Source organism: Bacillus cereus group sp. MYBK79-1 (assembly GCF_051915365.1).
Taxonomy (GTDB): Bacteria; Bacillota; Bacilli; order Bacillales; family Bacillaceae_G; genus Bacillus_A.
In genome coordinates, this window is sequence record NZ_JBQAEO010000018.1 from 1 (window position 1) to 85,399 (window position 85,399).

Below are 85,399 nucleotides of genomic sequence, written 5' to 3' on the forward strand. Positions count from 1 at the left end.
CGGAGCAACAGGAGATACTGGACCTACTGGAACAACAGGAGATACCGGGCCTACCGGAGCAACAGGAGATACTGGACCTACTGGAACAACAGGAGATACCGGGCCTACCGGGGCAACAGGAGATACTGGACCTACTGGGACAACAGGAGATACCGGGCCTACCGGAGCAACAGGAGATATTGGACCTACTGGAACAACAGGAGATACCGGGCCTACTGGAACAACAGGAGATACTGGACCTACTGGAGCAGATGGAACCTGTGAATTTTGTGAAGATGCAAATCTTTTAGATGGACTTAATTCTACCCAATTTCTTCGTTCAGATGTATCTGGTACTTTAAATGGAAATTTATTAATTAATGGTAATTTCAACGCAACAGGAATAAAGGCTGCTATCGTTCCACATCCAGATGGGTCATATCGAACTTTTTACTGTATAGAGAGTCCTGAAAGTTGGTTTGAGGACTTTGGAATAGGTGAATTGGTAAATGGTTTAGCTACCATTCAACTTGATGCAGAATTTACAATGCTAATACAAAATAATAACTACCATGTATTTCTAACACCCGAAGGTGACTCAAAAGGTCTATTCATTAGTAAAAAAACTCCTACTAACTTTGAAGTTCAAGAACAACAAGGAGGAAATAATAATCTCAGTTTTAGTTATCGTGTGGTTGCTAAGCGCAAAGACGTGACAACACGAAGATTTGAGAGAATAATACTATCAACTGAAAAATCTTAAGCTGACATTTAATGTTTGCATAAATAAAAAACATTATTAATAGTATTCAATAAAGCTTATAGTTCTTAAATGAATCTGAGCTTTATTTTTGTATGAATTAATGATTTTACTTAATTACGATTACATTACCATAGACAATTAATTTTTTAACATTAAGTTTATAGTTTCTTGCTTTAACAAATACATCAAATTGAAAGTTTAGACTTTCTTGTCTATATAGTTTAGAGATTCTTGTCCTTGTACATCTGCAAAAAGACATGAAAGTAGGAACTTATTTTATAGTATAATATGTTGAATTATCTACGGTGAAAGTTTATTTAGTATCCATTTTCTTGTCCGCATATCGGGACAAGAAAATGGATACTTTTTCACATACAGATAACAACCAAGTGGGGACTTTTTAAAACTAGCTGCAAACACAATGAAATTTTAACTACTATACGTTGAATTTTTAGGAGCTGGTTTCAATTTTAATATCTAACTCTTATATCAGAGCTATTAATATAAATTTGAAATAAAAAGGGATTAGATAAGTTTTTGTAGAATATATAAAGGTTAAACTTCTGACTTTCAATAAAGCTGCTTAACAGTAGACTAAATAAATGAAAAACAATATATTTATAGGTTAGTAACCAAATCTTGTTAAGTCGTATGTACTATTTTTAGTTAGCGTTGCCCAGAATGTACACTAATTAATGTCGCGAATTACAAGAAAACTATTATTGAAATGAGGCGTGCATTGTGAAGTTGGACGTGAATGAGTTAGCAGAGTATCTTGCCAATAATCCTTTCCGAGTAGAAGGAGTATATCGTTATGCTAAAAATCCAGGTGTGCCTTGTGCTGAGTCTACAGATTCTTTCCCAGGATTTGTATTTCCACTTACAGGGAAGACGCAATTTCAATTTAATGGTACGCCGTATACCCTTTCCCCTGGAAAAGTTATACATGGGGGTGCAAAAATGACATTAGCCCATAAAATGCTTGGTGAAATAAACTGGGAATATATTCTTGTTTTATATCGGATAAGCAATTCAGAACGAGAAGACTCTGGCTTTACTCATCAGCATTTTGAATTATTAACAGGGCAATCTCCTCGTCTTGTCGAATTACTTATGCGTCTTTGGGATGTGTATAATCAGCGTGGAGGCATTTCGATGTTTCAGACCGAAATGCTGTTTCGCGAAGCGTTGAATGAAGCTTTATTAAGTGTTGTCAATAGAGAAAACAACTATGAGTCGCATACTTTATTCGAACGAATATCTAGTTATGTTCATAAATACTATTATAAAGATATTACAATAAATATACTTACAGAACAAAATAATGTTAATCGAAATCGTCTTTCTTACGTGTTTAGAAAGCATGCAGGTATGGGGCCAGTAGAATATTTATTGAACTATCGTATAAAGATGGCTCAAAAAATGTTATGTACAAGTGGTGTGCCTGTACAACAAATTGCGCAGGCTGTTGGAATCGCAGACCCTTTATATTTTAGTAGAGTTTTCAAGAAACGAGTTGGCATTTCGCCTACTAAATATCGCGAGAAGTTCATCAATAATCCATACTAATGTCAACAGGGGTCCATTCTTATTTGAAAATCACTGTTCTATACTTATGGAGAGTTAAAGGAAACATTGGATTGAAAAAACTTTCATTGAAATCACTCCTTTGTACTATCTGAATGAAAAGTTCTGGCCTGAGCATTTTCTTTTTAAGCGTAATGACGACTTTTTCACCTAGATTACTGTGATATAATGGAAGTTATAAATGAGGAGGGATTATTATCCATTACCAACCTATTAAACTAAATGACGAGTTGTCTAAAATTAACGATTATTGGTATCCACAAGTGATTGGTGAAATGAATGATGATCAAATTCAGCTTTTTAAGGCTAATGGAGATTTTATATGGCATGAGCATCCTAATACGGATAAGCTATTTATTGTGCTTGAAGGGGAGATGTTCATCGATTTTCGTGATGGACAGGTGAAAATTTCTAAGGGCGAGATGTTTATTGTCCCGAGAGGCGTTGAGATTAAACCTTTCACTGAAAAGGAATCCCACATCATGTTGGTAGAGCCTAAAAGGGAAATAGATTGATAATTGTATCTAATGTTTCGTTGGCAGATAAGAAAGTGTAGATAAAATTGAGAAGTTAGGATTTAAATGCTCTATTAGGGGTAGCGTCAGGAAAATGCGGATTTACAACGTTAAGGAAATTCCCGTATTAAAAAGCCTAATTTCTCAACGTTTATATTGAGAAATTAGGCTTTTTTCGTTGCCACGTTAAAGCGCCCTATTTTGGAAGGGCAAGATAATAATTACTGCCAATAGATAATTGAACTAATGCTCCCGATTATGGAGCAAATCACTATCAAATCCTTCCTTTTTGTTCATTATATATACTCCAAATAAAATGATGATCATGGCACTCCAATCACTCATCAAAATGATTTCGTTTGCTAACAGTGCGCCGATTAATAAGGATATTACAGGTGGTATATAGGTTACTGTGGAGGCTATTATTGCCCCTAAATTATTGACGAGAACATAATAAAGAATGTAAGCTAGTCCTGTTCCTAGAACTCCTAGTCCCACTAATACACCAATCAACGCAACTGAGTCTGATTGAATATTCTCTATACCTTGTAAATCTCCAAAGAGACCAAGTATAATGATTGCAATGGCTACCTGGTAACTCGTTAAAGCTGCGGGAGAAATATTGATTTTTGTTAAATATTTTTTTGCATATACAAAAGAGGCACCAACACTGAGAGACCCTATTAACATATATATGACACCTTTAACGTCAAGAGCTGTATCTCCGTTTTCCCATGGTCTCGCAATAAGTAACACACCAATTAATCCTACAATAACTCCGACTACTCTTTTAACAGTTACCTTTTCTTCTTTTAAAACAAAGAAGGTCATGATTGTAGAAAAAATCGGTATGGACCCACTTAAAGCCCCAGCTACTCCAGAATTCAACAATGCTGTACCTTTCGCAAAACAATAATAGTAAATGATAGTTGCGAGGATGGACATAATTAGAAAGTGGTGTATATATTTTATATGATTTAACTTTATTTGACGTTTAATAAGTGCATAAAGAAATACAGGAATAAAACCGGCTAAAACTCTTAGAAACACAATTTGTAAAGGATCAATATGAACGGCGGCCCATTTCATAAAAAGAAAATTAGTGCCCCAAATAACCCCGAGTGTTAGATAAGTTATATAATAAACGTTGAATTTCATTTGTGTCTTTAGCACTTTTTATTCCCCTTTCACACTTCTCTTTTTGCTTCTTTTTTTGTATAAGAGGAAGACGATAAGAAGTTTAATGTTTCATGTAATTGATCAGCTGCATAAAAAGCTTCCTGGTCTTTGTATATATCTCCAGGTTTATTTCCTTTCCCAATAATATATCCTTCAAAAGGTAGACCAACAAAGTCAAAGATGTAGGTGAATTGCTGAATTAATGGTAATCCTTTTATAAAAGGAGAATCTCCCCCAACTGCAACTACATAGGCCTTTTTCTTAGACATGATTTTTCGAAAGTCATTATATTGAGGCTCTCTCATTGTTTGGGACCATCGATCAATAAAGTTCTTCATTGTTCCTGTCATACTGTACCAATAAATCGGTGTCGAAAATATGAGAATATCGTGGTGCACCATTCGATATATTAGGCAGTTATAATCATCATCAACATCCTGAAAGCCGTCTTCAGTGTGGCGCATATCATCTATTGGTTTAATATTGTAATCCCTTAAGTAAATGGAATCTACTTCGAGATCCTTAATAGAACGTTTAGTTAACGTCTCTGTATTTCCATTTGGGCGAGTACCTCCGTAAATAACTGCAATACTCATAATTATTCCACTCCTTTTTTGACTGTTTATAATTTATAGCCTAAACTACATATATAAATCAGTAAAATAGATTATTTCGTTTAGTTCAATCGATATTTTCGATTTAGGAGGGAGACGAATATGGATATTAAACAACTCATCACTTTTAAGACGGCTACCGAAACTCTTAATTTTACCAAAACAGCTAGTATATTAAACTTTGCTCAATCTAGTGTGACAGCCCAAATTAAAGCATTAGAAGAAGAGCTAGAAAAACCTTTATTTGAACGCTTAGGTAAACGCCTAACATTAACCGAGGCAGGAAAAGAATTTAAAATATATGCGGAAAAAATCATTAAACTAAATGAAGAAGCAAAAATGGCCATCAGTGGAAATAAAGAACCTTCTGGCACCCTTATCATCGGAGCACAAGAAAGTCAATGTACTTATAGGTTACCTACCATATTAAAAGAATTTAAAGATCGATACCCTAATGTAAAGTTAATATTTAAACCAGCTCATTCTGACGAGTTGGCTAGAAAGCAACTAATGAATGGTATGCTTGATATTGCCTTCATTATGGATATAACGAAACCTGAAGAAGCTTTAACGATAAAACCTTTGATACAAGAAGATATCAAGATGGTGGCTGCTCCAAACCATCCATTAGCTTCGAAGTCAGAGGTTTATCTTAAAGATATTGAGCATGAAACATTGCTATTAACCGAAAGTGGTTGCTCCTACCGTACTCTTTTAGAAAAGTCTTGTCACTCAGCAAAAGTCTACCCAGTAAATAAGTTTGAATTTGGTAGTATCGAAGCCATAAAACAATGTGTGATTGCAGGATTAGGAATTGCTGCATTGCCTACAATGGTTGTTGAAAAAGATATTAAAATGGGGAGAATGGTGGAATTAAAATGGGATAATAATATTCCTCCTATTTTCACACATATCGCTTGGCATAAGGATAAATGGATGACTCCTCCATTGGAAGATTTTATTGAATTAACTCAAAGAACTTTTAACAGACACAAGATTTAAACATAAAAAATCGCTAAGAGTTTGTTAAACCTAGCAATTTTTTCATGTTAACCAGAATAATCACTTAATGGAAAAAAGAAGCATCAAAAATAATAAAACTCTAAGGCTATCCCATGCCTTAGAGTTTTATTCTATCTTATTCAATTATCGGGGGCTTAGTTTAAATACACTTTTTACAAACTCTATCTAATTTTATCATAAACTTCCTTAATCATTCCTTACGTCATTTTTTTATTTTAGAAATTACCGTTATACGCAACTGTACAGAAATAAGGTTCTCTTTTAATTAATAGATTTGCTACTGAAAATCATGCTGAAAATGTACGTAGATATATAACCAATGCAATACCTTTATAAAAAATCACCCAGTTTTATGTCTTTCTACACCTGTAGAAAAACATAAAAGTCTAAACTAAAATCTCATGAACAATCGTTGATAAATAGACATTACCATAAATTTTGTCGATACGTTTTTATCCCAGCCAATATCTAAAAGTGCAAGTTCAGAGTTTCTTTTCTAAATAGTTTAGAGTTTCACGTCTTTGTACATGTAGAAAGACATGAAAGTCTAAACTCCTTAAACTTGAGACAAGAAACTCTAAACTACTTAGCCAATTAAAATAAAATATTCAAGTGATATATTGATTTTATTATTATACTCTAAGTAATCTGCATTATGAGGGAAAACCTTACGAAATCTATTTCCAAATAAAATTTGAATATGTACTTGCAGGGTAAAAAAGAACCCTTATTAAAAATAATTTTTCATAAAAAGTGCTCCTAAATTCATTGAGGAGCACTTTTTTTAGTAGGGGGAATATTCACTATTATTTTATACCGTAAAATTTTTAATGGTCTCGATTTTCTTTCCCAATAATCTATTTTAAAACAACTATGCTAATATGGTTTGTGTACATGAACCATTGAACAAGAGAATATTCATTTCAACATTAAAGCTTTAGAAATATTCATGTCAAAATTTTTGTGTGTAAAGACAGTGTATAAATAATGAGTAGTGATAAAACCTATGAAAAAGTGGTGTTCCCTATTAATGTTCTTATAAAGATATATACTTCATTTATTTTGGGGCCTGAATCTCTTTCTCGATATATTTTTGCTGAAATATATGTTTCGATTTGATGGCTCATTAGTTTAAACCGTTGGACAAGTAGAGGTGTATTCATGAAAAATACAGAGGAATTCGATACACTCGCAATAGAATTCCAAGAATGTCAGGGTGTATTAACTGCAATTGGAGATCAAACAAGGCAATCCATAATTATTGCTTTAATGGCTGCAGGGTGTGAGGAAGGAATGCGTGTTGGTGAAATAACCCAAAGAACTCATTTATCTCGGCCAGCAGTCTCACATCATTTAAAAATTTTAAAAGATGTAAAAGTAGTTAGTTTTCATCGTGTTGGAACAAAGAATTATTATTACTTAGATCCTAATAAAAGCACGATTAGACTCCTTAAACGTTTAGTCGGACACATCGAAGAAATTATGATGAATGATTGGCCTTCTCTAAATAAATCTGAAGACTAATTATTTTAAAAACCTAAGTAATTTTATAGATAGGAGCTACTTAACAACAGCAGGGTTACTAATAATGCTTTTATTTGTAGTAAAAAGTAATAAAGTGCTACAAATGACTACAGCGATTGATATAGAAAAATGAATGAGGAGTAATTAACATGAAGAATAATACTATTTTAGCGAATTCTTTACAATTATCAAACGGTACAATAATTAAGAATCGTTTTTATAAAGCTGCAATGAGTGAGAATTTTGCACCCAAAGATCACAATCCAACCCAAGCACTCGTTACGTTATATGAAACATGGGCAAATGGAGGAGCTGGTCTTCTTGTAACAGGAAATGTAATGATTGATAGAAATGCGATAGGTGAGTCGGGTAATGTTGTTATTGAAGATGAGGCAAATTTAGATATGCTAAAACAATGGGCAATGGCTGGTACAAGAAATAAAACACACCTTTGGATGCAGTTAAACCATCCTGGAAAACAATCACCCAAAGCATTGTCTAGTCAGCCAGTAGCACCAAGTGCCATTCCGCTTACTGGAAATCTTAAAAATTTCTTTAACCCACCACGCGCTCTTAATCAAGAAGAAATTCAAGACATAATTAAACGTTTTGGGAATGCAGCTAGAATCGCAAAAAAAGCTGGTTTTACAGGCGTTCAAATTCATGCTGCACATGGATATTTAATTAATCAATTTTTATCACCTCATCATAACCAACGTACTGACAAATGGGGTGGAAGTATAGAGAATAGGATGAGATTTTTAGTAGAAATTTATTTTGAGATGCGAAATCAAGTAGGGGAAGAATTTCCTATTGGCCTCAAATTGAACTCTGCTGATTTTCAACGCGGTGGATTTACAGAAGAAGAATCCATGTTGGTTCTCCAAAAAATGTCCGAAATTGGAATTGACCTGATTGAAGTCTCAGGGGGCAATTATGAAAATCCAAAGATGTTTGTTGAAAATACTAACGAGCGTACAAAAAAACGAGAAGCTTATTTCTTAGATTATGCTGATAAGGCGAGAAAATTAATCTCAACTCCATTAGTAGTAACAGGAGGATTTCGTTCTGAAGAAAGTATGATAGAAGCAATTAGTAGTGGCGCAATAGATATGGTAGGTATAGGAAAAGCATTTGCATTAGTACCAGATCTTCCGAATCAAATTTTTCAAGGTAAATATAAAACGGTAAAGATTAAACCTATCCGGACGGGATTGAAATGGGTAGATGCAAAAGCTGCTATGCTAGAAGTAGGTTGGTATGAACAACAATTAGAAAGAATGAGTAAAGGAAAAAGCCCAAATCCTAATTCTAGTGTCTGGTTATCTTTAATCAAATATTATATGGAAAATGGTGTTTCTGCGTTTCAAAAAAGAAGAGCATAAAAATAATAAAACGACAAAAGGAATGAACATTCATTCCTTTTGTCGTTTTAAATTTAAAAACAAGTTTATGCAGTTTTTATTTATTTTAGCAAGACAGTCTACAACCTTCTTGTAACTGTGTTCGCTTAAGGACCTTAATTATTAATGTTAAAAATAAAATGCTAGTATAAAACTTTGTAGTAATGAAACAACAAGACTAACTATATTTAGTTCTATAAAATTTTAGTTTAAAATTTCTTGTCCAAATAGTTCCTACTTTCATGTCTTTTTAAAACATCTAAGATAGGAGGAAAGTTTAACTTACATCTTTCAAGTGTTCGTTAAATCCCGATTTAATGAACACTTGGATAATATACGTATCTCTCTCCCTTCTTTATTTTTTAACTAAAAGAATGAATTATAGGTATAATATTCATGAAGTAATTATTACTTTGTACACAGTTAAGAATATATTTGTATAATGGTGTGATTTTTGAAAGAAGAAAGGAATTATTAACTATAAAGATAAAAAATTAATTAAATGTAAGATTAATACAAAAAAGAATGTAGATAAAAAATTTTTGCTACATTTATGAGTATAAAAATTTGTTTATGCGAAAAAACAGATGTGATTAGATTAACAGAGAAAATTCAATAACTTCAATTGTCAAAAGATAAAAAAGGAGCGGAAATAAGCTCCTTTTTTATTTACCTTACTATTTTTAGGAGGTTAGTATAAATAAGGTGTGAATAAAGGATGAATAGCATTTTTATTGATGAAATTTCATTAAATATTCTTGTGGAATATATGTGAAATATTGTATAGAATAAGCAAGAATGCCAAAAATTATAGGGGGAAAAGTTGTGAAGAAAAATAAGAGTTTAGTAAGTTTTTTAGGAGTGTTTATTATGCTATTTTCTTTTTGTTTTCAAGGAAATGTACAGGCGGATGTAAATACTGTTCAATCTGGAAAAATCAAATCAGGAAATGTAACGGTATGGGAAGTTGGAAATGTGGCGAAAGTGTTAGCTGATGTAGAGCGCTTAAATTTAAATACAGTAAATGTACCGATTCAGGTAGATATTCCGAATGTAACTTCTACGAACATGGTAATTAATCAAGCGCAAAAGCAACAGGCTATTATTTTAATTCAGGAATTATTAAAGCGTAATATTCAAGTGATAGTGGAACCGTTCCCATATATTCAGCAAGGAAATGTTGGAGAAACGGAATGGAATCCGAGTAATATTAATGATTTCTTCTGGAATTGGAAAACGGTTATTTTACAAGACATCTTTAATTCGATTACAAGTAAATACAATGTGTATGGACTTAAGATTGCCTCTAATTTCGTGAATATGGAATATGCAGAAGGATATTGGAGCGATACGATTGATTTCGTCCGTCAGCAGTATAAAGGAAATGTTTTGTATCAAATGAATTGGTGGTTAACAGCAAGTTGGGATGCTTCTTATGAAGCGAAGTTTGTAGAGAAAATCAATCGTCCATATTTAAAAAAGGTAGATATTGTAAGTATCGATAGTTGGTTTGAAGTTTCGGGAAAAAGAAATCCAACATACGAAGAAGTGAAGCAAAGTTTATTTGCGACGACAGTATATAACCGTGGACAAAATGTTGTTCAGCAATTGGAACAGTTACATAAAGCAACAGGAAAACCGGTTTACTTTGGTGGATTTAACGTTCCAGCGCGTGAACTCGGACTACAAAATCCGTGGAATCCAGATGTTTCTAATGTGTTTTCAAAAGACGTACAATTAAATGGATGGCGCGCTTACCGTGATGTATTAGAACCGAAACCATATTTTAAAGGTTTTTCTATTTGGTTTATTGGCTCTCACAATAGTACGCATGCGTATCAAATACATAGTAAAGAAGCAGAGGCAGTTATTAACGGCTGGTACCGAAAATAATTTTTATTAAATAGGTAAGTTTTGAATTTTACCACATATATTTCTAGTGAAAGGCCTTTCACCATCTTATCACCTAGGGGGCAATCATAATGAAATTTTTGTCTTACCTTACAGTAATTTTGGTGATTCTTGGCGGTTTGAATTGGTTGTTTGTAGCGTTAGATTACAATGTAGTTGAGAAATGGTTTGGTTCAATGCCGGCGCTTGTGGACACTATTTATTGGCTCTTTGGTCTTTCTGCTATTTATCAAATTTTTGATCGGTTCTTTACGGACAATTAGCTATTATTCTTTTATTACTAGAGTGTTAAGTACGATTATGTACTTAACACTCTTTTGTATGATTATAAAAATATAGTTTACACATGCAAGCGATTCCATTGCGTCTTACGCCGTAATAATAGAAAACAAATTGACCATGTATTATATTTTAGGTTATAATTCAGAAAGTTTAAAAAATAATAAAATGAGAAATAGGGAGGTTTTCAGGGTGATGGAGAGAGTGTATAATTTTTCAGCTGGACCATCAATACTCCCTTTGCCAGTTTTAGAGAAAGTGCAAAAGGAGCTTGTAAATTATAACGGGACAGGCATGTCAATTATGGAAATGAGTCATCGATCTTCTTATTTTCAAAGTATTATAGATGAAGCGGGTAACTTGCTTCGTGAACTAATGAACATTCCTGATGATTACGAAGTATTGTTTTTACAAGGCGGTGCGTCATTACAATTCTCTATGATACCGTTAAATGTAATGAATACGTATAAAAAAGCAGGGTACGTGTTGACTGGCTCATGGTCTAAAAAGGCGCTGCAAGAAGCTGAAAAAGTAGGGGAAGTACAAGTGATTGCTTCTTCTGAAAAAGAGAAGTTTACTACAATTCCTAAACTGGATGGTTTATTGAGCGATGAAAAACTAGATTATGTACATATTACAACGAACAATACAATTGAGGGGACGAAATATGTGGATATTCCACATGTAGATAAAGTACCGCTCGTTGCGGATATGTCCTCAAATATTTTATCAGAACAATACGATGTTTCGAAGTTTGGCCTTATATATGCGGGTGCGCAAAAGAATTTAGGGCCAGCGGGCTTAACGATTGCGATTATAAAAAGAGATTTAATTGGAGGAGCAGAGCGCTCTTGTCCTACGATGTTAAACTATGAAACTTACAGCAAAAATAACTCCTTATATAATACACCGCCGTCCTTTAGTATTTACGTAACGAAACTTGTACTAGAGTGGTTGAAAGAGCAAGGCGGAGTATCTGCGATTGAAAAACAGAATAGAATAAAATCTTCACTTCTTTACAATTTCTTAGATGAATCAAAATTGTTTACTTCACCAGTTGATCCTACGTATCGATCACTTATGAACATTCCGTTTACAACACCGTCAGAAGAGCTGAACAATAAGTTTTTACAAAAAGCGAAAGAACGCGGTCTTGTTACGCTAAAAGGACATCGTTCAGTCGGTGGTATGCGTGCAAGTATTTACAATGCGATGCCAGCACACGGCGTACAGCAATTAGTAAATTATATGAAGGAATTTGAGCTTGAGAATAGATAGGGAGATGGGGATATGTTTCGTGTTCAAACGTTAAATCAAATTGCAGAAAAAGGTTTGCAAGTACTTAGCGGAGAGCGTTATGAAGTAGGGGATAGAATGGACCACCCAGACGGTATTTTACTTCGCAGCTATTCTTTACATCAAGAAGAATTTTCAAAAGACTTAAAGGCGATTGCAAGAGCTGGTGCTGGTGTAAATAATATTCCTGTCGATCGCTGTACAGAAAAAGGAATTGTAGTATTTAACACACCAGGAGCGAATGCCAATGCAGTAAAGGAACTTATTATCGCCAGCCTTATTATATCTTCACGTAACATTATTAATGGGGTAAGCTGGACGAAAAATTTAGAGGGCGAAGAAGTACCTCAGCTTGTTGAATCAGGAAAAAAACAATTTGTTGGATCAGAAATTGCAGGGAAACGTCTAGGGGTTATCGGACTTGGCGCAATCGGTGCTTTAGTTGCGAATGATGCGTTAGCTTTAGGGATGGACGTTGTCGGATACGATCCTTACATTTCAGTTGAAACTGCATGGCGCCTTTCTACGCAAGTGCAAAGAGCATTTAGTTTAGATGAAATTTTCGCAACATGTGATTATATTACCCTTCATATTCCTCTTACGAATCAAACGAAGGGAATTATTGGTGAACATGCTGTAGAGAAGATGAGAAAAGGTATGCGTCTATTCAATTTCTCTAGAGGAGAACTTGTAGATGAAAATGTTCTTCAAAAAGCGTTAGAAGAAGATATTATTACGCATTACGTAACAGACTTCCCGAATGAAAATGTGATTAAAATGAAAAACGTAACAGCGACGCCTCACCTTGGTGCATCTACGTCTGAATCGGAAGAAAATTGTGCAGTCATGGCAGCACGTCAATTACGTGAATATTTAGAGACAGGAAATATTCGTAATGCAGTAAACTATCCAAACGTAGAACTTCCTTATATCGGAAAGAAACGTATTACAATCATGCATCAAAACGTTCCGAACATGGTAGGACAAATTACAGGATGTTTAGCAGAACATCATATTAATATTGCTGATATGATTAATCGTAGTAAACATTCTTGGGCGTACACAATGATTGATATTGATAACGGAATTGATGATATAATAAAAGAGAATATTGTGGAAAATATAAGCGAAATTACAGGTGTTGTAGCCGTTCGAATGATTGTGTAAAGGAGAGAGGGAATTGGCAAAAATCCGACCGTTTCGGGCCATTCGTCCAGTAGAAGAAAAAGCAGCGGAAGTTGCAGCTTTACCGTATGACGTATTAAATAGTGAAGAAGCAAGAGAGGTTGTAAAAGGGAATCCATATTCTTTCTTACACGTTGATAAAGCAGAAATTGATTTAGACCCGGCACTTTCGCCGTATGATGATCGCGTATATGAAAAAGCGGGTGAAAATTTAAATCGATTGATACGAGAAGAAGTATTTATTCAAGACGAAGAGCCAGCACTTTACATTTATGAACTGACGATGCAAGGAAGAACGCAGTCAGGCCTTGTCGTTTGTACATCTATCGATGAGTATGAAGATGATACAATTAAAAAACATGAAAGAACACGTCATGAAAAAGAACTAGATCGTATTCGTCACGTAGATGTGTGTGATGCAAATACAGGTCCTATCTTTTTAACGTATCGTACAAAAGAAGAGATAAAGAGTTTCGTTGCCAGCTGGAAAGAAGAACATACGCCAATCTATACATTTACAGCAGAAGACGGCGTTAAGCATGTTGCTTGGAAAATAACTGATAAAGAAGTAATTGCAAGTTTAGTAAACTTATTTGAAGATATCCCTAACTTGTACATTGCAGACGGACATCACCGCTCTGCATCAGCAGCAAAAGTAGGGCTCATGCGAAGAGAACAATATCCGAATTACACAGGAGAAGAGGAATTTAATTTCTTCCTATCTGTTTTATTCCCACACGATGAGTTATCTATTTGGGATTATAACCGAGTTGTGAAAGATTTAAACGGCTTATCAGAAGAACAGTTTTTAAAACAAATTGCACAATACTTTTATGTAGAAGAAGCATCTGTTTCTCCATATAAACCAAATGACCCAAAAACATTTGGTATGTATGTAAACGAGAAATGGTATAGACTCACAGTGAAAGAGGAAACGTTTGATGCGAATGATCTCGTTAAAGGTTTAGATGTATCTATTCTGCAAGATCATTTATTAAGCCAAGTACTTGAAATACACGACCCGCGATCTGATTCACGTATTGATTTTGTCGGAGGAATTCGCGGATTAGAGGAACTAGAGCGCCTTGTAAATAGCGGTGCATATAAAGCAGCGTTCTCGCTATATCCGACTTCAATGGAAGCTTTATTATCAATCGCAGACGCTGGAGAAGTTATGCCGCCAAAATCAACGTGGTTTGAACCGAAACTGCGTAGTGGGTTGTTTGTACATTCTTTAAAATAAAGTGAAACTTTAATCAGTGGGGGTTTTCTTCATCCCCCACTGATTATTAGCCCTCACCAATCGGACTTTTATGGGCAGTTGATCCCACACCTAACTTCTTTGTTTTCGCTGAATTTTGAGGTGGGGGTCTTACTGCCCATTAAAGCGGGATAAATAGACTTCTTTAGATTGAAAAACCGAAATGATTTTTATTTTCGGTTTTTCTTATGTTATAAGTGTTTTTGAGGAGGGGTATGGATGAAATTGCAAGTAGGCGAAAAAATCACCTTTGAACGAACTTTTACAAAAGAAGATGATGTTGTATTTACGGAAGTATCTAAAGATGAAGGTGTTCATCATGTTACACCGGATGAGCAGGGGAGATTTGTTGTACAAGGACTGTTAACATCAACGCTGCCTACAAAAATTGGAGGCGATTATAACGTACTAGCTCGCAAGATGGATTTTGAATTTTTACGTCCTGTTTATAGCGGTGATACGATTCGTTGTGACGTAACCATTGAACAATTTGAGTCTGATGAAAAAAATCGTACAAAGATTATTGCGATGTTTACATGTAGGAATCAATTTGAAAAAGAAGTTATGAAGGGGAGTTTTTCGGGGATTATTCTGTGATTAGTAGGAGGAGGGACGAAGTGAAATAAGTGTGAGGGGAATCCCCACACTTATTTCATTTTACTCTACGCCACTCTCCAAAATAGAAAAAGATCCATTTTCACAATCAATTTCTGCCATCGCACCGTAAGGTAAAATCAACTTCGGTTCGGTATGGCCAAAATTTAAATTATAAAGAATCGGCAAATCTTCTAAGTTATGTTCCTTCATAACTTGCAGTATTTCGTGTTTATATTCTTCATAATATGCTTCGTCTTTTGGTTTACCAAAAATAATGCCTTTTGCTTTTTGCAGAATGCCTTGCGCTGCATAATTTCGTAACCAATATTTTATATAACTTGGTTCTGGATGATCTTCAGAAGTTTCAAAGAAAAGGATACAATTCTCCCAATGTTTTTTCTCAGGCCAAAGTTCCGTTCCTTTTGCAAATTCCAATACTTCTATACAACCACCAATTAAACGCCCTTGTACAGTGGTAGAGCCTTGAAGTAGCTCATATCCTTTGTTTTGTTGCATCGTACGCCTTGTATCCTTATTGACATCTATCCATTCTAACCGCTCACTTGTCCATTCAGGAGCCGGTTGAATTTTGCCAATCGTTTCATTTGAAAAGAGAGTTCGATTTACCATTTCAACTGTATATGGATCCATCTCTACATTTTCGGCAAAATCAGTTAAAATGGCTGGACCGTAAAAAGAGGAAATTCCTGCTTTATGACAAAATAAGTGTGAAACAGTAACGTCAGAGTACCCCATAAAAATTTTCGGATTTTCACGTATCACATTAAAATCTATATAAGGGAGTAAACGGATGCTATCTTCACCGCCAATATTCGCAATAATTGCTTTCACGCGCGTATCTTTAAATGCTGTCATTAAATCTTCCGCACGGGCCTCTGGGTTGTTATAAAGGTATTCGCTACCTTTTAAACTATTTGGCATTGGGACAACCGTAAGGCCGAAAACTTCTTCTAATCTCTTTACTCCTTGTTCATAACGCCATCTTATCTCAGAATCGCCTGCGCCTCCCCATGAAGGACTTACTGTTGCCACGATATCACCTGGCTGTAATCTGTTTGGTTTCTTTAACATATGAACTCCGCTGCTACTAACAATATAGACAAATGTATATTCTTAGAGTATTCCTGCTTCTACGTGCCCTGCCTCGCTAATCACTTGCTACTACAGTTTGCTGTGACACTCCACAGGCGTAAATTCCGATGTAGCCCACCGTACATATATACAATCTATTTACGTTAGTATTGTATATTTTTTTGCTTGTAAAAGGTTGATAGATGCATTTAAATCTCTGTCTATTACATTTCCACAATCACATGTATATACTCGGTCAGACAGCTTTAAATCCGACTTTTTTTGACCGCAACATGAACATGTTTTAGAAGATGGATAGAATCTGTCCACTTGCCGTAGTTCAATTCCATATTCCCTACATTTCGTTGTTAACAATGTTTTAAAAGCATAAAAACATTGTTGTGCTACAGCTTTAGATAGATGTTTGTTCTTCATCATACCTTTCACATTCAAATCTTCTACTGTAATAAACGTTGGCTTGGTTTTCACCACATCATTTACAATAGACTTTACATACGCTAATCGAATATTTGCTAGCCTAGCATGTAGTTTTTGCACCCTAAGAATGTTTTTATCTATATTCGCTCTCTTATTAACAGCAGGTTGTTCACCTCTCTTTCTTATATTTTCAAATTTGCGTGATAAAGAGCGTTGTTCACGTTTTAACCGTTTTTCTATCTTTTTTACTTGTACTGTTTTATTTATATTTTTGTGAGTTTTTCCATCGCTACGTACAGCAAAGTCTTTAATTCCCAAATCAATTCCTAGACCTACTGCATTTAGAGTTACATTTGATTTTACTTCTTTCACTTCACAGAGTATAGACACATAGTATCTTCCTGCTCTTTGATATACTGTACCACTTTTTACAGTTGTATTTTTTGAAATATATCCATACTCTTTTAACCTTATCCAACCAATTGTAGGAACTTTTACTCTATGTCTTTCTACTGTCCAATCTGTTTTGTTGTTTTTCGGAAAGTAGCACTTCACATCTTGCTTCTTCTTTTTTTTATATCGTGGAAACTTAGATAAACCTTTAAAAAATCGCTTAAAAGCTTTATCTCCATTCATAATCGCTTGTTTTACCGCTTTGCTCGACACTTCTTTAATCCACTGGTCACATTCTTTTGTATGAATGTTGTTTAGCCATTTGGAAAAGTCATAACCACTAAGAAATTCCCCACCCGACTCATATGCCTCTTTATTTTTAGAAATATACAGGTTATATACATATCGACACACCCCAATAGTTTGACGGATTTTACTAATTTGTTCAGTTGTCGGTTTGATTTCTATTAAATATGCTCTTTTCATAAGTCTTCATCCTCCGACATTTTCTTTTTGTATTTTCTCAACCCATATATTCTACAGCTAAATACATGAATGATAAAATTAAATTCTGAACAAGTTCTTCTTGAGGAGATAGTTTTTCATTGTTAACAATCATAATTTCCACTCCCATTTTACGAAGAAACTTTTCAAACCAATCATATCCAAAACATACAAATCTATCTTTGTGTGCAATGATGATCGTCGAAATATTTCTTTCCATACAACTGTCAATCAGGTTATTCCACTGTTTTCTTTTGTAGTTTAATCCGCTACCAATATCTTTGATAACTTTATCTACAATCATCCCTCGTGCATTTGCGAAACTCAACCTGATTTTCTAAATCATCTTTCTGACCTGGATTTGATACTCTTGTGTAAATAACTACTTTGCCTACTTTTGTCTATGTTTTTGTTTACTGTTTCTTTCTCTTACATAATGTAATGGACTACAATTATACAAACTGTAGCATTGATAAATATGATGCATCACATTTATTTTCTTCATCATCAATCCGTTTACCTGCTGTGATGCAAGAATTTAACATTTGTGTTGAATATATTTAAAAACCATCTTTCTTATGCAACATTGCATAAGAAAGATGGTTGCTATTTCGTACAACATGTAACTATAATAGTTACATGTTGGTCGTATCCAATCAAAAATAAAATCATCATGAATGGAGATGTTTCATAATGGGTATGAAAAAATTAATATTAGCAGGTGCTTTAGGAATCGCAGCATTATCAGGAACAAATTTACCAGGACTAGAAGTAACAAAAGCGAGTGCAGCTTCTATTGAATCGAATTTCTCGACGTTAGAAGGACGAGTAGTAGAAGTAGATAACGGTGTAATTGTTGTTAAATCTAAGCAATATGAGGAACCTGTTAGTGTATATATGGATTCACTTTCAAATGTGAAAGTAGGAGATGAAGTAAAAGCTACTGGATCTATGATGCGTAATTTTACGGAATATATGATTGCAACTGCAGTTGAAAATACAACAAACAAGTTAGGTATGCATATGAAAGAAGATGGCTCACCTGATTATGTAATTGGGGAAGTATCAAAAGTAGCAACGATGGAAGATGAGGGAGACGGTGCTACTAAATATGTCGTAGTGGAGTATCCATCGCTAAACGGGAAGAAAGTTATTATTGATGTTTTCTTAACAAAGGGACAAGTATTTAATACGGGTGAGAAAGTGAAAATTGATATGAAGTATGTAGGCTGGGGCGGAAGTTCTATTAACTGGAACACAGTTGACCATATTGAAAAAGTTCATAAAGTAAAGAGCAACGTTGAAAATAATGATGATGTTTGGATTTGGTCTTAATTAGACTCCTGTAAATAATAAATGTATCATGTAGTACTCAGCAAATGGTCGCGTGTATGACAATTTGCTGAGTACTTTTTTCTTTATTTTATATTTGGGGCTAAGGTACTTCATTGTATTTATAATAATTTTTAAAATCCGGGAATACAATTGAATCGAATAAACCTATACAGACAAGTGTTTTCAATTAATGCTTATGCATTGATTTTATTCAAAACTGCTACTCTATTCGTCGTAAATAATAGATAATTTTGTTTTACTGTTTTGATTAAAATTCGATCTGTTGTAGCATATGCTGTTCCAATTCTGATTACGTTTTCTTCTTCTACACCAGCATAAGTTTCATCTTCTGTAACTTCAATAATATCACTTAATGGAATTTGAACCTTAGCTAGTTGCCATGAAATAATTAATTCTTCATCTGTTTTTTTGACATCGATACCTAGCATGTTATCAAAACCTTTCTGTATTAAGATGCCACTGTTAATTTTATTATATAGATTTAAAGGTTCTATTTCTATTGTGAAATTTGATTTTTTCATTTTTTAGGCTGAATTGCATATGAAATCAAAACTTTACTTGTAGTACATAATAAATACAGTTGTTTTACTTTTTAATGATATGTGGATATGGGATGAGGTTGATTTATTACCCTATATTAAAATAAAAATAAACCACTGTTCGATTTGAATATTCCACGATATAATGGTGAGAGTTTATGGCAGAATAAATATTTACATAAGAAGTGAGGTACTGTATGAAAAAAAGAACGACAGACATTATTTTTATTATTATCGGTGCATTTCTTTTTGCGTTAGGTGTCAATTTGTTTGTTATCCCGAACGAGTTTGGTGAGGGCGGGGTAACAGGTATCACGATTATTACGTACTATTTATTTGAATGGTCACCGGGCTTAGTTAACTTAATTTTAAATGCGATTTTGTTAATAGCCGGTTATAAATTTTTAAATAAGATCACAACAATTTATACGATTATCGCTGTAGTTACGAACTCGCTATTCCTTCATTTGACAGAGGGATGGACGATTGCCTCGGATGAAATGCTCGTAAATGCCATTTTCGGAGGAATATTTATCGGATGCGGGATTGGTCTTATTATTCGTGTTGGCGGAACAACTGCAGGTACTACCATCTTAGCAAGGATGACGCATAAATATTTAGGATGGAGCATTAGCTACGGTCTACTGTTCTTCGATTTAATCGTTGCGTTTTCATCTTATTTCATCATTGGTGCAGAAAAACTGATGATAACAATTATTATGCTATATGTAGCAACGAAAGTGATGGAGTTTGTAATTGAAGGTTTAAATCCGAAGAAGGCTATTACGATTATTTCTGATAACCCGAATGAAATTGCTGGGAAGGTCACTACGTTAATGGGCAGAGGGGTTACTGTGTACTCAGGTCATGGCTATTACACGAAAACGCCGAAGGAAATTCTTTATGTTGTTATTAATAAGCAAGAAGTAGTGAAGCTAAAGAGGATTGTTCAAACTACGGATCCGGCTGCGTTCATCGCTATACACGATGTTCGTGATGTGTTTGGAGAAGGATTTGTTGATATTTCTAAAGCTTAGAACTTATTTTTCATTAAAATAATCTTAATACTAAAACGTAAGAATCTATTTTGAATAATCTTTTTTCAAAATAGATTCTTTTTCTTTTTCTTGCAAAAAATTCAATTGTTTCTTAAGGTAAGGATGTAGAAGGATGAACAAGAGAGGGTTTAATGAAGATGATACATATTTTATTAGCTGATGATGATAAGCATATTAGAGAGTTGTTGCATTATCATTTACAAAAAGAGGGGTTTAAAGTTTTTGAAGCAGAAGATGGAAAGGTAGCGCAAGGCGTATTAGAGAAAGAAAATATTCATCTTGCGATAGTAGACATTATGATGCCGTTTGTTGATGGCTATACGTTATGTGAGGAAATCCGGAAGTATCATGATATACCGGTTATTTTATTAACTGCGAAAGATCAGTTAGTTGATAAAGAAAAAGGATTCATTTCTGGTACGGACGATTATATTGTAAAACCATTTGAGCCAGCTGAAGTCATTTTCCGTATGAAAGCATTACTGCGCCGTTATCAAATGCTGAGTGCTGACATTATTACACTTCACGGAACGACAATTGATCGTAAAGGTGTTGAAGTGAAGAGTAACGGACAGACGATTTTACTACCGCTGAAGGAATTTGAATTATTATCACAACTTGCTAGTTATCCTGGAAGAACATTTTCAAGAGAAGAGCTAATTGAATTAGTATGGGGAATGGATTTTGAAGGGGATGAACGAACAGTTGATGTTCATGTGAAGAGACTACGAGATCGATTCTCAAAACGAACAGATGATTTTCAAATTACAACGGTGCGCGGACTCGGTTATAAGTTGGAGTTGAAATAAAATGAAATCACTATATTCTAGGTTTGTATTTATGACAGTCGGTATTATGCTGCTTAGTAGTATTATCGGCTTTTTATTAACGAACGTATATTATCAAGTGAAGTTAAAACCGTATAACAGTGAGAAGATTTTAACGTATGCGGAAGAAGTTAAGTCATTATATGAAAAGCAAAGTGAAGGAAATCAAGAGGCATATTTACATTCTATTGCAAAATTAGGATATGAAATTTATATTGTCGATGATCAAAAGAATGGAAAGCGTATCGGTAATGCGTTTCGTAAGACGTCCATTAGTGATGATACCGTTCATAAAGTATTGCGGGGGGAGACATTTAATGGTGTTTCCACATATCCAACGCGCCTCTTTATTACAGGATTTTTCGATAATGAATTAATTAATAGCGTCGGTGTACCAGTGCAACACGGTGATAAACAGTACGCATTATTTATTCGTCCTGACATTCAGAACCAATTTGGCGAGATGCGAATTTTTCTAGCGGTATTACTTGGGTTTATCGTACTATTAAGTATTATCTTTATAGCGATTGCAGCTGGTTACATCGTTCGTCCGATTCGTAAATTTACGAAGGCTACGCAAAAAATTGCGAGTGGTGAATATGAAATTGAATTAGACGTAAAACGAAAAGATGAAATAGGAACGTTATCTACAAGCTTCCAAAAGATGACGAAAAGTATTAAAGAACTTGATGAAATGAGACAAGAATTCGTTTCGAACGTTTCACATGAATTCCAGTCACCACTTTCTTCTATACAAGGTTTTTCGAAGACGTTGCAAACAGAAAAGATGAGTGATGAAGAAAGAAACCATTACTTACAAATTATTGAGGGCGAAAGCAAGCGAATGTCTAGTTTATGTAAACAGTTACTTACGCTAGCGTCATTAGATAAAGAAGAGAAAGTGTTGCAAATAAAAAAATTCAATTTGCAGAAACAAATTAAAGACGTCATTTTTATGCTCGAATGGAAATGGCGTGAAAAAGATATCGCTGTTGAATTTGATGTGCCGGACATTACAATACAAGGGGATGAAAACTTACTTCATCAAGTATGGAGTAATGTTTTTACGAATAGTATTAAGTTTTCAAACGATGGCGGGACCATTGAGTTTTTTGTCGAAGAGTTAGAGTCTAGTATCATTATCTCTATATCCGATAACGGAATTGGTATGGCAAAAGAAGAAATGGACCGTATATTTGATCGATTTTATAAGGTGGATACAGCAAGAGCGAGAAATGTAGAAGGTAGTGGATTAGGATTATCGATTGTGCAGAAAATTGTTGAACTGCATAACGGAAACGTTTCAGTGTATAGTACAAAAGGGGAAGGGACTACTGTTCAGGTGGAGCTTCCGAAATAGATGGAAGAGGCTGTTTGGGAACGGCCTCTTCTTTTTTTGTCTCTAGTATACGTGTAAAGTGAAAAAATGCGAGTCATTTTAATTACATAATCGGACGAGTTTATGGAGTGAGCTCAGGAGGAAGTTTATTTGAAAATGTAGAATCTCTACAGAGTTATAAGGATTTTATTGAGACTGTAACTATTTAGGGAGGAAATTACTTTGAAACGAATTGACGTGTTATTAAACGTACTAGATGCAACATTCGAAAAAGAGAGTTGGTATGCACCGTTTAAACATGCTATAGAAGGACTTACAGCCGAACAGGCTATGTGGAAACCATCTGGTGAGGGAACGAAAACCATTTGGGAGAACGTTAATCATCTCATTTATTACAAAGAGAGACTTGCTGCAAACTTAGAAGGCCGTGAATGGAAACATAATCTTGACGGTAATGACACCTTTTATCTTACTGAGCAATCTAATGATGATGAGAAATGGAAGAAAGTTGTTGAACGTTCTAAAAATGCTCAGCGTAATTTAAGACAGGTATTAAGTGCAATTTCCGAAAAAGAGCTTGAGCAAAATTTACTAGAGGGGAAATTACTGGACATCATGCTTCATGATGCTTATCATACAGGCCAAATTATTCAATTAAGGAAAATGCAAGGGTCTTGGCCATCAAATCGTTAATTGAACGTTTTAGTTGGTGCTATTGTTATATTTTTAGTGAAGGTTTTTACATCCAAAATTAAATTACTACATTTTAACCCCGTCCCAAATTTAGAACGGGGTTATGTTTGTTCCTGTTATAAAGCCGCACCTTTCCCGCGCTCTTCCTTAAACCGAACTCCAAAAGTATCCGCTGTAATTTCATCAGCTTTCGGCAAAGCTCGTAATTTCGGATGAAGTAGCCATACGAGAGAAATAAATAAAATCCCGATGCTAGCGAGCGCGAAAATGAGTTGGCTACTAAATACATTTGCGGTGTATCCGCCAATTAAGGAACCGAATGGCATAGCAATTGTGCCCATACTTCGCATGACTGAGTTAATGCGTCCAATATATTGATTTGGAATTACCATTTGACTAATTGTCGCAAATAATATGTTGGTTGCACCAATTGGAATCCAAGCTAGGCCGAATAAGAAAATAGAGAGCCATTGAAACGGTACAATGGTAGAGAGAAACCAAAAGATAGCGCCAGTCGTAAAGCCAATAATAGAAACACGGCCCACATTCCGTTTGCCAACCCATGAACTGAATAATGCACCGATGAGACTACCTGCTGATATAGCAGCTAAGAAGAAGCCATATGATTTCACGCCCCCTAAAGAATCAGCGAAAGAAGGGAGTATGGCCATCGTCATACCGATTGAAAAATTAGCGACAACGGTACCAATTAAGAATACTCCCATTAATGAACGGAAGACGATCGAAAAGCCTTCTTTTAAATCAGAGAAATATTGTTTAGTTGAAAGTGATGTATTGGTTTCTGCTTGCTTTGGCATTTTTAATGAAAAGAACAAAAGGGCAGTAATCGCGAATGTAAAAGAGTCGATTACATATAAAGTGATTGCGCCAAATAGTGCTACTAATATGCCAGAAAGCGTCGTGCAAATTAAATCAATGCCTTGATATGCAAATGAGAAGAGTGAATTTCCTTTTAATAATTGTGTTTTATGCAGTAGAAGTGGTAAAGCTTTTGATTGTGCGGGATAGGCGAATTGTTCGATAAAGGCTACGATGGGCATAATGATGAGTAGTAGTTGAACTGTTAATAGATCGAAGTAGTGTGTAATAGGAATGATTAATATAAGGATGCATTGCAGAATTTGTGTGATGACGAGTGTGTTTTTAATTGACCATCTATCAACGAATGGACCGGTAAGAAATTGAAGTGCAGAAGGTAATAATGTAAGGAAACCAGCCAATCCAGAATAAAAAGGATTACCACTAAGTTCATATACGAGCCACATTGCAGCTACATAATACAAGCTATCTCCTATGTTCGTAAAAATTCTCCCTAAAAATAGTAAGAGGAAATTCCGGTTTTTTAATATGTCCATTTAATCTACTCCTTTATAAAAAAATTATTCGGTAAAATAAATTTGACCGTTGCTGTAAAAAAAATCGTATTACGATTTTTCTTCTTTTTTCACAAATCGCTGCATTGCTCGCTCGTCGATTTGCAGTGCAGTAGTAGAAATGTAATAAGATTTACTGTTTGGATCTTTATCCGCATCTTTTGCGATATCGTTTAATTCAGCCATTAATTCATGAAACTTTTTCACCCACACTTGAAATTGTTCTGGCGTGGCATCAAACTCCCAGCAAGATGAAACGTAATTCCACTCAGCTGGATCTTCGCTTACTTTTCGTAATGTGAAAGCTTCTTCTGGTGCAGCGAGAATATGGTTTTTCGTTCGTTCCGTCATTTGTAAAAAGATTTGGCGACCTGATTCGCTTAACATTTCTAAATGAGGTAATAGGTCCGCGGCAGGGGTGAAGCCTCTAGCGACAGATTGATAAAACTTTTGAATGATGCCATTCTTTTCTTCTGTATAAACAATTTCTATAAAACCATTCTTTTCTAATTCTTTTAAATGATAATGAATTTTCGCCCTTGGAATGCCGAATTTCTCAGATAGTAATTGTCCTGTATAAGGACGTTCGCATAGACGCATCATCATTTCGACACGTAGTGGATCGCTTATTGCTTTTAGTTGGCTATAAGTAGTGAGTGTTAACATGGGCTTCAAAATGATCAACTCCTTAAATAAAATTACTCGGTCAAGATTATTTGACTGAATTGTATCAAGGATTTTAATTATTTTCAATACTTTCTGAAAATTGAATCTTTCCCTCTGTAATCTTCTGTTCATATTCCGTTCATATTTCTTTTTTATGATTAGTGCATAGAAAGAAAGAGGAAGGAGCGAGCGAAATGTTTTTAGCTCTGCGTGAATTAAAACAATCAAAATTAAGATACGGATTAATCGGATTGATTATGGTGTTATTATCATTTTTAGTCCTTGTAATTTCAGGATTAGCAAATGGACTATCTTATGATAATGCTTCATCGATTCAAAATATGGAGGCAAATAAATTTGTACTAGCGGATGATGCGGAAAATAAATTACTTCGTTCACAAATTAAGCAAGACGATGTAGATAACGTAGTAAATCAAGTAGGCGAGAAAGAGGCCGTTCCATTTCGCGTGAAAGTTTCAACGTATGAAAAGAAAGATAGTTCGAAAAACGTGGATGTTGCTATTTTCTCAAGTGAACGTGATTCATTTTTAGAACCGAACATTGTAAAAGGTGAGAAATTAGGTACAGCAAACAACGAAATGGTTGCTGATGAATCTATTAAAGAAAAAGGAATCGATATTGGAGATACAATTATCGATCCTGTTTCAAAGAAAGAATTTACAATCGTTGGATTTACGAAAGATCAAATGTTTAGCCATACACCAGTCGTCTATGTAAATGAAGACGTATGGGGATCTATTTCACAACCAAACCAAAAAGATTATAGTGCAATTGCACTGAATACAGATAAAGAAATTAAAAATGCGCATGTTATCGACAAAAAAGAAGTACTGCAAAGTATTCCAGGATTTAAAGAAGAGCAAGGAACATTAACGATGATCATTGCATTCTTACTTGTTATCGCAGCGTTACTAATCGGTGTATTCTTCTACGTCATTACACTGCAAAAAACACAGCAATTAGGTGTATTAAAAGCAATCGGTACAAAGAATTCTTATTTAGCAAATAGTTTAGTCGTGCAGGCGTTATTCTTATCAGTTGTTGCGATGGTAATCAGTATTGTTCTTGTACAAGGATTAGAACAAATTTTACCAGCTGGTATGCCGTTCTTATTAACAACACCGATGATTGCACAATACGCAGCAATCTTTATCGTAATTAGTATTTTAGGAACACTTATTTCGTTATACCAAGTATTAAAAGTTGATGCATTAGAAGCAATTGGAGGCGGGATGTAATGACTTCATTATTAAAATTAGACAAAGTAAGTAAAGTGTACGGAGAAGGGAATACGGAAGTAACAGCCCTTCATCCGATGTCGCTTGATGTGAAAGCTGGAGAGTTTATCGGAATCGTCGGTCCTTCTGGATCAGGGAAAAGTACGTTATTATCAATCGCGGGTGCATTATTATCACCGTCAAAAGGGGATATTTACATTCGTGAGCAAAATATTACGAAGTTATCAGAAAAGGAAATGACAGACATTCGTTTGAAAAAAATCGGCTTCATTTTCCAGTTCGCAAATCTCGTTCCATATTTAAATGTAAAAGAACAATTACTTTACATTGCAAAGCTAAAAAAAGAAAGTAAACAAGACTCAGAAAAGCGTGCGGATCATTTATTAGTGGCATTTGGATTAGGAGAAAGAAAAAGTCATTATCCAAATCAATTATCTGGTGGAGAAAAGCAAAGGGTAGCAATCGCGCGCGCGTTCATGAACAATCCTGATTTAATATTAGCGGATGAACCAACTGCAAGCTTAGACTCAAAACGCGCACGTGAAGTCGTTGAAATGATGAAACGTGAAGTGAAAGAAAGTCAAAAAGCAGCAATTATGATTACGCATGATGAAAGAATGCTTGACGTATGTGATCGTATATTGACGCTTAGAGATGGACAGCTAATATAAAGAAAAAAGGACAATAGCACATAAATGTGTGGTTGTCCTTTTTATAAAATATAATTATAAGTGCCTTATTTTGAGAATAATGATTTAAGTTTATTTCGTGTTACTAATAAAACCCCGCCTAATACAGATAACATACCTAAAGCCATATTGTTTGATTGCTCACTACCAGCGTTAGGAAGTTCTCTAGCGTTATTGTTTGTGTTTGTAGTACCAGTCTTTGTTTCTATTTGTTTTGATTGAGATACTTCATTAATTTTGTTATCTACATTTTGCTTCGTAGTATGGGCCTCAGCTAATTTGTCATCAATTTTTTTCTCAGTATGTTTAAAGTCGTTTATTTTAATATCTAATTCTTGTTTTTTCTTTGTTAAATCGTCTAAAACAGTTTGTTTCGATTGCTTCACTTCGTTAATTTTATTTAGTAAATCTTCTCTAGCTTTTTGTAATTCAGCAAGTTTGTTTTTTACATCTTGTTTCGCTAGTTCTAAGTTAGCGGAAAGACTATCTAAATTGCCTTTAATTTTCTTAAGTTCCTCTAACGTGTTCTCAGTATTCGGCTTATTTTCTTTTAGCTCAGCAAGTTTGTCCTCAGCAGTTTGTTTCGCTTTCTTTAACTCAGCTAATTTTTCATCTACTTGTTTTTTAACTTCCTTAAGTTCATTAACCTTTTGGTCGATGTTCTCTTTATGTTGCTTAATTTCATTCACTTTTTCATCGACAGTTTGTTTATGTTCTTTAATCTCATTCACTTTGTTATCGATATTTTGCTTATGTTCTTTCACTTCAGCAACTTTGTCTTCTACTTGTTTTTTATGCTCTTTCATTTCAGCGATTTTATCTTCGGCAATTTGTTTGTCTTGCTGAAGTTTTGCATCTAACTCTTCTTTACGTTGCTTTATTTCGTTAATTTTTTCATCAGCAACTTGTTTACGCTCGTGTAGTTCATTCACCTTCGTATCAACATTTTCCTTAACCTGGTTAAGTTCATTCAACTTTTGATCCACATTTTCTTTATGCTGCTGCAATTTCGCATCTAACTCTTGTCTATGTTGCTTAATTTCAGCTAATCGATCTCCCGTACTTTGCTGAGGAGTAGCATCAGTTACTTCCGCATGAGCAGAGTTCGCGCCAGCAATCATTGCTAAAGCTAGTGTAGACGCAGCAATTGTTTGTTTTGTTTTCATATTTTTGTACCTCTTTCCTATGAATACACTCTATTGTGTAAAATTGAGCATTTAAAAATAGATTATTACATCATTATATACCATGTACGATGTCTAGAGGAAGTATTTGCATAATAATCTATCATTATGTAATTCTCTTAGTTGGAAGTAGGGGATAAAACTTTAGCAAGATGCACGATTTCTTTTATGTTGAACCAATTGGAAAATTCATGGAAAAGTGTTATGGTTTACTTGGGAGATTTACATAATTTATGTTCAGTAAAAAAGGGGGAGTAAAGTGGGAGCTAAAATCTTTAACGGCAGACATATAGCCAATAGCAAGGATCAAGAGTTTGTTGTTTTTATTATTGGTATGCGTATTAATAACCTATTAAAATTTTGGAAGTGGATACCAGTTTTTAATGCTATGGGACCTATGATTAAAGAATTGTATCAAAACCCACAATGGGGTTTCTTACATACAGAATTCTTCTTTAGTTGGAGAAAGGTGATCTTAATTCAATACTGGAAGGGATTCGATGAATTAGTAAACTATGCCCACGGAAAAAATCATTCAAATGCTTGGAAATCATACAATAATAAGATTAAAGATAATGGGAGTGTCGGTGTTTTTCACGAAACATATCAAATAGAAAAAGGTGCTTCTGAAGCAATCTATGTTAATATGCCAAAAACAGGTTTATCTAGAGCTACCGAACATATACCAGTATCTCAAGATACTAATACTGCTCAAAAAAGAATGGGTAAATAATTCGAAAACTTGTGTATATTTATTGTACAAATGAATCAGTTTACTTTAATAGGTAGATTAAAATACACTATGATATGATTAGTATTGGATTTCTTAATAAGGGGGTTTTTAAATGACGCCAGAACAAATTGTTAGAGAATTTTTTGATGAAGTACGTTCGGGGAATAATCCTGACTATTCAAATCAATTAATGGCAGAAAAAGTATTGGCACATCAAATTGTATCTGAAGAAGAACAAACAGTTTGTAGAACACCTGAAGATTATGCTGAACATGTAAGAGAGATGATTGACGTATACGGTAATTTTTCTTTAGAAATTCAAGAATTTTTAGTACAAGAAAGTAAAGTATATGTACGTTGGAAACAAGTAGGTATGCATGTAGGAGAAATCGATGGATATGAACCTACAGGACTTCCAATCATTCAAATAGCAAGTGCAGTGTATAGAGTAGAAGATGGGAAAATTGCAGAGTATTGGATTCAAATTGATATGTTAGGAGTTCAAAACCAATTAGAGCGCAATAAAAATATTCAGTAGTTAACTTTTAAAGCTATAAATAGGCATGGGGAGAAATCTCTGTGTCTTTTTTTATGAAAAATAAGAGAGTGAGTTGGTGTAAGTGAATGGTTATTGGAAGGGGAATTCGCTGGTTTAAAGAATATGTAGTATGAATGTAAAAGTAAAGTAGCAATGGTAAAGGAGAACGTAATGTACACAATTGGACAGGTTGCTAAATTTTTAGATGTATCTAGAGATACTTTGAAGTTTTATGAGGAAAAAGGTTTGGTCAAGCCGAAGCAAAATATTGAGAATGGATATAGAAAATATAATCATTTTGATATATATGATATAACAACGGTCAATTTCTATAGGGAAATGGATATCGAAATAAAAAAAATTCAGGAATTAAGAAAAAGTAAGAGTATAGAGGGAATAAAATCATTGTTGGAAGAGAAAGAACAAGAAGTTTTAGAGGAGATAGAATATAAAAAACTTCTTTTAAAAAAGCTTCAAATTCTAAAAGAAGATTGCGAAAAAATAAAGCAATTCTTAGGGAAATACGTAGTAAAAGACATGAAGCCTTTAGAAGTAAACGGAAAAATAGAGCATTTTACTGCGTATGATGAATTTGAATCTTTGAAAAAGAATACGGATAGTTTAAAAAAAGCAGTTACTTTAACATCTTTACGAAGAGTTATAAATTTCAACGAAGAAGGTATTATAGAAGATAAATTTATAATTGTAAGAAAGGTAGAGGACTTTGATAAAGATTTAGAAGGTGAAATTCTATCGCATCCAAAATGTATTTATACAGTTATTGAAGATGGAAGGTGGGCAACTGGTGGGGAAAGTATCGACCATAATGTGGAATCCAGTTTAAGAAAAGCAGAGATAGAACAAGGGCATGAACTTTTGGGGCTAGTGTATATAAATATATTACTTACCACATATGAAGATGAACTTGAGCGTATATTTTTAGAAATTTATGCACCTGTAAAATAGTGCAGACATGTATTGACCTGTGAGTAACCCCCAGGTTTAAGCTGAAAGTATCCGTAAGTATAAATACTATTATATTTACGAAATACTTAGTTTGAAATGGGGATTGTGCATGAATAGGGAAAAGGAACTAAAAAAACCAATAGCGAGTTTTATTGTACTAACCAATATCATTTTTCTGCCACTTTTTTTGCTTGTAGGAGCTATAAGTATGCTAGGATTTCCAGCATGGGTTTTTGATATAATGTTTTGTATATCGTCTTGGTCTTCAACTTTTGCTTTTGCCGTACTATTTAAAAAAATCTATCCAGGGCAGAGCTTTATACAATTTGTAAAAGACAAGTTCAAAAATAAACTTAAAGTTTCTGTAATACTTATTGTGAGTGTGATTCAAACTTTCATATTTTTAATGATTTTATGTGTCGTGTCTAAAAATAGTGAAGTAGACTCTATTTTTACTGTCACTACATGGGGAATGCTAATCTATTTCTTTGTTAAAAACTTTCTTGCGGGGCCATTGGGAGAAGAACTAGGATGGAGAGGCTTTGCACAAATTGAACTTCAAAAGAAATATTCACCATTAAAAGCTTCGCTAATTATTGGTTTTTGGTGGGGAATGTGGCACCTACCTATATGGTTTACTACAGGATTTGTGGGAATTGATCTAATTAAATATATTATATTTTTTATGATCTCCATCATATCTATAAAAATCGTTATGACTGCATTTTACAATTTAAATCAGAATTTAATTATCCCGATTATCATCCATCAATTCTTTAATTTCTTTATTGGCATCATAAACGGGAACTTAATCGATCTAATTATGTATAACGCGATTTTTTATTTAGTAGTTGCAGTTGTTTTAATTGTTGTGAACCCAAAGAGAGTTCTGTATGGAGCGGAAGATATAGATAGCAGGAATGGAAAGTATTAAGTACATAGCTATTGGAAGGCGGGGAATGATGAAAAATTATATAGGACTAGTAGCTGCTATAAGTATCTTTATCCTTTCAATTGTTTTTCTATATTTCAATCCTTATAGCAAACAAGAGCTTGATAAGGGAGTATATATCACTGTATTTTTCATGTTCTTATTTCCTTCTTTTCTAGCAGTAATTGCGGCAGTGGCAAGGCATAAGGTTTTCATGATTATTTGTAGCATTTGGATGTTACCAGGAACTCTTTATCCCGCTTTAATGGGCAGTAAGACCCCCACCTCAAAATTCAAGGGAAGCAAAGAAGTTAGGTGGGGGATCAACTGCCCATAAAAGTCCGATTGGTTCAACTAATAATCAGTGGGGGATGAAGAAAACCCCCACTGATTAAAGTTTCACTTTATTTGAGTATAGCTGCAATACCTACGTTATGGAATTTATGCATTATATTTTTAACGATTTATTTTATATCTATCGTTCGGATGAAAGAGAGAGCTGCTCATTATAATAAGATATAGTAAAAAGACGTTATCCTTTCTATAGAATTATAAGAATGGATAACGTCTTTTTGCTTTATAGGTAGTGCAAATTCAAAGCTTGATAGTGATGGAGAAAGACCTCTTTGCACATTATGATGTTTGGAAGTATTCTATCGCATTACTTTAATAAAAGGCACCAAGTTCCTCCTGTCCGTAATCTGCATCAAGGGCCTTCTTGAAAAGCTCTTAGGGAAAAGATGGAAAACTATTATTAAAGCCAGCTTCACGAGTGCTCTATGATAGAGGTAACGTGAAAATCCGTTGCTGCTAGCTCTTTTCCATTTATGATTACGGATAACCTATGTTTGCCCGGATAATGTTTGCGGGTCGTCAAATCCTTGAAATGGTGGTTTCGTACGTATGGCTGCTCTACTTTGTTGTAGTTGCGTTCTGTTATTTTGAATAACTTTCTTGATGTCGTACCATTCGCTTTGACAAAATCAATCGCGTACTCGACCCGTAACCGCTGGGGGACAGAGGAGTTGGCCCGGATTGAAAAAGAAAAGTTGAGAGTTTGGCCGATCGCTAGCGCCGCTTTGTCCAGTGACAAAGCACTTACCGTCACATCCGGTGAAATCCCAAAACCGAACAATGAAAGGATGTCTGGATCACCTTTTCGCAGCAAACCGCGACAGCCGTGTTTGACAATCCAATCGGTTTGCAAGCTCTCTCCGTACCAATTGCTGGCGAGTTGTTTGATCATTTCGGGATGATCCTTAGAAATATCGTTTAGATTATTAGCAACGCTTTTCTGCACATAGACAGATGAATCCCGTTTGAGTTTTTCTAATACTGGCATAATTGGCGACGGATCAGCTTTGAATATATTTAAGGCCATTGCCCAAGGTAATCTAGGACGACAGCCTTCGCTGGCAAGCCTTCTGATGTGATGATCGGGATGGCTTGCCCACTGCAGCATCTGATCCATCATTCTAACAGGATCTTGCACAATAAAAGGACGAACGGCGAACTCTGAGCTGGAAAAGGGAGTGAATCGTTCCAATGCAGGAATGGAATTTGTCCAATCGTCAAGTCCGTATACTTCCACGAAATCAGGAAAGAACAAATATTCGACTCCTTTACATTGGGGAGCGATTTGGGCTAAGACCTCTAAAGCGTCACTATAGGACACAGGAAGGGTTAATTGCAAAGAGGTGCTTATATGCCGGATACGCTGTTTTAATTGTTTCTGTTCCCAGCGATCATCGTAAATTAAGTTCAAAAACTTTGTTGAATCAAATGTAGGATATTTAAGTTTGACGATGTCTATAAATTGGTTAAAAAAATCCAGATTATATTTGCCCGCAAATGTATCTCCCATGTTGCAACTCCTCCTTGGTATGTAAATATTGACTTCGAGATTAAGCATACAGGATAATGGTGCCAGGTAATGACACTATTATTTTTTTGAAAAATACATGGAGGGAACAGTCTATGCACAAAGCTCAGCGACTCATTCAACTTATCATGCTGGTCAATGAACGAAAGAAGTTTACAATACAGGAGATGGCAGACGAATGCGGTGTTTCACGCCGAACGATGATTCGCGATTTGATGGAACTGAGTGAGCTAGGTGTGCCGCTCTACTCCGAGGCAGGACCTAGGGGCGGTTATCGTGTTCTGAGTGAGAAGGTGCTGCCGCCTATTAGTTTTACTGAACATGAGGCAATCGCATTGTTTTTTGCCTGTCAATCGTTACACAATTACAAGTCCCTTCCTTTTAAAAATGAAGTGGATACCGCCTTGCACAAGTTTTTTCATTTTCTTTCGAGTGAACTAAAGCAAAAGATAGAACAAATGCAACAGCGACTTATATTTTGGATACCTCCACATGAGATGGAAGTTCTTTTCTTGAAGGAGCTGCTCGAAGCTGCATTGGAGCAGTATGTTGTCACTATTATATACGAAGCTTCTTCCCGCCGAGAAAGGATGATTCAGCCACTCGGGTTATATACGATGAATGGGTTATGGTACTGCCAGGCTTATTGTTTCTTGGCAGAAGATTATCGAGTGTTTCGTGTGGACCGAGTGAAGGATTTTTCGCTTGAGGCCGATCAAAGCAGGAAATTAAATATGGATGAGGAACACATTCAAACGTGGATCATGCGAAAGGATGAGAGTGATACGTTGGATCTTGAGGTGGATTTGACGCCTGAGGGTGTGAGACGATGCCGATCAGAATTATGGTTAACCGAGGGTATTAAGCTGCATGAAGACGGATCCGGCGCGATTCATACAAAGATGAGCGCATCATATACACCATGGGCGGTACATTTTTTCCTCGGCTTGGGCATGGAGGCAAACGTGAAGCGCCCCCATGTGGTCCGCGAACAAATACAAAGCAAGCTCCTGGAGATGGTCAGACAATATGAACAATAGTGATAGTGCACATCAATCACCTAGGCAAATACAAATTCAATTTCAAGCAGGATACGTCTCTCAATTCATTGTGACCGCTGAAACAACAGGAAGTTGAATGACACTAGTTCGGATTAGCGTATATTTTCGTTTAAATGTTCGCGATGGGATAGTTGCAGTTATAAGTATTTTTATTCTTATAGCGATCAAATGCTTGAAGAGAGTATTTCTCTTTTTTCCTAAGTTTTGAAACGGGAATGAAAGGGTGAGGAGCGTAATGAAGAGGGGATTATCTAAATTAGCAGATGTGTTAGTCAATCATTCTACGAAAGTGCAGCCTGGTGACCAAGTGTTAATTCAAAGTGTTACTGAAATAGATCCTATAGTCGTTCGTGAAATTATTAAGTCAGTGGAAAAAGCAGGTGGATATGCACATGTATCAATGCGTGATGTTTCTGTTACAAACAAGGCAATTAATTTTATCAGGATCTGAAGAACAATTTAAGTTATTAGCAGATTGGGAGTGTTATCGATTAAGTAAGATGCAAGTGTATATTAATCTCCGTAGTCCTAGAAATGCATATGAATTAGCAGATGTACCAGCAGAAAAAATGAAGTTATATCAAAAGACATTTGGAAAAGCTCATAGTGAAGCAGTGTATAAAACGAGATGGGTGACAACTCGTATTCCGAATGCGGCTTCTGCACAAGAAGCGAATATGAGCACGGAGGCTTATGAAAAATTCTACTATGATATATGTACGTTAGATTACAATAAAATGTCGAGAGCGATGGAGCCGTTAAAAGAATTAATGGAAAAGACAAAACGAGTGAGGATAATTGGAGAAGGTACGGATTTGAAGTTTTCCATTGATGGAATAGGCGTTTTAAAGGGGGATGGTACGGATAATATCCCGGATGGCGAAATATATACAGCGCCTGTCAAAGATTCAGTGAATGGCGTAATAACATGTAACACCGTATCTGTTCAACAAGGTTATGCGTTTCAAAATATAAAGTTACATATGAAGCATGGGAAAATAATAGAGGCATATGCAAATGATACAGAGCGAATAAATCGAATTCTTGATACGGATGAGGGAGCAAGATATGTGGGAGAATTTGCACTAGCTTTTAACCCCTACATATTACACCCGATGAATAATACGTTATTTGATGAAAAAATAAATGGTAGCTTCCATCTAGCGATTGGGGATTCGCTACAAGGTGCATACAACGGAAATAAGTCAGCGATTCATTGGGACTTAGTAAACATTCAAAGACCAGAGTATGGCGGTGGTGGAATTTGGTTTGATGATGTATTAATCAGGAAAGATGGGGAGTTTACTTTACCAGAGTTGTTCGGATTAAATGAAGAAAAGTTAAAGAGGTAGATTAAAAACGATAAAATCTCTTAAAAAACAATTAATTATTAACGTCATCTACCTTTACAATCCCTCCTTATAATGTGAATTGGGCAGGCATCTAAGAGAAAGCAGAACATGTCAGTTTATATATTCTAATATAAGGAGGAAAAAGTGTATGAAAAAGGCAGTTACTTCTTTAGCCGTTATCGCCGTGTTATTACCAACGTTTTCTATGAATGCAGAAGGGAAAGAACAAGTCCAAAAATCAGCTACAACATTTAATGTTATTAGTGACATTCAAGGGGATTTAGGGGATTTTGATCACGTCTTAAAAGATATGAACAAAGTGACACCGCTATCTAGAGCGCTTATTATGAATGGAGATATAACGCCAGATGGACAACAGTCACAATATGATGATGTGAAGCGTGTATTAAACAAAAATAAGCATCCGGAAAATGTATGGTCGGCTATTGGGAATCATGAGTTTTACGCTGGAAAATGGACAGCTGATGGAAAGTTATCTCAAAGTACATGGCCAAATGGTGTAACAGAAGAAACATTATTTAATCGATATTTGAAATTTAGCGGACAAGAAAAGGTGTACCATAAAAAAGAGTTAGATGGTTATCCGCTTTTATTTTTAGGGACAGAAAAATATATGAGATACCATGATTCAAAAATGTCAGATCAAGTGTACTTAAGTGAGGAACAATTAGGTTGGTTGAAACAAAACTTAGAAGAGTACAGTCAAAAAGATAAAAATAAGCCAATTTTTATTTTCTCTCATCACGTTTTACCTGATTCTGTATCTGGATCAAGACAAGCACCGTATTTAAATGACTATTTAGACGTGGATAAATTGTACGATATATTAAAAGATTACCCGCAAGTTGTCTTTTTCACGAGCCATTCGCATTGGGATTTAAACTTACCGGACTGGGCTGGTAAAAAGAAAATTGCAGGCGGAGATGAAAAAGGATTTACAGTTGTAAATACGGGCGGTATTGAAACAGGCTGGAGATCAGCTGGTCCTAATGGCGGCGAGATCCATGCTCCAGATGGTTCTTCGTTTAAACAAGGATTGCAAATAAACGCGCACGGTAACGATGTAATTGTAACAGCTTACGATTATAAACGTGATAAGGATATAAAGAAGTTATTAATTAGTGATGCGAAAGTCGCACAAATCGCACCAGATGTAACAGCTGATGATAGTAAAAATGTAATTGTTGGTGCAACAGAGTATATGGAGTACAACATAGAAGGAACGAATGAGTGGTACACATACAGTAAAGGGAACCCTCCAAAATTTGCTGGGAACAAAACTGTATACGTACGCCATAAAGGCGAAATGAATTTAGAACCAGGATTAACGCAGCTTCTTCGATTTTCGGCAAATAAGTGATTGGAGAGGGCCCACTTTTCAATGAGTGGGTCTTTTTATGTTGTCGGTTTTGGTCGGTAAGTCGATATATTTGAAAAATCGCTGATATATTTTAAGTATCGGTCGATATAATTTGAAAATCATCGATATAAATTTCATGTACCGAAATTAAAATCATTAATGTAATTTCATGTACCGTATTAAATTTAAAATCCTTAATACAATTTCATCCACCAAAACCGAATTCCAATACATTTTTACCTCAGAAAGGTGACTTCATCATTTTTACATGTAATAATAGTATCGTTACATACATTGTGAAAGAAGTACAAAGGAGCGTTATGAATGAATTTAGCTAAATTCCCGAGAAAAAAATATACAGAGTCATATACACCAATTGAAAAATTAAACAATTTTTCTGAGGCACTTGGTGGGCCGACTATTTACTTTAAACGAGATGATTTACTTGGTTTAACAGCTGGCGGTAATAAAACGAGAAAGTTAGAGTTTCTAGTTGCAGATGCACAGGCAAAAGGTGCAGATACGTTAATTACAGCTGGTGGTATTCAGTCCAATCATTGCCGCCTAACACTTGCAGCTGCGGTAAAAGAAAAAATGAAATGTATTCTTGTATTAGAAGAAGGGCTTGAGCCAGAAGAGAAGCCAGACTTTAACGGAAACTATTTCTTATATCATTTACTAGGTGCTGAAAATGTAATTGTTGTACCAAACGGAGCAGATCTTATGGAAGAGATGCATAAAGTAGCGAAAGAAGTAAGTGAGAAAGGTAGTACACCATATGTAATACCAGTTGGAGGGTCAAATCCTACTGGCGCAATGGGATACGTTGCTTGTGCGCAAGAAATTATGGCGCAATCATTTGATCAAGGAATTGATTTCAGTTCAGTCGTTTGCGTAAGTGGTAGCGCTGGTATGCACGCTGGTTTAATTACTGGTTTTGCTGGAACGCAAAGTAACATCCCTGTAATCGGAATCAACGTAAGTAGAGGAAAAGCAGAACAAGAAGAGAAAGTAGCAAAACTTGTAGAGGAAACTTCAGCTCACGTTGGTATTCCAAACTGTATCCCGCGCGAAGTTGTTACATGCTTTGATGAATATGTAGGACCAGGTTACGCGTTGCCAACGCCAGAAATGGTGGAAGCAGTTCAATTACTTGCGAAAACAGAAGGAATTTTACTGGATCCAGTGTATACAGGTAAAGCGGTAGCGGGACTAATCGACTTAATTAAAAAAGGTACATTTAATAAAGAAGACAATATTTTATTCGTACATTCAGGTGGTTCACCAGCTTTATATGCGAATACATCTTTATTTGCGTAAGTGTGAAAAAGCATTGGGTATCCAATGCTTTTTGCTATATACTGGAATTATTAGGGGTTGAGAGGAGGCTGTATATGAGTTCAAATGTAAAATGGATTATATACACGGTACTCGGCATTTCTATTCTATTAATTTCATTTGTGGCTTATGGAGTTTATTTATCTTTCACTTAAGTGAAATGGTAACCAAACCAAAGGAAAAATAAAATAATCGCTGTGTTAAATAGAGTAAAACATAACCCGATAATGGCTAAAATTTTTTTCTCAGTTCGGCTACAAAAAGAGATGACCGCTAATAGGATTGCTATAACAGCCGAAGCTAATATGAAGTAGGCGAAAGGCACGACATATTCTACTCCAACTCGGTCTAAAATAGGTGTGAAGAGAGAGAGATTAATAGTAACGAATATACTTACAATGAGAAATGCATAACTTTTCCAAGTGTATGTTTGTAACTGCATAGAACGACACACCTTTCTCTTTATTATTTATCCCGCTTTAATGGGCAGTAAGATCCCCACCTCAAAATTCAGCGAAAGCAAAGAAGTTAGGTGGGGGATCAAATGCCCATTAAAGTCCGATTGGTTCAACTAATAATCAGTGGAGGATGGAGAAAACCCCCACTGATTAAAGTTTCACTTTATATTTTTAAGTTTAAATTAATTACCTTTATTTTACAATTGAAGATATTTTGTATTGAAAAGAGGGTATTCATATGAGAGTTAGAAATTTGTCTCTAGTTTTTATTGGCATCTGTATACTCATAATAACCGGCTGTTCAAATGTAGTAGGAAATGAAGGGCAAAGAATCGAAGTGCAAAAAAATATTGGTGATAATGAATATAAAGATTTTAAGGTAGTGACAGATAATAATGAAGTGATGCAAGTAAAGAAAATATTAAATGATACTTCTTTTGAGAATAAAAAAGTGGAAATGTCTCGTCCACCGGATTATCACTTTATTTTTCAATTTAAAAATCCGAAAATAGAGGCGAAAGCAGTGTTGTATCAAATTTGGGTAAGCCCTAATAAGGATAAAGTGGAAATCATCTCGGGAGATAATCGGTACGCTCAATTAGAAGAAAAAAATGCGGCCACTTTGTTTCAGATTGTTACAGGGGAGAAGTTAGCTGAATAAATATATATAAGGTTATAAGAATTCAACTCGTATTTTTCATTTTGAGAGATAATTAGTTTTCTACAAAAATAGCTATCTTTTTATATTGGAATAAACATTGAAAATCGGATAAAATGGAAATTGGACATTGACTCGATGAGCATGAGGTTCTACACGTATAAGCGGATTAATGCACCTTAAGGTATTCAGTAATCTACCAATGGATAATAAAACTAGGAAATATATTGTTTTTATAAAGATTCGATGTTATGTTTAGTTTTCTTAATATAATATTTCCCTTATATAGGAGTGGCTATTTGAAGAAATTAATAGTATTAGTTTTATTAGCTACATGCTGTCTCGCTATTGCAGGATGTTCTAATAATAGGGTTACAACAAAGGATGAGTCTAAAAATTCAACACCTGTAAAGATTAAACGTATCAATAAAGCGTGGTACAAACATATATAATAGTTTAAAGAATCTTGAAATTGTTGATGATAAAGCTTATAAGGTGAAATTAGTTAGGCCGATAGTAAATGTTGTGAAACCTAGCGAAAAGCAGGAGCATGGTTTGCATTTAATTTTATAAAATATGCGGCATTAAAATATTCACAAAAAAGAGTCTACACGTAGGCCATTTTTTGTGGATATTTTTCATAAATAATAGACATCCTATGGTGCCTTCCTCTAATTTGAACCATTCGAAAATTATTTTATCAAGTTAAGTAGTATTGTTCTTCAAAACTCGGCGAATGCGAGGGGCACTTAATAGCTCGATTGTTATGGTTCTTTTTCGCTTTATTTACCATCTTTATATATCTTTCTATTAAAAAATCTACTTTAAACAATTAAATGAAATTAAATCTGGTTAAAAACAATGAAATTTTAGGGAAAATAAGGTAAACTATTCTATGGTTTTGGTTTAAAATCAATTGACGTTTATGTATACGGGGGAAAGATTGATGAATAACAATATAGTAAATGAATCTGTTGAAGAAGTTGAGAAAAAACGGGTAAGATCAAGAAAACGTTTTACAAATTGGAAGCTAATCGCAGCGGGTGGAGGTGTAGTTGCACTTCTTATTGGGGGAATGAGTTATTATCAGGCAACTCATTTCAATTCAAATGTTACGATTAACGATACAAAAGTCGGTGGTTTGAGCGCTGATCAGGCAATACAGAAATTAAAAACATCTGGGCTAGCAAACAAAGTCTATATTGATCAACAACAAATTTTAGATGAACAAGATACAAAAACGGAACTAACGGAAAAAGATATGCCACAAGTTAAGAAATTATTAAAAAGCCAGTGGACATTTTTCCCTTCCGCAAAGGAAAAAGATTATTCATTGCTACCGAAAGAAGCGGATCAGTATCGTAGTGAAACGATGAAAAAACTGGTAGAAGAAAAGCTTGTTTTTATGAATGAAAAATTAAAAGCGCCTCAAGATGCTATGGCGAAGCTCGAACAAGGAAAAGTTGTTATTTCGAAGAGCGTTGATGGAAAACAGTATGACGTTACGAATCTACTAAAAGATTACGACAAGCAGAAGCATAAAAGCGAAATTCATTTAAAGTCTGCATACATACAACCTATTAAAGAAGACGATCCAATCATCAAAAAAGAAGAGAAAGCATTACAGAATCTTCTTCAGCAGTCTGTTGAGTATAAAGTGCAGGACGAAGTGTATTCATTAAAAGCAAAAGACTTAATTCAAAATGCCTCTATGTCAAAGGATATGAAAGTGACAATCGATGCGAGCGACATTAAGAATAAGATTACTGAAATTAATAAGGCAAAATCTACATTACATAAAGACTTCGCTTTTAAAACACATTCTGGTTCGGTCATATCAGTAAAAGGACAAGGTTACGGCTGGGCACTAGATGTGGAAAAAGAAACAAAACAAGTTCAACAAGCCTTTGAGAAAGGCGAAAAATCGCTTTCTGCTTCTAATATTCACGGAAATGGTTGGAAGAAAGAAGGGATCGGCTACGAAACAACAGCGAATAATGGCATCGGAGGCACGTATGCAGAAGTTTCAATTGCAGATCAACAAATTTGGATTTATAAAGATGGAAAACTAGTTCTCACAACAAATGTAGTTACGGGTAAACATAGCACAAGTGAAGATACATCACCAGGTGTGTGGTACGTGCTATATAAACGAACACCATACACGCTGAGAGGAAGCGCAGTAGGGAAAGCTGATTATGCAGTGAAAGTAGACTACTGGGTTCCATTCACAAATAGCGGTCAAGGGTTCCATGATGCCGGCTGGCGAAAAGACTGGTCAAATAATGCTTATGTAACAGGGGGATCAGGCGGGTGTGTGAACCTTCTGCCTAACGTTGCAAAAACTGTGTATGAGAGTTTGAACACGTATGATCCAGTTATTGTGTATTAGAAAATAGTTATGTATTAAAAACTTATACGAATAAACAAAGCAGGAAATTTTACCTGATGGTCCATGAAAAAACACCTCTTGAATTCGCATACTAAGTGCGCACATTCAATGGAGGTGTTTTTTGTTTGAAGCTGATAAGGAAGAAAACAGAAATAGATCGAGATGAAATAAAACGGATAGTCAAATCGTCACATTATGGAGACAATTAGAATTAAAAAAGTCCACAAAATTGACAATGAATATCATTTTCACTTAATATAGAATCGTCGCATTTAATTAGACATGTATTTTTTGTTAATATAATAGATTTCTATTAAGGTGCTCCATTTATGAATTTAAACGTAGGGAAGGGTAATAGAAAATGAACTGGAAAAAAGGCGGATTATGGGTTATTATTTTTTTCGTTGTAAAAGGCACGATTTCTACACTTTTAATCGTTACAGGTGCTAAATATTTTGATTTGTCATTTATGCAACTTATCGTATTAATCCTGACTTTATTAGTGATTTCTCTAATAAGTCGAAAATTACTTTATAGACATAAACAAAACAAAAAGCAAAAAGAGCTAAATATATAATGAAGCCCCAGAAACCTTTGGATTTCTGGGGTTTTATTTCGGTATTTTTCCCGTATGCATATCAACTTAACAGAACAAAATGCAACGATTACTTTTATATAAAGATGGAAGAATCTTTACTGTGGAGCTACAAACATTCATAAATTATGCTCGTTTTTCAATTGGTAGTTTAAAGGTAAAAGTACTGCCTTCTCCTAATTCACTTTCAACCGTAATTTCTCCTCCGTGTAGTTCGACAATCCATTTTACCATCGACAATCCTAAACCTGTGTTTCCGATGTTTGAAGATGTTCGTGCTGCGTCAACTCGATAGAAGCGGTCCCATATTTTCGTAATATGTTGCTCGCTGATGCCTATGCCATTATCGGAGACTTTACCTATTATGTTGGTTTCATCACGGAACAGTTGCATATGCACAGTGCCGTTCGCTTTGCTATAAGCAATCGCATTCGTTAGTAAATTCATTAATAAACGCATCATCAATGTTTGATCTGCTTTCATAAACAGGTCTTTCTCTATATGAGTTATGATATCAATCGAAGCTTCTTGAACCATTAATGAAAGCTCTTCTACAACGATTTCCGTTAACTCACTCATATTGATACATTCAAATTGGAAAGTATTATGGTTTCCTTGGTCAGCTCTTGCTAATAATAAGAGTTGTGAGAGTAGCGCGGACATTTTACGTGATTGCTTTAAAATTACTTCTAACGATTCTTCCATTTCTTTCGGATTATTCCTCTGTGATAAAGCGTATTCGCATTGCGAAATAATAACAGATGTTGGTGTTCTTAATTCATGAGATGCGTCAGATGTAAATTGTTTTTCACTTTCAAATGATGTCTCTAATCGCTCAAACATTTTGTCAAAGGTTTGTGCTAAATGATACATTTCGTCTTTCGGTGAACCTTGTAAATGAATTCTCTTCGAAAGGTCTTTACCATCACCAATTTTACTAGCTGAATCACTCATTTGTTGCACAGGTCGAAACGCTCTTTGCGTAATAAAATATCCTCCCACTGCGGCAATGAGAATAAGTAATGGGAATGAGATGAGTGTTATCACGATAAGTGTATTCATCGTTGATGATAATTGGTTCATAGTCATTATTCCACGAACCCAGACTTGCTCATCGCCGCCTGCATTATGGAGAAAATCATATACAATCCATTCTTTATTACCTTCTTTAATGGTTTGTATTTCATCGGATTTAAGCGATAGCTTTTTATTAAAGCTTGTTGGACTATTTCCTGCCAGCAGCTCACCTTGTTTATTAAAAATGATGATATTTACTCCATCTTCAAAGGTTTCAAAATCATCGTCCATTTTTAATTGTCCATGCTTATATTCGATATCTTCAATGCTTTCTTTTACTGTGCTCTTCAATTGATCTTTCATATTAAAAAGCAAAACTTTATCTGAAGAAGTTAAAATAAAAGCTAACACGAGTGCCATAATAATTACAATTAGCCCCGTATACCACAGGGTTACTCTCATTTTTATTGATAGTCTTTTCATGATTCTACTCGCAATACGTAACCAGTTCCTCGTACTGTATGAATTAACTTCGTTTCAAACTGGCTATCGATTTTTTTGCGAAGATAGCGGACGTAAACATCAATAATATTCGAGCCGCCTTCATAGTCGTAATTCCACACATGTTGCTCTATTTTATCTCGTGTCAACACAACTTCTTTATTACGAATCATATATTCTAAAATAGCAAATTCTTTACTGGAAAGAGTGATAACCTGGTCTCCTCTTGTAACTTTATGCATATTGCAATCTACTACTAGGTCAGCGATTTCAAACACATTAGATGTGTTTCCTGTATTTCTTCGCATTAACACTCGAATTCTTGCTAACAGTTCGTCAAAAGCAAACGGCTTTACTAAATAATCGTCCGCACCTAAGTCGAGTCCTGTTACGCGATCATCAATTGTATCTTTAGCTGTAAGAAGCAAGACAGGAGTTGTATGATTGTCCGCACGTAATCTTTGTAATACTTGCAAACCATTTATTCCGGGAATCATAATGTCAAGCAGAATCAAATCGTAGGTAGCCATGTTTATATAATCCAAGGCATCTTCTCCATTCCCACATGCATCGACACTATAATGTTCTGCATTTAAACGTTTTACTAATATATTTTGTAAGTCTTGTTCATCTTCGACAATAAGAACTCGCATTAACATTCTCCTTTTCTTCTTATTAATATGTATCAGTATAATTACAAAACATTAAAGAAAGATTAGAAACGATTTAATTATATCATTTTATCCTACATTAACGGGCAGTAAGACTCCTCCCTCAAAATTCGGCGAATGCGAGAGAGTTAGTTAGGGGGGAGTCGGGCTGCCCGTAAGAGCCCTATTGGTGAAGGCTAATAATCAGTGAGGGATGGATAAAACCCTCACTGATTAAAGTTTCACTTTATTTTTTGTACATTAATCTTCCTTTAATGTTTGTTCAGTAATATAAAGGCAAGGATAAGGTGCGCATGTAAAGGGAGGAAAACAGAATGAGACAGTGGATGTTGATTGGAGCAATGTCTTGTTTATTGTTAACAGCTTGCTCTACTCAAGCTGATAACAATACAGAAGTACAACAACTGAAAGTGGAAAATGATACACTGCAAAAAGAAAGTTCTCAACTACAACAAGAACCACACAAAACAGGGCCTGCTACGAATGATACGAAGCAAATACAAGATTTCAAAAACGAAGTCACATCTATCGTTGAAAAGGCAAATAACACGAAACCAGTTGGAGTAAAAGAAGTAAACTTAAATACGTACTTAGCAACAAAAAAAGAAATTGATCAATTAGATGACAAGATAGATCTATCTGATAATCAGCTTGAAGCAGATTATCGAGCTGGAACGATAACTATTGAACAATATAAAGCGCAAGAAAAAGAACACGATATATTGGAAGATCAATTAGAGCAAGCAGAAAATGCGCTTGAAGCAAGATTTGGAATAGATGATTAATCATTAAGGAGTGGATGAAAATGTTAAAACATAAAAAGAAAATAATGATAAGTGTAATTGCTATTTTAGTAAGTGGTATTGCTATTGTTGGTGGATATTATGGTTTGGGTTACAATTATGCAAAAAAGAATGAAAACTACACAGAGAAACAAGTTCGTGAAATTTCTTTAGCACATACAAATGGAGAAATTATTAATGTGAAAAAAGAATTCGAATTAGAAGATGAAAACTTAACACAATCTACATTTGAATATGAAGTGGAAATTAAGACACCTGATAATTTGTTAAATATTTTAAATGTTAGTGCTAGAACAGGTACAATAGAAATCAATAATGAGGATTAAAAAAATATCGCATATTTGAAAAAACTCCTAACAAAATTTGTTAGGAGTTTTTTCATGTTTATACTCTACTATTTTAAAAGGAGGACCGCTACATCACCATCAAACTAACAAAACAAAATACCACCTAATATGAAAAAATACGCTATTCTTTCTGAATAATCATAGGAAAAGTATCGGTCCAATCCAAGTGTATATTTGTGATGAGTTGAATTCAAACGTTTTATTATCTAGAAGAAATAAAATGAAAAAGGGTGGTTATTCAAATTAATAATCGCTTTTCTTAATGAATTACAATTCGGAGAGTTCTTTCTGGACTTTTAGACGATAGTCTTTATTACCAAGTAATTTTGATTCGAACGAATTCATATTATTTCGAATGAGCATTCCCTGCCACAAGTTTAGTTTGTCTGTTAAGATAACCATTTCAATCTTATCGCTATTATGATTTTCTGAGTATAATGCGTCGTTTGCTATAAATGCAGTTGATCCACCTTTTGCACCAAGATGAACAAAACGCTTATGGTTGCCTTCGTTCAGTTGCATTGGCCACTCAAGTAAATCCCTTGCTGTTTCAGCAGCTTTCACTGGAAGTTGATCATTTGATATAACTGCTAATAACTTCCCATAATCATTGGCTGATGCACCAATTAAACGATCAGACCATACTCTTTGTAAATCTAAGGATAAATCAAATGAATAGTCTTCACTTTTGATCGTTCCTTTTTTCATTTGTTCACTTAAATCTTCCGCTAATTTCCGGTATTTCTCAATCGGCATCGCTTCAAGCTCTTTTACTAATTGTTTGTTCTCCATTGCTTCACTTTTCAAGTGCTCTGAAATTAAGAGGGCACTGACAATCGGATAGACTTCCTCATGTTGCGTAAGTCCAAGGGATTTTGCTCGCTCATTGATAGCTGCTGCGCCAAGCACATCAATAAGATAATCTGTATTGGCATTAGAGCTATAGATTATCATTCCTTTTGCAACGTCATGTAGGCTTACTGCATTATTTTTAATCTTTTTTTCACTATCAATCGATTTCAGCCACTCTTCATGTGCATTGCCATCCGTTCCTTTTAAATAATAACGGGTTAACTCATCAAGTGACACAGTGCTATCTTTATCTAACAAGCCTGCATCAACCTGCATCGCATATTCTACAGCTATTAGCATCTTCACTGTGCTTGCTAATGGTCGAACGACATCTGATTGATAAGTAATTAATTCAACACCATTTTCCGCCAAGTAAAAAGATGTTGTTTGCGGGTTGTCTTTCAAATGATTCAGAACGTAATCAGGATCATCTCGGAATACAGAGTAGGCTGCAATTCCTAACATAAGAATAATCGAACCATAAATCAGTAATCTCTTCTTTGTATATGTTTTTTTATCGAATACAATCATTGCAACAAAACCGACCACAACTGCAAGTAAATAATTTACATTGAAAAATAAAACCGCAATGATAATTGTTAGCACAATTACTAATGTCACAATAACTTTTCTAATTTCCTCCTTTGTCCTGTTCTCTTTTTTTAGTAAAGGCAAAGGTGCGGTAATTAAAATTCCTAATATCCCAATCCAAGCCCAAATATTCATACTGCCAACCCCTTTCTTACGATATATAGAAGTAACTTAATATTTTCTTCTTAGTACCGTTATGATGGTTGTATGAAGGATCATTAAACCTGAGATTAAAAACCAAATAACTAATTTGTATGTAGCATAATCCAGGTGACTAATGAATTGGTCATACAATTCGATCAAAAACCATCCCAAAGGCATTAAAGGAAATACAATACCATAGGATTTATTTGAAATGCTCTTCCCGCGCTCATCCTTATTCTCTTCGCCCATTTCGAATTTCAGTGAAATAAAGACTGCAATAAAGAAAATAATTACATAACTAATACGAAGGATAGCTAGAAAAATTTCCATATTTATTTCTCCTCCTCTATTTCATATTGAAAAACTTCATGTAAATCCACATTGAACATGAGTGCTATGTCATAAGCTAATTTTAAAGATGGATTATATCTGTTTTTTTCAAGTGAAATAATTGTTTGGCGACTTACACCGAGCTTATCAGCAATCTCTCTTTGTGATAATCCCCGTTCAGCTCTTAATACAACAATCCTATTACGAATCTTTCTTTCGTTACTTAACGGCATCTCAGCTCACCTCTTATATTAAGAAAGGTAATATATTTTTGACCTAAAGTAAAGTTTTTTTTACATATAGGATAAAATATATTACTTTTATTAGCCTGGGTATTAAAAGTATGTATAGAATCTATAAAAGAACTAAACTAGGATGAAATTTTAGTATTAAAAAGTAAAGGATATAAAAAGCTGCTTTTTCCTATGTGGACATTTAGAAATGAAAAATCAATGGAAGCGAAAAAAAATGATCCGTTCTATGTTAAAATTCACTTAGTGTATATTTTCGTTAAAATGTGGGTGGGACCCCTTTTAGCAAAACCGGAGTGGAAATGATGAGTATAAACAGTTTTGTGGGATTGATAAAGGACGAATTATTAAAAGAGGTAAGCATTAGAAGTGAGGATGAATTCGAACCTGTAGTAGTTAAAGATATTCCTAGACTTTGGAAGTGTTTAGGGATAGGTAATTATGCCGCAGTATTCATGCATAAAGAATACAAAGGTTGGGTAGTGAAAGTTTACGCACGAGAAGGAGAAGGAATTGAAAAAGAGTCGGAAGTATACCGAAGAATCGGAGACCATCCTTCTTATTCGAAGCTCATATATAAAGGAGAAAATTTCATAGTATTGAAACGTTTAAAAGAAATTACTTTATACGATGCTATTCATAAGGGGATTAAAATTCCTAAGCAGGTAATCCTTGATATCAATGAAGCTTTAGAGTATGCAAGGGAACAAGGATTAACTCCTTGTGACGTTCACGGGAAAAATGTGATGATGGAGAACGGAAGAGGATATGTAGTCGATGTATCTGATTTCTTAAAAACAAAAGAAGATAGTAAGTGGAGAGACCTAGAGAAGGCATATTTTATATTTTATTTGCCTTTCATTTATAAATTTCCTTTTCCTATTAAAATACCGTATTTTATGTTAAATATTGTTAGACATTCGTATAGAAAATATAAGAAGTTTAAAAAGAATTTCAATTTGTAAAAGGGCCACATGCTTATCTTTAGGTTAGACAAGTGAACGACTAGTAAACAAAAGGACCGTACATTTTAGATATGTCTAATATGTACGGTCCTAATTTAATTACTTCTTGAAGTAATCAGTAAGCTTTACATTTTCTTTTTCACGCAATTACTTATTTTCTTCCTCAAACCCTTTATTCTTTTTCTTGTTTATTTCGCAAGAATTGATGCGTTCTTTAAGCTCTGTTTGGTTATACAGTGTGGTTTTATTACCCCTGCTTCTATTTGCCACACTCTTGAATTTAATTATATTTTTCTACGTACTAAATAGAAAGATAAGGACCCCATAATAACAGGTGCAACGAAATCAAAGAAATGGGATAAATTAAAAGGAAAAAGGAAAAGAAATGGTATAAGTGTATAGATAACTGCTTGTCCTATAAATATAGGAATTCCAAATTGGAATTCTCTACATCGCTGGATTTTCCTGTATAGCACTTCTCCAATTAGACAAGCTACAAGAGCCGGTATACTACCATAAGTGACGATCGATTTAAAAAATTCTAATACAACGTTCGGGTGAATAAAGCTAGGGTGAGAAATATATGAAATCAAGAACCATCCAAAAATAAAAGCAAACAGACTTGCAGCATAACTAATTACAAATTTTATCAACGTTAATCATCCTCACAGTTTTCTAATAGTAATTCCATTGTATGACATAACGCATTATTAACAGTAGTCAATGATGCATATAATTTTCGTTTTTGTGGGATTTGCTTTTCTTAGCTTGATAGTGATCGGCTGAGTCATAAATTGTTCCACAACTCTTAAGTTATTATAATATGAAAAAATTAAATTCACATTCTGCAATTCATTCAAATTGGCCAATCTTCGCATCTTATGAATTCCATGAAGACACTGAACATTAGCGAAAAATAACTATCCCATGCAAGAAAGTTAGGCTAGTTAATCGCATATGTTTTATGGAAGGGATGTGATTGACTATGGAACGGCCGAATTGGGGGATTGGAGGATTAGTATTTGTTGGCTGCATGTTTCTTGGTGGAGGAGTGGGATCTATATTAGGTGATACCCATGCTGGATGGCTAATAGGAATGGGCGCTGGATTTATTGGAATGGCTTTAACGAGACTGATTAGAAGGTAATGTAACGGGACTCTTTTTATGGTGAATAATGTAGTGAATTAATGGCATAAGAGCTCTATGGATTATAGTTAGTATCTTATCTTTAGTATTTGTAGTTTCTGAATTTTTCCGTACATAGATATGATTCTCAAGTCGGAGGATGGCGCCTTAGGGTGTCTTTTTTAAGTTCTCTAAAAATGTCTTCACATATGAATCTGGGTTAATAGATTTCATTAGATTGCTATTATTTTTTTGTAATAGAATAGATTCATTACCGTTTCAGGCCTAAGTATTCATTCATAACCTAACAGTAAAAGGGGGGATGATTAAAGGTATGGCGTGTAATGATGAATTAATTTGTCAACAGTTTGCAAGAATTATCGGTGGCCAAGAAGGATTTACCGGTGGAAAATGTGTGGCAACAATAAATCGGGATGAAATACAAGCAACTATTTTAGGAAAACGTTTTAGAGTAACAACTTCCTTCTCATTCGAATCACGAGATAATAAAACTGGACGAGCATTATGTCTAGGCCGGGTAGCGCTATTGCAAAAAGAAGTCAATGGATTTGTTGCTACAATTATTAAACAAGGAATAATCGTTTCGTCTATACACAATGAGTGGTTATGTGATGATCCAAATTTAATTTACGTTAATATCGAGGACGTTGATGATCCGCTAAGTTTCGCAAGGAAAGTTAGACGTGCGTTATGCAATTAACCAATTTATTTAGTTAAATGAGTGAGTATGTTGGTTAGAATATTTCAGATTGTTGAATGGTTTTATAAAGTGAAAGAAGACGTTCCATATTTGGAATGTCTTTTCTTGATGTTTTTATAATTTGAAAAACGAGGAAACGAACTTGAAGGGAGTATGTTTGAGAAGATTAAAAGGAAATGTTTTTTTTATTCTGGGATATGGACCTATCCTCCCGTTCTAATTAACTAAAAGAAGAATTTCCCCATACCGATTAGACTACTAAGCATACCGATTCCATTCATGGTGCCTTTTCCTGCTGTCAGTAAGTTTCCAAGCATTCCTGGCTGACCGTTATTCCCCCATCCCATAGGACTTCCTTGTCCGCCCCATCCTGGAGGATTTCCAAAAACACCCCAGTTATTATTGGTATGAAAATTAAAAGGCTTGGCTGGCGGCGATAGTAAAGCGGCAAGATGGCCTTGTGCGAACATCCCTGTATGATTGAATGGTTGAGCCCAGGGTAAGGGAGGTTTTTGAAAATTAAAACCTGCATGGCCTTGTAAGGGAGTCCAATTAGTGGGATGTCCTTGGGGCATCGTCCCTGCATAATGGATTGGCTGACCTAAAGACAAGGGAGGGGGCTCGGGATTGAAACCTGTATAATTGGTTGACGAATCCCAACCAAATGGATAGACTCGACAACTCCAATTCTCAGGAATCTTCAAATCATTCATTCCCTCAGCTTTAGCTATTTGGGGCTGTAAATATAATGATGGCATTGCAATTTGGTTAGTATATTGCTCACCGTTGCCCTCTGAATTCAAATACCAATTTTGGTACATAAGCTTATTCCCCTCATTTTAAAAATGTAATGTTAGACTTAACCTATGTAATCCTCCCTTTTATGGATGGTTACATAACTAGATTTACAAGCCTGTATTTAAAGGAATGGGTGTGTGGGCTTGTTGATTTATCTCGCAATTTGTGGGCAGTAAAGTCAGATACCTCAACCTCAAAATTCAGCCTAATTTAATTTCGGTTAACAAACGCGCTTATAAAGGTTTAATCAACAAAAAATTTTAAAAATGTTATGTTGAGCAAGTAGAATTGCTAAAAAGAGAATATCCATTCGTAGAGTTTGGCAAAATACTGCAAGGACAATGTATCCTTATGCAGATATGCAAACGATTTAAACTGATCAATGGAATTTATAATGAAGGGGCAAATGAATATATGAGTGAAACCTTACATAAAAGACAACCCCCATATTTAATGCTTGTAATCCTTTTTATTGGGGCATTTGTTTCATTTCTAAATAACTCGCTTTTAAATGTAGCTTTGCCATCAATAATGAAGGATTTAGACATTAAAGATTATTCAACGATTCAGTGGCTTTCTACAGGGTATATGCTTGTAAGTGGCGTATTAATTCCAGCGTCAGCATTTTTAATAACCCGCTTCTCCAATAGGAGCTTATTTATTACATCTATGTTGATTTTTATTCTTGGTACGGCCTTAGCGGCTTTAGCACCGAACTTTAGTTTATTACTTACTGGTCGGATGGTTCAAGCAGCAGGTTCTTCAGTCATGGGGCCTTTGTTAATGAATATTATGCTAGTAAGCTTTCCGAGAGAAAAAAGGGGAACAGCGATGGGGATTTTTGGATTAGTTATGATTACAGCTCCAGCAATTGGACCGACACTATCAGGTTATATTGTAGAGTATTATGACTGGCGTTTGCTTTTTGAAATGATTTTACCGTTAGCAATCATTAGCTTATTGTTAGGGATTTGGAAATCGGAGAATGTCATGAGGCAAAATAAAAATGCAAAACTTGATTATCTCTCATTACTATTATCTTCTGTCGGTTTTGGCGGTTTGTTATATGGATTCAGCTCTGCAAGTTCCGATGGGTGGACGAATAAAATTGTTTTAACAACTTTATTCATAGGCGCTATTGCCCTAATTGCTTTCATTATCCGTCAATTAAAAATGAATGAACCGTTATTGGATTTACGTGTTTACAAGTACCCAATGTTTGCACTTGCGTCTGTAATTGCGATTGTCAACGCAGTGGCGATGTTTTCGGGTATGATTTTAACACCAGCTTATGTACAAAACGTACGTGGTATTTCGCCGCTGAGCTCAGGACTAATGATGCTTCCAGGTGCGGTAATAATGGGGGTTATGTCACCAATTACAGGTAAACTATTTGATAAATACGGCCCTCGGATTCTTGGTATAGTAGGACTTTCCATTACAGCTGTTTCAACTTATATGCTAGCAAACCTGCAAATCGACTCTAGTCACACACATATTATTCTTATTTACACACTGCGGATGTTTGGGATGGCAATGGTGATGATGCCACTTATGACAAATGGTCTTAATCAATTGCCAACGCGCTTAAATCCGCACGGTACAGCTGTTAATAATACAGCTCAACAAGTATCTGGTTCGATTGGTACTGCTATTCTTGTTACGATTATGAATTCTGTAACAAAAACAAAAGCTGAAAGTCTAATGGCTGATGTAGATCCAACAACCTTCACAGAGGCTACAAAGGCAATGTTAACTCAGAAGGCTTTATTATCCGGAATTCAATATTCATTCTATGTAGCGCTTGGCATGAATGTTGTTGCACTACTATTAGTTTTTTTCGTTAAACGTGTAGATACAAGCGCGGAAGCTGTCGAGAGGTTAAATCGGTAGAGTAAAATAAAACTTTAGATCATGATTCCTATAAGTTTTTACTGTTTAGTTAGACTATGAAGAAATGCAAATTTCTGCTGCTAAGGCGCTGGTATTTAAATCTGGAAAAGAACCAGTGAAATAATTATATATAGTAAAAAGGATCTGATATTCATATCAGATCCTTTTTCATTAGTAACACAGTATACTTGCTTATCGTATTTGTTTGAATTGACATTAGAAACTACTGGTTTTCCCAATACTACAATCTTTAGCTCTCAATTTCGGATTAACGTTATAATAATACGCTTCATTTTAATTTAGTATTTTCTCTGCAAGCTATAAATCTAATATCAACAAACAACTTAGATTACCAACCTTATAAGCAAAATCATAATCGTGAATAGTTAGGGAAAAGATAAAGTAAGGTAATCAATTACATATCTTTATCCCAGGCGATTCATTGCTATCTTCTTTTTATTGAATGGGATATTTTATCCCGCTTTAATGGGCAGTAAGACCCCCACCTCAAAATGCAGCGAAAGCAAAGAATTTAGGTGGGGGTCGGGCTGCCCATAAAAGTCCGATTGGTTCAACTAATAATCAGTGGAGGATGAAGAAAACCCCCACTGATTAAAGTTTCACTTTATTTCATGTTTTTTTGAAAGGGTGTTTTTAATGGATAAAAAAGTATCTGCCATTCCTCAACCGAAAACATATGGACCGCTGGGTAATCTCCCATTAATCGATAAAGATAAACCGACCTTATCGTTTATCAAGCTGGCGGAAGAGTATGGTCCCATTTTCCGAATTCAAACTCTAAGTGATGCTATCATTGTCGTTTCTGGACATGAACTGGTAGCAGAAGTTTGTGATGAAACAAGATTTGATAAAAGTATAGAGGGTGCTTTAGCGAAAGTTCGCGCCTTTGCTGGAGACGGATTATTTACAAGCGAGACTCACGAGCCTAACTGGAAAAAAGCTCATAATATTTTGATGCCTACATTCAGCCAACGAGCAATGAAAGATTATCATGCTATGATGGTCGATCTTGCTGTACAACTCGTTCAAAAATGGGCACGGCTTAATCCGAATGAAAACGTAGATGTTCCGGAGGATATGACTCGCCTTACATTGGATACAATTGGTCTATGTGGTTTTAATTATCGATTTAATAGCTTTTATCGTGAGACCTCTCATCCTTTTATTACTAGCATGAGCCGTGCTCTAGATGAGGCGATGCACCAATTACAGCGGCTGGATATAGAAGATAAACTCATGTGGAGAACGAAACGTCAATTTCAGCATGATATTCAATCTATGTTTTCTTTAGTAGATAATATTATTGCTGAACGTAAAAGTAGTGGAAATCAGGAAGAAAATGATTTACTTTCCCGTATGTTAAATGTGCAGGATCCGGAAACTGGTGAAAAATTAGATGATGAAAATATTCGTTTCCAAATTATCACTTTTTTAATAGCTGGGCATGAAACAACAAGTGGATTATTATCTTTTGCAATCTATTTTTTATTAAAGAATCCAGATAAATTGAAAAAAGCCTATGAAGAAGTAGATCGAGTTTTAACAGATCCTACTCCAACATACCAACAAGTTATGAAACTTAAGTATATACGGATGATTTTAAATGAATCGCTACGTCTATGGCCTACTGCCCCAGCATTCAGTCTCTATGCAAAAGAAGATACAGTGATTGGTGGGAAATATCCAATTAAGAAAGGAGAAGATCGTATTTCTGTTCTTATTCCACAGTTACATAGGGATAAAGACGCGTGGGGAGACAACGTGGAAGAATTCCAACCTGAACGATTTGAAGAGCTGGATAAGGTTCCACATCATGCTTATAAGCCATTTGGAAATGGTCAACGGGCATGTATCGGCATGCAGTTTGCACTTCATGAAGCTACACTCGTAATGGGAATGCTTCTTCAACATTTTGAATTCATTGATTATCAAGACTATCAGCTGGACGTAAAACAAACATTAACGTTAAAGCCTGGTGATTTTAAAATTAGGATTCTACCCCGAAATCAAACTATTAACCATACTACTGTTCTTGCGCCTATAGAGGAGAAACTGAAAAACCATGAAATTAAGCAGCAAGTTCAGAAGACTCCTTCTATTATTGGAGCCGATAATCTTTCGCTTCTTGTTCTGTATGGATCGGATACAGGGGTAGCAGAAGGTATTGCAAGAGAACTAGCAGATACAGCTAGTTTAGAAGGTGTTCAAACGGAAGTGGTTGCTCTTAACGATCGAATTGGAAGTCTGCCAAAAGAAGGGGCGGTTCTTATTGTAACTTCTTCTTATAATGGAAAACCACCAAGTAATGCAGGACAGTTTGTGCAGTGGTTGGCGGAATTAAAACCGGATGAGCTAAAAGGTGTTCAATACGCAGTTTTTGGTTGTGGAGATCATAATTGGGCGAGTACTTATCAACGAATTCCAAGATACATTGATGAGCAAATGGCTCAAAAAGGAGCAACAAGATTTTCTACACGTGGAGAAGCGGATGCAAGTGGTGATTTCGAGGAACAGCTCGAGCAATGGAAACAAAGTATGTGGTCTGATGCGATGAAGGCATTTGGATTGGAACTTAACAAAAACATTGAGAAAGAACGCAGTACATTAAGTTTACAATTTGTTAGTCGTCTTGGAGGATCTCCTCTTGCGCGAACATATGAAGCAGTTTATGCATCTATACTAGAAAATCGTGAACTTCAATCATCTAGCAGTGAAAGAAGCACGCGACATATTGAGATATTCTTGCCAGAAGGCGCTACGTATCAAGAAGGAGACCATCTTGGGGTGCTGCCAATTAATAGTGAGAAAAATGTCAACCGAATTTTAAAACGCTTTGGACTAAATGGGAAGGATCAAGTCATATTGAGCGCAAGTGGGCGTAGTGTAAATCACATACCTTTAGACAGTCCTGTTAGTTTATTTGACCTTCTTAGTTATAGTGTAGAAGTTCAAGAAGCAGCCACTCGAGCACAAGTACGAGAAATGGTGACATTCACAGTATGCCCTCCTCATAAAAAGGAATTGGAATCATTATTGGAAGAGGGAGTTTATCATGAACAAATATTAAAGAAACGTATGTCAATGTTGGATCTTCTTGAAAAGTATGAGGCTTGTGAAATCCGATTTGAACGCTTTTTAGAACTTCTTCCTGCGCTCAAACCGCGTTACTATTCTATTTCAAGCTCTCCACTCGTTGCACAGGAACGTCTGAGCATTACGGTTGGTGTTGTTCATGCACCTGCATGGAGTGGGGTAGGGACATATGAAGGAGTCGCTTCTAATTATTTAGCTCAGCGTCATAATAAAGATGAGATTATTTGTTTCATTCGAACGCCACAATCAAACTTTCAATTACCTGAAAATCCAGAAACACCAATTATCATGGTTGGACCAGGTACTGGAATTGCACCATTCCGTGGATTCTTGCAAGCGCGTCGTGTTCAAAAGCAAAAAGGTATTAACTTAGGAGAAGCACATCTATACTTTGGTTGTCGTCATCCTGAAAAGGATTATCTTTATCGTACAGAACTAGAAAATGATGAAAGAGATGGATTGATCTCTTTACACACAGCTTTTTCTCGCCTAGAAGGATATCCTAAAACATATGTACAGCATTTAATAAAACAAGATAGAATCAATTTAATTTCGTTATTAGATAATGGAGCTCATCTTTATATATGTGGTGATGGAAGTAAAATGGCTCCTGATGTAGAAGATACCCTTTGTCAAGCATATCAGGAAATTCATGAAGTCAGTGAAAAAGAAGCAAGGAATTGGTTGAATCGTGTGCAAGATGAAGGGCGATATGGAAAAGATGTTTGGGCTGGAATCTAAATTCTTCTTAATTAGATAAGTAATATGTGACGAATGAACTTCTTTCGAGTAAGTGAATAAACCTATTTATAAAAATCCCGTGTTTTTATTGAATACGGGATTTTCTTATTTTTAATAAGCTGGACTGATATGGAACAAACCTGTTACTTAAGTTGTCTATTAAGTATACGTATAAAACAGGTGTTCATGATAGTTTGCTCATTTTATGAAAAGTGAGATACAAGAAGAATGATATCTTATAAATTCTTTAATTGTATCGGTATGTATAACACCTAGAAAAAACATATATTCTTGAAAGAGGTTGAAAATGGATGATAGTCTTAAACAAGTTTTTTAACATTTTACATTACAAAAAGATGGTACCTGTAGTATTTCTTTCATGTGCAACGCTTATAGGTTGTTCCGATAGTAATACTCAACCTGAATCACCTAAACAAACGAAACAAACAAATCAAATCAAACAAGAAACTACTGGTAATGATTCTTTTGCTAAACTTGAAAAAGAATTTGATGCTAAACTCGGTATTTATGCATTGGACACTGGTACGAATCAAACCGTTACGTATCAATCAGATGAACGGTTTGCATACGCATCTACTCACAAAGCTTTAGCTGTGGGAGTACTTTTACAAAAGAAATCAATAGAAGATCTAAATCAAAGAGTTTTGTATAATCGTGAAGATCTTGTTAATTACAATCCAATTACCGAAAAGTATGTTGATGCAGGTATGACTTTGAAAGAGCTTGCAGATGCTTCCCTTCGATATAGTGATAATACTGCACAAAATCTTATTCTTAAACAATTAGGTGGACCTAGTGAATTCAAAAAATCACTGAGAGAAATAGGAGATACCGTTACAAATCCTGAACGATTTGAACCAGAATTAAACGAAGTGCATCCAGGAGATGTACATGATACTAGTACCCCAAAGGCATTAGCTACTAGTCTTCAGGCTTTTGCGCTAGGAGATGTACTTTCAACTGAGAAACGGGATTTATTAATAGATTGGATGAAAAGGAATACTACGGGAGATAACTTAATTCGTGCTGGAGTTCCAGGAGGATGGGAAGTAGCTGATAAGACGGGTTCGGGATCTTATGGAACCAGAAATGATATCGCAATTATTTGGCCACCAAATAAAAAGCCAATTGTTCTTGCGATACTTTCTAATCATGATAAAGAGGATGCTAAATACGATGATAAGCTTATTGCATACGCAACCAAAATAGTGTTAGATGCCTTGAAAGCTAAAAATAAATAATAATAGTAATTAGTTATTGAAATTTTCCTGCTTTTCCGTCACAATACTGTGACGGCCTTTTTGTGTACTTTACAAAGAATCGTCTGAAGTAAAGAAAAAAGATAGAAACCATCTCTATTAAGTTTATTAATTAAGTAATAACAAATATATGCTTTATTGGATACTTATTGCATTTAATGTGGAGGAATAAAATGGAGTCGAAAATTCTTATTGTTGATGATGATAAAGAGATTAGAAATCTTATCTCTGTATATCTGGAAAATGAAGGCCTAAAAACTCAAAAGGCAGAAGATGCTATACAAGCTTTACAACTGTTAGAAGAAAAAGAATTTGATTTGATTATTTTAGATATTATGATGCCGAATATGGACGGCATTGAAGCATGTATAAAAATTAGGGAAGATTGCAATATGCCTATCATTATGCTATCTGCAAAATCTGAGGATATAGACAAAATTCAGGGTCTAGCCTCTGGCGCAGACGATTATTTATCAAAGCCGTTTAACCCATTGGAATTAATCGCTAGGGTAAAATCTCAATTAAGAAGATTTAAAAAATACAATTCATCAATAGAACATAATAAAAGCATTCTAGAAATTGGTGACTTAACCGTGAATACAGATACACGTCAAGTATGGGTAAGAGGAAAAGAAACAAGGTTAACTCCAAAAGAGTTTGCTATTCTCGAACTACTTGCCCGCAACAAAGGGATTGTCCTGAGTATAGCAAAAATATATGAAGCAGTTTGGAAAGAGGTTTTTTATAAATCAGATAATACAGTTATGGTGCATATTACAAAAATAAGAGACAAAATTGAAGAGGATTCAAAACATCCCATTTATATTAAAACTGTTTGGGGAATTGGGTATAAAATATGAAGAAAGTTAGTTTCAGAAATAAGATTATTATAAAACTTCTTGCTGCTGTTGCAGTTAGTTTTTTTATTTCATTTGGCTTAACAATCCTCATTTTGTTATACGTCATAGATCCATTATTTATAAAACACGAAGATTTTGGCATATTTGAATTGAGAATTGTAATGTTGTTCTTATTCACGTTCGCAATCTTCAACTTTATAATAATTTTTTTGATATTGGTTCGAAAGAAACTAGTATATTTGAAGCTCATTTCTGATAATGTGAATGATATTGCCAATGGAAAACTGGGTTTAACTATTGGGATTAACGGGAAGGACGAATTGACCCAACTTGCTCAAAATATCAACTATATGTCCAAGGAATTGGAAAATACATTTGAACAAGAAAGACGATTAGAACGTACAAAAAATGAACTTATAACCAATGTATCTCATGACTTACGCACACCGTTAACATCTATTATTGGCTATATAGATTTATTAAAAAGAGGGCAATACAACAGTGAAACACAATTACAGGAATACCTTGAAACTACTTATTCAAAGTCACAGAGACTGAAATGTTTAATTGATGAGCTGTTTGAATATACTCGTTTATCAGGCATAGATGCTAAGTTAAATCTTAATGAAGTTGATTTATCAGGTTTGTTGGAGCAAATAGTTGGAGAATACATTCCTATATTTGAAAAGGAAAGCTTAATCGTTCAAAAATCAATCACACAAGAAACAATACCTATCTTCATAGATGTAGAAAAAATGGTACGTGTATATGAAAATCTCTTTATGAATGCTATAAAGTACAGTATAAAACCATCTGAATTATCCGTATGTCTTGAATTAATGGATAACAAAGCAATTTTGAAAGTATCAAATAAAGTCGAGAAACCGCCTGTCAGCGATCCAAATAAATTGTTTGAAAGGTTTTTCAGGGGGGACAAGGCAAGACAAGATGACCAGGGAAATGGTCTGGGGCTTGCTATCTCAAAAAGAATTGTTGAACTTCATCATGGTAATATATACGCAGAATATAAAGACGGCTGGATGTCCTTTATTGTTGAACATCCAATTAAATAGAATGGCTTATGGAATTATAGTTTCCATAAGCTTTTTTTTTTAAAACTTAAGAAATCTTAAGGATTTTACGGGGTGTTTCCTAATTTTCATAGTTTATCATGGGTGTATTCAAAGTGATGAGGTGAGTGAAGAAGATAAAATGAAAGTTTTCATTGTAGCTTAAGGGTGGATGCAACATGACTATTTTGTTAGTAGTAAATAAAAATAGTAGCTTAGTGCAATGAAATAGAAAAAACAAACGTAGGAGGATATATATGATAAAACCAGTTGTAGATGTAAAAAACATTCAAAAATTGTACGGTAAAAAAGGTGAGAATCAATCACACGCATTAAAAGGTGTATCATTCTCAATTCAAGAGGGGGAGTTTGTCGGTGTTATGGGGCCATCTGGTTCTGGTAAAACAACATTATTAAATGTAATTTCAACGTTAGATAAAGCGACAGGCGGCGTTGTTGAAATTGCAGGTACGGATATAACGAAAATGAAACAAGGTGAGCTTTCTGATTTCCGTTCGCAAAAATTAGGATTCATTTTCCAAGACTTTAACTTATTAGAGAATTTATCTATATATGAAAATATTGCACTCCCACTTTCACTTCAAGGTGTTTCATCTCGTAATATTGGAAAGAAAGTAGAAAAAGTAGCTGATATGTTAGGTATTACAGCAATACTTCAAAAGTATCCATCTGAAGTATCTGGTGGACAAAAGCAACGTTCCGCAGCAGCACGTGCGTTAGTTCATGAACCTGCAATTATTTTAGGAGACGAGCCGACTGGAGCTCTAGATTCTAAAAATGCAACGAGTTTACTTGATGCCATGACAAGCTTAAATAAAGAGCAAGGTGTATCCATTATGATGGTTACGCATGATCCTTACAGCGCAAGTTACTGTCAGCGTATTTTATTCATTCAAGATGGTGAGTTATATAAAGAAATTCATTGCGGTGGTACCCGTGAAGAATTCTATAAAGAAATTTTAGACGTGCTTGCAAACTTAGGCACACAAAAAGCGTAAGAAAGGAAGTTCAATCATGTTATTTAAGCTTTCTATGTCAGGCCTAAAAAGTAAGTTGCAAGATTACATTGTCTTACTTGTTGGTCTTATTGTCTCTATTTCAACTTTTTATATGTTTCAAACGCTAGCATCCAATAAAACATTCCTTGAATCTAACTCTTCTATTAGAGATATTGTGTCTGTATTTAAAATCGGTTCCTTTTTGTTAGCGGTTATCACATTTTTCTATATTTTATATGCAAACTCTTTCTTATCAGCTCTTCGTCAAAAAGAATTTGGTATGTATATGATGTTAGGAGCAAAAAAGCATAAAGTTACCTTACTTATGTTTATCGAAACAATCACATTAGGTGCCACATCTCTTTTGATTGGAATTACAATTGGTGTAGGACTTGCAGAAGGTATCGGTCATCTATTAATGAAACAACTCGAGTTTGCTGGCGAAGGGTATAAAGCATTTTATCTGCCATCTATAGCTATTACTTGCCTCTTCTTCTTTGCACTATTTGTTTTATCGGCAATTATGAATAGTATTAAATTATCTCGTATTTCTGTACTGCAACTTGTACATGCAGATGAACAAACAGAACGTGTTGCCATAAAAGGAAAAATGACAGTTGTAATTGCATTCCTTGGTATTCTTTTATTAGGTATTGGTTATGCATCATTGATTTATATGTCACATGCAAATCCGCTAATTGCTTTGGGATTAATGGCCGTTGGATTAATCACAGCAACTGTTGGTACTTACCTTATATTTGGATCACTTCTCCCAGTTATGATAAACAAGTTAAAGAGTAATAAAAAACGTAGTGAAAAAGGCCTCAATGCTTTTACTTTTGCACAATTAAATTTCCGCATTAATGGTCTAACAAATGTGCTTGCAACAGTAGCGATCTTAGTAGCTCTTGGTGCTGGCGGAATTGCTTGTGGTATGGCATTTAAAAACAACATCTTAAACATGACAGATCAAATGCGAATTTACGATTCAGTCATTCATAATCCAACAGCGGAAGAAAAGAAAATTTTGGATGGTATCTTATTTCAAGAAAAACTTGAATATCATTACAAAGTTGATGATAGGTATGTTTATTATCTCAAAGAAGATGTAGAGAAAAATCGCCCTTTCATACAAGGTTTGAAGATAGAAAAAGTTTCAGAGGGATTACCAATTGGTGTATTTTCAATAAAACGGGTTAAAGGAGAGACCGACACAAAACAGTGGATTCAGGCTTTCAGAACGATCCAGCCCAATTATTTATATCCTGATTATGAAATGAAAATTGTGGATCAAAACATATACGATGGGTTGAAGGGTAAAGAAAGTACTGTGTTTATGGGGAAAACAAATGATTTTGGATCATACATAAAAGAATGGAAAAAACTTGATGAATTACAAATAGCAAAATATAAAAATGTGAAAGCGGAAGAATTGGATAGTAAGTATCAAGCATATATTAGGGGTCATGATTTTGCCAGCGGACTAATGTTTATGGGCTTCTTCGTTGGAATTGCATTTTTAGCAATGATGGCAAGTTGCTTAATGTTTAAAGTTCTGTCGGGAGCATCAAAAGATGTAACACGTTATCAAATGCTTCATAAAATTGGTGTCCGCCGAGAATTATTAAAAAAATCAATTTATAAAGAGTTATTCTTCATATTCTTATTCCCAGCAATTGTGGGGATTACTCATATATTAGTTGGTATGAACATGTTTAGTCCTCTTGTAATCGATCCGTACTTTCGTATTTGGTTACCACTTGTTATTTTTGTAGTAATTTACTCGATTTATTACTTGATTACAGTTCAATTATATAAAGGAATTGTACTCCCGAAAAAAGATTAATGTAATGATGTTATTTATCCCGCTATTTGCCGGGCAGTAGGACCCCCACCTCAAAATTCAGCGGAAGCAAAGAAGTTAGGTGGGGGATCAACTACCCGTAAAACCCCCACTGATTAAAGTTTCACTTTATGCGTTCAAGTTACTATCGTTTTGTGATTATTTTACAAATAGGGTGTTTCTCCAATTAGTGCTTGAATAATAATAGCAATACGAATTTAGACATTACTATCATTCGAATCATAATCAGTAAAAGAATGGGAAGGATTTTTATACAAAGGAATTCCTGATGAATTTTATATTAAAAATAGGGGTGAGTGAAGATGGCATATTTATTGCAAGTTGATTTCCCGTTTGAAGGTCCTTTTGGTGAAGAAATGGAAAAAGCATTTCGGGATTTAGCAAAAAGTATTAATGAAGAAGAAGGATTCCATTGGAAAATATGGACGGAGAATCAAGAAACGAATGAAGCTGGAGGCATCTATGTATTTGAAGAAAAACAAGATGCCGAAAAATACGCGGAAATGCACAAAAACAGACTTCAAACATTTGGTGTTAAAGATATTAGAGTAAGAATTTTTGCCATAAATGAAAAGTTAACGAAACTGAATCGTGGTTATAGTAACTAATAAGGGACACGGAATTGAAAAAAGGAGGGGGATACTCCCTTCTTTTTTTAATTGATGTTATAGAAAGAATAGCGTGTTTTTTTATTTAGGGGCATTTCTTTTTGATAGTTTGATATCGATGTGACAATACCTCATTATTATTTTTCAGGTTACAATACATGTATTGCTTCAATAACATATAATCATTCTTAAGAATGTCATTGAAATGTACCAATAGATGTTAGTGCAGCAAAATAAATTGTGTTATGATGTGAGCAAATATAAAGCTATGTAACGGAGGGATTCACATGCCGCATGTTGTGTTTCGTGGAATTACTACTGAACAATTAAAAAGCATAAGCAAGCCATTAGTAGAAGAGCTTGCAGATATCTGTGAGTGTGGTACGGATAATTTTACCTTGGAACTACCAAGTTCTACGTTTGTATTCAATGGAGAAGAAATAGAAGCGTTTCCTCTTATTGAAGTAAAATGGTTTGAGCGTGGACAGGAAATTCGTGATCGATTTGCTAAGGCCATTACTACATATGTAATGGATTTTGGACTTCCAGAAGTAGAGGTTGTATTTACGGTTTTTACAGAATCAGCGTATTATATTAACGGGAAGCATTGTGCAAGTTAGAACTATTTGAAAGATTTTTATAACAGTAAGAAAAGAAATAGGAGAGAATATCCTATTTCTTTTTATTTCTATAAAAAAATATAACTGCTAAATCTAAAGTAATGATAATAATTAGAAGAAATACTTCTATAAGTGCATCAGTTTTCCCATTTTGCAAAGACTTTATAAAGAAATCCCATTCTTTTTCATAGGGAGGCTCTGACCAATTTCGTTGCAGTCCCAACACCATGCCATTTATGAAAAAGACAATACTTAATAGAATCCTTCCAACAAATAAAGCAGTTACTTTTATATTCCACTTCTTTAGCAGGATTATATAAAGAAGTGGAAATAGTATAAGTACCCAAAAAACGATAATAAAAACTGTATTCATCATTTTACCCCCTAACTCAATACTTATTGCTAAAACTGAGTGGAGTTCTAATTTTTATTGTGAAAGTAACTATAGAATATACGTTAATTCGTACTTGTAATAGAAAAGAAGCCGGAATTCCGGCTTTGTTTATCTCTCCGTCTCAAAAAACTCAATCCACTCTCCATCAGGACCAGCGAAGAATATGTAACGTGTTCCATCTGGTAATGTTTCAATTTCTTCTCCTAGTAGGAAGGTTACGCCGTGTTTTTGTATTCTTTCGATTTCATCCTCTAATGAATCCACTTTAAAGCAAATGTGATGTACTTTTCCTTCTGCCGGAAGAGAAGAGTTGTAGCCTTCAATTAATTCGAGTATCGTTTCCTTCGATTCTTCCACACCTAAAAAAGCGAGTTTTAAGTTTGGATTCGGGTGCCCCATACGTTTAATGAGCTGTAAGCCGACTACCTCTTCATAAAATGAAATAGATGTTTCTAAGTTTGCAACCATAAGTCCAACGTGTTCAATTCTTCTAACTGGCATGTAGATTCCTTCTTTCTGAAAATTATATACAATATATTATTGAAAATTAAGAAAATAAGCAAGATAAAAACCTTACAAATTTTAGCGTGTTATATGGTATAGTGAGAAAGTATGTTTGGGGAGAAGGAAGGAGATTATACGATGAATACACCTACTCAAACTCCTTCATTATCGGCAACGATGAAAGAGTGGCATTATGCATTAGCGTATGAAATTAAACATTGGAAAACGATAGGTGGTAGTAAAATTTCTATCATGAACGGTCGTTTTTTATATACAGATTATGAAAGTACAGTATACGTATTTCAGCTTATATCGGAAGTAAGCTTACCTGAAGGTTCACCAATTCGAATTGAGTTTGATGGTGAAGAAGCGACAGGAGAAGTATTATCTGTACACGGATTAGAAATAGAACTGAAATTAAATGATTATATACAAGGTGAAATAAGAGAAGCTGTTTTATACAGTGAACCGTGGCAATTGTTAGAGCAACTACAAGAGCGATTGAAAGAGGCACATAAAGATAAGCTAAAACGTAATCGTATAAAGCGTCTTGTTGATGGGACGAGCAGTCCGAAACATATTGAGAAGATGAAAAATCCGAAAAATGAATTGGCGTATCGTTCGTTTTACAATCCGACAACGTACGTGTGGGGACCACCTGGAACAGGGAAGTCTTACAATTTATCACGTATTATTTCAGCGCATTATCAAAAGGGAAAATCGGTACTTGTATTAGCTCATAGTAATGCAGCAGTGGACGTATTAATGAGTGAAGTAACGAAGCAAATTGAGAAGAAAAAGAAATGGACGCCTGGTGAAATTGTTCGTTACGGTTATAGCCAGCATGATCATATACGAAATCATGAAACGTTACTTGCGTCGAAGTTAGTTGAAACGACGAACGGATCTTGGGGAGAAGAAAGACTCTATTTAGAAGAAACACGCCAAGATCTTCGTGAAAAGATTTTATCATATAAAGCGACTTCTGCTGATAAGAAGCGTATACAAGAGATTGAAAGTGATCTTCGAAAGCAAAAAGCGAAAATTAAAGAAGTAGAAAAAGAATACATTGAAAATGCGAAAGTAATCGGCGCAACGTTATCGAAATGTGCCATTGATTCACTTATTTATGAGCGTACATTTGATTTAGTTGTAGTAGATGAAGTGAGTATGGCATATGTTCCGCAAATTGCATTAGCGGCTTCACTTGGGAAACGCATCGTCGTATGTGGGGACTTTTTGCAGTTACCTCCAATTGCGATGGCGAACCATGAACTCGTTCGAAAATGGCTCGGGGAAGGTATGTTTTACCATGCCGGAATTGTTGAGTCTGTCAATAAATCAGAAGCACATCCGAACCTCTTTATGCTGCAGGAACAAAGACGTATGCATGCGGATATATCGAAGTTTACAAATTCATTTATTTATAAAAATAGAGTGTATGATCATCCGTCTGTTTCAGAGCGTACAGAACTTGCGCAATTGCAACCGTTCGCAAATGAGGCAAGTGTTTTATTTGATACGAGTTTAATGGGAGCCTTTTCTTTAAAAGACGCTGCTTCTGGATCTCGTTTTAATATTATGTCTGGTTTAGTAGCGATGCAAATGATGTTAATCGGACTGTTAGATGGTGTTCAATCGATCGGTGTTGTTACACCTTACAGGGCACAATCCCGCTTTTTATCAACGTGTATTAGAGAAATGTTGCAGAGAACGAAATATCAAAACATACCAGTTTTAGCGGCGACAGTTCATAAGTTTCAAGGGTCTGAAAGAGATATGATGATATTTGATACAGTCGATAGTTATCCGCAAGAACGACCTGGCGTGTTATTCTTTGACCATAAAAACCATCGCCTCGTCAACGTTGCAGTGACGAGAGCGAGAGGAAAGTTCATTCAATTATCAGATTGCCATTATATGCGTAAAAACCTTTCGAGAAAACAAGCGTTATCACAATTAACAGCTCATATAGAACGTCACGGAGATGTGTATGATCGCACGACATCAAGACAATTGTGGGAACGAAAAATTTCGAAACGTTTACGCTGGTTTATGGAAATGAATCTTGAAGAGCCGAAAGGATTATTGAAAGATATTTTAGCCGCAAAACGAAAAATCATTATTTCACTACCAAGTACAAAGCAAGTGGATAAACGAGTATGGCAAGCGTTAATGCGTACAAATGCGCAAATAACGGTGTATAGTGATGGACCAGTTCCATTGAAAAACGTAAAGTTACAAAGGCAAAATAAAGCATTCCCGTTTATCGTAATCGATGATGAAATCTTTTGGGCAGGCGCACCGCTCACATCACAAATGATATTTGAAGGTAGTACGGAATTTCCGTACGTATGTGCAAGACTGCAAGCACCAGAAACAATTGGTGTACTAAAAGGATTTTTAGATATTCGGTAAATTCGGATAGGAATTCATTGACTTTTACCTGGAATGAACTTAGAATAAAAATAATTTAATATAATTTTATGAAAATTCTTATCACGAGAGGTGGAGGGACTGGCCCTATGATACCTCGGCAGCGGATTCTTTATGAATACTGTGCCAATTCCAGCAAGGTAACTTGAAAGATAAGAAAGAAGCTCATTTTGACTGTATATGCAGAAGCCTCTTTCTATCTTTTAGAAAGAGGCTTTTTTACGTGAAAATAAAAGGAGGAAGAACAATGGGAGCGACTGGAGTAACGTCACAAAGAAAAACAATTGAAGAGAGTATAGAAAGAAATAAGGAAAAGTACATAGAAACAAGTCATAATATTCATGCGAATCCGGAGATCGGTAATCAAGAGTTTTACGCATCAAGAACGTTAAGTTTATTGCTAGGGAGTGCAGGATTTCAATTGCAGCACAATATAGCTGGACATGAAACAGGATTTATTGCGCGGAAAAGTTCAGGAAAGCAAGGGCCAGTTATCGCGTTTTTAGCTGAGTATGACGCTTTACCCGGGCTCGGTCATGCGTGTGGTCACAATTTAATTGGGACAATTAGCGTTGCGGCAGCAATCGCATTATCAGAAACGCTTGAAGAAATTGGAGGAGAAGTTGTCGTGTTTGGAACACCAGCTGAAGAAGGAGGACCAAACGGTAGTGCAAAAGCGAGTTATGTAAAGGCTGGTTTGTTTAAAGATATTGATGCGGCGCTTATGATTCATCCGAGCGGAAAAACAGCGACAACGAGTCCTTCACTAGCAGTCGATCCACTTGATTTTCATTTCTACGGAAAAACCGCTCACGCTGCAGCTTCACCAGAAGAAGGAATTAACGCATTAGATGCAATTATCCAGCTGTACAACAGTATTAACGCACTTCGCCAACAGCTTCCGTCAGATGTAAGAATTCATGGTGTTATTACAGAGGGCGGAAAAGCACCTAACATTATTCCTGACTACGCCGCAGCAAGGTTCTTTATTCGTGCAGCAACGAGACAGAGATGTGGGGAAGTAACAGAAAAAGTAAGAAATATCGCTGAGGGAGCAGCATTAGCAACAGGCACAAAAGTAAAAATCCATCAATTCCAAAATGAAATCGATGAACTACTCGTAACAAAAACATATAACGACGTCGTAGCCGAAGAACTAGAATTACAAGGTGAAGACGTAAACCGTAAAGAAAGAGTTGGAATCGGATCAACGGACGCAGGAAACGTAAGCCAAGTCGTACCGACCATTCACCCGTACATTAAAATCGGCCCAGATGACTTAATTGCGCATACGAATGAATTTAGAGAAGCAGCACGTTCAGAACTTGGAGACAAAGCGTTAATTACATCAGCAAAAGCACTAGCAAATACGGCGTATCGATTAATTACGGAAGAAGGATTGTTAGATAAGGTGAAGGAGGAGTTTAAAGAGGCGCAGAGGAATCAGGGATAGATAAAAAAAGGAGTGAATTTGACGAGGGAAATGAAAAACTTACGTTTTTCATTTCGTAAAACATATGCACAATGCAAAAAGGCGGCCTTTCGTTCAAACTTGAACGGAAAGTCGCCTGTTTCTTATGCTTTTTTACCTTGTTTCTTTCATTTATGAGAAAACTTATGCTTTACATTTCTATACAAAATCAAATAAAATATTCATTAATGAATAGATTGAATTTTCTTAATTTTGAACGGTGGTGAAAAATTGTTATATACAGAATTTATTTCTGAAACAGAGACGATATTGGAATCTTTAATGGATGATTTAATCGTAACAGATGTAAATGGGACGATTCTAAAAGCGACACAATTTACCGCTGATAGATATGGAATTAAGTATGAAAGTTTAATCGGTGCTTCTATTTATGAATTGGAACGAACAGGTATTATTACTCCGATTGTGACACCGTTAATCATACAAAAAAAAGAGAAAATCACAGTTGTTCAGCTTACAAAGACAGGTAATAAATTGCTAGTAACGGGAGTACCCCTATTGGATGAGGAAGGCGAAGTATATCGAGTTGTAAGCTACTCTTATGATGTTTCGGATTTGATAGAAATTCAGAAATATTTAGATCATATGCAAGAGGAACTGGAACGTGTGAAAGAGGAAGCTCAACTTGCACTGCGTGAAAAAATTACATCAGTAGGGTTAATTGCCGATGATCCTGCTATGTATAAAGCAATGGAGACAATACATCAAGTTGCAGAGGTGGATGTAAATACAGTTCTACTTGGAGAATCAGGAGTAGGAAAAACAGCTATTGCTCGTTATATTCATGATAAAAGTCCAAGAACATATGGACCTTTTATTGAAGTCAATTGTGCTGCTATACCTGAGTCTTTATTTGAGGCTGAATTCTTTGGGTACGAAGCTGGCTCTTTTACAGGGGCGAAAAAAAATGGAAAACCCGGATTTGCAGAACTTGCTCATGGGGGAACTTTGTTTCTTGATGAAGTAGGAGAGCTTTCACTTGAACAACAAGTAAAACTTCTTAAGCTAATTGAAGAAAGACAATTTTATCGAGTTGGTGGAACAAAGCTGAAGAATGCAGATTTTCGGCTTATTGTCGCAACAAATCGTGATTTAGAAGAGCTGGTAGAGAATAAAAAATTTAGACAAGATTTATATTTTCGTTTATACGTTGTACCAATTTTGATTCCTCCATTACGTGAACGACCTCAAGATATTATGAATTTGATTTATTTATTTTTGAATAAATTTTGTACTCAATATAAAAGGGAGAGGGAATTGGATCAGGCGGTCATACAAATTTTATTACAGCAAAAGTGGAAAGGAAATGTAAGAGAATTAATGAATATAATAGAACGGCTCGTGATTACATCACATTCAAAGCTTATTACGATTGAAAATATACCAGATTACTATAAATCTAAGAGTGGTGATGAATTCGTTACAAAATCGTCTCAAACTCTTACAGAAATACTAGAAATGGTAGAGAAGCAAGTATTATTGGATGCTAAGAGAAAATATAAAACGACTGTGAAAATAGCAGAGAATTTAGCGATAAGTCAGCCCTCTGTAGTAAGAAAATTGAAGAAGTATAAGATAAATTGAAGTTATGAATTGTGAGAAGATGGATGAAATATTTTCGTCCATCTTCTTCTTTTTTCTAAATTGGCATGATAGTTGCATTAATAAACAATACAAAGGAGGAGAGAACATTGCCTTATATCAATACTTATTTTCAATGCTTTAAGATTTAGCACAAGAAAAATAAGTAGGGGATAAATTGATAAGTCAACCTTTATGAGTATGAGGCAAAGAATATCCTAATGTAAGATTTATTTTATTTAAAGTTGTAGAAAAATAAATGGTAGGAGTGAGAAGATGTATAAACCTAAGGACTCTGCTATGTCACCTCGTTTTTGTGGAGTGAAAACGTTTATGAGACTAGAACAAAAAAATACTACTGAAAATGTAGATTTTGCAGTGCTAGGAATTCCTTTTGATACTGCACAGTCGTATCGTGTGGGAGCGCGTTTAGGACCGAATCATATTCGGAATTTTTCAAGTTTATTACGTCCATATAATCCAGATCAGGCAATTGATATTTTTGATTATTGTTCAGGGGTAGACTATGGAGATTTAGATATTGTACCTGGTAATATTCATCGTACATATGACAATATCGTAGAAGGTTTAACACCTTTATTAGAAAAAAGGATTGTACCTATTATATTAGGCGGGGATCATTCTATTTCATTAGGAAATTTAAGAGCATTCGCAAAGAAATTTGGCCCTATAGCTCTTGTTCATTTTGATTCGCATAGTGATACATGGGATCATTACTATGGGGAAAAATATATGCATGGAACTCCATTTCGACGGGCGGTTGAAGAAGGGCTTATTAATGTCGATCATTCTATTCAAGTAGGAATGCGTGGTCCTTTGTATGGACCAAATGATATAGAGGATGCAAGAGAGTTAGGTTTTGAAGTTATCCCAATGAGAGAAGTGCGGAAAATTGGATATACAGAAGTGTTACGGAGAATTCATGAACGAGTAAAGGATGCAGTGACTTTCGTTTCATTTGATATTGATTTTATAGATCCTGCATACGCACCCGGAACGGGAACGCCTGAAATTGGTGGACCTACAACGATTGAAGCAGTGGAACTTATGCAAGGATTAGATGGATTACATATTGCTGGATTTGACTTAGTCGAAGTGTTACCTGCGTATGATAGTGGAGAAATTACAGCAATTGCAGCATCAAGTATTGCATATGAAATGATTACTCTTGTAGCGATGCAAAAAAGACGTAATTTAGTAAGGCTAAAATAGTATGTATTGTAAAGGAGGATGTTATGAATACAGTAGATATATTACTAATGGCTGGTTATTTTATAATTATTATTGGTATTGGTTTTATAGGGGCAAGGAAAGCAAAAACATCTGAAGATTTTATGGTTGCTGGTCGTAGTTTAGGTTTAGTAATGTATCTAGCTTGTTTAGCCGCAGTAATTCTTGGTGGGGCATCTACAATTGGAACTGCAAGATTAGGATATGAATTTGGTATTTCAGGGATATGGCTCGTTGTTATGATTGGAATCGGAATTATTCTATTAGGAATATTTTTAGTGAAGAGAGTATCAAGATTTAAAATCATTACAATCAGTGAACTGTTAGGGTTACGTTTTAATTCACAAACAAGAGTAATTACTTCATTAATTACATTTATATATGTAACGATGATTACTGTAACGCAAGTAATTGGAATGGGGACTATATTAAATGTACTACTAGGGTGGGATATTAAACTTTGTATGTTATTAGGCGGTAGTGTAGTTGTTATGTATACATTACTGGGAGGCATGTGGTCTGTAACGATGACCGATATATTTCAATTTATTGTAATGACAATTGGAGTATTTGCAATTATGTTACCTCTTAGTTTAGAGAAGGCTGGAGGTTGGTCTGCTCTTCAAGAAAAATTACCACATAGTTATTTTGAAATAGCCAACATTGGTGGAGATAAAATTTTCTCGTACTTTCTCTTATATTGTTTAGGGGTACTAATCGGCCAAGATATATGGCAGCGGATTTTTACTGCCAAGACTGTAGGGATTGCGAAAAAAGGTACAATTGGCGCAGGGGTATACTGTCTTTTATATGCTGTTGCAATCAGTATAATTGGTATGTGCGCTGCTGTAGTTTTTCCGAATTTAAGTGATCCACAAAGTGCGTTTATAACAATGGCCATTACAATTTTACCAGTAGGCTTATTAGGGATTGTCATTGCAAGTGTTGTTTCAGCTCTTATGTCAACTGCATCTGCAACACTATTAGCGTCTTCAACATTAATTGTAAACGACATAATAAAAAGTACTACATCTAAGAATATGAGTGAAAAGGCTGTAATTAGAACTTCAAGAATTTTAACATTAATTATCGGAATATTCGTAATAATTAGTGCTGTCTGGATTCAGGATGTTATTGTAGCGTTAGATGTTGCATATGCAATATTATCTGGATCGGTATTCTTTCCGATAATTTTAGGGCTGTTTTGGAAACGCGTAACAGACAAAGCGGCATTTTACTCTATTATTTTAAGTGCAATTGTCACGATAGTTGGTTTAATTGTACAAGGTCTTTCGGCTACAGATCCAATCTTATATGGGATGGTATGTAGTGTTTTATCAATTTTCATCATTTCGTATTTAACGTCACCAGAATTTGAAAAATATGAAGAGTGGAAAGAACAGCACACAAATGCAGATGCAGATGCATAAGCAGATGAATCAATGATTTTTATATGCAATGGGAAACTGATGTACAATGATAAGGAGGAGTTCAAATGACTACAAATTGGAATCATTTAATTGAAAGAATGCCACAATTACTAGCACCAAGTATGGCAAAAGACCATCCGAATTTACCGGTCGTGAAAGAAGAAGGATGTTATTATTTTGGGCTAGATGGGAGGAAATACCTTGATTTTACATCAGGTATTGCAACGACCAATGTTGGACATCGTCACCCAAAGGTCGTACAAGCAATTAAGGATAGTGCAGAGTGTCTGACTCACGGCCCATCTGGAGTTATCATGTATGAGTCAATTTTACGTCTTGCGGAAGAACTTGGGAAGGTATTGCCTCCTAAGTTAGATTGTTTCTTTTTTGCAAATAGTGGTACAGAAGCGATTGAAGGGGCGATTAAGTTAGCAAAGTATGTGACAAAAAGACCGTATGTTATTTCTTTTTTAGGGTGTTTCCATGGGCGATCAATGGGGGCATTAAGTGTAACAACTTCCAAAAGTAAATATCGTAAGTTTTTGCAACCTAATGGGCTAACGTATCAAATTCCATATGCAAATATTAAAGATTGTCCGGAAGGGATTGATCCTGAGAAGCACTGTGTTGAAAAACTAGAAAGAGATTTTGAAACTCTGTTTAATCATCAAGTTACACCAGAAGAAGTTGCATGTGTAATTGTAGAGCCTGTGCTAGGGGAAGGGGGATATATTGTTCCACCAGCTGAGTGGCTAAAGAAAGTTCGTGAAATTTGTAATCAGCATGGAATTCTATTAATCTTTGATGAAGTACAAACAGGATTTGGTCGTACAGGTGAATGGTTTGCAGCACAAACATTTGGAGTAACACCAGATATTATGGCAATCGCAAAAGGAATTGCATCAGGATTACCTCTTAGTGCAACGGTTGCGTCAAAAGAGTTGATGCAGGAGTGGCCATTAGGAACACATGGTACAACTTTCGGAGGGAATCCAATTGCATGTGCAGCGGCATTGGCAACTATTGAGGTAATGAAAGAAGAACGGCTGGTTGAAAATGCGAAAGAAATGGGTGCTTACGCAGTTCAGAAATTGTATAACTTAAAACAAAAACATTCTGTTATTGGAAGTATACGAGCAGTTGGGTTAATGATTGGAATTGAAATTATTAGCCCTGAAACAGGTACACCTAATGGTGAGGGATTATTTAAAATATTAGACATCGCATTAAAAAAAGGTGTACTATTTTACTTCTGTGGAAATTCAAGTGAAGTAATTCGAATGATTCCACCGCTTTCTATAAACAAAGATCAGATTGATGATGGGTTAGCAATTTTAGATGAGGCACTTACAGAATATGAGGAAGAGTTGAAGGTTTTTGTGTAGAATTAAAAAATAATAGATTTCGTTATATTGAGGGAGAAAAAGGAGGAGAATGGTATAGTACATTATGTAAATGGCATCCATTTGTTTTGAAAATAAAAGAAGTAGGTTGGGGATGTCCTAATGAGAACTATAAGACTGAATTGATGGTTTCCGAGTAGTTACATATATATCCTAAAGCAAGCTTTATTGTTATAACAATAAAGCTTGCTTTAATTCCTTGCAGATATCTTAAAAACAAAGGATGGGAAACTGTTTTTATAAAATAACAAAAATAAAGGTGAAAATGATTATACTAATACTTTGAAGTCGTCCGAGACACCACCTAGAATTAGTACAATCATTATACATGAAAAAAGCGAAAGCTTCCTCGATTGGACTACTCCCTTTTTTTATGAGATTTTTGAGAAAAAGTCCATGCCCATCAATTCGTTTTGCATTTGAATATCGAAAAAATAGTGACAAACAATAATACGAAAACACCATTAGAGATAGATAAAGTAGTTAATTGGATTAAGAAGAAAAAATATTTCAACATCGTAAATTAAAGAGTGAGAATCAAAGAGTGTATACGCTCAAGGAAGAGGATTATGAGGGTAATTATGAACCTAAAATTGAACAAGGGTATACAGTGCTAAAAATGAGTAAAGTTCTCTATGAAAATCAAGGGAACGTATTGAAGAATATTGAATTTTTACAATCAAAAATTTTAGAAATTTGGTCCTCACCTGATGAATTTTTTAACGAGGGAATAGGCTATTGTATAGTTTTTGACAATATGATTGTAAGTGTATGTTTTTCAGGGTTCGTTTTTGAAAATATACACTGTATAGATATTGAAACGATAGAAGGTCATCAAGGGAGAAAGTTAGCTCAAACGATAGCTCATAGTTTTGTAAAAGAATGTTTGGAGAATAATATCATTCCATATTGGTCCTGCATGGAAATTAATAAGCCTTCTGTGGCCGTTGTAGAAAATGTAGGTTTTTCAAATGTGTTTAATTATGTAGGTTATTATTTTCCGTTTGAGTAAATGAAGTGTATTTTACAAACCTATCATCGAGGGTTTTTACATGAAAGGAGAATAGTATGAAACACATAATAAAAGACGTAGTAATAAATTATTTTAAAGAAATTCATACATTAGTAGTGGAAGAAGAACTACATAAGAACAGTTGGCATACAGATCTACACTATAAAATCATCGTAAATGGAAATCGGTATTCCGCACGGTTTATAAATAGCGATCGAACAAGCAATCCGGCCTTTGGGACGTTATCAAATGAACAATTGAAAGAGCAAGTACGGTTTACGTATTATTTACGAGAGCATGGAATTCCATTTATGCAGATTAAAGAGAATAGGGCGGGAGAGTCATTTACATTTGTTACTTGGAATGATGAACAGTACCGGTTTGTATTATCTACTTGGATTGAAGGAGAACATATTACTCATTGTACAGAAACGATGGCAGAAGTCTTCGGAAAGGAAGCAAGAAAGGTACATGATATTTCTAGTACATTTCAAAGCTCGATTTTTCAAAAGAAATCTCATTTGGGCGTTTTATTGCACCAATAATGATTGTATTTTCTACATGGCTATCTCCAATTGTTGTGTTCGGAATTATATTACTTTGTACCCTTGTTAGTGCAGTTCTCTATGTGAAAGTATTTCGTATGATTTCAAATACAAACATACATAATTCTACAAAATAGCCCTGTTATGCAGGGTATTTTGTAATTTGAGAACTTAAAAGTTCTGTTAAGGGAAAGAAGAGAAGAATATATTAATCAAAAAAAATTGATTAACTGGTTGCATAAAGAACTCAACAACGTATATACTATAAACATCAAAAAAAGTTGATGAAGGGAGAGTGAACTAAAATGGCACAAGATTTTCAGTTATATGAGAAAAAGTTTAAAGCATTAGCGGATCAGAAGCGTTTAGAGATTATGTATGAACTTTGCCAGCGAGGCCAGACTTGTGTATGTGATTTAACAGAGATTTTTGAAATGACGCAATCGAAGTTGTCCTATCATTTAAAGATCTTGTTAGATGCTGGTTTAATTGTAAAAGAAACAAAAGGTACGTGGAGTTATTATGATTTAAATGATGCGGAAGTAAATAATTTATTATCAGAAGAATTATGCTGTATTTTTAGAAAAACAGGCAAAGGTAGTTGTTGTTAAAATTTTATACTATTAATCAAAAAAAATTGATTAATAATATGTAAAGAGGAGGAATAAGTTATGAGATATGTTCATGTTGGTATAAATGTTACGGATTTAGAGAAGTCTATTGAATTTTATGAAAAGGTATTTAGTGTGTCACCAGTTAAGGTGAAAGTGGATTATGCAAAATTTTTATTAGAGACGCCAGGAATTAATTTCACGCTCAACGTACGAGATGAAGTGAAGGGAAATCAGGTAAATCATTTCGGTTTCCAAGTGGATACAGCTGAAGAAATTACATTTCATAAAGAAAGATTAACAAAAGAAGGTTTCTTTGCGCGTGATGAGATGGATACGACTTGTTGCTATGCAGTTCAAGATAAGTTTTGGGTAACAGATCCTGATGGGAACGAGTGGGAATTCTTTTATACAAAAGCACAGAGTGATGTTCATAAAATAGAAGAGCCATCTTGTTGCACGACTTCTAACGTAGTAGAAAAAAATTCTTGTTGTTAATAGGAGATGGAAAATAAAATGAAGCGTTTATCTTTTCTAGATCGATATTTAACACTATGGATTTTTCTAGCTATGGCTGTTGGGATTGGTTTAGGGTTTGTGTTTCCTAGTGTAGTAGACGGACTACATACATTACAAGTTGGAACAACGTCTATCCCGCTTGCTGTCGGTTTAATTGTCATGATGTATCCACCGTTAGCGAAAGTTCGTTACGAGGAAATGGGCCGCGTATTTAAAGACGTAAAAGTATTGGTTTTATCTTTAGTACAAAACTGGATTATTGGACCTGTACTTATGTTTGTTTTAGCAATTATTTTTCTTCCTGATAAGCCAGAATACATGGTCGGGCTCATTATGATCGGTTTAGCACGTTGTATTGCAATGGTAATTGTTTGGAACGATCTTGCAGATGGGGATAAAGAGTATGCAGCAGGTTTAGTAGCTTTTAACTCAGTATTCCAAATGTTATTCTTCTCCGTTTATGCATACGTGTTTGTAACAGTCATTCCAGAATGGTTAGGAATTGAAGGAGCTATCGTCGATATTACAATGGTTGAAGTAGCGAAATCAGTATTTATCTACTTAGGCATTCCTTTTATAGCAGGTATGTTAACACGATTTGTACTTGTTAAGTTAAAAGGAAGACAGTGGTATGAAAAGGTGTTTATACCTAAGATTAGTCCACTTACATTGATTGCATTACTATTTACGATCATCGTTATGTTCTCTTTAAAAGGAGAGATGATTGTTAGCGTGCCACTAGATGTGGTAAGGATAGCGATTCCGTTATTAATCTATTTTATTGTAATGTTTTTTGTTTCTTTCTTTATGGGAAGAAAAATTGGTGCAAACTATCCGGTGACTACAACGTTAGCATTTACAGCAGGTAGTAATAACTTTGAGTTAGCGATTGCTGTAGCAGTTGGTGTGTTTGGTATTCATTCAGGTGCAGCATTTGCAGCTGTTATTGGGCCGTTAGTGGAAGTACCTGTAATGATTGCGCTTGTAAACGTCGCTTTTTGGTTTAAGCGTAAATATTTTAATGATCAACCAGTATAATTAAAAACAAAGGTGGAAAACAACATGGAAAACAAAAAGACAATCTATTTCTTATGCACAGGAAATTCATGCCGAAGCCAAATGGCAGAAGCATGGGGCAAACAATATTTAGGTGATAAATGGAATGTATATTCTGCAGGAATCGAAGCACACGGAGTAAATCCAAATGCTATTAAAGCAATGAATGAAGTAAATATTGATATAACGAATCAAACATCGGATATGATTGATGCAAATATTTTAAATAACGCTGATTTAGTCGTTACCCTTTGTAGTCATGCGGATTCTGTTTGTCCTTCGACACCTCCGCACGTAAATCGTGTTCACTGGGGATTTGATGATCCAGCAGGAAAAGAATGGTCTGAATTTCAACGTGTTCGAGATGAAATTGGAGAACGTATAAAGCGATTCTCTGAAACAGGGGAGTAAATAACGGAAAGAGCCAATCTTCTATTGTATAGGGGATTGGTTCTTTTTTTATAGGTAGTCACTACTATATTGGTTTACAACAACTATCTCAACAAATGTAGAATATTATGTAAGGATGATATAGTTAGAATAGTCATCCCCTTTTATTAAATTTATACATATAAAACACTATTGATAGTTAATAATGAATAAAATTAGGTTTTTATAATAATCGAGATAGTGGTTATAAAAAATAGTTTGTAATAAAAATTTTTTTCACATGAAAGGAAAAAAGTATGAAACACATAATAAAAGACGTAGTAATAAATTATTTTAAAGAAATTCATACATTAGTAGTGGAAGAAGAACTACATAAGAACAGTTGGCATACAGATCTACACTATAAAATCATCGTAAATGGAAATCGGTATTCCGCACGGTTTATAAATAGCGATCGAACAAGCAATCCGGCCTTTGGGACGTTATCTAATGAACAATTGAAAGAGCAAGTACGGTTTACGTATTATTTACGAGAGCATGAAATTCCATTTATGCAGATAAAGGAGAATAGGGCGGGGGATTCTTTTACATTACTCACTTGGAATAATGAAGAGTACCGGTTTGTATTGTCTACTTGGATTGAAGGGGAACATGTTACTCATTGTACAGAAATTATAGCAAAAGTCTTCGGAAAGGAAGCAAGAAAGATACATGATATTTCTAGTACGTTTCAAAGTTCGATTTTTCAAAAGAAATCTCATTTAGATGGATATGGTGAGTTTATAAAGCTATTAGAACATAAGGGTGGCACCTGTAAGGAATTGCAGAGGTATATGGATCTAGCTAAGTATCATTTAGAATGCGCACATACGAATGGTTTGGAGTTTATTGTGCAAACAGATTTAAATCCTTTAAATGTCATATGGAACTCTGATCGATGTGTCAAAGGAATTATAGATTTTGAATCGATTGGATATGTAGATCGTATTGAAGGTTTAGCCTTTTTAATAAAATGGTATTCCCGGACAGAAGGAATAGAGTCGCATGAAGTATGTCCAAAAGTTGCTAGAGCATTTTTAGAAGGGTATAAAGCTAGTAACATTTTAACTTCAAATGAGTATGAAAGACTTTCTTCGTTACTATGGTTATCCGGTAGTCTAAATTGGAACTTTGTTAAAAAGACGATGAGTCTATTAGGTGACGAGAGAAAAGTAGAGGAACATTTGAGAGTTTATAAAAGAAGAGGAGAAAGACTGTCGTCATTGTTAATTTGTAGATAACATTTATTCTCTTAATTTTGGATGCGAAAAAGAAATCATATGAGGTGTTCAAAAAATGAAAATACAAATTGTATTGTTTGACGGTTTTGGAGAACTTGTCTCCTTTGCACCTTTTGAAATACTGAAAAGAGCAATAGAAGAAGGGGCTCCGTTTACAGTTGAACTCGTATCAAGTGAACGAAAACAAGAAGTTACTACCTCGTTTGGTGTTACGGTTACACTACATGATTTTTTACGAATGGATAATCGCCCAGATTTGTTAATTGTACCTGGTGGTGGCTGGAATCATAAGGCTGAACATGGGGCACGAAAGCAAGCAGAGCTTGGAACACTGACAGAAACGATTAGAGAGATGCATAATGAAGGAACGATTGTTGCGGGAGTTTGTACAGGAGGTATGCTGCTAGCAGCCTCAGGTATATTGAATGGTAAAAAGGTGACGATGCATCATTTGGCACAAGATGAAGTCAGTAAATACGGAGCTGAACTTCTTCCTTATAGAATTGTAGATCAAGGTGATATTATCACTGCAAGAGGGGTTACTTCAGGAGTTGACTTAGGTCTTTGGATTACGGAAAGGTTTGCAAGCTCCAAAATTGCAGCTGCAGTTGAATATAGAATGGAATACGAGCGGCGAGGGATTGTTTGGGGATAATTTGAATTCTTTTTTACTGGCTTAATTATAGGGGGCTTGTTCTAGACCACATCGAAGGAGTAGCTTTTTAATAAAAAAAGTAGTAAGTATATGAGTATGTCCTTCTACACTTCCGCACGTTCATCGTGTTCGCTATAAAATCGTTCATAATAATAAAACATTAACGAAAATGTTTGAAACTGCTGGATTTGAGGTGGTTTTACTTGAGTATTGTGATGAAAATGGGCAATTTTATTACAAAGAATGGGATGCGAATGATGGCGTTATTTTCCGCTCAAAAAGATATGATTTTAGAAATAAAGGAGATCCACTTGGTTTCCCATCGTTAATTGTTGATGCGATTAAACGGTAAGTCATTAACGCTATAGTTTTTAATATATAAAAAGAGACATAAAAATGGAGAGCCGCAGCTTTTATTATTATCGTTTTGTCACCCCACTGCATTTATTAGGTATGATAAGTAATTTGCGGAGGTGACGTATGTCAGAAGAAAATGAGTTTAACTCAAATGAGATTCTGCAAGGAGTGGCATTTGATCCAAATTTAATTGGTCCGACAATCCCACTTATTCCACAGGACCAACAGGACCGGTACATATCTACGTAATGAACAATCTAAGTAACGACGTATCCGTGATTAGTGGGACGATGAATACTCATATCTTAATTTGCATATTTCATCTCATTTTCGATAAAAAAAGACACCCTAAGGTGCCTTTCACAATTTGAATTACTGTATTTGTTAGTTGGCAGGAGATGGAATTCTAGATGCTGCAAAACGCGTTCCGTTACCAGCTAGGAATAGACCAGCTAAACTAGACACAGCAACAACTTCAACTACATCTCCGGCGTTTAGCTGTAAGATATCAACAGTTTCTACAATGTTATCTCTTGTAATAGTTCCTACATTTACTGCACCATGGCTTTCTTTATCAGGGCCTATAGACACACCGTTTACTGAAATAGATACATTTATTTGATAAGGAGTGGTTAGAACAGTTGGTTGAAAATGAACAGATCCTATAATGTTATAAACTCCATCTGTTTTAGGAATAAAGCTGGATGTAGTAGTACTATATTCATTTGCTAAATCAAATTGTTCACTTTGATATAATACTTGGATTGTTTCATTTGCTGCAACTGCTTGGTTAGTAGCGCTAGTAGCCCTGAATGCTGATTCCCGTGTATTCTCTCTGTTAGAATTGCAACAATTTACATGCACCTTAATATAAGGATCGTCACATTTTTTATATGATGAATAATCGTTACAATCCTCAAAATGATATTGTTTGCGTTGTTTATTCCATGAGCAATTATTATATTTTTCGTAATAGTTGTATTTACCCATCCTATTAAACAATTCTCCTTTCATTAGTAGAGTCATTATTAATAAATGCAACTTGTCCTTTATTTGGAACGGCTTTTAAAGTTTTTAGACGTATAAAGTGATTTATTAATTATGTGTGGTGTCTTCCTGCGACTTGACCCATCGTAATTTTAATAATATGTATTGGACTCTCATCCGATTATTATTTTACTATGTTAAATTATATCTAGTATTGATAAGAAAAAGAGAGCCGTAGCCATTGTTAATGTCATTTTGTCATCCCACTGTATTTATTAGGTATGATAAGTAATTTGTGGAGGTAACGTATGTCAGAAGAAATGAGTTTAACTCACATGAGATTCTGCAAGGAGTGGCATTTGATCAGGTATAGTTCATAACTTTATTTATACAGTTAGATAGTATGCTGGCAATAATTGATTCCATTATGATTCCGTATTTAGCTTTTGGGTCATGGATTGTACTCAAAATTAATCCAATATCTCATTTAAAAATTACATGTAGCATTTTTTTTGAACAACATTAATAAAAATAAACTAAAATGAGGTGATTTTATGGAAGAGAAAAAGCTCCATTTAGGTTGTGGACGGATCATTCTCGAAAACTGGATAAACCTTGATAAAGTCAAACAAGATGGAGTAGATGTTGTGCCAATTTAGATGATTGTAAAAATGGAGCAGAGATATTAGATGATGTGAATACGTAGCGGAATATGGTTCTTGAAATGAGTGCTATAAAATCAGTTCGAGAACCACAACGTGAACTACTTATATCCCCACTTATTGAGATTCGTTTAGGTACTAAGGTATAGGTAAAGCCTTCGAATTAAAGAAAGATATCTATAACAGAGGTGTTCAGATGGTTACAATTAGTTTATGTATGATTGTAAAAAATGAAGAAAAAACTCTTAATAGATGTTTAGAATCAGTTAAAGGTATCCCAGATGAAATGATTATTGTAGATACAGGCTCAACGGATCAAACGAAACAAATAGCTAGTAAATGGACGAAACAAATTTTAGATTTTAAATGGATAAATGATTTCTCAGCAGCTCGAAACTATTCTTTCCAACAAGCTTCAATGGATTATATTTTGTGGTTAGACGCAGATGATATACTTTTACCAGAAGAACGTAAAAAGCTACTTAATTTAAAACAATCACTCGCTCAAAACATTGATGCGGTTTCTATGATTTATCATGCAGAAATTGATAAATTTAATAATATTTTAACAAGTATTCGCCGTAATAGATTAGTTAAAAGAAGTAAAAATTTTCAATGGCACGGAGTTGTTCATGAAAATCTAAGTACTCAAGATCAGTATAATTCTCTCGACAGTGACATCATAGTCACTCATAAAAAAAATTATACTAATAATGAATCAGATCGAAATCTCAAACTGTATGAACAATTTTTGAAAGAAAATAAAGGGGAAATGACGGTTCACGATATATTTCATTATGCCAGAGAATTACATAAACATAAAAAATATAAACAGGCTATTGAATTTTATAACAAGTTCCTAGATTACAAAGATATTCAATTAGAACACAGGCTTTTTGTTATGCATAAATTAGCAAGTTGTTATCATCTAATCGGAAATTTAAAAAAAGAAAAAGAAATCACATTTCAGTCTTTAGAATACGATGTTCCTCAACCCGAATTCAGCTGTCGCCTAGGTGAATTTTTTCTTAAGAATAATCAATTTTCTCAAGCTGTTTATTGGTATAAACAAGCTATAGAAGCACCTTCAGCTCATTCTGCTCTTTTCATTGAACAAAAACCCTTTAAAACTTGGTTACCACATAAGCAATTAGCTTTTTGTTACTTTCAACTAAAAGACTATAAACAAACTTATCATCATAATAAAATGGTTCTTAGTTTCTTACCAGCGGATGAGGAGACCCTTAATAATATGAAAGTAATCGAGGAGTTAGTGATTACTGATTAACAGTCAAGAGTAGCTAGTAATTGTTGAAGTTCATTGTGCACTGAAAAGGCGGAGTCTCTTTGAAGACTTCGCCTTTGTTTATTCAGAATATCTAGCTATTGTAGTAATATTCGTTTTTATATTTTGAGGTTTGTAACACTTCTATTTAATTAAAAAGCTTAGTCAAGCTATTTTTTTTCACATAAGATATTATGAATTGAAAAATAGAATGAAAAGGAGGTTTTTCTTTGAAAGAAGAAGCGTTTAACAAGTTGATAATCAAAGAAATAAATTCTAGTAATATCTTAACTGAACTGGGAAATTTTAATGGTACAGACGGTGCAGATGGAGAAGAAAATTCAGATGGAAAAGATGGGGAATCCGGTATTGACAATAAGCATATAGAAATCGAAGAAGAAGTAGAAAGTGAAGAACCGGTAGAAATCGAAGAAGAAGTAGAAAGTGAAGAACCGGTAGAAATCGAAGAAGAAGTAGAAAGTGAAGAACCGGTAGAAATCGAAGAAGAAGTAGAAAGTGAAGAACCGGTAG

General features: G+C 34.9%; 79 protein-coding genes, 5 pseudogenes and 1 riboswitch. Of the genes and pseudogenes, 63 read left to right on the forward strand and 21 right to left on the reverse strand.

The genetic code is table 11. The features are described 5' to 3' along the window. From ACTFOB_RS22005 to ACTFOB_RS22015, 3 genes are all read left to right on the forward strand, one after another. Positions 1 to 742: hypothetical protein (locus ACTFOB_RS22005; protein WP_440030070.1), on the forward strand; the 742-nt coding region annotated here is incomplete at its 5' end. A 741-nt stretch (positions 743 to 1,483) separates the two neighbouring features. After that, positions 1,484 to 2,311: a helix-turn-helix transcriptional regulator gene (locus ACTFOB_RS22010; protein ID WP_440030068.1), complete on the forward strand. Its 828-nt coding sequence runs from the start codon at positions 1,484 to 1,486 to the stop codon at positions 2,309 to 2,311. 293 nt (positions 2,312 to 2,604) lie between these two features. Continuing rightward, complete coding sequence (locus tag ACTFOB_RS22015) at positions 2,605 to 2,844, forward strand: cupin domain-containing protein (RefSeq protein WP_427228587.1); 240 nt, start codon at positions 2,605 to 2,607, stop codon at positions 2,842 to 2,844. 243 nt (positions 2,845 to 3,087) lie between these two features. Here ACTFOB_RS22015 and ACTFOB_RS22020 read toward each other — a convergent pair whose 3' ends face one another. After that, entirely contained in the window at positions 3,088 to 4,017 is a 930-nt protein-coding gene (locus tag ACTFOB_RS22020) for a DMT family transporter (protein WP_440030067.1), read from the reverse strand. A 14-nt stretch (positions 4,018 to 4,031) separates the two neighbouring features. After that, positions 4,032 to 4,619, reverse strand: a complete 588-nt coding sequence (locus ACTFOB_RS22025; RefSeq protein WP_440030065.1) for a flavodoxin family protein — start codon at positions 4,617 to 4,619, stop codon at positions 4,032 to 4,034. A gap of 120 nt (positions 4,620 to 4,739) precedes the next feature. Between ACTFOB_RS22025 and ACTFOB_RS22030 the strand changes: the two genes are divergently transcribed. The 9 genes from ACTFOB_RS22030 (at position 4,740) to ACTFOB_RS22070 (ending at position 15,116) form a co-directional block, all read left to right on the forward strand. Beyond that, complete coding sequence (locus tag ACTFOB_RS22030) at positions 4,740 to 5,639, forward strand: LysR family transcriptional regulator (RefSeq protein ID WP_000351941.1); 900 nt, start codon at positions 4,740 to 4,742, stop codon at positions 5,637 to 5,639. 1,182 nt (positions 5,640 to 6,821) lie between these two features. Beyond that, positions 6,822 to 7,184 carry a metalloregulator ArsR/SmtB family transcription factor gene (locus ACTFOB_RS22035; protein ID WP_327889649.1) on the forward strand — a complete coding sequence of 121 codons (363 nt, stop codon included), beginning with the start codon at positions 6,822 to 6,824 and terminating at the stop codon, positions 7,182 to 7,184. Between the two features lie 149 nt (positions 7,185 to 7,333). Continuing rightward, positions 7,334 to 8,569 carry an NADH:flavin oxidoreductase/NADH oxidase family protein gene (locus ACTFOB_RS22040; protein ID WP_440030061.1) on the forward strand — a complete coding sequence of 412 codons (1,236 nt, stop codon included), beginning with the start codon at positions 7,334 to 7,336 and terminating at the stop codon, positions 8,567 to 8,569. Positions 8,570 to 9,412: 843 nt separating this feature from the next. After that, the gene (locus ACTFOB_RS22045) at positions 9,413 to 10,480 is read left to right on the forward strand and encodes a glycoside hydrolase family 113 (RefSeq protein WP_440030058.1); all 1,068 of its coding nucleotides are present in this window, start codon (positions 9,413 to 9,415) and stop codon (positions 10,478 to 10,480) included. Positions 10,481 to 10,569: 89 nt separating this feature from the next. Beyond that, complete coding sequence (locus ACTFOB_RS22050) at positions 10,570 to 10,761, forward strand: DUF378 domain-containing protein (RefSeq protein WP_000670800.1); 192 nt, start codon at positions 10,570 to 10,572, stop codon at positions 10,759 to 10,761. A gap of 211 nt (positions 10,762 to 10,972) precedes the next feature. Next, positions 10,973 to 12,055 (forward strand): 3-phosphoserine/phosphohydroxythreonine transaminase, encoded by a 1,083-nt coding sequence (gene serC / locus ACTFOB_RS22055; protein WP_440030056.1) that lies wholly within the window; start codon positions 10,973 to 10,975, stop codon positions 12,053 to 12,055. 12 nt (positions 12,056 to 12,067) lie between these two features. Then, on the forward strand, positions 12,068 to 13,240 hold the full coding sequence (locus tag ACTFOB_RS22060) for a 3-phosphoglycerate dehydrogenase family protein (protein WP_440030054.1): 1,173 nt from the start codon (positions 12,068 to 12,070) through the stop codon (positions 13,238 to 13,240). Between the two features lie 13 nt (positions 13,241 to 13,253). Next, complete coding sequence (locus ACTFOB_RS22065; RefSeq protein ID WP_440030052.1) at positions 13,254 to 14,501, forward strand: DUF1015 domain-containing protein; 1,248 nt, start codon at positions 13,254 to 13,256, stop codon at positions 14,499 to 14,501. A gap of 237 nt (positions 14,502 to 14,738) precedes the next feature. Beyond that, entirely contained in the window at positions 14,739 to 15,116 is a 378-nt protein-coding gene (locus ACTFOB_RS22070; RefSeq protein WP_440030050.1) for an enoyl-CoA hydratase, read from the forward strand. Between the two features lie 60 nt (positions 15,117 to 15,176). Here the strand turns inward: ACTFOB_RS22070 and ACTFOB_RS22075 are convergent, their stop codons facing one another. The 3 genes and pseudogenes from ACTFOB_RS22075 to ACTFOB_RS22085 form a co-directional block, all read right to left on the reverse strand. After that, positions 15,177 to 16,208 (reverse strand): S66 family peptidase, encoded by a 1,032-nt coding sequence (locus ACTFOB_RS22075; protein WP_440030048.1) that lies wholly within the window; start codon positions 16,206 to 16,208, stop codon positions 15,177 to 15,179. 159 nt (positions 16,209 to 16,367) lie between these two features. Beyond that, positions 16,368 to 17,525 (reverse strand): RNA-guided endonuclease InsQ/TnpB family protein, encoded by a 1,158-nt coding sequence (locus ACTFOB_RS22080; protein WP_440032739.1) that lies wholly within the window; start codon positions 17,523 to 17,525, stop codon positions 16,368 to 16,370. Beyond that, a pseudogene (locus ACTFOB_RS22085) lies at positions 17,522 to 17,932 on the reverse strand (IS607 family transposase); the annotation flags it as partial. The pseudogene ACTFOB_RS22085 and the gene ACTFOB_RS22080, both read right to left, overlap by 4 nt. A gap of 304 nt (positions 17,933 to 18,236) precedes the next feature. On the opposite strand from ACTFOB_RS22085, the gene ACTFOB_RS22090 reads away from it, so the two are divergent. Next, positions 18,237 to 18,878, forward strand: a complete 642-nt coding sequence (locus ACTFOB_RS22090) for a hypothetical protein (RefSeq protein ID WP_440029416.1) — start codon at positions 18,237 to 18,239, stop codon at positions 18,876 to 18,878. A gap of 194 nt (positions 18,879 to 19,072) precedes the next feature. On the opposite strand, the gene ACTFOB_RS22095 is transcribed toward ACTFOB_RS22090, so the two are convergent. Further along, positions 19,073 to 19,327, reverse strand: coding sequence for a SunI/YnzG family protein (locus ACTFOB_RS22095; RefSeq protein WP_029438938.1), 255 nt, complete (start codon positions 19,325 to 19,327; stop codon positions 19,073 to 19,075). Positions 19,328 to 19,635: 308 nt separating this feature from the next. Here ACTFOB_RS22095 and ACTFOB_RS22100 point away from each other — a divergent pair, with 308 nt between their 5' ends. The 4 genes from ACTFOB_RS22100 to ACTFOB_RS22115 all read left to right on the forward strand — a co-directional run bounded on the left by ACTFOB_RS22100 (position 19,636) and on the right by ACTFOB_RS22115 (position 23,355). Then, positions 19,636 to 20,475, forward strand: coding sequence for a YitT family protein (locus tag ACTFOB_RS22100; protein ID WP_000747488.1), 840 nt, complete (start codon positions 19,636 to 19,638; stop codon positions 20,473 to 20,475). A 152-nt stretch (positions 20,476 to 20,627) separates the two neighbouring features. Beyond that, a complete protein-coding gene (locus tag ACTFOB_RS22105; protein ID WP_440029413.1) occupies positions 20,628 to 21,305 on the forward strand; it encodes a response regulator transcription factor in 678 nt (225 codons plus the stop codon). A gap of 1 nt (position 21,306) precedes the next feature. Continuing rightward, complete coding sequence (locus ACTFOB_RS22110; RefSeq protein ID WP_440029411.1) at positions 21,307 to 22,683, forward strand: sensor histidine kinase; 1,377 nt, start codon at positions 21,307 to 21,309, stop codon at positions 22,681 to 22,683. 201 nt (positions 22,684 to 22,884) lie between these two features. Beyond that, positions 22,885 to 23,355 carry a DinB family protein gene (locus ACTFOB_RS22115; RefSeq protein WP_440029409.1) on the forward strand — a complete coding sequence of 157 codons (471 nt, stop codon included), beginning with the start codon at positions 22,885 to 22,887 and terminating at the stop codon, positions 23,353 to 23,355. Between the two features lie 116 nt (positions 23,356 to 23,471). On the opposite strand, the gene ACTFOB_RS22120 is transcribed toward ACTFOB_RS22115, so the two are convergent. Together ACTFOB_RS22120 and ACTFOB_RS22125 are read right to left on the reverse strand one after the other, a co-directional pair. Next, entirely contained in the window at positions 23,472 to 24,731 is a 1,260-nt protein-coding gene (locus ACTFOB_RS22120; protein WP_440029407.1) for an MFS transporter, read from the reverse strand. Between the two features lie 69 nt (positions 24,732 to 24,800). Next, positions 24,801 to 25,424 (reverse strand): ArsR/SmtB family transcription factor, encoded by a 624-nt coding sequence (locus ACTFOB_RS22125; protein ID WP_440029406.1) that lies wholly within the window; start codon positions 25,422 to 25,424, stop codon positions 24,801 to 24,803. A gap of 185 nt (positions 25,425 to 25,609) precedes the next feature. On the opposite strand from ACTFOB_RS22125, the gene ACTFOB_RS22130 reads away from it, so the two are divergent. Together ACTFOB_RS22130 and ACTFOB_RS22135 are read left to right on the forward strand one after the other, a co-directional pair. Continuing rightward, positions 25,610 to 26,674: an ABC transporter permease gene (locus ACTFOB_RS22130; protein WP_440029404.1), complete on the forward strand. Its 1,065-nt coding sequence runs from the start codon at positions 25,610 to 25,612 to the stop codon at positions 26,672 to 26,674. Further along, positions 26,674 to 27,345, forward strand: coding sequence for an ABC transporter ATP-binding protein (locus ACTFOB_RS22135; protein WP_440029402.1), 672 nt, complete (start codon positions 26,674 to 26,676; stop codon positions 27,343 to 27,345). Before ACTFOB_RS22130 ends, ACTFOB_RS22135 begins: the two co-directional genes overlap by 1 nt. A gap of 65 nt (positions 27,346 to 27,410) precedes the next feature. Here the strand turns inward: ACTFOB_RS22135 and ACTFOB_RS22140 are convergent, their stop codons facing one another. Next, entirely contained in the window at positions 27,411 to 28,529 is a 1,119-nt protein-coding gene (locus tag ACTFOB_RS22140; protein ID WP_440029400.1) for an LPXTG cell wall anchor domain-containing protein, read from the reverse strand. Positions 28,530 to 28,806: 277 nt separating this feature from the next. On the opposite strand from ACTFOB_RS22140, the gene ACTFOB_RS22145 reads away from it, so the two are divergent. From ACTFOB_RS22145 to ACTFOB_RS22165, 5 genes are all read left to right on the forward strand, one after another. Further along, positions 28,807 to 29,280, forward strand: coding sequence for a DUF4188 domain-containing protein (locus ACTFOB_RS22145; RefSeq protein WP_440029398.1), 474 nt, complete (start codon positions 28,807 to 28,809; stop codon positions 29,278 to 29,280). A gap of 112 nt (positions 29,281 to 29,392) precedes the next feature. Next, complete coding sequence (locus ACTFOB_RS22150; RefSeq protein ID WP_440029396.1) at positions 29,393 to 29,818, forward strand: ester cyclase; 426 nt, start codon at positions 29,393 to 29,395, stop codon at positions 29,816 to 29,818. A 171-nt stretch (positions 29,819 to 29,989) separates the two neighbouring features. Then, on the forward strand, positions 29,990 to 30,784 hold the full coding sequence (locus ACTFOB_RS22155; protein WP_440029394.1) for a MerR family transcriptional regulator: 795 nt from the start codon (positions 29,990 to 29,992) through the stop codon (positions 30,782 to 30,784). A 109-nt stretch (positions 30,785 to 30,893) separates the two neighbouring features. After that, positions 30,894 to 31,718 (forward strand): lysostaphin resistance A-like protein, encoded by an 825-nt coding sequence (locus ACTFOB_RS22160; protein ID WP_440029392.1) that lies wholly within the window; start codon positions 30,894 to 30,896, stop codon positions 31,716 to 31,718. A gap of 28 nt (positions 31,719 to 31,746) precedes the next feature. Then, positions 31,747 to 32,052, forward strand: a complete 306-nt coding sequence (locus ACTFOB_RS22165; RefSeq protein WP_440029423.1) for a hypothetical protein — start codon at positions 31,747 to 31,749, stop codon at positions 32,050 to 32,052. Positions 32,053 to 32,481: 429 nt separating this feature from the next. Here the strand turns inward: ACTFOB_RS22165 and ACTFOB_RS22170 are convergent, their stop codons facing one another. Then, on the reverse strand, positions 32,482 to 33,579 hold the full coding sequence (locus ACTFOB_RS22170) for a DNA alkylation repair protein (protein WP_440029391.1): 1,098 nt from the start codon (positions 33,577 to 33,579) through the stop codon (positions 32,482 to 32,484). Between the two features lie 113 nt (positions 33,580 to 33,692). Here ACTFOB_RS22170 and ACTFOB_RS22175 point away from each other — a divergent pair, with 113 nt between their 5' ends. The 4 genes and pseudogenes from ACTFOB_RS22175 (at position 33,693) to ACTFOB_RS22190 (ending at position 38,711) form a co-directional block, all read left to right on the forward strand. Further along, positions 33,693 to 34,637 carry a helix-turn-helix transcriptional regulator gene (locus ACTFOB_RS22175; RefSeq protein WP_440029389.1) on the forward strand — a complete coding sequence of 315 codons (945 nt, stop codon included), beginning with the start codon at positions 33,693 to 33,695 and terminating at the stop codon, positions 34,635 to 34,637. 256 nt (positions 34,638 to 34,893) lie between these two features. Continuing rightward, positions 34,894 to 36,010: pseudogene (locus ACTFOB_RS22180) on the forward strand (aminopeptidase). A gap of 148 nt (positions 36,011 to 36,158) precedes the next feature. Beyond that, a complete protein-coding gene (locus ACTFOB_RS22185; protein ID WP_440029388.1) occupies positions 36,159 to 37,391 on the forward strand; it encodes a DUF4073 domain-containing protein in 1,233 nt (410 codons plus the stop codon). Positions 37,392 to 37,715: 324 nt separating this feature from the next. Continuing rightward, positions 37,716 to 38,711 (forward strand): D-cysteine desulfhydrase, encoded by a 996-nt coding sequence (locus tag ACTFOB_RS22190; RefSeq protein WP_440029387.1) that lies wholly within the window; start codon positions 37,716 to 37,718, stop codon positions 38,709 to 38,711. Between the two features lie 169 nt (positions 38,712 to 38,880). On the opposite strand, the gene ACTFOB_RS22195 is transcribed toward ACTFOB_RS22190, so the two are convergent. Then, positions 38,881 to 39,171 (reverse strand): hypothetical protein, encoded by a 291-nt coding sequence (locus ACTFOB_RS22195; RefSeq protein ID WP_440029385.1) that lies wholly within the window; start codon positions 39,169 to 39,171, stop codon positions 38,881 to 38,883. 254 nt (positions 39,172 to 39,425) lie between these two features. Here ACTFOB_RS22195 and ACTFOB_RS22200 point away from each other — a divergent pair, with 254 nt between their 5' ends. The 3 genes from ACTFOB_RS22200 (at position 39,426) to ACTFOB_RS22210 (ending at position 42,814) form a co-directional block, all read left to right on the forward strand. Then, entirely contained in the window at positions 39,426 to 39,848 is a 423-nt protein-coding gene (locus ACTFOB_RS22200; RefSeq protein WP_440029384.1) for a hypothetical protein, read from the forward strand. Between the two features lie 943 nt (positions 39,849 to 40,791). Continuing rightward, positions 40,792 to 42,237, forward strand: a complete 1,446-nt coding sequence (locus ACTFOB_RS22205) for a L,D-transpeptidase family protein (protein WP_440029382.1) — start codon at positions 40,792 to 40,794, stop codon at positions 42,235 to 42,237. A gap of 361 nt (positions 42,238 to 42,598) precedes the next feature. Beyond that, entirely contained in the window at positions 42,599 to 42,814 is a 216-nt protein-coding gene (locus ACTFOB_RS22210) for a hypothetical protein (protein ID WP_044793101.1), read from the forward strand. A 144-nt stretch (positions 42,815 to 42,958) separates the two neighbouring features. Here ACTFOB_RS22210 and ACTFOB_RS22215 read toward each other — a convergent pair whose 3' ends face one another. Both ACTFOB_RS22215 and ACTFOB_RS22220 read right to left on the reverse strand, forming a co-directional pair. Continuing rightward, positions 42,959 to 44,332: an ATP-binding protein gene (locus tag ACTFOB_RS22215; protein WP_440029380.1), complete on the reverse strand. Its 1,374-nt coding sequence runs from the start codon at positions 44,330 to 44,332 to the stop codon at positions 42,959 to 42,961. Beyond that, positions 44,329 to 45,003 carry a response regulator transcription factor gene (locus ACTFOB_RS22220; protein WP_440029378.1) on the reverse strand — a complete coding sequence of 225 codons (675 nt, stop codon included), beginning with the start codon at positions 45,001 to 45,003 and terminating at the stop codon, positions 44,329 to 44,331. The genes ACTFOB_RS22215 and ACTFOB_RS22220 overlap by 4 nt, the downstream gene beginning before the upstream one ends. Before the next feature lie 332 nt (positions 45,004 to 45,335). On the opposite strand from ACTFOB_RS22220, the gene ACTFOB_RS22225 reads away from it, so the two are divergent. Further along, entirely contained in the window at positions 45,336 to 45,806 is a 471-nt protein-coding gene (locus ACTFOB_RS22225) for a hypothetical protein (RefSeq protein WP_440029376.1), read from the forward strand. Between the two features lie 20 nt (positions 45,807 to 45,826). Further along, positions 45,827 to 46,150, forward strand: coding sequence for a PepSY domain-containing protein (locus tag ACTFOB_RS22230; RefSeq protein WP_440029374.1), 324 nt, complete (start codon positions 45,827 to 45,829; stop codon positions 46,148 to 46,150). A 288-nt stretch (positions 46,151 to 46,438) separates the two neighbouring features. Here the strand turns inward: ACTFOB_RS22230 and ACTFOB_RS22235 are convergent, their stop codons facing one another. From ACTFOB_RS22235 to ACTFOB_RS22245, 3 genes are all read right to left on the reverse strand, one after another. Continuing rightward, complete coding sequence (locus ACTFOB_RS22235; protein WP_440029372.1) at positions 46,439 to 47,644, reverse strand: serine hydrolase; 1,206 nt, start codon at positions 47,642 to 47,644, stop codon at positions 46,439 to 46,441. Between the two features lie 141 nt (positions 47,645 to 47,785). Then, positions 47,786 to 48,088, reverse strand: a complete 303-nt coding sequence (locus tag ACTFOB_RS22240) for a hypothetical protein (protein WP_061677752.1) — start codon at positions 48,086 to 48,088, stop codon at positions 47,786 to 47,788. A gap of 2 nt (positions 48,089 to 48,090) precedes the next feature. Next, the gene (locus ACTFOB_RS22245) at positions 48,091 to 48,321 is read right to left on the reverse strand and encodes a helix-turn-helix transcriptional regulator (protein ID WP_061677751.1); all 231 of its coding nucleotides are present in this window, start codon (positions 48,319 to 48,321) and stop codon (positions 48,091 to 48,093) included. Positions 48,322 to 48,644: 323 nt separating this feature from the next. On the opposite strand from ACTFOB_RS22245, the gene ACTFOB_RS22250 reads away from it, so the two are divergent. Further along, a complete protein-coding gene (locus ACTFOB_RS22250; protein ID WP_440029422.1) occupies positions 48,645 to 49,304 on the forward strand; it encodes a serine/threonine protein kinase in 660 nt (219 codons plus the stop codon). 284 nt (positions 49,305 to 49,588) lie between these two features. Here ACTFOB_RS22250 and ACTFOB_RS22255 read toward each other — a convergent pair whose 3' ends face one another. Beyond that, the gene (locus ACTFOB_RS22255) at positions 49,589 to 49,957 is read right to left on the reverse strand and encodes a hypothetical protein (protein WP_440029370.1); all 369 of its coding nucleotides are present in this window, start codon (positions 49,955 to 49,957) and stop codon (positions 49,589 to 49,591) included. Positions 49,958 to 50,289: 332 nt separating this feature from the next. Here ACTFOB_RS22255 and ACTFOB_RS22260 point away from each other — a divergent pair, with 332 nt between their 5' ends. Continuing rightward, the gene (locus tag ACTFOB_RS22260; RefSeq protein WP_440029368.1) at positions 50,290 to 50,451 is read left to right on the forward strand and encodes a hypothetical protein; all 162 of its coding nucleotides are present in this window, start codon (positions 50,290 to 50,292) and stop codon (positions 50,449 to 50,451) included. Between the two features lie 313 nt (positions 50,452 to 50,764). Further along, entirely contained in the window at positions 50,765 to 51,151 is a 387-nt protein-coding gene (locus tag ACTFOB_RS22265) for a DUF1259 domain-containing protein (RefSeq protein WP_440029420.1), read from the forward strand. 224 nt (positions 51,152 to 51,375) lie between these two features. Here ACTFOB_RS22265 and ACTFOB_RS22270 read toward each other — a convergent pair whose 3' ends face one another. Next, entirely contained in the window at positions 51,376 to 51,972 is a 597-nt protein-coding gene (locus tag ACTFOB_RS22270) for a hypothetical protein (RefSeq protein WP_440029366.1), read from the reverse strand. 391 nt (positions 51,973 to 52,363) lie between these two features. Between ACTFOB_RS22270 and ACTFOB_RS22275 the strand changes: the two genes are divergently transcribed. The 9 genes from ACTFOB_RS22275 (at position 52,364) to ACTFOB_RS22315 (ending at position 65,018) form a co-directional block, all read left to right on the forward strand. Then, the gene (locus tag ACTFOB_RS22275) at positions 52,364 to 53,842 is read left to right on the forward strand and encodes a DHA2 family efflux MFS transporter permease subunit (protein ID WP_440029365.1); all 1,479 of its coding nucleotides are present in this window, start codon (positions 52,364 to 52,366) and stop codon (positions 53,840 to 53,842) included. A gap of 657 nt (positions 53,843 to 54,499) precedes the next feature. After that, a complete protein-coding gene (cypD, locus tag ACTFOB_RS22280) occupies positions 54,500 to 57,697 on the forward strand; it encodes a bifunctional P-450/NADPH--P450 reductase (RefSeq protein WP_440029363.1) in 3,198 nt (1,065 codons plus the stop codon). 311 nt (positions 57,698 to 58,008) lie between these two features. Further along, the gene (bla, locus tag ACTFOB_RS22285; RefSeq protein WP_440029361.1) at positions 58,009 to 58,959 is read left to right on the forward strand and encodes a class A beta-lactamase; all 951 of its coding nucleotides are present in this window, start codon (positions 58,009 to 58,011) and stop codon (positions 58,957 to 58,959) included. A 191-nt stretch (positions 58,960 to 59,150) separates the two neighbouring features. Continuing rightward, entirely contained in the window at positions 59,151 to 59,837 is a 687-nt protein-coding gene (locus ACTFOB_RS22290) for a response regulator transcription factor (protein ID WP_440029359.1), read from the forward strand. Further along, entirely contained in the window at positions 59,834 to 60,910 is a 1,077-nt protein-coding gene (locus ACTFOB_RS22295) for a sensor histidine kinase (RefSeq protein ID WP_440029358.1), read from the forward strand. The genes ACTFOB_RS22290 and ACTFOB_RS22295 overlap by 4 nt, the downstream gene beginning before the upstream one ends. Before the next feature lie 254 nt (positions 60,911 to 61,164). Further along, positions 61,165 to 61,926, forward strand: a complete 762-nt coding sequence (locus ACTFOB_RS22300; RefSeq protein WP_353837962.1) for an ABC transporter ATP-binding protein — start codon at positions 61,165 to 61,167, stop codon at positions 61,924 to 61,926. Positions 61,927 to 61,942: 16 nt separating this feature from the next. Continuing rightward, a complete protein-coding gene (locus ACTFOB_RS22305) occupies positions 61,943 to 63,772 on the forward strand; it encodes an FtsX-like permease family protein (protein ID WP_440029356.1) in 1,830 nt (609 codons plus the stop codon). 320 nt (positions 63,773 to 64,092) lie between these two features. Further along, positions 64,093 to 64,398 (forward strand): monooxygenase, encoded by a 306-nt coding sequence (locus tag ACTFOB_RS22310; RefSeq protein ID WP_440029354.1) that lies wholly within the window; start codon positions 64,093 to 64,095, stop codon positions 64,396 to 64,398. A gap of 287 nt (positions 64,399 to 64,685) precedes the next feature. Beyond that, a complete protein-coding gene (locus tag ACTFOB_RS22315) occupies positions 64,686 to 65,018 on the forward strand; it encodes a DUF1904 family protein (protein ID WP_001120970.1) in 333 nt (110 codons plus the stop codon). A 52-nt stretch (positions 65,019 to 65,070) separates the two neighbouring features. Here the strand turns inward: ACTFOB_RS22315 and ACTFOB_RS22320 are convergent, their stop codons facing one another. Together ACTFOB_RS22320 and ACTFOB_RS22325 are read right to left on the reverse strand one after the other, a co-directional pair. Then, positions 65,071 to 65,394, reverse strand: a complete 324-nt coding sequence (locus tag ACTFOB_RS22320; protein WP_440029351.1) for a hypothetical protein — start codon at positions 65,392 to 65,394, stop codon at positions 65,071 to 65,073. A gap of 126 nt (positions 65,395 to 65,520) precedes the next feature. Continuing rightward, a complete protein-coding gene (locus ACTFOB_RS22325; RefSeq protein WP_212086927.1) occupies positions 65,521 to 65,913 on the reverse strand; it encodes a VOC family protein in 393 nt (130 codons plus the stop codon). 111 nt (positions 65,914 to 66,024) lie between these two features. Here ACTFOB_RS22325 and ACTFOB_RS22330 point away from each other — a divergent pair, with 111 nt between their 5' ends. The 16 genes and pseudogenes from ACTFOB_RS22330 to ACTFOB_RS22405 all read left to right on the forward strand — a co-directional run bounded on the left by ACTFOB_RS22330 (position 66,025) and on the right by ACTFOB_RS22405 (position 82,183). Beyond that, positions 66,025 to 68,334, forward strand: coding sequence for an AAA domain-containing protein (locus ACTFOB_RS22330; RefSeq protein ID WP_440029349.1), 2,310 nt, complete (start codon positions 66,025 to 66,027; stop codon positions 68,332 to 68,334). A gap of 75 nt (positions 68,335 to 68,409) precedes the next feature. Further along, positions 68,410 to 68,511: riboswitch (SAM riboswitch) on the forward strand. 88 nt (positions 68,512 to 68,599) lie between these two features. Next, complete coding sequence (locus ACTFOB_RS22335) at positions 68,600 to 69,805, forward strand: M20 family metallopeptidase (RefSeq protein WP_440029347.1); 1,206 nt, start codon at positions 68,600 to 68,602, stop codon at positions 69,803 to 69,805. 249 nt (positions 69,806 to 70,054) lie between these two features. Continuing rightward, the gene (locus ACTFOB_RS22340; RefSeq protein ID WP_000967368.1) at positions 70,055 to 71,428 is read left to right on the forward strand and encodes a sigma-54 interaction domain-containing protein; all 1,374 of its coding nucleotides are present in this window, start codon (positions 70,055 to 70,057) and stop codon (positions 71,426 to 71,428) included. A 273-nt stretch (positions 71,429 to 71,701) separates the two neighbouring features. Continuing rightward, complete coding sequence (speB, locus tag ACTFOB_RS22345) at positions 71,702 to 72,658, forward strand: agmatinase (RefSeq protein ID WP_151634798.1); 957 nt, start codon at positions 71,702 to 71,704, stop codon at positions 72,656 to 72,658. Positions 72,659 to 72,681: 23 nt separating this feature from the next. Then, positions 72,682 to 74,106 (forward strand): sodium:solute symporter, encoded by a 1,425-nt coding sequence (locus ACTFOB_RS22350; RefSeq protein ID WP_151634800.1) that lies wholly within the window; start codon positions 72,682 to 72,684, stop codon positions 74,104 to 74,106. Positions 74,107 to 74,171: 65 nt separating this feature from the next. Then, entirely contained in the window at positions 74,172 to 75,491 is a 1,320-nt protein-coding gene (locus ACTFOB_RS22355) for an aspartate aminotransferase family protein (RefSeq protein ID WP_440029344.1), read from the forward strand. A gap of 517 nt (positions 75,492 to 76,008) precedes the next feature. Further along, positions 76,009 to 76,521: pseudogene (locus ACTFOB_RS22360) on the forward strand (GNAT family N-acetyltransferase); the annotation flags it as partial. 56 nt (positions 76,522 to 76,577) lie between these two features. Next, positions 76,578 to 77,045, forward strand: a pseudogene (locus ACTFOB_RS22365) (aminoglycoside phosphotransferase family protein); the annotation flags it as partial. Positions 77,046 to 77,371: 326 nt separating this feature from the next. Beyond that, positions 77,372 to 77,677, forward strand: a complete 306-nt coding sequence (gene arsR, locus ACTFOB_RS22370) for an arsenical resistance operon transcriptional regulator ArsR (protein WP_000046014.1) — start codon at positions 77,372 to 77,374, stop codon at positions 77,675 to 77,677. 60 nt (positions 77,678 to 77,737) lie between these two features. Beyond that, entirely contained in the window at positions 77,738 to 78,175 is a 438-nt protein-coding gene (locus ACTFOB_RS22375) for an ArsI/CadI family heavy metal resistance metalloenzyme (RefSeq protein ID WP_440029343.1), read from the forward strand. Between the two features lie 18 nt (positions 78,176 to 78,193). After that, positions 78,194 to 79,234 (forward strand): ACR3 family arsenite efflux transporter, encoded by a 1,041-nt coding sequence (arsB, locus tag ACTFOB_RS22380; protein ID WP_440029341.1) that lies wholly within the window; start codon positions 78,194 to 78,196, stop codon positions 79,232 to 79,234. 24 nt (positions 79,235 to 79,258) lie between these two features. Further along, positions 79,259 to 79,663: an arsenate reductase (thioredoxin) gene (arsC, locus tag ACTFOB_RS22385; protein ID WP_151631814.1), complete on the forward strand. Its 405-nt coding sequence runs from the start codon at positions 79,259 to 79,261 to the stop codon at positions 79,661 to 79,663. A gap of 275 nt (positions 79,664 to 79,938) precedes the next feature. Beyond that, positions 79,939 to 80,922: a phosphotransferase enzyme family protein gene (locus ACTFOB_RS22390; RefSeq protein WP_440029339.1), complete on the forward strand. Its 984-nt coding sequence runs from the start codon at positions 79,939 to 79,941 to the stop codon at positions 80,920 to 80,922. A 55-nt stretch (positions 80,923 to 80,977) separates the two neighbouring features. Further along, complete coding sequence (locus ACTFOB_RS22395; protein ID WP_440029337.1) at positions 80,978 to 81,577, forward strand: DJ-1/PfpI family protein; 600 nt, start codon at positions 80,978 to 80,980, stop codon at positions 81,575 to 81,577. A gap of 133 nt (positions 81,578 to 81,710) precedes the next feature. Beyond that, a pseudogene (locus tag ACTFOB_RS22400) lies at positions 81,711 to 81,929 on the forward strand (SAM-dependent methyltransferase); the annotation flags it as partial. A 128-nt stretch (positions 81,930 to 82,057) separates the two neighbouring features. Next, positions 82,058 to 82,183 (forward strand): exosporium leader peptide-containing protein, encoded by a 126-nt coding sequence (locus ACTFOB_RS22405; protein ID WP_440029335.1) that lies wholly within the window; start codon positions 82,058 to 82,060, stop codon positions 82,181 to 82,183. Between the two features lie 135 nt (positions 82,184 to 82,318). Here ACTFOB_RS22405 and ACTFOB_RS22410 read toward each other — a convergent pair whose 3' ends face one another. Further along, on the reverse strand, positions 82,319 to 82,798 hold the full coding sequence (locus ACTFOB_RS22410; protein WP_440029334.1) for a hypothetical protein: 480 nt from the start codon (positions 82,796 to 82,798) through the stop codon (positions 82,319 to 82,321). Positions 82,799 to 83,779: 981 nt separating this feature from the next. Here ACTFOB_RS22410 and ACTFOB_RS22415 point away from each other — a divergent pair. Then, the gene (locus ACTFOB_RS22415; RefSeq protein ID WP_440029332.1) at positions 83,780 to 84,871 is read left to right on the forward strand and encodes a tetratricopeptide repeat-containing glycosyltransferase family 2 protein; all 1,092 of its coding nucleotides are present in this window, start codon (positions 83,780 to 83,782) and stop codon (positions 84,869 to 84,871) included. A 227-nt stretch (positions 84,872 to 85,098) separates the two neighbouring features. Next, the coding region (locus ACTFOB_RS22420; RefSeq protein WP_440029330.1) for a hypothetical protein at positions 85,099 to 85,399 on the forward strand (301 nt) is incomplete at its 3' end.

Coding starts and splice junctions, on each gene's coding strand:
- ACTFOB_RS22015 (WP_427228587.1), top strand. CDS start 2,605: ATGAATGATGATCAAATTCAGCTTTTTAAGGCTAATGGAGATTTTATA.
- ACTFOB_RS22025 (WP_440030065.1), bottom strand. CDS start 4,619: ATGAGTATTGCAGTTATTTACGGAGGTACTCGCCCAAATGGAAATACA.
- ACTFOB_RS22030 (WP_000351941.1), top strand. CDS start 4,740: ATGGATATTAAACAACTCATCACTTTTAAGACGGCTACCGAAACTCTT.
- ACTFOB_RS22035 (WP_327889649.1), top strand. CDS start 6,822: ATGAAAAATACAGAGGAATTCGATACACTCGCAATAGAATTCCAAGAA.
- ACTFOB_RS22040 (WP_440030061.1), top strand. CDS start 7,334: ATGAAGAATAATACTATTTTAGCGAATTCTTTACAATTATCAAACGGT.
- ACTFOB_RS22050 (WP_000670800.1), top strand. CDS start 10,570: ATGAAATTTTTGTCTTACCTTACAGTAATTTTGGTGATTCTTGGCGGT.
- serC (WP_440030056.1), top strand. CDS start 10,973: ATGGAGAGAGTGTATAATTTTTCAGCTGGACCATCAATACTCCCTTTG.
- ACTFOB_RS22060 (WP_440030054.1), top strand. CDS start 12,068: ATGTTTCGTGTTCAAACGTTAAATCAAATTGCAGAAAAAGGTTTGCAA.
- ACTFOB_RS22070 (WP_440030050.1), top strand. CDS start 14,739: ATGAAATTGCAAGTAGGCGAAAAAATCACCTTTGAACGAACTTTTACA.
- ACTFOB_RS22075 (WP_440030048.1), bottom strand. CDS start 16,208: ATGTTAAAGAAACCAAACAGATTACAGCCAGGTGATATCGTGGCAACA.
- ACTFOB_RS22080 (WP_440032739.1), bottom strand. CDS start 17,525: ATGAAAAGAGCATATTTAATAGAAATCAAACCGACAACTGAACAAATT.
- ACTFOB_RS22090 (WP_440029416.1), top strand. CDS start 18,237: ATGGGTATGAAAAAATTAATATTAGCAGGTGCTTTAGGAATCGCAGCA.
- ACTFOB_RS22095 (WP_029438938.1), bottom strand. CDS start 19,327: ATGCTAGGTATCGATGTCAAAAAAACAGATGAAGAATTAATTATTTCA.
- ACTFOB_RS22100 (WP_000747488.1), top strand. CDS start 19,636: ATGAAAAAAAGAACGACAGACATTATTTTTATTATTATCGGTGCATTT.
- ACTFOB_RS22105 (WP_440029413.1), top strand. CDS start 20,628: ATGAAGATGATACATATTTTATTAGCTGATGATGATAAGCATATTAGA.
- ACTFOB_RS22110 (WP_440029411.1), top strand. CDS start 21,307: ATGAAATCACTATATTCTAGGTTTGTATTTATGACAGTCGGTATTATG.
- ACTFOB_RS22120 (WP_440029407.1), bottom strand. CDS start 24,731: ATGGACATATTAAAAAACCGGAATTTCCTCTTACTATTTTTAGGGAGA.
- ACTFOB_RS22130 (WP_440029404.1), top strand. CDS start 25,610: ATGTTTTTAGCTCTGCGTGAATTAAAACAATCAAAATTAAGATACGGA.
- ACTFOB_RS22135 (WP_440029402.1), top strand. CDS start 26,674: ATGACTTCATTATTAAAATTAGACAAAGTAAGTAAAGTGTACGGAGAA.
- ACTFOB_RS22140 (WP_440029400.1), bottom strand. CDS start 28,529: ATGAAAACAAAACAAACAATTGCTGCGTCTACACTAGCTTTAGCAATG.
- ACTFOB_RS22150 (WP_440029396.1), top strand. CDS start 29,393: ATGACGCCAGAACAAATTGTTAGAGAATTTTTTGATGAAGTACGTTCG.
- ACTFOB_RS22155 (WP_440029394.1), top strand. CDS start 29,990: ATGTACACAATTGGACAGGTTGCTAAATTTTTAGATGTATCTAGAGAT.
- ACTFOB_RS22160 (WP_440029392.1), top strand. CDS start 30,894: ATGAATAGGGAAAAGGAACTAAAAAAACCAATAGCGAGTTTTATTGTA.
- ACTFOB_RS22165 (WP_440029423.1), top strand. CDS start 31,747: ATGAAAAATTATATAGGACTAGTAGCTGCTATAAGTATCTTTATCCTT.
- ACTFOB_RS22170 (WP_440029391.1), bottom strand. CDS start 33,579: ATGGGAGATACATTTGCGGGCAAATATAATCTGGATTTTTTTAACCAA.
- ACTFOB_RS22175 (WP_440029389.1), top strand. CDS start 33,693: ATGCACAAAGCTCAGCGACTCATTCAACTTATCATGCTGGTCAATGAA.
- ACTFOB_RS22185 (WP_440029388.1), top strand. CDS start 36,159: ATGAAAAAGGCAGTTACTTCTTTAGCCGTTATCGCCGTGTTATTACCA.
- ACTFOB_RS22190 (WP_440029387.1), top strand. CDS start 37,716: ATGAATTTAGCTAAATTCCCGAGAAAAAAATATACAGAGTCATATACA.
- ACTFOB_RS22195 (WP_440029385.1), bottom strand. CDS start 39,171: ATGCAGTTACAAACATACACTTGGAAAAGTTATGCATTTCTCATTGTA.
- ACTFOB_RS22200 (WP_440029384.1), top strand. CDS start 39,426: ATGAGAGTTAGAAATTTGTCTCTAGTTTTTATTGGCATCTGTATACTC.
- ACTFOB_RS22205 (WP_440029382.1), top strand. CDS start 40,792: ATGAATAACAATATAGTAAATGAATCTGTTGAAGAAGTTGAGAAAAAA.
- ACTFOB_RS22210 (WP_044793101.1), top strand. CDS start 42,599: ATGAACTGGAAAAAAGGCGGATTATGGGTTATTATTTTTTTCGTTGTA.
- ACTFOB_RS22215 (WP_440029380.1), bottom strand. CDS start 44,332: ATGAAAAGACTATCAATAAAAATGAGAGTAACCCTGTGGTATACGGGG.
- ACTFOB_RS22220 (WP_440029378.1), bottom strand. CDS start 45,003: ATGCGAGTTCTTATTGTCGAAGATGAACAAGACTTACAAAATATATTA.
- ACTFOB_RS22225 (WP_440029376.1), top strand. CDS start 45,336: ATGAGACAGTGGATGTTGATTGGAGCAATGTCTTGTTTATTGTTAACA.
- ACTFOB_RS22230 (WP_440029374.1), top strand. CDS start 45,827: ATGTTAAAACATAAAAAGAAAATAATGATAAGTGTAATTGCTATTTTA.
- ACTFOB_RS22240 (WP_061677752.1), bottom strand. CDS start 48,088: ATGGAAATTTTTCTAGCTATCCTTCGTATTAGTTATGTAATTATTTTC.
- ACTFOB_RS22245 (WP_061677751.1), bottom strand. CDS start 48,321: ATGCCGTTAAGTAACGAAAGAAAGATTCGTAATAGGATTGTTGTATTA.
- ACTFOB_RS22250 (WP_440029422.1), top strand. CDS start 48,645: ATGAGTATAAACAGTTTTGTGGGATTGATAAAGGACGAATTATTAAAA.
- ACTFOB_RS22260 (WP_440029368.1), top strand. CDS start 50,290: ATGGAACGGCCGAATTGGGGGATTGGAGGATTAGTATTTGTTGGCTGC.
- ACTFOB_RS22265 (WP_440029420.1), top strand. CDS start 50,765: ATGGCGTGTAATGATGAATTAATTTGTCAACAGTTTGCAAGAATTATC.
- ACTFOB_RS22270 (WP_440029366.1), bottom strand. CDS start 51,972: ATGTACCAAAATTGGTATTTGAATTCAGAGGGCAACGGTGAGCAATAT.
- ACTFOB_RS22275 (WP_440029365.1), top strand. CDS start 52,364: ATGAGTGAAACCTTACATAAAAGACAACCCCCATATTTAATGCTTGTA.
- cypD (WP_440029363.1), top strand. CDS start 54,500: ATGGATAAAAAAGTATCTGCCATTCCTCAACCGAAAACATATGGACCG.
- bla (WP_440029361.1), top strand. CDS start 58,009: ATGATAGTCTTAAACAAGTTTTTTAACATTTTACATTACAAAAAGATG.
- ACTFOB_RS22290 (WP_440029359.1), top strand. CDS start 59,151: ATGGAGTCGAAAATTCTTATTGTTGATGATGATAAAGAGATTAGAAAT.
- ACTFOB_RS22295 (WP_440029358.1), top strand. CDS start 59,834: ATGAAGAAAGTTAGTTTCAGAAATAAGATTATTATAAAACTTCTTGCT.
- ACTFOB_RS22300 (WP_353837962.1), top strand. CDS start 61,165: ATGATAAAACCAGTTGTAGATGTAAAAAACATTCAAAAATTGTACGGT.
- ACTFOB_RS22305 (WP_440029356.1), top strand. CDS start 61,943: ATGTTATTTAAGCTTTCTATGTCAGGCCTAAAAAGTAAGTTGCAAGAT.
- ACTFOB_RS22310 (WP_440029354.1), top strand. CDS start 64,093: ATGGCATATTTATTGCAAGTTGATTTCCCGTTTGAAGGTCCTTTTGGT.
- ACTFOB_RS22315 (WP_001120970.1), top strand. CDS start 64,686: ATGCCGCATGTTGTGTTTCGTGGAATTACTACTGAACAATTAAAAAGC.
- ACTFOB_RS22320 (WP_440029351.1), bottom strand. CDS start 65,394: ATGATGAATACAGTTTTTATTATCGTTTTTTGGGTACTTATACTATTT.
- ACTFOB_RS22325 (WP_212086927.1), bottom strand. CDS start 65,913: ATGCCAGTTAGAAGAATTGAACACGTTGGACTTATGGTTGCAAACTTA.
- ACTFOB_RS22330 (WP_440029349.1), top strand. CDS start 66,025: ATGTTTGGGGAGAAGGAAGGAGATTATACGATGAATACACCTACTCAA.
- ACTFOB_RS22335 (WP_440029347.1), top strand. CDS start 68,600: ATGGGAGCGACTGGAGTAACGTCACAAAGAAAAACAATTGAAGAGAGT.
- speB (WP_151634798.1), top strand. CDS start 71,702: ATGTATAAACCTAAGGACTCTGCTATGTCACCTCGTTTTTGTGGAGTG.
- ACTFOB_RS22350 (WP_151634800.1), top strand. CDS start 72,682: ATGAATACAGTAGATATATTACTAATGGCTGGTTATTTTATAATTATT.
- ACTFOB_RS22355 (WP_440029344.1), top strand. CDS start 74,172: ATGACTACAAATTGGAATCATTTAATTGAAAGAATGCCACAATTACTA.
- arsR (WP_000046014.1), top strand. CDS start 77,372: ATGGCACAAGATTTTCAGTTATATGAGAAAAAGTTTAAAGCATTAGCG.
- ACTFOB_RS22375 (WP_440029343.1), top strand. CDS start 77,738: ATGAGATATGTTCATGTTGGTATAAATGTTACGGATTTAGAGAAGTCT.
- arsB (WP_440029341.1), top strand. CDS start 78,194: ATGAAGCGTTTATCTTTTCTAGATCGATATTTAACACTATGGATTTTT.
- arsC (WP_151631814.1), top strand. CDS start 79,259: ATGGAAAACAAAAAGACAATCTATTTCTTATGCACAGGAAATTCATGC.
- ACTFOB_RS22390 (WP_440029339.1), top strand. CDS start 79,939: ATGAAACACATAATAAAAGACGTAGTAATAAATTATTTTAAAGAAATT.
- ACTFOB_RS22395 (WP_440029337.1), top strand. CDS start 80,978: ATGAAAATACAAATTGTATTGTTTGACGGTTTTGGAGAACTTGTCTCC.
- ACTFOB_RS22405 (WP_440029335.1), top strand. CDS start 82,058: ATGTCAGAAGAAAATGAGTTTAACTCAAATGAGATTCTGCAAGGAGTG.
- ACTFOB_RS22415 (WP_440029332.1), top strand. CDS start 83,780: ATGGTTACAATTAGTTTATGTATGATTGTAAAAAATGAAGAAAAAACT.